Source organism: Methanoculleus marisnigri JR1, from assembly GCF_000015825.1.
Classification (GTDB): domain Archaea; phylum Halobacteriota; class Methanomicrobia; order Methanomicrobiales; family Methanoculleaceae; genus Methanoculleus; species Methanoculleus marisnigri.
In genome coordinates, this window is sequence record NC_009051.1 from 1,515,706 (window position 1) to 1,629,135 (window position 113,430).

108 protein-coding genes and 1 tRNA gene (2 of these 109 cut by a window edge) are annotated in these 113,430 nt (G+C 61.3%); 55 read left to right on the plus strand and 54 right to left on the minus strand.

The annotated features are described in order from the left end of the window. From MEMAR_RS07400 to MEMAR_RS07415, 4 genes are all read right to left on the minus strand, one after another. Positions 1-578 carry the 5' portion of an ArsR/SmtB family transcription factor gene (locus MEMAR_RS07400; protein ID WP_011844352.1) on the minus strand. 70 nt of this gene lie to the left of the window's left edge, so only the first 578 of its 648 coding nucleotides appear in the window; it begins with the start codon at positions 576-578; its stop codon lies off the left edge, out of view. Continuing rightward, on the minus strand, positions 568-3,315 hold the full coding sequence (alaS, locus tag MEMAR_RS07405; protein ID WP_011844353.1) for an alanine--tRNA ligase: 2,748 nt from the start codon (positions 3,313-3,315) through the stop codon (positions 568-570). The genes MEMAR_RS07400 and alaS overlap by 11 nt, the downstream gene beginning before the upstream one ends. Positions 3,316-3,376: 61 nt before the next feature. Then, positions 3,377-3,694 carry an SWIM zinc finger family protein gene (locus MEMAR_RS07410; protein WP_011844354.1) on the minus strand — a complete coding sequence of 106 codons (318 nt, stop codon included), beginning with the start codon at positions 3,692-3,694 and terminating at the stop codon, positions 3,377-3,379. Further along, positions 3,691-4,401, minus strand: coding sequence for a Nif3-like dinuclear metal center hexameric protein (locus tag MEMAR_RS07415; RefSeq protein ID WP_011844355.1), 711 nt, complete (start codon positions 4,399-4,401; stop codon positions 3,691-3,693). Before MEMAR_RS07415 ends, MEMAR_RS07410 begins: the two co-directional genes overlap by 4 nt. A gap of 237 nt (positions 4,402-4,638) precedes the next feature. Here MEMAR_RS07415 and MEMAR_RS07420 point away from each other — a divergent pair, with 237 nt between their 5' ends. The 4 genes from MEMAR_RS07420 (at position 4,639) to MEMAR_RS07435 (ending at position 8,715) form a co-directional block, all read left to right on the plus strand. Then, positions 4,639-5,937 (plus strand): PEGA domain-containing protein, encoded by a 1,299-nt coding sequence (locus MEMAR_RS07420; protein ID WP_011844356.1) that lies wholly within the window; start codon positions 4,639-4,641, stop codon positions 5,935-5,937. A 146-nt stretch (positions 5,938-6,083) separates the two neighbouring features. Next, positions 6,084-7,592 (plus strand): homocysteine biosynthesis protein, encoded by a 1,509-nt coding sequence (locus tag MEMAR_RS07425; RefSeq protein ID WP_011844357.1) that lies wholly within the window; start codon positions 6,084-6,086, stop codon positions 7,590-7,592. Then, positions 7,589-7,987 carry a 4Fe-4S binding protein gene (locus MEMAR_RS07430; RefSeq protein WP_011844358.1) on the plus strand — a complete coding sequence of 133 codons (399 nt, stop codon included), beginning with the start codon at positions 7,589-7,591 and terminating at the stop codon, positions 7,985-7,987. Before MEMAR_RS07425 ends, MEMAR_RS07430 begins: the two co-directional genes overlap by 4 nt. Next, positions 7,984-8,715: a UPF0280 family protein gene (locus MEMAR_RS07435; RefSeq protein ID WP_011844359.1), complete on the plus strand. Its 732-nt coding sequence runs from the start codon at positions 7,984-7,986 to the stop codon at positions 8,713-8,715. The genes MEMAR_RS07430 and MEMAR_RS07435 overlap by 4 nt, the downstream gene beginning before the upstream one ends. A 68-nt stretch (positions 8,716-8,783) precedes the next feature. On the opposite strand, the gene MEMAR_RS07440 is transcribed toward MEMAR_RS07435, so the two are convergent. Continuing rightward, positions 8,784-9,176: a hypothetical protein gene (locus MEMAR_RS07440; RefSeq protein WP_011844360.1), complete on the minus strand. Its 393-nt coding sequence runs from the start codon at positions 9,174-9,176 to the stop codon at positions 8,784-8,786. A gap of 118 nt (positions 9,177-9,294) precedes the next feature. Here MEMAR_RS07440 and MEMAR_RS07445 point away from each other — a divergent pair, with 118 nt between their 5' ends. The 5 genes from MEMAR_RS07445 (at position 9,295) to MEMAR_RS07465 (ending at position 12,290) form a co-directional block, all read left to right on the plus strand. Further along, positions 9,295-9,576, plus strand: a complete 282-nt coding sequence (locus MEMAR_RS07445; RefSeq protein ID WP_011844361.1) for a hypothetical protein — start codon at positions 9,295-9,297, stop codon at positions 9,574-9,576. 5 nt (positions 9,577-9,581) lie between these two features. Further along, on the plus strand, positions 9,582-10,106 hold the full coding sequence (locus MEMAR_RS07450; protein ID WP_011844362.1) for a tRNA (cytidine(56)-2'-O)-methyltransferase: 525 nt from the start codon (positions 9,582-9,584) through the stop codon (positions 10,104-10,106). Then, positions 10,103-11,176 carry an ATP-grasp domain-containing protein gene (locus tag MEMAR_RS07455; protein ID WP_011844363.1) on the plus strand — a complete coding sequence of 358 codons (1,074 nt, stop codon included), beginning with the start codon at positions 10,103-10,105 and terminating at the stop codon, positions 11,174-11,176. Before MEMAR_RS07450 ends, MEMAR_RS07455 begins: the two co-directional genes overlap by 4 nt. Before the next feature lie 114 nt (positions 11,177-11,290). After that, the gene (locus MEMAR_RS07460; protein WP_011844364.1) at positions 11,291-11,812 is read left to right on the plus strand and encodes a transcription factor; all 522 of its coding nucleotides are present in this window, start codon (positions 11,291-11,293) and stop codon (positions 11,810-11,812) included. Further along, positions 11,805-12,290, plus strand: a complete 486-nt coding sequence (locus tag MEMAR_RS07465; RefSeq protein ID WP_011844365.1) for an HD domain-containing protein — start codon at positions 11,805-11,807, stop codon at positions 12,288-12,290. Before MEMAR_RS07460 ends, MEMAR_RS07465 begins: the two co-directional genes overlap by 8 nt. Here the strand turns inward: MEMAR_RS07465 and MEMAR_RS07470 are convergent. Further along, on the minus strand, positions 12,283-12,786 hold the full coding sequence (locus tag MEMAR_RS07470) for a hypothetical protein (RefSeq protein ID WP_011844366.1): 504 nt from the start codon (positions 12,784-12,786) through the stop codon (positions 12,283-12,285). The two genes, MEMAR_RS07465 and MEMAR_RS07470, sit on opposite strands and share 8 nt — an antisense overlap. A 179-nt stretch (positions 12,787-12,965) precedes the next feature. On the opposite strand from MEMAR_RS07470, the gene MEMAR_RS07475 reads away from it, so the two are divergent. Together MEMAR_RS07475 and MEMAR_RS07480 are read left to right on the plus strand one after the other, a co-directional pair. Next, a tRNA-Leu gene (locus tag MEMAR_RS07475) sits at positions 12,966-13,050 on the plus strand. A gap of 209 nt (positions 13,051-13,259) precedes the next feature. Next, entirely contained in the window at positions 13,260-13,778 is a 519-nt protein-coding gene (locus MEMAR_RS07480) for a hypothetical protein (protein WP_011844367.1), read from the plus strand. A gap of 65 nt (positions 13,779-13,843) precedes the next feature. Here the strand turns inward: MEMAR_RS07480 and MEMAR_RS12470 are convergent, their stop codons facing one another. Then, complete coding sequence (locus tag MEMAR_RS12470; RefSeq protein ID WP_011844368.1) at positions 13,844-15,823, minus strand: PAS domain S-box protein; 1,980 nt, start codon at positions 15,821-15,823, stop codon at positions 13,844-13,846. Positions 15,824-16,031: 208 nt separating this feature from the next. On the opposite strand from MEMAR_RS12470, the gene MEMAR_RS07490 reads away from it, so the two are divergent. Beyond that, entirely contained in the window at positions 16,032-16,562 is a 531-nt protein-coding gene (locus tag MEMAR_RS07490; RefSeq protein ID WP_011844369.1) for a hypothetical protein, read from the plus strand. Positions 16,563-16,592: 30 nt separating this feature from the next. Here the strand turns inward: MEMAR_RS07490 and MEMAR_RS07495 are convergent, their stop codons facing one another. From MEMAR_RS07495 to MEMAR_RS07505, 3 genes are all read right to left on the minus strand, one after another. Next, a complete protein-coding gene (locus MEMAR_RS07495) occupies positions 16,593-17,831 on the minus strand; it encodes an alpha/beta hydrolase family protein (protein WP_245526568.1) in 1,239 nt (412 codons plus the stop codon). 289 nt (positions 17,832-18,120) lie between these two features. Next, positions 18,121-22,143 (minus strand): HEAT repeat domain-containing protein, encoded by a 4,023-nt coding sequence (locus MEMAR_RS07500; protein WP_245526569.1) that lies wholly within the window; start codon positions 22,141-22,143, stop codon positions 18,121-18,123. Positions 22,144-22,710: 567 nt separating this feature from the next. Beyond that, positions 22,711-23,301: a helix-turn-helix domain-containing protein gene (locus tag MEMAR_RS07505; RefSeq protein WP_245526570.1), complete on the minus strand. Its 591-nt coding sequence runs from the start codon at positions 23,299-23,301 to the stop codon at positions 22,711-22,713. 308 nt (positions 23,302-23,609) lie between these two features. Here MEMAR_RS07505 and MEMAR_RS07510 point away from each other — a divergent pair, with 308 nt between their 5' ends. The 3 genes from MEMAR_RS07510 to MEMAR_RS07520 are packed head-to-tail and all read left to right on the plus strand — an operon-like array spanning position 23,610 to position 25,800. Then, positions 23,610-24,137 carry a hypothetical protein gene (locus MEMAR_RS07510; RefSeq protein WP_245526571.1) on the plus strand — a complete coding sequence of 176 codons (528 nt, stop codon included), beginning with the start codon at positions 23,610-23,612 and terminating at the stop codon, positions 24,135-24,137. Then, entirely contained in the window at positions 24,134-25,141 is a 1,008-nt protein-coding gene (locus MEMAR_RS07515) for a PIN domain-containing protein (protein WP_011844374.1), read from the plus strand. The genes MEMAR_RS07510 and MEMAR_RS07515 overlap by 4 nt, the downstream gene beginning before the upstream one ends. Continuing rightward, a complete protein-coding gene (locus tag MEMAR_RS07520) occupies positions 25,105-25,800 on the plus strand; it encodes an HAD family hydrolase (protein ID WP_048063796.1) in 696 nt (231 codons plus the stop codon). Before MEMAR_RS07515 ends, MEMAR_RS07520 begins: the two co-directional genes overlap by 37 nt. Here the strand turns inward: MEMAR_RS07520 and MEMAR_RS07525 are convergent, their stop codons facing one another. Then, the gene (locus MEMAR_RS07525) at positions 25,801-26,658 is read right to left on the minus strand and encodes a methanogenesis marker 8 protein (protein WP_011844376.1); all 858 of its coding nucleotides are present in this window, start codon (positions 26,656-26,658) and stop codon (positions 25,801-25,803) included. It abuts the gene before it with no gap. Between the two features lie 134 nt (positions 26,659-26,792). On the opposite strand from MEMAR_RS07525, the gene MEMAR_RS13150 reads away from it, so the two are divergent. Further along, the gene (locus MEMAR_RS13150) at positions 26,793-26,951 is read left to right on the plus strand and encodes a hypothetical protein (protein WP_011844377.1); all 159 of its coding nucleotides are present in this window, start codon (positions 26,793-26,795) and stop codon (positions 26,949-26,951) included. Positions 26,952-26,960: 9 nt separating this feature from the next. Then, positions 26,961-27,710, plus strand: a complete 750-nt coding sequence (locus MEMAR_RS07530) for a heparan-alpha-glucosaminide N-acetyltransferase (protein WP_011844378.1) — start codon at positions 26,961-26,963, stop codon at positions 27,708-27,710. Between the two features lie 573 nt (positions 27,711-28,283). Here MEMAR_RS07530 and ade read toward each other — a convergent pair. Beyond that, a complete protein-coding gene (ade, locus tag MEMAR_RS07535) occupies positions 28,284-29,909 on the minus strand; it encodes an adenine deaminase (protein WP_081432627.1) in 1,626 nt (541 codons plus the stop codon). A gap of 29 nt (positions 29,910-29,938) precedes the next feature. Beyond that, positions 29,939-30,298: a hypothetical protein gene (locus MEMAR_RS07540; protein ID WP_143706458.1), complete on the minus strand. Its 360-nt coding sequence runs from the start codon at positions 30,296-30,298 to the stop codon at positions 29,939-29,941. A gap of 490 nt (positions 30,299-30,788) precedes the next feature. Between MEMAR_RS07540 and MEMAR_RS07545 the strand changes: the two genes are divergently transcribed. The 5 genes from MEMAR_RS07545 to MEMAR_RS07565 all read left to right on the plus strand — a co-directional run bounded on the left by MEMAR_RS07545 (position 30,789) and on the right by MEMAR_RS07565 (position 36,645). Beyond that, on the plus strand, positions 30,789-31,373 hold the full coding sequence (locus MEMAR_RS07545) for a M48 family metalloprotease (RefSeq protein WP_011844381.1): 585 nt from the start codon (positions 30,789-30,791) through the stop codon (positions 31,371-31,373). Positions 31,374-31,589: 216 nt separating this feature from the next. After that, positions 31,590-32,471 carry a ParA family protein gene (locus tag MEMAR_RS07550; RefSeq protein ID WP_011844382.1) on the plus strand — a complete coding sequence of 294 codons (882 nt, stop codon included), beginning with the start codon at positions 31,590-31,592 and terminating at the stop codon, positions 32,469-32,471. Between the two features lie 3 nt (positions 32,472-32,474). Further along, complete coding sequence (locus tag MEMAR_RS07555) at positions 32,475-35,318, plus strand: methyl-accepting chemotaxis protein (protein WP_011844383.1); 2,844 nt, start codon at positions 32,475-32,477, stop codon at positions 35,316-35,318. A gap of 10 nt (positions 35,319-35,328) precedes the next feature. Further along, positions 35,329-35,808 carry a chemotaxis protein CheW gene (locus tag MEMAR_RS07560; protein ID WP_011844384.1) on the plus strand — a complete coding sequence of 160 codons (480 nt, stop codon included), beginning with the start codon at positions 35,329-35,331 and terminating at the stop codon, positions 35,806-35,808. A 42-nt stretch (positions 35,809-35,850) separates the two neighbouring features. Continuing rightward, positions 35,851-36,645 carry a CheR family methyltransferase gene (locus MEMAR_RS07565; protein ID WP_011844385.1) on the plus strand — a complete coding sequence of 265 codons (795 nt, stop codon included), beginning with the start codon at positions 35,851-35,853 and terminating at the stop codon, positions 36,643-36,645. Between the two features lie 3 nt (positions 36,646-36,648). On the opposite strand, the gene MEMAR_RS07570 is transcribed toward MEMAR_RS07565, so the two are convergent. Further along, positions 36,649-36,906: a hypothetical protein gene (locus MEMAR_RS07570; protein ID WP_048063975.1), complete on the minus strand. Its 258-nt coding sequence runs from the start codon at positions 36,904-36,906 to the stop codon at positions 36,649-36,651. Positions 36,907-37,087: 181 nt separating this feature from the next. On the opposite strand from MEMAR_RS07570, the gene MEMAR_RS07575 reads away from it, so the two are divergent. Beyond that, a complete protein-coding gene (locus MEMAR_RS07575; RefSeq protein WP_143706357.1) occupies positions 37,088-37,687 on the plus strand; it encodes a hypothetical protein in 600 nt (199 codons plus the stop codon). Between the two features lie 42 nt (positions 37,688-37,729). On the opposite strand, the gene MEMAR_RS07580 is transcribed toward MEMAR_RS07575, so the two are convergent. From MEMAR_RS07580 to MEMAR_RS07625, 10 genes are all read right to left on the minus strand, one after another. Further along, positions 37,730-37,915: a hypothetical protein gene (locus tag MEMAR_RS07580; RefSeq protein WP_011844388.1), complete on the minus strand. Its 186-nt coding sequence runs from the start codon at positions 37,913-37,915 to the stop codon at positions 37,730-37,732. Positions 37,916-37,944: 29 nt separating this feature from the next. Continuing rightward, positions 37,945-38,196 (minus strand): DUF7123 family protein, encoded by a 252-nt coding sequence (locus tag MEMAR_RS07585; RefSeq protein WP_011844389.1) that lies wholly within the window; start codon positions 38,194-38,196, stop codon positions 37,945-37,947. A gap of 271 nt (positions 38,197-38,467) precedes the next feature. Further along, a complete protein-coding gene (locus MEMAR_RS07590) occupies positions 38,468-39,034 on the minus strand; it encodes a hypothetical protein (RefSeq protein ID WP_011844390.1) in 567 nt (188 codons plus the stop codon). 185 nt (positions 39,035-39,219) lie between these two features. Continuing rightward, on the minus strand, positions 39,220-41,055 hold the full coding sequence (locus MEMAR_RS07595; protein WP_011844391.1) for a DHH family phosphoesterase: 1,836 nt from the start codon (positions 41,053-41,055) through the stop codon (positions 39,220-39,222). A gap of 14 nt (positions 41,056-41,069) precedes the next feature. Further along, positions 41,070-42,272: a potassium channel family protein gene (locus tag MEMAR_RS07600; protein ID WP_011844392.1), complete on the minus strand. Its 1,203-nt coding sequence runs from the start codon at positions 42,270-42,272 to the stop codon at positions 41,070-41,072. Between the two features lie 31 nt (positions 42,273-42,303). Beyond that, positions 42,304-43,500 (minus strand): magnesium transporter, encoded by a 1,197-nt coding sequence (locus MEMAR_RS07605; protein WP_011844393.1) that lies wholly within the window; start codon positions 43,498-43,500, stop codon positions 42,304-42,306. A gap of 21 nt (positions 43,501-43,521) precedes the next feature. Next, entirely contained in the window at positions 43,522-44,475 is a 954-nt protein-coding gene (locus MEMAR_RS07610; protein ID WP_011844394.1) for a ribonuclease Z, read from the minus strand. Then, positions 44,463-45,236 (minus strand): sugar phosphate isomerase/epimerase family protein, encoded by a 774-nt coding sequence (locus MEMAR_RS07615; protein WP_011844395.1) that lies wholly within the window; start codon positions 45,234-45,236, stop codon positions 44,463-44,465. Before MEMAR_RS07615 ends, MEMAR_RS07610 begins: the two co-directional genes overlap by 13 nt. Next, the gene (locus MEMAR_RS07620; protein WP_011844396.1) at positions 45,233-45,784 is read right to left on the minus strand and encodes a dephospho-CoA kinase; all 552 of its coding nucleotides are present in this window, start codon (positions 45,782-45,784) and stop codon (positions 45,233-45,235) included. Before MEMAR_RS07620 ends, MEMAR_RS07615 begins: the two co-directional genes overlap by 4 nt. A 145-nt stretch (positions 45,785-45,929) precedes the next feature. Further along, a complete protein-coding gene (locus tag MEMAR_RS07625; protein WP_011844397.1) occupies positions 45,930-46,628 on the minus strand; it encodes an anaerobic ribonucleoside-triphosphate reductase activating protein in 699 nt (232 codons plus the stop codon). Between the two features lie 175 nt (positions 46,629-46,803). Here MEMAR_RS07625 and thiC point away from each other — a divergent pair, with 175 nt between their 5' ends. From thiC to MEMAR_RS07665, 8 genes are all read left to right on the plus strand, one after another. After that, positions 46,804-48,078 carry a phosphomethylpyrimidine synthase ThiC gene (gene thiC / locus MEMAR_RS07630; protein WP_011844398.1) on the plus strand — a complete coding sequence of 425 codons (1,275 nt, stop codon included), beginning with the start codon at positions 46,804-46,806 and terminating at the stop codon, positions 48,076-48,078. 711 nt (positions 48,079-48,789) lie between these two features. Then, positions 48,790-49,206 (plus strand): carboxymuconolactone decarboxylase family protein, encoded by a 417-nt coding sequence (locus tag MEMAR_RS07635; protein WP_011844399.1) that lies wholly within the window; start codon positions 48,790-48,792, stop codon positions 49,204-49,206. A 59-nt stretch (positions 49,207-49,265) separates the two neighbouring features. Beyond that, positions 49,266-49,841: a 5-formyltetrahydrofolate cyclo-ligase gene (locus MEMAR_RS07640; protein ID WP_143706358.1), complete on the plus strand. Its 576-nt coding sequence runs from the start codon at positions 49,266-49,268 to the stop codon at positions 49,839-49,841. A 63-nt stretch (positions 49,842-49,904) separates the two neighbouring features. After that, a complete protein-coding gene (locus MEMAR_RS07645; RefSeq protein ID WP_011844401.1) occupies positions 49,905-52,331 on the plus strand; it encodes a CDC48 family AAA ATPase in 2,427 nt (808 codons plus the stop codon). 80 nt (positions 52,332-52,411) lie between these two features. Next, positions 52,412-52,864 carry an Hsp20/alpha crystallin family protein gene (locus tag MEMAR_RS07650; RefSeq protein WP_011844402.1) on the plus strand — a complete coding sequence of 151 codons (453 nt, stop codon included), beginning with the start codon at positions 52,412-52,414 and terminating at the stop codon, positions 52,862-52,864. Positions 52,865-53,313: 449 nt separating this feature from the next. Then, positions 53,314-54,411, plus strand: coding sequence for a fructose-1,6-bisphosphate aldolase/phosphatase (gene fbp / locus MEMAR_RS07655; protein WP_011844403.1), 1,098 nt, complete (start codon positions 53,314-53,316; stop codon positions 54,409-54,411). Positions 54,412-54,736: 325 nt separating this feature from the next. Further along, a complete protein-coding gene (locus MEMAR_RS07660) occupies positions 54,737-54,973 on the plus strand; it encodes an LSM domain-containing protein (RefSeq protein WP_011844404.1) in 237 nt (78 codons plus the stop codon). A gap of 5 nt (positions 54,974-54,978) precedes the next feature. Next, positions 54,979-55,317 carry a helix-turn-helix transcriptional regulator gene (locus MEMAR_RS07665; protein ID WP_011844405.1) on the plus strand — a complete coding sequence of 113 codons (339 nt, stop codon included), beginning with the start codon at positions 54,979-54,981 and terminating at the stop codon, positions 55,315-55,317. 86 nt (positions 55,318-55,403) lie between these two features. On the opposite strand, the gene MEMAR_RS07670 is transcribed toward MEMAR_RS07665, so the two are convergent. The 4 genes from MEMAR_RS07670 to MEMAR_RS07685 are packed head-to-tail and all read right to left on the minus strand — an operon-like array spanning position 55,404 to position 58,633. Further along, positions 55,404-55,823: a hypothetical protein gene (locus MEMAR_RS07670; protein WP_143706359.1), complete on the minus strand. Its 420-nt coding sequence runs from the start codon at positions 55,821-55,823 to the stop codon at positions 55,404-55,406. Continuing rightward, positions 55,813-56,436, minus strand: coding sequence for an ArsR/SmtB family transcription factor (locus tag MEMAR_RS07675; RefSeq protein WP_011844407.1), 624 nt, complete (start codon positions 56,434-56,436; stop codon positions 55,813-55,815). Before MEMAR_RS07675 ends, MEMAR_RS07670 begins: the two co-directional genes overlap by 11 nt. Before the next feature lie 37 nt (positions 56,437-56,473). After that, positions 56,474-57,940, minus strand: a complete 1,467-nt coding sequence (guaB, locus tag MEMAR_RS07680) for an IMP dehydrogenase (RefSeq protein WP_011844408.1) — start codon at positions 57,938-57,940, stop codon at positions 56,474-56,476. 3 nt (positions 57,941-57,943) lie between these two features. Continuing rightward, positions 57,944-58,633: a (5-formylfuran-3-yl)methyl phosphate synthase gene (locus MEMAR_RS07685; RefSeq protein ID WP_011844409.1), complete on the minus strand. Its 690-nt coding sequence runs from the start codon at positions 58,631-58,633 to the stop codon at positions 57,944-57,946. 44 nt (positions 58,634-58,677) lie between these two features. Between MEMAR_RS07685 and MEMAR_RS07690 the strand changes: the two genes are divergently transcribed. Together MEMAR_RS07690 and tmk are read left to right on the plus strand one after the other, a co-directional pair. Continuing rightward, the gene (locus MEMAR_RS07690) at positions 58,678-59,358 is read left to right on the plus strand and encodes a HisA/HisF-related TIM barrel protein (RefSeq protein WP_011844410.1); all 681 of its coding nucleotides are present in this window, start codon (positions 58,678-58,680) and stop codon (positions 59,356-59,358) included. Then, positions 59,352-59,969 carry a dTMP kinase gene (tmk, locus tag MEMAR_RS07695; RefSeq protein WP_011844411.1) on the plus strand — a complete coding sequence of 206 codons (618 nt, stop codon included), beginning with the start codon at positions 59,352-59,354 and terminating at the stop codon, positions 59,967-59,969. Before MEMAR_RS07690 ends, tmk begins: the two co-directional genes overlap by 7 nt. Here tmk and MEMAR_RS07700 read toward each other — a convergent pair. After that, a complete protein-coding gene (locus MEMAR_RS07700) occupies positions 59,926-62,517 on the minus strand; it encodes a valine--tRNA ligase (protein WP_011844412.1) in 2,592 nt (863 codons plus the stop codon). The two genes, tmk and MEMAR_RS07700, sit on opposite strands and share 44 nt — an antisense overlap. A 193-nt stretch (positions 62,518-62,710) precedes the next feature. On the opposite strand from MEMAR_RS07700, the gene MEMAR_RS07705 reads away from it, so the two are divergent. Continuing rightward, a complete protein-coding gene (locus MEMAR_RS07705; protein ID WP_011844413.1) occupies positions 62,711-63,910 on the plus strand; it encodes a DUF92 domain-containing protein in 1,200 nt (399 codons plus the stop codon). A gap of 714 nt (positions 63,911-64,624) precedes the next feature. Here the strand turns inward: MEMAR_RS07705 and MEMAR_RS07710 are convergent. Together MEMAR_RS07710 and MEMAR_RS07715 are read right to left on the minus strand one after the other, a co-directional pair. Further along, on the minus strand, positions 64,625-65,452 hold the full coding sequence (locus MEMAR_RS07710; RefSeq protein WP_011844415.1) for a DUF7847 domain-containing protein: 828 nt from the start codon (positions 65,450-65,452) through the stop codon (positions 64,625-64,627). Positions 65,453-65,454: 2 nt separating this feature from the next. Next, on the minus strand, positions 65,455-66,045 hold the full coding sequence (locus MEMAR_RS07715) for a pyruvate kinase alpha/beta domain-containing protein (RefSeq protein WP_011844416.1): 591 nt from the start codon (positions 66,043-66,045) through the stop codon (positions 65,455-65,457). Positions 66,046-66,197: 152 nt separating this feature from the next. Here MEMAR_RS07715 and MEMAR_RS07720 point away from each other — a divergent pair, with 152 nt between their 5' ends. Continuing rightward, positions 66,198-67,367: a redox-regulated ATPase YchF gene (locus MEMAR_RS07720; protein WP_011844417.1), complete on the plus strand. Its 1,170-nt coding sequence runs from the start codon at positions 66,198-66,200 to the stop codon at positions 67,365-67,367. A gap of 120 nt (positions 67,368-67,487) precedes the next feature. After that, positions 67,488-67,808, plus strand: a complete 321-nt coding sequence (locus MEMAR_RS07725; protein WP_011844418.1) for a hypothetical protein — start codon at positions 67,488-67,490, stop codon at positions 67,806-67,808. A gap of 469 nt (positions 67,809-68,277) precedes the next feature. Here MEMAR_RS07725 and MEMAR_RS07730 read toward each other — a convergent pair whose 3' ends face one another. From MEMAR_RS07730 to larB, 5 genes are all read right to left on the minus strand, one after another. Then, positions 68,278-69,615 (minus strand): MATE family efflux transporter, encoded by a 1,338-nt coding sequence (locus tag MEMAR_RS07730; protein ID WP_011844419.1) that lies wholly within the window; start codon positions 69,613-69,615, stop codon positions 68,278-68,280. Beyond that, complete coding sequence (locus MEMAR_RS07735) at positions 69,612-70,448, minus strand: hypothetical protein (RefSeq protein WP_011844420.1); 837 nt, start codon at positions 70,446-70,448, stop codon at positions 69,612-69,614. Before MEMAR_RS07735 ends, MEMAR_RS07730 begins: the two co-directional genes overlap by 4 nt. 75 nt (positions 70,449-70,523) lie before the next feature. Beyond that, positions 70,524-71,807: a hypothetical protein gene (locus MEMAR_RS07740; protein WP_011844421.1), complete on the minus strand. Its 1,284-nt coding sequence runs from the start codon at positions 71,805-71,807 to the stop codon at positions 70,524-70,526. 44 nt (positions 71,808-71,851) lie between these two features. After that, complete coding sequence (locus MEMAR_RS07745; protein ID WP_011844422.1) at positions 71,852-72,358, minus strand: nicotinamide-nucleotide adenylyltransferase; 507 nt, start codon at positions 72,356-72,358, stop codon at positions 71,852-71,854. After that, the gene (gene larB, locus MEMAR_RS07750) at positions 72,355-73,128 is read right to left on the minus strand and encodes a nickel pincer cofactor biosynthesis protein LarB (protein WP_048063797.1); all 774 of its coding nucleotides are present in this window, start codon (positions 73,126-73,128) and stop codon (positions 72,355-72,357) included. Before larB ends, MEMAR_RS07745 begins: the two co-directional genes overlap by 4 nt. A 47-nt stretch (positions 73,129-73,175) precedes the next feature. On the opposite strand from larB, the gene MEMAR_RS07755 reads away from it, so the two are divergent. The 6 genes from MEMAR_RS07755 (at position 73,176) to hepT (ending at position 78,616) form a co-directional block, all read left to right on the plus strand. Further along, the gene (locus MEMAR_RS07755) at positions 73,176-73,508 is read left to right on the plus strand and encodes a hypothetical protein (RefSeq protein ID WP_011844424.1); all 333 of its coding nucleotides are present in this window, start codon (positions 73,176-73,178) and stop codon (positions 73,506-73,508) included. 16 nt (positions 73,509-73,524) lie between these two features. Then, the gene (gene hisS / locus MEMAR_RS07760; protein ID WP_011844425.1) at positions 73,525-74,757 is read left to right on the plus strand and encodes a histidine--tRNA ligase; all 1,233 of its coding nucleotides are present in this window, start codon (positions 73,525-73,527) and stop codon (positions 74,755-74,757) included. Next, a complete protein-coding gene (locus tag MEMAR_RS07765) occupies positions 74,744-76,546 on the plus strand; it encodes a DNA topoisomerase VI subunit B (protein WP_011844426.1) in 1,803 nt (600 codons plus the stop codon). Before hisS ends, MEMAR_RS07765 begins: the two co-directional genes overlap by 14 nt. Further along, positions 76,539-77,627, plus strand: a complete 1,089-nt coding sequence (locus MEMAR_RS07770; protein ID WP_011844427.1) for a DNA topoisomerase IV subunit A — start codon at positions 76,539-76,541, stop codon at positions 77,625-77,627. Before MEMAR_RS07765 ends, MEMAR_RS07770 begins: the two co-directional genes overlap by 8 nt. A 114-nt stretch (positions 77,628-77,741) precedes the next feature. Next, positions 77,742-78,182, plus strand: a complete 441-nt coding sequence (locus MEMAR_RS07775) for a nucleotidyltransferase domain-containing protein (protein ID WP_011844428.1) — start codon at positions 77,742-77,744, stop codon at positions 78,180-78,182. 14 nt (positions 78,183-78,196) lie between these two features. Continuing rightward, complete coding sequence (gene hepT, locus MEMAR_RS07780; RefSeq protein ID WP_245526574.1) at positions 78,197-78,616, plus strand: type VII toxin-antitoxin system HepT family RNase toxin; 420 nt, start codon at positions 78,197-78,199, stop codon at positions 78,614-78,616. A gap of 15 nt (positions 78,617-78,631) precedes the next feature. Here hepT and MEMAR_RS07785 read toward each other — a convergent pair whose 3' ends face one another. Together MEMAR_RS07785 and MEMAR_RS07790 are read right to left on the minus strand one after the other, a co-directional pair. After that, positions 78,632-79,300, minus strand: coding sequence for a cyclase family protein (locus tag MEMAR_RS07785; RefSeq protein ID WP_011844430.1), 669 nt, complete (start codon positions 79,298-79,300; stop codon positions 78,632-78,634). Further along, on the minus strand, positions 79,273-79,962 hold the full coding sequence (locus MEMAR_RS07790) for an HAD family hydrolase (protein WP_011844431.1): 690 nt from the start codon (positions 79,960-79,962) through the stop codon (positions 79,273-79,275). Before MEMAR_RS07790 ends, MEMAR_RS07785 begins: the two co-directional genes overlap by 28 nt. Positions 79,963-80,355: 393 nt before the next feature. Between MEMAR_RS07790 and MEMAR_RS07795 the strand changes: the two genes are divergently transcribed. Together MEMAR_RS07795 and MEMAR_RS12475 are read left to right on the plus strand one after the other, a co-directional pair. Further along, on the plus strand, positions 80,356-81,567 hold the full coding sequence (locus tag MEMAR_RS07795; RefSeq protein WP_011844433.1) for a glycosyltransferase family 4 protein: 1,212 nt from the start codon (positions 80,356-80,358) through the stop codon (positions 81,565-81,567). A 6-nt stretch (positions 81,568-81,573) separates the two neighbouring features. Beyond that, a complete protein-coding gene (locus MEMAR_RS12475; protein ID WP_011844434.1) occupies positions 81,574-82,743 on the plus strand; it encodes a glycosyltransferase family 2 protein in 1,170 nt (389 codons plus the stop codon). Between the two features lie 12 nt (positions 82,744-82,755). On the opposite strand, the gene wecB (MEMAR_RS07805) is transcribed toward MEMAR_RS12475, so the two are convergent. From wecB (MEMAR_RS07805) to MEMAR_RS07825, 5 genes are all read right to left on the minus strand, one after another. After that, on the minus strand, positions 82,756-83,829 hold the full coding sequence (wecB, locus tag MEMAR_RS07805) for a non-hydrolyzing UDP-N-acetylglucosamine 2-epimerase (RefSeq protein ID WP_011844435.1): 1,074 nt from the start codon (positions 83,827-83,829) through the stop codon (positions 82,756-82,758). Positions 83,830-84,084: 255 nt separating this feature from the next. Beyond that, the gene (locus MEMAR_RS07810; protein ID WP_011844436.1) at positions 84,085-85,245 is read right to left on the minus strand and encodes a glycosyltransferase family 4 protein; all 1,161 of its coding nucleotides are present in this window, start codon (positions 85,243-85,245) and stop codon (positions 84,085-84,087) included. Next, positions 85,245-85,910, minus strand: coding sequence for a PHP domain-containing protein (locus MEMAR_RS07815; protein ID WP_011844437.1), 666 nt, complete (start codon positions 85,908-85,910; stop codon positions 85,245-85,247). Before MEMAR_RS07815 ends, MEMAR_RS07810 begins: the two co-directional genes overlap by 1 nt. Next, a complete protein-coding gene (locus MEMAR_RS07820; RefSeq protein ID WP_011844438.1) occupies positions 85,891-87,042 on the minus strand; it encodes a carboxylate--amine ligase in 1,152 nt (383 codons plus the stop codon). Before MEMAR_RS07820 ends, MEMAR_RS07815 begins: the two co-directional genes overlap by 20 nt. Next, positions 87,039-88,439 carry a polysaccharide deacetylase family protein gene (locus tag MEMAR_RS07825; protein WP_011844439.1) on the minus strand — a complete coding sequence of 467 codons (1,401 nt, stop codon included), beginning with the start codon at positions 88,437-88,439 and terminating at the stop codon, positions 87,039-87,041. Before MEMAR_RS07825 ends, MEMAR_RS07820 begins: the two co-directional genes overlap by 4 nt. Before the next feature lie 411 nt (positions 88,440-88,850). Here MEMAR_RS07825 and MEMAR_RS07830 point away from each other — a divergent pair, with 411 nt between their 5' ends. From MEMAR_RS07830 to MEMAR_RS07840, 3 genes are all read left to right on the plus strand, one after another. Continuing rightward, complete coding sequence (locus tag MEMAR_RS07830; protein ID WP_011844440.1) at positions 88,851-90,038, plus strand: CDP-glycerol glycerophosphotransferase family protein; 1,188 nt, start codon at positions 88,851-88,853, stop codon at positions 90,036-90,038. Positions 90,039-90,514: 476 nt separating this feature from the next. After that, positions 90,515-91,261: a phosphocholine cytidylyltransferase family protein gene (locus MEMAR_RS12750; RefSeq protein WP_187147914.1), complete on the plus strand. Its 747-nt coding sequence runs from the start codon at positions 90,515-90,517 to the stop codon at positions 91,259-91,261. After that, a complete protein-coding gene (locus MEMAR_RS07840; RefSeq protein ID WP_011844442.1) occupies positions 91,261-92,238 on the plus strand; it encodes an NAD(P)H-dependent glycerol-3-phosphate dehydrogenase in 978 nt (325 codons plus the stop codon). Before MEMAR_RS12750 ends, MEMAR_RS07840 begins: the two co-directional genes overlap by 1 nt. Before the next feature lie 94 nt (positions 92,239-92,332). Here the strand turns inward: MEMAR_RS07840 and MEMAR_RS07845 are convergent, their stop codons facing one another. The 5 genes from MEMAR_RS07845 to MEMAR_RS07865 all read right to left on the minus strand — a co-directional run bounded on the left by MEMAR_RS07845 (position 92,333) and on the right by MEMAR_RS07865 (position 98,362). After that, entirely contained in the window at positions 92,333-93,340 is a 1,008-nt protein-coding gene (locus MEMAR_RS07845; protein ID WP_011844443.1) for a glycosyltransferase family 4 protein, read from the minus strand. A 133-nt stretch (positions 93,341-93,473) separates the two neighbouring features. Then, positions 93,474-94,619 carry a glycosyltransferase family 4 protein gene (locus MEMAR_RS07850; RefSeq protein WP_245526575.1) on the minus strand — a complete coding sequence of 382 codons (1,146 nt, stop codon included), beginning with the start codon at positions 94,617-94,619 and terminating at the stop codon, positions 93,474-93,476. Between the two features lie 297 nt (positions 94,620-94,916). Continuing rightward, entirely contained in the window at positions 94,917-95,996 is a 1,080-nt protein-coding gene (wecB, locus tag MEMAR_RS07855) for a non-hydrolyzing UDP-N-acetylglucosamine 2-epimerase (RefSeq protein ID WP_011844445.1), read from the minus strand. Between the two features lie 2 nt (positions 95,997-95,998). Continuing rightward, positions 95,999-97,432, minus strand: coding sequence for a nucleotide sugar dehydrogenase (locus MEMAR_RS07860; RefSeq protein WP_011844446.1), 1,434 nt, complete (start codon positions 97,430-97,432; stop codon positions 95,999-96,001). Positions 97,433-97,447: 15 nt separating this feature from the next. Continuing rightward, on the minus strand, positions 97,448-98,362 hold the full coding sequence (locus MEMAR_RS07865; RefSeq protein WP_048063800.1) for a Gfo/Idh/MocA family protein: 915 nt from the start codon (positions 98,360-98,362) through the stop codon (positions 97,448-97,450). 245 nt (positions 98,363-98,607) lie between these two features. Here MEMAR_RS07865 and MEMAR_RS07870 point away from each other — a divergent pair, with 245 nt between their 5' ends. Together MEMAR_RS07870 and MEMAR_RS07875 are read left to right on the plus strand one after the other, a co-directional pair. Beyond that, the gene (locus tag MEMAR_RS07870; protein ID WP_245526576.1) at positions 98,608-100,053 is read left to right on the plus strand and encodes a flippase; all 1,446 of its coding nucleotides are present in this window, start codon (positions 98,608-98,610) and stop codon (positions 100,051-100,053) included. Between the two features lie 115 nt (positions 100,054-100,168). After that, the gene (locus MEMAR_RS07875) at positions 100,169-100,612 is read left to right on the plus strand and encodes a GNAT family N-acetyltransferase (protein WP_011844449.1); all 444 of its coding nucleotides are present in this window, start codon (positions 100,169-100,171) and stop codon (positions 100,610-100,612) included. 12 nt (positions 100,613-100,624) lie between these two features. On the opposite strand, the gene MEMAR_RS07880 is transcribed toward MEMAR_RS07875, so the two are convergent. Together MEMAR_RS07880 and MEMAR_RS07885 are read right to left on the minus strand one after the other, a co-directional pair. After that, complete coding sequence (locus tag MEMAR_RS07880; RefSeq protein ID WP_011844450.1) at positions 100,625-101,077, minus strand: DUF5814 domain-containing protein; 453 nt, start codon at positions 101,075-101,077, stop codon at positions 100,625-100,627. Next, complete coding sequence (locus tag MEMAR_RS07885; protein WP_011844451.1) at positions 101,074-101,661, minus strand: DUF2150 family protein; 588 nt, start codon at positions 101,659-101,661, stop codon at positions 101,074-101,076. The genes MEMAR_RS07880 and MEMAR_RS07885 overlap by 4 nt, the downstream gene beginning before the upstream one ends. A 150-nt stretch (positions 101,662-101,811) precedes the next feature. Between MEMAR_RS07885 and larE the strand changes: the two genes are divergently transcribed. Together larE and thiI are read left to right on the plus strand one after the other, a co-directional pair. Then, on the plus strand, positions 101,812-102,585 hold the full coding sequence (gene larE / locus MEMAR_RS07890) for an ATP-dependent sacrificial sulfur transferase LarE (protein ID WP_011844452.1): 774 nt from the start codon (positions 101,812-101,814) through the stop codon (positions 102,583-102,585). Then, positions 102,573-103,751 carry a tRNA uracil 4-sulfurtransferase ThiI gene (gene thiI, locus MEMAR_RS07895; RefSeq protein ID WP_011844453.1) on the plus strand — a complete coding sequence of 393 codons (1,179 nt, stop codon included), beginning with the start codon at positions 102,573-102,575 and terminating at the stop codon, positions 103,749-103,751. Before larE ends, thiI begins: the two co-directional genes overlap by 13 nt. Positions 103,752-104,124: 373 nt before the next feature. Here thiI and pscS read toward each other — a convergent pair whose 3' ends face one another. After that, entirely contained in the window at positions 104,125-105,303 is a 1,179-nt protein-coding gene (pscS, locus tag MEMAR_RS07900) for an O-phospho-L-seryl-tRNA:Cys-tRNA synthase (protein WP_011844454.1), read from the minus strand. Further along, on the minus strand, positions 105,300-105,482 hold the full coding sequence (locus MEMAR_RS07905) for a hypothetical protein (RefSeq protein ID WP_011844455.1): 183 nt from the start codon (positions 105,480-105,482) through the stop codon (positions 105,300-105,302). Before MEMAR_RS07905 ends, pscS begins: the two co-directional genes overlap by 4 nt. 130 nt (positions 105,483-105,612) lie before the next feature. On the opposite strand from MEMAR_RS07905, the gene MEMAR_RS07910 reads away from it, so the two are divergent. The 4 genes from MEMAR_RS07910 to MEMAR_RS07925 are packed head-to-tail and all read left to right on the plus strand — an operon-like array spanning position 105,613 to position 112,546. Beyond that, positions 105,613-106,773 (plus strand): metallophosphoesterase family protein, encoded by a 1,161-nt coding sequence (locus tag MEMAR_RS07910; protein WP_011844456.1) that lies wholly within the window; start codon positions 105,613-105,615, stop codon positions 106,771-106,773. After that, positions 106,760-109,933 carry an AAA family ATPase gene (locus MEMAR_RS07915; RefSeq protein ID WP_011844457.1) on the plus strand — a complete coding sequence of 1,058 codons (3,174 nt, stop codon included), beginning with the start codon at positions 106,760-106,762 and terminating at the stop codon, positions 109,931-109,933. Before MEMAR_RS07910 ends, MEMAR_RS07915 begins: the two co-directional genes overlap by 14 nt. After that, a complete protein-coding gene (locus MEMAR_RS07920) occupies positions 109,930-110,970 on the plus strand; it encodes a DNA double-strand break repair nuclease NurA (RefSeq protein WP_011844458.1) in 1,041 nt (346 codons plus the stop codon). The genes MEMAR_RS07915 and MEMAR_RS07920 overlap by 4 nt, the downstream gene beginning before the upstream one ends. Continuing rightward, complete coding sequence (locus MEMAR_RS07925) at positions 110,948-112,546, plus strand: ATP-binding protein (protein ID WP_011844459.1); 1,599 nt, start codon at positions 110,948-110,950, stop codon at positions 112,544-112,546. Before MEMAR_RS07920 ends, MEMAR_RS07925 begins: the two co-directional genes overlap by 23 nt. Positions 112,547-112,635: 89 nt before the next feature. Here MEMAR_RS07925 and MEMAR_RS07930 read toward each other — a convergent pair whose 3' ends face one another. Both MEMAR_RS07930 and MEMAR_RS07935 read right to left on the minus strand, forming a co-directional pair. After that, complete coding sequence (locus MEMAR_RS07930; RefSeq protein WP_048063802.1) at positions 112,636-113,139, minus strand: OB-fold nucleic acid binding domain-containing protein; 504 nt, start codon at positions 113,137-113,139, stop codon at positions 112,636-112,638. A gap of 12 nt (positions 113,140-113,151) precedes the next feature. Beyond that, positions 113,152-113,430: the final stretch of a formate/nitrite transporter family protein gene (locus MEMAR_RS07935; protein ID WP_011844461.1), read on the minus strand. It continues 594 nt past the right edge of the window; only the last 279 of its 873 coding nucleotides appear in the window; its start codon lies beyond the right edge, outside the window; it ends in the stop codon at positions 113,152-113,154.

A 113,430-nucleotide genomic window follows, 5' to 3' on the forward strand; every position in this document is an offset into this window, starting at 1 on the left:
AGCGCGAGCAGCACCGCGCAGGCACCGAAGAAGAAACTCATCACCAGGTCGTGGACGGGCAGCGTCCCGGCGGCATCCACGGCAGGGACGGGAGACTGGAGCGTCGAGACGTCCTCCCCGGTGCCGCCGGCGTATTTATCCCCGTTCTCGGTCATCGACCTTGAGACGGGAGTATAGCCGCCGAACGGCAGCACCGCAGGGAGGATCGACCAGAGCCCGAGGCTTGCGAGGGCGACGATTCCAAAGAGCGTTGCGTACTTCTGCAGCACCGACCGGAGATCGCTTGCCGGCGACGCGATGATGAGGACCTGGTTCGCAAGGCCGTAGACCTTCACCTCGCGTCCCTTCTCGCTCCATCGGGTCTCCATAACCTCGAGAAGCCCGGCGTCGAGAAGGTTCTCGATGTGGTAAGAAGCGGTGGTGATGGGGATCTTCATTCGCCGGGCGACCTCCGACGACGTCAGCGGCCCACCGCCGAAGGCCTGGATGATCGCGTTTGCCGTCTGGCTCGCCATCGCCCGGGCGATTCTCTGTGCCTTTTCATCGCCCGGCTGGATAACTACAACATCATTCGCCATGGAGTGCTTCGATAATTCTGTTGCGCCCGTATTCGAGCGCCTCTTCGAGACGGGAGGCGTCCGGACCCGCGCCCTGCGCAAGGTTCGGCTTGCCGCCCCCCTTCCCGCCGAGGATGCCGCAGACCTCCCGCACGATATCGACGGCGTTCACCGTCGGGGCGCCCGACGTCGCCACCACCTTCACGGTGCCGTCACTTGAGGCAAAGAGCGCCACGCCGCCCTCGTCGGCGACGGTCGTGGCGAGTGCGACGAGTTCCTTATGGGTCGCATCGAGCGTTCTGACGACGACCCTGACCCCGTCCACAACCTCGCCGTCGAGATTCTGCATCTCGAGGTCCACCACTTTCTTTTGGAGACGTTCAATCTCCTTCTTCTGTTCCTTCCATTCCGAGAAGAATCTTGCTACCGTCGCCGGCAGGTTCTCGGGCTGGACGCTCACCATGTCGGCGGACTCCTGGAGGAGGTCGCCCAGGTGCTGCACGGCATGCACGGCGGCGATACCGGCCGCAAAGACCAGCCGCTCGACGCCGTCCTGGATATGCTCGACGCCGAGGACCCGGATCGGCCCGATCTCACCGGTCGTGCGGACGTGCGTTCCGGCACACGCCTGCACGTCGGCGCCGACCTGCACCGTCCTGATCTCCCGGCCCGGCGGGACGCCGCCCTGGTAGAGGCCGAACCCGTACTTCTGTTCGGCCTTCGTCCGCTCCTCGACGTGGATGTAGACCGGCGTATCGGCCATGACCAGCCGGTTCGCCTCGAGCTCGATCCTCCTGAGTTCATCGGGCGTGATATGTCTGTAGTGCCGGATGTCCAGGCGGGAAACCTCGCTTCCCTTCTGGGCGCCCGCCTGGTGCACGTGGACGCCGAGCACCTGCTGGGCGGCATGCAGGAGAACGTGGGTCGCCGTGTGGTGGCGCATCAGCGACCACCGGCGTTCCTCGTCCACCATGCCCTTCACCCGGTCGCCGCGCATCAGGGGGCCGCCCGTGACCCGGTGGAGGATCACCTCGCCGAGTTTCACGACCTCCTCCACCCGCACCATGCTCTCGGATGTCACCAGGGTGCCGGTATCGGACGGCTGGCCGCCGCCCTCGGGGTAGAAGAGCGTCTGGTCCAGCACCGCCATCCCGTCGAAGTAATCCAGCACCATCGCCTCGAACTCGACCTCGTTCGGGAGTTCGTAGTAGAGTTTCTTCGTCGGGGGGAGGGAAACCGCACGCTCGCGGTAGGCGTCGAGCGGGTCTTCTCCCCTCGCCTCCTTCTGCGCCTCCGAGTGCGTCTCGGCGATCAGCGAGTAGAAGTTGTCGGGGATCTCCACGACGGCGCCCTCGGCGGCAGCGACCTCCTTCACCATCTCGGGCGGGATGCCGTGCGAGTCGTAGAGGGTGATGACCTCCTCGAGGGGAACCCGGGAACTCTTTGCCCTGTAGTTCCGGGCGATCTTCTGGACGATCCGGGCCCCGCGCTCGAGAGTGCTTGCGTACCGCGCCTCCTCGTTCTCCACGATCTCCCGGACCGCGTCCACGTCCTGCTCGAAGTTCTCGGCGCCCACGACCTGCATCTGTGCTTCGATCAGGTCCGTGAGGGCGTCGTCCATCGAGAGGTCGTTCATCATCCGGAGCGTCCGACGAAGCACGAGCCGGGCGAGGTAGCCCTCCCGGACATTCGAGGGGACGATGCAGTCCCCGAGCATGTAGGCGAGGCAGCGGGTGTGGTCGGCGATCGAGTAGACCTTCTCGATCGGAACGACGATCCGTTCGAGCCGTTCGACAGGTACGTCGATCGCCTCGGCGACCTTCCTCCGGAGGTTGTAGAGGTTCGTCCCGGAGATGTCCATAACCCCGGCGAACCGGGCGCTGAGCCCCATGATCTTCGTGAACTCCGGGTTGTCGAGGAGGTCCTCGAGACGGGCCGACCGCATCAGGCGGCTCACCATCTCCGGGAAGACCGCATCGTAGATCGTCGGCGAACCCTTCGAGGCCCAGACGAGCCGCTCAAGGCCGTAGCCGGTGTCCACGATGTTCAGCCGCATCGGGTAGTAGGGCACCCCGTTCACGTCGACGGGCGGCTGATCGGTCTTCTGCCGCCCGAGGTTCATGAAGACCAGCGTCGCGACCTCGAGACCGCCGATGAGCACCTCGACGGACGCTCCGGCGTTCCCGCCGCCGTACCACGGGTGCTCCTTGTAGCTGACACGGGCGGGATCGCCGCCGATGGACTTGATGAACTCGTCACAGAGGGCGACCGTCTGGTCCTTCCAGTAGATCTGCTCCTCCGGGGTGTTGAAGGCGTGGTGCGCCATCATCTCAAAGAGCGTCAGGTGGCGCCCGGATCTCCCTACCGAGTCGAGGTCGTTTAACCGGATGCAGGGCTGGGAGATGGTCAGCGGGTTCGCCGGCGGGGGAACGACCCCGCTCGTGACGAACGGCTGAAAATCGGCGATGGACGCGATGGTGAGGTAGATATCGTCTCTCCACCGGGCGGCTACGGGATATCGTTCGAGGCGTGTATGACCGTGCCGCTCGAAGAACGAGAGGAACGCCTCCCGCATCTCGCTGACGTTATGAGGTTTGAAGACCGGGTTGCCGATGAAGTTATACGTTACACACGGAGCGTCGCCGCAGAACTCTTGTTCGGGGTCCCGGGTCCAGAAGGCCGCCCCGCAACTCTTGCAGACCTTCCGCTCAAACCCTTCGGACCTGAAATAATCGAGCGTATATTCTTCCTCGAGCATTGAAAATCACGCAGCATAATTTGGTATGATTGTGACCGATATAGTTGTTTGTGCAGAGTGTTTAAGTTTTCCAGGTGTCCTGATACCAGAGATCGTAGGATTCATATAACCCCGTCCGCTCGGCGATGCGCACCGCAAGGATGTGCCAGCATTCGCGCCCCCGGAAGAGAAAGTCGCTGCAGGTGCAGAAGTCCCCTTCGACGATATACTCGCTGCTCCGGCCCACCACAACGAAGAAGTCGAGGTACCGCTTCACCTGCCCCGCATCGACGGCTTCGAGCGCCTTTTTCCCTCGCTCGCCGTAGACACGCTCGATACAGGCGCGGAACTCCGGCGTCAGCACCCGGTCGCGCTCCATCTTCTGCCAGATACCCCTCATGGAACTACCACTACGTGTGGCGGATCAGGGATATAATCCCACCCCATGCGGGATGCGAGAGCCTCCATGGCCGGGGCCTCGAGTGCGTAGTGAGTGGACTCCAGGCAGGGGATGGGCGATGCACGGGCAACGCTGTGCTTCAATTCCGCCGAGAGGAACGCTTCCGCCCCGAGACCGGCGGCCTCCAGGATCAGGTCGGGGTCGAACCCGCTCCCCCCCACGACGGCGAGGCGCCGGATCGTCCCTACCTCGCCGTAAACCCGGATCCCTCCGCCCGGGAGCCGGCGGGCGATCTCTTCCGCGTCGAGGGAGCAGTCGCCGACGAGGCCGGCGGCCATCCGCTCCACTCCGGTGAAACCGAGCCGGGCCGCGAGGACGTCGTTGACGCCGCCCTCGGCATGGTCGAAGTTCGTGTGCATGACGTAGAGGTTCATCTCGGCGGCAAGGAGCGTCCGGAGCAGGCGCGACGTCGCCCCCCGGACCGTCGTGACCGGGCTCCAGAGCGGGGTATGGTGGACGACCAGCATATCCGCGCCGGCACGAGCGGCGGCATCCACCACCTTCTGCGTGGCATCGAGCGCACAGCAGACGGTTCCGATCTCTTCTCTTCCCTCGACGACGAGACCGATCCTCCCTGCATCGTACTCCTCGGCCAGTTCGGGCGGAGCGACCTGCTCCAGTGCGGCGATGAACCTCTCGATATCCATACACTACCCCGTATGGATCTCACGGGATAAAAGGGTGAACGAGGACGTCACCGAGCCGCCACCCCCTGCCCCCGGCTCCTCCCGTCGAATAAATTTTCATGTTCCGGGAGATTATATTCAAATTTTGAGAGCAAATCTGCGATTATCTTATAAAGGCGGCGAATCAGGACTGGATCGAATAGAAATAATTATCTCTAAAAAAACCGAGACACGATCATCGTCTTTCGGAGACAGAACATGATGAGATCCCTTATCATTGGAATAACGCTCCTCGTTCTCTGCGCCGGCATCACCGCCGTATCTGCACTGGGAGGAGATGAAGGATGGTACCGCGTTCACTGCAACGTGGACGGTGCCGACGTCTACTTTGACGGACAGTACAAAGGAACCACCTACGGAGGGGCGCTCGACGTCCCGGTCTACACCACCGGGTCGCCCTACAACACCTTCCGGGTAGAGAAGAGCGGCTATCAGTCCTACACCGGCAGCCTGCCCTCGGACCCTGCAGCCGGCGAGACCGTGGACGTCTACGCGACGCTGCAGCCGGTCGAGACTGCCGGTTCGATCCATGTCACCTCGAGCCCCTCGGGTTCGGCCGTTTACTTAAACGGGAACTACCGGGGTACTGCACCGCTCACGATCCAGAACCTCGTCCCCGGCACCTACTCGCTTGAGGCCGATCACACGGGCTACCAGTCCGATTACGCCACCGTCACGGTCAGGGCAGGGCAGCAGTCGAACGTCCAGTTCACCCTGACCCCGATCGAGCAGTACGGCTCGATCAAGGTCACCTCCAGCCCCTCCGGCGCGTACGTCTACATGGACGGAACCTACAAGGGCCGGACGCCCCTGACGCTCACGAGCGTCTCGGCAAAGAAACATAACATCGAACTCGATCTCTCCGACTACTACGACTGGAAGTCGAGCGTGACCGTGAGCCCCGGCGTGACCAGTTACGTCAACGCCCACCTGACGTCCGTCCCCTCCGAGACCACCGGCGCCATCGACGTGGTCTCCTACCCGGCAGGTGCGGACGTCTTCCTCGACGACAAGTACCAGGGCAAGACTCCCGCGGCAGGAGTGTATGCGATCTCGAACGTCCCGGTCGGCTCCCACACGGTGAGAGTTGCCCTCTCCGGCTACCTGGACTACACGACGTCGGTCATCGTCAGCGGGGCGACCACGAGCCATGTCACCGCGACGCTCCAGCCCGGCCAGCAGCCGACCTCGACGGGCTCGATCTCGGTCACCTCCTCCCCGTCGGGGGCCGAGGTCTACATCGACAATGCCTATAAGGGCATCACCCCGCTGACCGTCGACGGCGTTGCCACCGGCACCCACGCGGTCAGGGTGGCGCTTGCAGGCTATGGCGACTGGTCGACCACCGTTCAGGTCGGTGCCGGAAGCACCGCCTCGGCCTCGGCCTCGCTCTCGCCCGTGCCGACCCAGGCTCCCCACGCGGGCGTGGCGCCCTTTGCCGCGATAGGCGCGCTCGGCGTCCTCGGGCTCCTCGTCGCGCTGCGCAGGCGGGACTGAAACACAAAAAACCCCAATCTTTTTTGAGAAGCGTAAATCTCCCGGATGTTATCGATTGACCGTTGCCGGTAAGGTTCCTACCCGGACCATATATTACCTAAAGTAATAATCAACACCTATAAATATTCCAAAATGAATATACGTTCATGGAAAAGTCCCTCGACCTCATCAATGCCCGGATACGCGACGGTAGTGCACGAGTCGTTACCGCCGAGGAGATGCCGGGCATCGTCGACGAACTGGGAGAGGAAGGGGCACTGGCGGAGGTCGACGTCGTCACGACCGGGACGTTCGGGGCAATGTGCTCTACCGGTGCCTTCTTCAACTTCGGGCACGCCGACCCCCCCATCCGGATGGAGCGCGTCTGGCTCAACGATGTGGAAGCATACGCAGGAATCGCGGCGGTCGACGCCTACCTGGGCGCAACCCAGGAGGCAGAATCCAAAGACAGCCTCTACGGCGGCGCCCACGTCCTCGAGGAACTCGTCGCGGGGGGCACCGTCGAACTGCGGGCGACTTCCCGCGGGACCGACTGCTACCCGCGCCGGAGCATCACCACAGAGCTGCTGCTCGAGGACATGAACCAGGCGGTCATGGTCAACCCGAGAAACGCCTTCCAGCGCTACAACGCAGCCTCGAACGCCGCCGAACGGACACTCAACACCTACATGGGGACGCTCCTCCCGCGGTGCGGCAACGTCTCCTACTCCGGCGCAGGAACCCTCTCGCCGCTCGCAAACGACCCCGGCTTCCGGGTCATCGGGTGCGGCGTCCCGATCTTCCTTGCCGGGGGAGAGGGCATGATCGTCGGAGAAGGCACCCAGCACTCCGCCGGGGGCGGATTCGGGAACCTGATGGTGTCCGGGGACATGAAGCAGATGCGCCAGGAGTTCCTGCGCGCCGCGGTGATGAACGGCTACGGCGTGACGATGTACGTCGGTGTCGGCATCCCGATACCGGTGCTCGATACCGGGATCGTCCGGAGCACCGCGGTGCGGGACGAGGATATCCTGACCGACATAATCGATTTCGGCACGCCGCGGCGTGACCGGCCGTCGCTTGCGAAGGTCAGTTACGCCGACCTCAAGAGCGGATCGGTCGAGATCGGCGGCGAGACCGTCCGGACGTCGTCGCTCTCCAGCTACCGCCGGGCCCGGGCGGTCGCGACGGAACTCAAGGACTGGATCGAGCGGGGGAAGATGGAACTTGCGCTCCCCACCCGCCGGATCGACCCGGCAAAACGCTCAAAGCCCATGCGGGAGACGGCCGTCACCCCCCGCGTCCGCGATATCATGAACCGGCAGGTGATCAGCATCACGGAAGACGAGGAGATCCGGGTGGCGGCAAAGCGGCTCCTCAAAGACGAAACGAACCACCTCCCGGTCCTCGACGGGAACGGCACGCTGGTCGGGATCATCACCACCTACGATGTCTCGAAGGCGGTGGTGACGGACGGGAAACTGCGGCAGGTGAAGGACATCATGACCCGGAACGTGATCAAGACGACGCCCGACGAGCCGGTGGACGTCGCCGCCCGGAAACTGGAGCAGAACAATATCAGCGCCCTTCCCGTGGTCGACGCGACGAACCGGGTGGTCGGCATCCTCTCGGCGATCGACCTCGGGAAACTCTTCGGCGGGAGGCGGCGGCGATGAAACTCCGGCTGGCGTTCTCCCGGAAAGGGAAAACCGATCCGGGAAGAGAACCGGTGATCGCCCGGGTGGTGAAGGAGACCGGCGTCCTCATCAACGTCGAGAAGGCCAACATCGACTCGATGGCCGGCGAGATGCTGATCGACGTCCCGGATAAGGACGCCGACCAGGTCCGGCGGCGCCTCGAGGAGATGGGGGTCACCGTCCGCGTGATGGAGAACGCCGTCGTCCGCGACGAGGAGGAGTGCGTCGACTGCGGGGCGTGCATCGGCGTCTGCCCCCAGGAGGTCTTCTCGTTCGATGCGGAGTGGCGGCTCGTCGTAAGCGCCGAGCGCTGCGTCCTCTGCGGCAAATGCATCCGGGCGTGCCCGCACGGCGCCCTCTCGCAACAGGGATGATCAGGGAGCACTTCGAGTTCCGGCAGACGATCACGACGATCCTCGCAGACGATCGTGGGCATATCGAGGCGGCGAAATCCGGCATGCTGGCCGCCCGGCGGGAGGTCGAGCGGCAGATCGCCGGCGACCCCTATTTTTCGGCAACGCTCGAGCCGTATACTCCAAATAACCCTGCTAACGTCCCGGCCAGCATGGCCCGGGCCGCCGCGGAGGCCGGGGTCGGGCCGATGGCGGCGGTGGCGGGCGCCATAGCCCGGGCGGGGGTGGAGGCGATGGCCGGGGCCGGCGCGGCGTTCGGCCTCGTCGACAACGGCGGGGATATTGCTCTCGTAAGCAACCGCGAAGTGAAGATCGGCATCTATGCGGGCGCATCGCCCCTGAGCGGACGATTCGCGTTCCTGATCCCTCCGGGTGAGGAGATCCTCGGCATCTGCACCTCGTCGGCGACGGTGGGCCCGTCAATCAGTTTCGGCACCGCCGACGCCGTGACGGTCTTCTCCCCCGACGTCGCCGCCGCGGACGCCTGGGCGACGGCGATCTGCAACCGGATCACGGCGGACGACACCTCCGTCCTCGATGATCTCCCAAAGACCGGTGTCTTAGGCGTGCTTGCCGTCATCGGCGACGCGGTCGTCCGATGGGGGGATCTCCCGCCGATCGTGCGGGCAAGGGTGGACGAGCGGCTGATCACCGCCGGCAGCGACTGGCAGTATTATGGCAGGAGCTGAAGAAACCCGCAGGGTTTCTGGCCGATCGCCGGTCTAGTGCGGGTTTCAGTTCGCGCGAAGCCGACGCATCAGAGGCACTCCTCCATGTAGAGGGCAATCTCTGCGTATGCTTCCGTGCCGCTGAACCGTGCGAGCGTATTCTCCCCGTCGGTGAGGGTGACGACCGGCTCCCCGCCTTCCATCGAGAAGATCACCTCGTATATATCGACCTCGTCGATGACGAGCCCCCGTGCGAGGTCGGACGCCGCGTGGAGCTGCAGTCGCTCCATCGTCAGCTCGTCCGGCGTCTCCCGGAAGTAGTAGTAAAAGACCTGGTACGCGTTGAGGAGGTCGGAGGAGAGCAGCGCTCCCCGGGTCTCTTCGTCAAGCGTATCCAGTATCTTCGCGAGAAGCTCGTCGTCGTCGTCGCTCGCCTCAAAGAGGCTGTCGGCAAGTTCCGCCAGTTCTATATAATCGCCCATACCCTGTTCCCACCTGCACATCCAATCTCTCGCACCGGCAAACCGCGCCGATAGCGGCTAACAGAGCCGGAACGGTGCATGAATAACTATATCGGTCTCCCCGGAAAAAAGAATAGGTGTGCGTGAGGAAGATCTGGACTGGGCCGTATATCATCGAATTCCCAAAACCGACGGCATTACGGTCGAAGGCCTGGTAGCAGCCACCGGATTTGAGCCCGGTGCGGTGACGGCATCGCTCGAGCGTCTCGAACATCACCTTCTCGTCAGACGGTCGGGGAAGACGGTGCGCCTTCTCTCCATCCAGGAGTCGCTGATCGAGTGCCAGTGCCGCCATACCAGAGAAGACCTGCCGTTCGTCATCGAGAACGGCGTAATCCGGGCGACGAGGAGAGAGGAGTGAGCGGCATGCCCGAAGTAGCCGTGCTCCGGATAGGTCACCGGCCCGAACGCGACCAGCGGGTGACGACCCACGTCGGGCTCGCGGCGCGGGCGCTCGGTGCCCGGGGGATGTACCTCGCCGCAGACGACCCCGGTGTCGCTCTGAGCATAACGGACGTAGCCTCCCGGTGGGGAGGAGACTTTTTCATCGAAAACGACGTGAAGTGGCGGCGGTGCATCCAGGACTGGAAGGCTGCCGGCGGCAAGGTCGCCCACCTTACGATGTACGGGCTCCGGATGACCGACGTCATCGACGATATCCGCACAGAGGAGCGGGTGCTCGTCGTGGTGGGGGCGGAGAAGGTGCCGGGCGACATCTACGGGCTCGCCGACTACAACGTCTCGGTGACCACCCAGCCTCACTCCGAGATATCGAGCCTCGCTCTCTTCCTCGACCACCTCTTCGAGGGGAAGGAGCTCAACCGGGAGTACCCGGACGCGAAGATCCGGATCGAGCCGACCAAGGTCGGAAAGAAGACGGTGGAGCGGTGAAGGGCCGGGTTCTGGTTGCGGGGTTCGCCACGCGGCACGTGGCACAATCGGCCCGCCGGGCCGGCTACACGGTCTACGCCGTCGACCACTTCTGCGACCAGGACCTCGGCTGGTACACGGAGGACTGTCTCTCGTTCGACGAACTCGACGAACTCCCGGGGAAGATCGCCGAATTCGCCATCCGCCATCCGGTCGACGCGCTGGTCGTCGCCTCGGGCGCCGAGACTATCGTGACGGCGATCCCGCTCTGCGGCACGCCGCCCGCGAAGGTGGAGCGGTTCCTCGACAAACTGGAGATCCAGCGGTTCTTCGAGGGGCTGGACGTGCCCGTTCCGCCGCTCGCCGCCGGCTGCTACCCGGCGATGATCAAACCGCGCCGGGGCGCCGGGGGATGGAGGAATGCGGTCGTGAGAGCGGAGGAGGAACTCCGCCGGTGGGAGGAGACCTGGCCGGACATACCCTATATCGCGCAGGCTCTCGTCGACGGGATTCCGTCGAGCGTCTCCTGCGTCGCGGACGGCCGCCGTGCGCGCGCCATCGCGGTCAACCGGCAGATCCTCCGTGGCGGGGGGGAATCCGCGCACGGGTTTGCCGGGTCGGTCACCCCGTTCTCCCATCCCCTTGCCGGGGAGATGATCGCGGCGGCGGAGCGGATTGCCGCCGCAAGCGGGTGCGTGGGCTCAATCGGGATCGATTTCGTGGTCGGGGAGAAGCCCTGGGCAATCGAGATCAACCCCCGGTTCCAGGCCACCCTGGACACCGTCGAGATGGCGACCCAGAAGAGTGTCTTTGCCATGCACATGAACGCCTGCCGCGGGGTGATCCCGGCGGCGGTGCCCGCGCCGCGGCAGGTTGCGGTCAGGCGGATCCTCTTTGCCGACCGGGATATGCGGCTCGATGCCGACCTCGCGAGCCTTGCGCCCCGCGTCGCCGATATACCCTGGCCGGGAACCGAGTTCGAGGAGGGGCACGCCGTCGCGAGCATCTACGGCTGCGGCGAGACGGAAGAGGAGGCGTACGCCGACCTCGAGAGGAACACCGCGGCCGTCCGAAGGCTGATCGGCCAATGAGCCCGCCTTCCGGAGACGGGAAAAGTGAATTAAAGGTTAAGAGCAGAGTATGGTAGACATCGATGCGGTATATATACTCTTATACGTTTATCCAATTATGGGAGAGATTTGACCATGGTATCCGTCACTGAACTGTTGGACGATCCGGCAATCAATGCCTATATCCTGCGCATGATCGGGGAGGAGGGAATCGAACTTCTCAGGCGGTTCCCCGAAGGAGGAGAGCACAGTGACGAGGAACTTGCCGAGATGACCGGGGTCAACCTCAACACCGTCCGCCACACCCTTTATACGCTCTACGAGAGGCGCCTCGCCGAGTACCGGCGACTGAAGAACACCGAGACCGGCTGGCTCACCTACCTCTGGCACCTCCGCCTCGACCGTGTCCACGACGTGCTCGAAGAGCAGGTCCGGGACGCGCTCGAGCACCTCGACGCCCGGCTCGCCTACGAGGAGAAGAACGACTTCTACATGTGCAGGAACTGCAGCGTCGTCTACACCTTCACGGACGCGGCGAACTGGAACTTCGAGTGTCCGAACTGCGAGGAGATGCTCGAACATTTCGACAACGAACTCATCGCCGTCGCTCTCAGGAAGAGAATCGACAGGATCAAGGAGAGCCTCGGGAGTGCGTGAAGAGGACTGCATCGGTCTTCTCAGGCGGGCAGGGTGTTCCGGCGGGGTCATCGCACACTGCCGGGCGGTGCGCGACCTTGCGCTCGCTTACGCGTCCGATCCCCTCATAAACCGCGACCTGGTCGAGACCGGCGCCCTCCTCCACGATATCGGCCGGGGGGTGACGCACGACCTCTGCCACACCGAAGCGGGCGGCGAGATATGCCGGTCGTTCGATCTCGACGAGGCAGTCGCCGCCATCGTCGAGCGGCACATCGGGGCCGGGCTGACGGCCGACGAGGCTTCGCTCCTGGGCCTTACCCCGCGCGACTGCATGCCCCGGACGCTCGAGGAGAAGATCGTCGCCCACGCGGATAACCTGGTGAAAGGAACCCGCGTCATCGCGCTCGAAGAGCGGCTGCAGCACGCAATCGCCCTTCCGCGGAGGCAGAGGAAACGGATCCGCAGGCTCGCGCAGGAGATGGAACTCTTCAGATAACCAGCCGTTTTACCTGCGGAAGAGCCCGCATATCTTCGTAGACCGACGCCGGGATCCGTGGTTCGTCGACGATCATCACGAGTCTGGGCTCCTCCGCGAGGTAGGGGTCGGTGACGAAGATCTGGCGGATGGAGAGGTTGTGCTCGACGAGGACTTCCACCGCCGCGCCGACGATCCCTTTCTGGTGCGCGTCCTTGGGGTAGAGCGTGATGACCGAGAGGCCGAGGGCCTCGGCGACCCGGGTGAGGTCGGGCGCGGCCCGCATCCGGAGAAAAACCTCCCGGAGTTCGGGATTCTCGAGGATGCGGCGGGCGGTGGCGTCGACGACTCTCCGGTCGGTCTCGATCGCCCTGCCGATGTGCGTCGCGGGGATCTCGATCCCGTTGCAGACGATGCGCCCCTCTTCGTTGATGCCGAACCCGTTCTCCAGCAGAAACCGGACTACCCTGCCCTGGGACGGCGAATCGGCAAACTCCCGTGAGATGTCAGCCCACATGCGGGAGCGTTGGATCCGGGCGCATAAATACACATCGAAGGCGGTTCCGGTGCGCTGGAGTACAGGTATAGCAGGAGGGATCCGGCCGGGAAACGGCTCCCCGTCCCGCGCCCGCGGGAGCCCGGGTTCCGGCAGAGCAAGATATTTCTGGTTGCAGCGCATTGTATAGAGAAGAACAGGCGAGGGTTGCCAAGCCAGGTCAAAGGCGCCAGGTTGAGGGCCTGGTCTCGTAGGAGTTCGTGAGTTCGAATCTCACCCCTCGCATTTAGTTGGGCCATATTCTCTCCGTTTTCAAGTTCTCCGATTATTTTAGCCGTTCCTGCCGGATCGAGATCCCCCGGCGCACAAGACGGACGGGCTGCCCGGCAGGCAGACGATTATATACTGTCCATGATGTTATCCCGTGGAGAACCCTGCACGAGGATCTCCTGCTACTCGGCCGACGGTGATCCTGCCGGACAGGGCTGGGCCGTATGCAGACCACTGAGCCGGACATGGAGGTGCGACCCGAGATACTGCAGATACTTGATGCCATGGAGGATGCCGCCATCCTCGCCGATTCCGGCATGAACGTCCGCACCATCACCGCTTCCATGGAGCGCCTCGCCGGGATCTCCGCCGATGACGCCCGCGGTGCGGATGCGGCCCGCATCGTCGCCGATCAGGTCCTCCCGGAAGCGGATAGGGACCAGAGGGAGCGGATCCTCTCGATGCTCGAGAACCGCACCGGGTCTGAGGAGATCACGGCGAAGGCGCCGGCGACCGTGCTCGGGACCACGCCTCAAGCGGACGTCCTGCAAAGCCGCACCAATCCCGATCCGGTCCTCCTTCGGCGGGTGGAGGAGACGGTGGCGCGGGACCATCTGAAATCGTTTAATCGGTCTGTCAATCGTAGGTCATCGGTTGCACATTCTCAAGACACCTATGACTCCGCATGCGGATTCCGGGTCCTAGATAACAGGCAAAAATGTGGGAGCCGAAGATCAGGTTAGAATCGCTCTGATGTTTCTTGGGGTGCGGATGTCAGTGCCGGCACCAACCGTTGGCGCTAGCCTGCTCAACGGGTTTGCGAGGCAGGTTTCAGTGTGAGCTTGAACGCCGCGCCTTCATCCGGGCGGCCCGTCACCCGGTCCTCGGCCCAGATCGTCCCGCCGTATCGCTCGACCAGGATCTTCACCAGATAGAGTCCAAGTCCCTTGCCGACGCCGCGTTTCTTCATTTCGTAGCAGTGGAAAATCCCATTTTTATCATCGTTCGGGATACCAGGGCCGGTATCTTCGACTGACACCCGGACGAACCCATCATTCTCTTCGATCCGGATGGCGATCTCGACGTCAGGACCGCCGAACTTGACGGCATTGCTGATAAGGTTGTCAAAGACCACAGGGAGAAGGTCGTCCGCCTGAACCTGGTAGGTTGTCCCGTTATAGAGGAAGATACTGGTGGGATAGTCGCTCATCACCCCCCGGACTGCGGCATCAAGGTCCGTTGGTTTGAGCTCGGTTTTTGTCCGATGGATCCGGCGGATGGTAGAGACGATGCCCAGGATCTCTATGCTCTTCTGGACGCTGCGCTGCAGTTTTTTCGCGTATCCGGCTGCCTCTCCGTCAAGGGACTCGATGAGCAGGTCGGCATAAAGGTTCGAGACGTTCTCGGTGTTGCCGATATCGTGGGTAAGGATGTCCAGGTAGAGGTTCGCCTCCCGGTTCGCGACCTCCAGATCGCCGTGGAGCAGGCCCAGATTCTCGGCGTATCGCTGAAACGCTTCCTCGGCCCGCTTCCGCTCGGTGATGTCCCGGAAGAGGACCATCACCGAAGGCAGGTTTTCGTACAGAATGGGGGTAGCAACAACCTCAACATCGACTACCTGACCGTCGAGCCTCACAAACCTCTCTGCGCGCAGGGGCACGGTCGTACCCTTCTCCCTCATCTCGCGGTAACGTCCCCTGAATACTTCGTGGTCGTCCGGGTGGACAAACTGGAGGACCGGTTTGCCGACGAGATCCTCCCGCCTTTCTGCCCCGAAAAGAGTGACACAGGGAGGATTGGCGTAGACGACGTTACCCCGGCAGTGGACCGCGATCGGTTCCGGCGCAAGTTCCACGAGGTTCCGGTACTTCTCCTCGCTCTCCTGCAAGGCCGCTTCAGCCTGTTTCCAGTCGGTGATATCGATTCCGATACCTCCAACATACCTCTTCGCGGACGCGTCCTTGAAGGGAAACTTGCAAGCCCACCAGTAGGTAATGCCTCCTTTCGGGTTGGGCATCTCTTCCACGACTTCAATAGCACTGTCTGCCTTGAGGACGGTTTGGTCGTTCTTCCAGAGTTGTTCGGCGACATACAAAGGCCATAACTCAAAGTCCGTCTTACCGCGCAAGTCTCCCTGTCGACGATTAAAATGACTCTCGTCGAATTTGTTCAAGTATATGTAGCGCCCCTGTTCGTCCTTCATGAATGCAACTGCGGGGCTGTTGTCCATGAACGCTGTGAACCGTTCCTCACTTTCCCGGAGGGCTTCCTCGGCCCGCTTCCGCTCGGTGATGTCCTCGGCGGCGATACTGATCGCGATGACGCGTCCCTGATTATCGGTTACCGGCCGCCAGGACTCGTTCCAGTGCCTCTGCTCCCCGGGTTGTGCCGGTGTTTCCCCCCGTACCTCAATATCAAGCGCGGGTTTCCCCGTCGCGACAACCGCCCGGGCGAGCTCTTCAGCCGCATCCGCAAGGTCCGGCACCAGCTCGCGGACTCTCTTGCCGATGTGCTCCTCGACGGAGAACCCGTCCATCTCCGCGAACCGTTGATTGACATGCAGGTACCGGGTATCCGTGCCGAGCAGACACAGACCAACCGGCGCCGAGGCGTAGATCATCTCGATCTGGCGGAGTTCTGCGTTTTCACGCCGAAGCGCGTCATTCTCTTCCCTGAGCTCTGCAGTCCGCTCGCGGATGAGTTGTTCGACTTCGCCGGCGTTGTCCTGCTTCTCGTCGCGGCCGGTGAGACTGGTTCGCTTCTCCGTGGTACCTGGGGATGTGGACATTAGAAAAAGAAACTCCGGTTAAAAGTATGCAAGTGAATTTACTCAGGCTATAATAACTGTAACGGAAAGACCTGCCGGCCATGCAGGGTTCGATTTTCACGACCGATCCAGACACTTCTCCGGCAGGTATTTCATCATCCCGATGCGTAATATCGAATAACGAGCATGTTCGTACACCAACCGCCCGGCATTCGGGGAGACGCCCGCCATGGCATGTAGGTGCTGCCAGTGCGGCAGCTGCTGCAGCAACATGAGAAACGTCCACACGGTCATCGAAGAGCGCGGCAACTACACCTTCGTCGTGTACAACGCCTACAGCGGGGACGTGAAGGAGGTTCGGGTCGACCCGGACAAGATCGCCCTCTTCGAGGATGCGAGCAGCATCGCGGAACTGCCGGACGCATGCCCCTTCCTGAGATTCGAAACCCCCGGGGATTCTCCTGCTCCGTCCCATGGGAACGTCGCATTCGACGGGAAGAAGGGAAAGGCATGGTGCACGGTCCACCTGACACGCCCCGAGATCTGCCGCGATTACTGCTGCTGGCGTCTTCTCATCCTCGATCCACAGGGCAGAAGAGCCGGGCGCGTGATGTACCAAACAACGTTCCTCCCGGACACCGACGAACTCGGCCGGCTCTGGGAGGAGGTGCAGCCGACATTGAACGGGCTCTCCGGCACGGAATGGGATGACGCCGTCATCAGTTGTCTTACGGCAGCCGGATACCGTGTTCGCCGGTAAGTAAGACTCAAAAAAAGAGGGCCGATACCCCTATTCTTCTCCGGGACGGAAATCCGTCATCCCCATCTTATCGTCGAGCCAGTCGAACTTGGCACCAAACGATTGCGCGAACGCCCGAAGCTGGCAGTGCGACCCGGCACCGTAGTCGTCGGAGAAGACCATCAGTTCCCGCTCGCAGGTGAGGTGGTCGTAGAGTGCCGTTGCCTGCGCCCCGTCGGGGTCGAAGTGGTCGACCGCACCGGCACAAACCAGCGTGGGGCAGCGTATCTCTTCGGCAACCCCGACGAGTGAAAAGTCCATCCATTTCGCCCAGAACCGTGCCGGCGAACCGGCGTTGAAGACGAACATCCCGTTCTCGTTCAGCCATCGGGTGCCGGTATCATGGGCCATGGCGCCGCGGATGGCATCGTTGAACTCGACCGGATCCGTCTGCAGCCACTCCTGCAGCTCAATCTCCGTCAGGTTCGCGACCCCGCCGGCCTCTAGGTTCGCGAGGAGATTCAGTCCGACATCGTAGGTGCCGCCGTCCGCGATCAGCGCCGTGATCCGGGGCTCGTATGCAGCACCGCGGGGGGCGAGGTAACCCCCGAGCGAGATCCCCCAGAGTGCAATCCGGTCTTCGTCGACGTCGGGCCGGCTTACCGCATAGTCCACGACGGGCCCGATCACGTTCTCCCAGTCGTGACGGAACGGGATATGCCGGACCCGTATCACTTCGCCCTGGCCCGGCCCCTCGAACGTCAGGACGTTATATCCGCGCTTGATCCCCTCCATTGCATACGGATGGAGTTCCTCCTGGCAGCCGTCAAAACCGGTCTGGACGATGAGGAGCGGCCGGGGTTTGCCGGAGTCGTCGACCGCATAGAAGTAACCCGGCAACGTGGTATTCCCGTACGGGACGGCGACGATCTCGTACGGAACGACGTCGAGTGCGAGCGCATCGCGAAATGATTCCCGACTCTTCCCCCAGGTCTCCACGATGCGAGGATCGGTGGCGTTGCCGTGCAGGAAGAACTCGGCCGTGCGGTAATACGTCGCGGCCCGGTAGTACGCTTCCATTGCGGTGATCCTGTGCCCGGCGGCGAGACTCTCGTCGCCCACTGCCCTGAAGTTGTCCGCGGTCCTGTTCCATTCGCAGTACCAGCTCTCGAAGTCTCCTTCTTTGATCCGGGACGCAGTGGCCAGGCACTCGCCGACATCGGCCTCGCCCGAATACGATGCGCCGAGTGTCCGCTGGAGCTCGAAAGCAAACTCCCGGTCCGTAAACACGAGCGCCGGGCATTCGGCGGCAGGTGCCGCAACCGCAGTGGGGAGAGGTGATTCCGGCGATTGCTCGCCGGTCGCGCTGCAGCCTGCAGAAATGACAGCAAAAATTGTGATAGACAGAGTTATCGCAACAATTAAGGCTCTGTTGGGTTTCACGGTGGATCATAGGAGGATCACATAACCGGAGAGATAATGGTTGCGAAATAGCGTGACACCGGATATGAGGAAGCGGCATCTTTCGCAACCAACCCGCTAAAAACCCGTAAACGACAGGAAAAGAGTCCGGGCCGGCCTACAGGTCGCCGGTCTCATTTTCAGTCCGTGCCCGGATCCTCTCCACCGCGTTCTCGGCGGCTTTCCGGGCATACCAGTCCTCGTCGTCGAAGATGCCCTCGAGGGACGCAATCGCCCGTGCATCCCCGATCTCGGCGAGCACGTCCGCCACACGTTTCCGGACATCGCCGTCCGGGTCGTCGAGTGCGGCTACGACCGGCTCCATCGCAGGGGCTCCTATGGCGACGATTGCCGCTGCGGCCTCCCGCCGAACGCTGTAGTAGTCGTCGTGGAGGAGGTTCATGAGCCCCGGAACCGCACGCGGGTCGCCGATCTCCCCGAGGACTTTCGCCGCCCGCCGCCGGATACTGTCGTCGCGGTCGTCGAGCACCGCGAACAGCGGTTCGACCGCGATCGGTCCCGCCCGGGCGAGATCACCCCATCGTTCCTTTGCGATCAGGTAGACGACCGCCTCCTCTCCCGTTGCGGGCGACCATTCCAGGCGGTCGAGAGCGTCCGCGACCCCGGCACGGACACGGAAATGCTCGTCCGTGAGCGCACCGGGGAGCAGACGGCACGCCGGCTCGCCGATCAGGACGAGCGCCGCCACCGCGCTCTTCCGGGACGCGTCGTTCCCGTCCCTGAGGACGCGCAGGAGCGGCCTGACCGCCGGCTCGCCCATCATGCCGAGCGCCCGCACCACGACGCGCCCCAGGCGCCAGTCATCCTGCAGGAGCGCATCGGTCAGCGGTTCGATGGCCGCCGGGTTCCCGATCTTGCCGAGCGTCGCGGCCGCTCCCATCCTGATTGCCGGGGGAGCGGCGCGGAGCGCCCGGACCAGCGGTTCGACGGCCGGATCGCCGATACCGACGAGAGCCCGCGCCGCACCCAGGCGGATCTGCCAGTCGCGGTCCTGGAGTGCGTCGATGAGCGGGATGACCGCCGGTTCGCCGATCATCTTGAGCGCTTCGACTGCCTTTCTCTGCGTGCCGTCCTGCTCTGTCCGGAGTTCGTAGATCAGCCTCGCGACTGCAGGCCCCCCGATCATCCCGAGCGCACGTGCCGCACCTACCTGGACCGCGCTGTCGGGATCGTTGAGCGTCCGGATCAGCGGTTCGACCGCACCGGGCCCGATCCCGGCGACGGAAGCCCACTGCTCCTTCGCGATCAGGTACCAGACGGTCTCGCTTTCGGTCTGCGGCTCCCATCCGGCTCTGCCGAGAACCTCGGCCGCACCCAGCCGGACCAGGTAGCGTTCATCGTTGAGCGCCTGCGTAAGCAGATCGACGACCGGGTCCCCGAATCGGGTGAGGGCATCGATCGCCCCGAGCCTGAGGGTATCGTCGGGATGCCCCAGCGCCCCGATGAGCGGGGGCGCAGCCGCTTCCCCGAGACCGGCGAGCACATCTCCCGCCCGCTGCCGGATCAGGGCGTCGTCGTTCCCGAGCGCCTCGACCAGCGCATCGAAGGACGCCTCCCCCATCGCCTCGAATATCCCGGCTGCCGTCTGCCCGATCTCGGGATGCCCGAGAACCGGGACGAGCGCACCGGCTGCGGGTCTCCCGATCCTGACCAGCACGCCGGCGGCCGTTTTGCGGAGCCGGGTCTTGTCCAGGGCCTCGATCAGCGGTTCCACCGCCGGTTCGCCGATCCTGACAAGCGTCTCTTCCGCCGGTTCGCGGAGCGCCTTTCTGCCGAGCAGGCGGATCAGGGAGGGGACCGCAGGAGCGCCGATGCCGACCAGCGCCTCCATCGCCCCGGCCTGCACCGCCTCATCGAGGTCGCCGAGCCGTGCCGTCAGGAGATCGACGGCAGGAGCACCGAGCTCCACGATCTCCGCCCATCGCTGCAGCGCGATCAGGTAGACGATCTCCTCCTCTGCCCCCCCTTCGGGAGCCCACTCGAGTTTCTCGAGGACCCTTGCGGCTCCCATCCGGATCGACGAATTCTCGCCGTCGAGTGCCCCGGCAAGCGGTTCGAGTGCCGGATCGCCGATCCCGGTGAGAGCGGCCGTCGCTCCCGCCTGCCCGTCGCCCTCCTCGCCGAGGAGGGGGATGAGGGCGTCTACCGCGGGCGCACCGATCCCGATCAGGGCGTCGACGGCCTTCCGGTGAAGGCGGTCCTCGCCGGTCCTGACGAATTCGACGATAGCCGGAACCGCTTCGGGCGTCCCGAGCCTGCCCAGAACCTCGACGGCGTTCTCCCGGGCGGCCCCGGCCCCATCTTCGAGCACCTCGAGAACGGGCGCCACGGCCGGTTCTCCGATGGCAACGAGCGCATCCGCCGCCACCGGGGCGACGGTCTCGTCGGCGAGGGCATCCACGAGCGGGCCTAGCGCCGCCGGATCGCCGATCTCGCCGAGTGTCGCCGCAGCCTCGCAGCGTATACGGTCGTCGTCGCCGTTGAGCGTCCGGATCAGCGGCTCGACGGCCGGCGGGCCCATCCGGGCAAGTTCCATCCACTCCTCCCGGGCAATCAGGTACCATGCCCGCTCGGTGTCGTTCCAGGGTTCCCAGTTCATCCTGCCGAGAATTTCGGCTACCCGGGACCGGATACGGGACTGCCCGGACGTCAGCGACTGGATCAGGGCCGGCACCGCCGGCTCGCCGAGCGCACCGAGAACGTTCCGAAGCGTTTCCTGTGCCTCCCCGTCCGTGGAGTCCAGGGCACGGATGCACGCCTCCGCCGCCGGTTCGCCGATCTTCACCAGGGCCGCCGCCGCCGTTCCGCGGAGGGAGGGGACAGAGAGCATACCGATGAGCGGTTCGACCGCAGGAGAACCGATCTCCGTGAGCGCCATGGCCGCCAGCGGGCGGATATCATCGTCCGCCTCGTGTAGAAACTCGACCAGGGGATCGACCGCGGCTCCGCCGATCTCCCCGAGAGTCCGGGCGGCGTTCCACCACACCTCCCTGTCGGGGGACTTCAGGATGCGGATGAGGGGTTCGACCGCAGTTTCCCCGTAATCCGCGACATCGAGCCACGCTTCGTCGGCGACGAGGTAGCGTATCGCGCCGGCGTCGTCGGGGGCCTTCCACCCGAGTTCCCGGAGAACGGAGGCCGCCGACCTCCGGATGCTCCGCTCAGGCGCACAGAGAGCCTCGATAAGGGAGGGGATTGCCTCGTCGCCGATCTCCCGGAGCGCGTAGCGGGCACCGAACTGCACCTCGCCGTCATCGCCGGCAAGTGCCGCGATGAGAGGCGGCACGGCGGGACTCCCGATACGCACGAGCGTGGCTGCCGCCCCGATCTGCGCCGTACTGTCCCCGAGCGCAGCAATCAGCGCAGGGATCGAATCCTCCCCGATCAGGGCGAGGGCTTCGGCGACGCACCACCGCTGCCGGTCGTCCGCAAGAGCGAGGGCCCGAACCAGGGGTTCTACGGCGTCTGCCCCACGTTCTGCGATGGCCCCGACGGCACGGCCGCGAACCCCGGCATCGTCACTGCCGAGGTCGTCGATGAGCGACTCGATCGGGCGTTCATCGCTCCCGGCGGCCACGGGCGCCGGCTCTTCCTCTTCTGGATCGAGTTCGGCGATCCCGGGCGAGGAGGCGTCATCGTCGAACTCGAGAATCTGCATGAGTTCTTCGTCGCTGAGGGAGCCGGGATACGGGGCAGGCAGGTCGTCGGAAGCAAGCGACGGCGGTTCATCCGGGAGAGAAAAGTCAGGGAAGACTCCTTCAGCCTCTGCTCCCTCCGCCGGGACGGGAGCATCGATCTCGTCCGGGGAGGCGAAGTCCACGGGAGGCTCTGCCGGGGAAGGGGCGGCAGCCGTCCCGTCCGGCGAAACGAGAACATCGAACCGCTGGAGGGCATCGGGGACATTCTCAAGCCTCACAAGGACGCTCGTCCTATCGTCGGCCGGGACATGCCCGTCCCGGGGTGCCTCGACGGACACACCGGCAACCCGGGGTTTTGGGTCGTCCTCTTCATCGCTCTCTTCGACGTCTCTCTTTATCCAGTGCCTGATAAGCGAAGAGCCGTTCGGTCCGAAGAGCCCGGGCAGAGCCACGATGGGGCATACGGATTCAATCGCCGGCATACCCGGCATCCCCGCACCGGACAGGAGGAGAAGGCATATGATCCCGAAGATTGCGCAGATCAGGTAACGTAACGTCTGAGACGGCGAACGGTTGTCACCGGGTCCGGGCACGCACCCGCCCGCAGATACCGGCAACACCATCATTACATCGCGGATTCCGGCTGCCGGATCGGCGGATTGGCTGTCCGGGAATGCTCGTCGGGCCTCGATGCACATAATGAAAACTATACGTCTAAAAATTAAATATGTTTGTTTCTCTTGCCGGGAAAATAAAAAAAATCTTTATATATCACCTGTTTCAGGAACGAATATTAGCTTCCCGGGCCCCGGGGTTCCCGGGCAGCGCCCGCACCGCACCGGTGAGGCGTACCCGGCGGCGGTCACGGATGCGGTGCAGCAAGGACCGTAAGCCTGCCATGGATAACCGCCCGGCGGCTGAGGCCCCTGCATCATTGCAGCGCCGTGACCAACCAACCGCTACTTGCGGCATAACGGGGACCGCCATAGGTGTGCGGCCTTGCTGACGAATGAACCCATCGACGCCCGAATAAAACCCCAAACAGCCGATCAGAACCCTTCGTTCATGATCCGGTCGAGTTCCGAGCGCTTGATCCGCCAGGATCCCCCGCACTTGACCGCCGGAATCCGCTCCTCCCGTATGAACTCACGGATCCGGCCGGGGGTGAAGTTCAGGGTCGAGGCTACGTCCTCGACGGTGAGCATTGCGTCGCCTGCGGTACGGTGGTGGTCGCACCCGATCGTCTCCCAGTTCTCGTCCGGCAGCATGATGGTGATGACCGGTTCACCGTCGTCCCCGGGGGAGACCGCGGCCTTGAAGGTCAGTGTGGGAACAAGGCCGTTCTGGTAGAGGCTGACCTGAAACTCGAACTCCCCCTCGGTCATCGTGCAGGCTTTGTCCCTGAACGCATGAAGGGTGTCCCAGAGGTTCTCCGTAACGGTCTCCTGCGGGATGTTCGGGAACGGAACCATGCTCTGTGCGGCCCGTTCCGAGACGGCAAGGGGATACATGATCCCCAGATCCCTTCCCATCCGGGTGATCTCTACCAGATCGCCGTCATCGATGGCGTCCTGCCGTGTCTTCCTCTGCTGCTCCGGGTCGGCCAGCCCCCAGACGTCTTCCGGTTTCCGCAATCGCACTCTTCGTATCTCCATGGGTCATATCTCTCCAGGTAATTTCGCGCTCTACTATACCACTATAGGGATATCGATCATAAAATATTTGCCAAATATTTTGGGGTATTTTCCGATTTGTTCCGCGTTAAAGGCTTATTCAGGAGGCCCCGTGAGTGAAATGACGCCATGAGCCGGCAAGAACCGTCATGCAACTCCAGGGGAAGCGGATACAGGGCCAATAATCCAAAAATTATGAAGGACGTGGTGCGGAATACCGGCTGCAGACCCCGATCCCGGGAGAGCCGCTCCGACAAAGCCTATATAGCATCAGGGTGAGTCTTGAAGCAGTGAACGACCCCGTGACACCCGCCTCCGGCGATGCCTACATAGCACTTCTCGGACGCTCGACATGGGCGCTCGTCAACGCTTACCACGCAGTCCTGCACGAGAAGGGGTTGCGCCCCGAACGGGTCATCATCGTCACCGAAGAACCCTATGCGCGGGAAGCATCGATCGCCGCCGAAGCGATTGGAACCGTCTCGGAGGGATACGGGTTCGCCCCCGCGATCAAAACAGAGATCCTGCCCGAAGCAGACTTCGTACGGGCCGGACAGACGATCCGGTCGCTTGCGGGGGATCTCATCCGGCAGGGATTCGACGTGGCGATCGACATCACCTCGGGCAGGAAAGTCACGGTCGCCGGGGCGCTCATCGCGGTCTCGGTCGCGGGGCTCGATATCCGGCACATCTATTATCTCGCCATGAAGAGCACCGACGACGTCGCAAAACCCTACATGATGATCCCACACCAGATCCAGCAGATCCGGGATATCATGGAAGATGCGGGGGCGAGAGAATGAACGATACGGTCATCAGGGAGGGCGAACTGCAGGTTCTCATCAACAGCCTCGAAGAGATCCGCGTTACTTATCCGCTCTACGAGGGCGAGATCATGGTCGCACGTCCCGAAGGAACCGGGTTTTCGCTCGAACTGCCTGCGTCCCGCGAGACCTTCCAGGACTGGCTCGCCGAATACGAGCCGATCGCCGGCGAACTTCCCTCCTACGCCGATCTCCAGGAGTGCATGTTCGCAAGCGGGATCGCCCGGTACGTGAACCAGACCGCCTTTGAATCGATGCTCGCGTCTTACGGGCAGCTCAAGAAAGCCGTCTTCTTCGGCCTGGATACGAACCTTTTCTACCACGGGTTTGCATCGAACAACCCCCGGATAGATCACGCCTCCTACCTGATCGTCGATACCGTCCGGGACGAGATCACGTATGCCATCAACCGCAAGTACCCGGCAAAGACGATCGGGGAGATGACGACGCAGGCGCCCGTCTGCCGGGAATACATCGCGGAACTCGAGAACAAACGGATGAAACGGTCGAGGAAAGCGGCGTATCTCGCGCTGAAAGAGTACCGCACCATCCGCGACCGGGCGACGGAGATTGCAGCGCCGGGCCCGCATACGCACCTCTCAGAGGAGAACGACCATAACATCGTCCGGGCGCTCAGAAGGTTCGAAGAAGAGCGGTACGCTCTCCCGGTTCTCCTGACCGCCGACATCTACATGGCCGACCTCTGCATGGCCGAGGGGCTCGAGTACTTCTACTTCGACCGCCCATATAGACAGGAGGCAACAATCTGCACGGCGCAGGCGTTCCGGCGGCTGCTCTTCAACATCGCCGCCGTCTTCGGGTTCGTCGACTGCAACGGCATCGCGATCTTCGGGGAGTACGGCGGGAAGGGCAACGACCTCGACGAACTGAAGGTCCGTTTCCGGGACGACGAAGCGTACCGTGCATTCATGAGGGAACTCAAGATATGCAGAAACCTGACGGCACTCGGCATAACGCGGTAGAGGCGGTCCTCTGCGACATGGACAACACCCTCTTCGACCTTGTCGGAGCGATGCGGGAGGCGTGCCGGTGCGTGGTCGACTATCTCGGAACCGGCGACCCGGAAGCGCTCTTTTCGCAATTTCTCCGGGGAATTCACGGGTTCGAGGATCACGAGAACATACGCGACTACATGAGCGAACTCGGGGTCTATGAGCCCGGAACGTTCGAGGTCTGCTGCCGCACCTACGAGGACGTGAAACTCGGTCTGGTCGAAGCCTACCCGGGCGTCGAGGAGACGCTCCGGGGCCTCCGGGACGCCGGGATCTCTCTCGCGGTCGTGACCGACGCGGAGGCGCCCCAGGCACGCCGGCGGCTCGATAAGACCGGGCTCATCGACTACTTCGAGACCGTGGTGACCCCGGAGGTCTCGGGCAGGCGAAAACCGGAGCCCGACTCCCTCCTCTACGCTCTCCAGCGGCTCGATGCCTCCCCGGCGCGGGCGATGATGGTGGGCGACAGCCTGATTCGCGATATCGCGCCCGGGAGGCATCTCGGGATGGTGACCGCGTTCGCCGCCTACGGCGACTGGCGCGACGGCAGCCCGGCAGATGTACAGGCCGATATCGTTCTGGCCGAGTTCGCCGAACTCGCGGGCCACGTGGGCATTACGGGCCGGTGATCAGCGGAGCGGCGAGGGCGATTGCGATCCCGGCACCGGGAGGCGCGCTCCGTGGACGATGACCTGCTGATCGGTCTCCGCGACTTTCCCGAGGATGACTGCCTTCCCTGCGGCCGTCATCGCGAAGACCGGGATCGACGTCCCCGCCTGCAGGAGCGCGGTCTTCGCCGCCTCCTCCCGGACGTAACGCGAGGCGCAGGCGGTGAGGAGATCAGCCGACCGGGCCATCAGCGCGGCGTCCTCCCGTGAGATCCCGGTCGTATGGACGGCGACGATCACGGCACCGGGGAAACGCTCCCGGATAGCCGCTGCTTCGGCGGCAACGGCGGTGGTCACGGCTATCCGGCGGTGGCCGAGTTCTGCCGCCAGGGCGACGCCGGCGGCCTGATCGATCGCGGCGGTTGCCGGATCGAGGACGACGCCCCCGTTCTCCTCGATCCGCGCGATCACCTCGCGGATCGGGCTCGTCTTCACGAGCCCCGACATCCGGCCGCCGATTCCCTGGATGAGGGCGGGGTTCGTCGCAACAAGCGTCCCCGCCCCGTCGGAGGCGATCACCGCGGCGTCGAGGTCTCCCCGGCGGACGGCGCTGCTCAGGAGTTCCGACGCCCCGAAGAGAACGAAGTCCGGCCCGGCGAGGACCTCGCGCTCCGGCGTGCACATCCCGAACGATCGAATCCGTTCCTCGATATTCTTCCGTATCTCCTCCGTCGTCATCTCCTTGACCGGGAAGGCGAACCGCCGTGCCAGCGGGCAGTCCTCTATCTGCGGCGTCCCGACCTCGACCACCCGGCCGTTCCGGATCACGACCAGGCATCTGCCGGCGGCCTCTACGATATGCTCGTCACGGTCGCTCATGAAAAAAAGTAGAACCGGCAGGGGAATAAGGGTGCCTCCCCCCGACCCCGGGGTAAACTCTTATCAGATGAATCCACCATGAAATTGTAGGCAATTCATGATACGCTTACAGCATCAAGGCGGGGTGAGGGGAGATGGGCAGGATCTGTAGCCCGTTCGTCGTGATCGAGTGCAGCCGGGAGTGCGGTTTCTCCCGGCTCTACAACGAGCCCACCGAGGAGCAGAGCCGGGAGATAACCGATACGAAGACATGCCCCGCCTGCGGCGCCCCCGTCCGGCGAAGGCTCTTTTAACGGAGAATCATGCCGGGAGAGCGTTACTGGGAGATCGACCTCGCCCGGGGCGTCGCCGTCGTGACGATGATCGTCTTCCACTCGGCCTTCGACCTCAACTTCTTCGGCGTCCTGCCGCTCAACGTCTCCGGCGGATTCCTCCGGACGCTCGCCTACCTGACCGCATCGACGTTCATCTTCCTCGTCGGGCTCTCCTTCACCATCAGTTACGCCAGAGCCGCACGACGGCTCGATGGACGCGGCCTCGCGCTCAAGTACGTCCGGCGCGGCCTCACTATCTTCGGCTACGGCCTCATCATCACCGCCGTCACCCGGCTCTTGCTGCCGAACGTCTACATCGTCTTCGGCATCCTGCACTTCATCGGGCTTGCGATCCTGCTCGCGCCGCTCTTCGTCCGGCTCGATCCGGAGAAACTCATCATCACGAGCATCGCCTGCCTCATCGCCGGCTACGCGGCAAGCCTCGTCTCCGGCCCGTGGCCGCTCCTCTGGCTTGGTATCCGCCCCGAATCATTTTCAAGCCTCGATTACGTCCCGCTCCTCCCCTGGTTCGGCCTCGTCCTGGTCGGGATGGCCTGCGGCCGTCTCTTCTACCCGGACGGAAAACGGAACATCTCAATCCCGGTTGCGGAACCGGCGTTTGCCCGGCCGCTCGAGTTCCTGGGCCGGCACTCGCTCGTCATCTACTTCCTGCACCAGCCGGTCGTCCTGCTCCTGATCGCGGTGCTGGCGCCGGGGGCGGTGACGTGGTTTTGGTGAGAAAAGACGAGGGGAACAGACGAGACTTTATTATTACGTGGACATCGAGGGGGGAACTCAAGATACTCCGAGATACGAGATACGAGATACGAGATACGAGATACGAGAAACGGCACTCTGATGAGTAGGGGGCTTCGGTTGCAAGTGTTAACCTTGAAGACGAGGAAAAAGCCCGGTACACTGGACCGTGGGGACATCGCGTTTGGGGGGTGGGGACAAAGGGGAGTGCGAGCGTAGCGAGCATGAGAAACTCGAAGAGTTTCGAGGGGGGCGCGCCCCCCTCAAAGGTCTTCGGCCTTCTCGTGCTCCGTTCCTGTCGGAACATCGCACTCCCCGTCAGCCCCTCCCCAGTGGCGATAAGCGATGTTCCGGCAGGAACGGAGCTGGAGCACCGAAGGTGCGATATCCACTGGAAAGCCGTGTACGGGATTGTACGATGTTCAGAAGGGAAAGCACTTTACAGAAACTGAGTCCAAGCACCGTAGGAACGGCCTTCGAGAAGATTTCAAATTTCGGACCGCGATCAAAAAGGGTTGGGAGTATCTTCAGGGGGTGTTCCCTTCAACTGTCCTCTCACTCCTCAAACAGCGGCACGTCCGTAAACGCCCCGACGTCGAAGACCCCGCGCTCCGTGACCCGGACCTCGGGGATGACCGTCAGCGCGAGGAACGAGAGGTACATGAAGGGATTCGCGATCGCGCCGAGCCGCCGGGCATGCTCCTCGAGGGCCGCAAGCCGCCGCACGACCTCGTCGTAGGGAAGGGCCGACATCAGCCCGGCGCACTCGAGCGGGAGCGCGGTTATATCGTCTCCGGAGACGACCGCGAGCCCCCCGCCGAGCCGGACCACCTCGGCGACGGCACGGACGATGTCGGCGTCGCCGGCCCCGACCGCGACGATGTTGTGGGAGTCGTGGGAGACCGACCCGGCAATCGCTCCTTCCTGCAGGTGAAAGCCGTGCACGAGCCCGACACCGGATCCGGTCGCCCGGTAGCGATCGATGACGACCGCTTTGAGGATGTCGCGGTCGAGGTCCGGGATCCCGGCGGCGTCGACCGGGTAGCGCAGGTCCCGGGTCGTGATCTGGCCGGGCACGATCTCGATCACCCGCGCCTCCCCCCGTCCAGTTATCCGGATATCGCCGGGTTCCGGCACGCGGGCGTGCATGGGAGACTTCGGGCAGGCAGGGGGCAGGTAGCCGGCGTCGACCACCTCGACACCGCGCTTGAACGTCCGCAGAACGCGGAAGCGGTCGGGGTCGTCGGCAACGCAGAAGTCGGCAAGCCTTCCCGGAGCAAGGGCGCCCCGGTCATGGAGCCCGAACCGTCCGGCGGCGGAGAGCGTGGCCATCCGGAGCGCCTGCTCGACCTCGAGTCCGCCTGAGACCGCTTTTCTCACGCAGTCATCGATATGCCCCTCCCCGGCGAGCATGTCGGCGTGCCGGTCGTCGGTGGCAAAACAGCACCGCGGCGCCGTGCAGGCGTCGACAAGCGGGAGGAGGTCGTGGAGATTTCGCTCCGTCGAGCCCTCCCGGATCATAACATACATCCCCCGGAGGAGTTTCTCCCGCGCCTCCGGAAGCGCTGTACACTCGTGGTCGCTCTGGACGCCGGCATAGATGTAGGCGTTCAGGTCCTTTCCCGAGAGGAACGGCGCGTGACCGTCGACGACCTCGAAGAGATCCATCTTCGCCCGGAGGTCCTCGTCGCCGAAGAGGACGCCGGGAACGTTCATCACTTCGGCAAGCCCGACGACCCCCTCCCTGCCCCGAAACCGTGCAAGGTCGGCGGCCGTGAGCACGGCGCCGCCCGCGTCAAACGGCGTTGCCGGGACACAGGACGGGAGCATGACCAGGATATCGAGCGGCGTCCGCGCTCCTTGGGCAAGCATGTAGTCGATCCCCGGCGCCCCGCAGACGTTTGCTATCTCGTGGGGGTCGGCGATCACCGTCGTCGTGCCGTGCGCGAGAACGAGCCGGGCGTACTCCGCCGGCGCGAGGAGCGAACTCTCGATGTGGACGTGAGCGTCGATCAGCCCGGGCACCACGTAAGCGCCCGAGAGGTCGTACTCCCGCGTCCCCCGGTACTCCCCGAAGCCGATGATGCGGCCGTCCTTCACGCCGAAGTCCACGCGCTCCCAGGAGCACGCGAAGGGATTGAAGACCTCAGCCCCGGAGAAAACGGCATCCGCGGGTTCGATCCCCCGCGCCGCCGCGAGTCCCGCCGGGATCAGGCTGTTACCTCCAGGTCGCGGATGACGGATGCTCTCCGCTCGTTGCCGACGAATACGGTCAGAAAGCCCTTGTATGAGCCGGGCTGCAGGTCTACCCGGATCGTGTATTTGTTCTCCCCCGTAACAAGGTCGATATACCGCGCTTCGGAGAAGGCCTCGCGCTGTTCGAGCGCGCCCACCTCCATGATCGTAACCTGGAGCACGGCATTCTCGACGGGCTCGCCGGCGTTCTCCACATGGACCTGCAGGGCGTCCCCGCTGTAGGTCACCTCCCCAAACGACGTGGAGAGGCATCCGGCAGCCCCGGCAAGGGCGGCAAGGGCCAGTATCAGAAGGATCGTATATATTCTGGACATTCGCTCGGAGAAACGGAGAGCCGCACGCCGTGCCGGCGCAAGCACGGCCGTATGACCCCTCCGGTTCTCCAGATTCACCTCCACTCTATTCATTCAGAATTTTGGTTGCTATTATTAAAATATTGTGAAAAAAACGGAGATTGCAAGGTTTCGTATTCCGGGCTCGATACCGGAGGACGCGGTCCGGGATTCGCCCGGACTCGTAGAGGCCGTGCAGCCGCACGTCCGGGTTCGTTCTCTGCGGGGGACCGGAGAGGGAGGGATGCACCGGACCGGGCGGCGCGTCGCCGGGAGGAAGTCACACCTGCGGATTACCGTGGATAAAATCGGAAAATCGCCAGAATAACGGCGATTCTTCCGGGAGCAATATTTAATATACATTCATTATTATATTTTAATCATAATGAGCGAGGCCGACCGCAATTCCCGCCTGTACCGGATATTTTGGGAACTTCAGGAGAAGGGGTTGATTGACCGCAGGAGGAGGCTGGTGAGATGCCCCCTCACCGTCTCCATGCGGGGATGCCCGGCACTCAACTGCATCCGCTACCGGCCTTCATTCTACGAGAGAAACCTCTCGGGGGCAAGCGACGACGCGCTCCGGTTCGTGCTGCTCCACGAAGAGGGGCACGTAAGGAAGGGCTCTTCTCTTCTCTCAGCCCTTCCGGCCTTCCCGGTTCTCCTGTTCCTCGGGTACCCGTCCCTGCAGGCGGGAAGCCTCCCGGGTGCAAAGCCGGCCTTCATCGCCCTCCTCCTCCTGACCGCCTTCTTCGCCTACCGGACGTACTACCACCGTATGTGCGACGAGGAGTTCGTAGCCGACCGGTACGCCGCCGATGCAATGAGGTGCTGCTACCGGGTCGGGGATCCCGGAGATCTCCTCCAGAACCTTCTTTCCGGCCTGCTGGCAGGAGCGTCGTCCTCCCGTCGTAAAGGCGTGATCCCCGGAATTCTTCGTTCCGAGCCAGACTACCGGCCGTCGATCTCCGAGCGCGTGCAGAGGCTCCGGGGCGCAATCGATCCCGGAGACAGAAAAACCACAGTGCGCCCCACTGACGGCGATCTCCCTCGTTAACATCTGTTGTCCGTCGTGCGCCGAATCTCCCGACAGCGATTGGCTTATACAACGCTCTTTTTCCACCCCGGGATCCCCCGGGAATACAATGACAAAAAAACCCTCTAATTCACATCTAGAACGAAAAAATATTTCAAAAAACACGAGACGCTTAGAATATACATAGCATCATAAAAGTAGATTTAATAACATCTATTTCAAATGAGGTATTGAGGGGTGCTGGACATTACGATTATAGCATTCGCCCACCATAAGGGCGGCACAGGAAAGACGACATCGTGCCTCAACGTTGCAGGGTACCTCCAGAAAGATGGCAAGAGTGTTCTGGTCGTAGACTGCGACCCGCAGGCCAATGCCACCGCGGGTCTCGGGGTCAACCCCGAAACGCTCGAACTGAGCATGTATGACGTCTTCATGAGCGTCTTTGAAGGCTTTCCCGACGCCGGGATCACCGATGTAATCGTCTCCACGGCATCGGGGATCGATCTCGCTCCGGCAACTCTGGACCTCGTGGGGGTTGAACCCTATCTTTACAGCATCGAGAACCGGGCGGGGCTGCTCAAGGAGGCCCTCGACCGGGTGAAGGACGACTACGATTTCATCCTGATCGACACGCCCCCGAGCATGGGCCAGTTCGTCATCAACGGCCTCGTCGCAGCGGATCACACCGTCGTCACCCTCGATGCCGGTACTTTCGCCCTGAAAGGCATGGAAGCCCTGTCTGCGGTCTTTGGCGACATCAGGGAGATGCTCGGAGAAGACGTCGCCGCAGATTTCGCTATTCTTACCCGCTGGAAAGGATCGGGCGACCCGGCGGCCGGAACAGGCGGGCTTGCGCTTTTCCTGAAACGGATCTTCTCACCCGCCTCCTCCGCAGAAGAGGAGAAGGAGAGAGAACGACTGAAGGCGTTCGAGTCCGAGGTAAAAAAAGCGTTCAAGCAGGTATTCACGGTCCCGTACTCTCCTGCAATCTACGAGACGCAGCAAAAGGGGGTCCCTATCTCCCATTACGCGCCCGAGAGCGATGCCGGCAGGGAATACCGGGCGATAGCAACTGCACTCGCCGGGCGGGACAAAAAACATGATGAGGATGTGTAATCGATGATCGATAAACCTGGAAGGAAAGCACTATTTACCGGGCCGGTTGTGCCGGGTATGACAGGACAGGAACAGGGAGCAGTGGTACTGCCCGAGGCGATCGAGGCCGCACTCCACGCGGCGCTTGAAGGCGACGACTCCGTGCAGATCGACCTTGCCGGCGTTCCGGAGAGTTACCGGCCGCTGGCCACCTCGATCAACGCGCTGCTCGGGAAGAAGCAGGAGGAGAAGCAGCGCCTCAAGCACCGGCTGGACGAGGCAAAGATGCTTCTGAAGGGATCCGATACGATCATCCAGCAGAATCCGATGCCCATCCTGGTCGTCGATCCGGACTTCACGGTGACGATGGTAAACGCCGCCTACGCCGAGATGAGCGGAATCCCGATGGATCAGGTGCTCGGCAGGAGCCTGAAAGACTTCAGGATAACGTCCCAGAAGGGTTCCGGCCTCCGACAGGCAATCCAGGAGAAGAAGCGGGTGTATGCGGAAGTCGTCGTCGAACTCCCCTCGGGCACCCGTACGCTCGAGCAGTACGGCATCCCGCTGCTCGACAACGAGAACGCGGTCGAGAGCATCCTCATGGTCTACAACGACCTCACCGAAAAACGGCAGGAGGAGGAGGAGATCCAGAGGATGCAGCATCGCATCGACACGATGATCAAACTGAATCCGCTTGCCATCGCACTCCTCCGCCCCGACAAGAGCCGGATCGACATCAACGACGAGTATGCCCGGATGTGGCGCGGCACCCGCGAAGAGACCCTCGCGAAGAAACTCTACGACTACGACATCACCGTCATCGACGGCGACCACTTCTACGCCTGCTACGAGACGAAGAAACCCGCCCGGACGGACGTCATGGTCAAGTGGCCCGACGGCGTCAGGAAATACCTCACCCTGAACGCCATCCCCATCCTCGATGCGAACGGCGAGATCGAGATGGCCTTCTACGTCTGGAACGACTGGACCGACCTCCAGAATAAGAAGGAAGAGGCCGAGAAACTCAAGCACAGCGTCGACACGATGATCAAGCAGAACCCGCTTGCCATCGCAACCCTCCGCGCGGACAAGAGCCGGATCGACATCAACGACGAGTACGCCCGGATGTGGCGCGGCACCCGCGAAGAGACCCTCGCGAAGAAACTCTACGACTACGACATCACCGTCATCGACGGCGAGCACTTCTACGCCTGCTACGAGACGAAGAAACCCGCCCGGACGGACGTCATGGTCAAGTGGCCCGACGGTGTCAGGAAGTACCTCACCCTGAACGCCATCCCCATCCTTGATGCGAACGGCGAGATCGAGATGGCGTTCTACGTCTGGAACGACTGGACCGACCTCAAGGAGAAGGAGGAGGAGGTCAAGGATACCGAGCACCGGGTCGACGCGATGATCAAGCAGAACCCACTCGCCATCGCGACCCTTCGCCCGGACAAGAGCAGGATCGACATCAACGACGAGTATGCCCGGATGTGGCGGGGCACCCGCGAAGAAACCCTCGCGAAGAAGCTCTACGACTACGATATCACCATCCTTGACGGCGATCACTTCTACACCTGCTACGAGACGAAGAAACTCGCACGGACGGACGTCATGGTCAAGTGGCCCGACGGCGTCAGGAAGTACCTCACCTTAAACGCCATCCCCATTCTCGACCGGAACGGCGAGATCGAGCTGGCCTTCTACGTCTGGAACGACTGGACCGAGCAGCGGGAGAGGGAGGACCAGATCCGCGACCTGATGGAGACCGCGAAGCGGGAGAGCGAGAGGCTTGGAGAGAGCGCCGGGGAACTCGGGAACGCGCTTGCCGCCATGGCAAAGGGCGACCTGACGGCGTTCGTAGAAGCAGAAACCGACGACCCGCTCCACCAGGTCAAGACCGACTACAACGCCTCGTTGACCGCTATCCGCGCGCTTCTCGCCGACGTGGCGAAAGCCGCTCAGCAGGTGGACATGACGACGAAGGAGGTCAGCAAGAGCACCGACGAGATCATCCGGGCGACGGAGCAGGTCGCCGTCTCGACGCAGCAGTCGTCCGAGGACGCACGCCGCCAGCTCGATAAGATCGAGGAGATCGGAACGGACGTCAACGACCTCTCGGCATCCATCGAAGAGATTGCAAGCACGTCGCAGTCGGTCATGGAGCAGGCCTCGAAGGCTTCCAAGGAAGGAAACGACGCGGCCTCGCTCGGTGAAGTCGCGACGAACAAGATGCAGCTCGTCGAGGAGATCTCCAAGCAGACCGTAGGGGAGATCAGCACCCTCAACAACCAGATGCGGGAGATCAACAACATCGTCAAGTTGATCGCCGACATCGCGAACCAGACCAACCTCCTCGCGCTGAACGCCGCGATCGAGGCCGCCCGGGCCGGGGAGCACGGCCGCGGGTTCGCCGTGGTCGCCGGCGAGATCAGAAACCTTGCCGGAGAGTCCAAGCGGGCGAGCCAGGATATCGAGGACCTGATCCGGACGATCCAGGCAAGCACCGAAAAGACCACCGACTCGATGCAGGCATCCCACCAGGAGATCCAGGCAGGCATCGAGAGCGTCAACAAGGTCATCGTGGGCTTAAACCGGATCGTCAACAGCGTGGAAGTGGTCACCCGCGGCATCAGCGAGATCACCAAAGCCACCGAAGACCAGGCGGGCTCCACCAACAACGTCATGCAGAAGATGGACGAGTCCACCCACATGACCAAGGAGAGCCTGGACCGCACCGAGGACATGGCTGCACTCGCCGAAGAGGTCAGCGCATCGACCGAGGAGGTCGGAAGCGCTTCCCACGAACTGGCAAGCATGGCCGAACAGCTCAAGAAGGTAATGATGCAGTTCAAGCTGAACTAGGGGGGAGACGATGGCAGCATCCGTAGACGTGGTGGAGTTCCAGCTCGGGGAGGAGCACTACGCACTGGATATCCAGATTGCACGAGAGATCGTGGAGATGATGCCGATCACTCCCCTTCCCCGTGCTCCCGACTACCTCGCGGGCATCATTAACCTGCGAGGCGAGATCACGAACATCATCGACCTTCGCGATCTTCTCGGGCTCCCTGCATCGGAGGAGGTCGAGAACCGAAAGATCGTCGTGCTGATGCCGGACGTGACGAACGGGTCGAACGTAGGGATCATCGTCGACGACGTTCACAGTGTCGTGTCGGTCAGAAACGACCAGATCGAACGCGTCAGCGACGGCATCACGTCGTCCATCAGCAGTTATGTCAAGGCAATCATCAAGATAGGGGACGAAGAGGAAGAGAAGACAAAGACTCTTATCATCTGGCTCGACGTCCAGAAAGTAATCGGCGATCTCGGCGGCGATCTCGGAAACCACTAGATCGCTTCCGTAAACCAACACCCGGCGTGAGTAGACTGTTCCATGGATGAATTCGCATCGCTCCAGAGAAGCATCGAGAGACTGGTTCGGATCAAGTGCTCGAACTACAAGGAAGATTACATCAAACGGCGTATCCTCTCCCGGATGCGCCTGACAAACACCGCGGATTTCGAGACGTATCACAAGTACCTCCTTGCGAATCCGCAGGAAGCCGACCTGCTCAGGAACGCTCTCACTATCAACGTCACCAAATTTTTCCGCGACCCGGAAGTCTTCGAAGTGATACGCCGGGAGATATTGCCCGAGCTCGCCCGCCGCAGGGAATCGATCCGGATCTGGTGCGCCGGCTGCGCCACGGGTGAAGAGCCCTACTCACTCGCCATCCTCGCGCACGAACTGATGACCCTCCACAAAAACGTCACCGTAACGATATACGCGACCGATATCGATACCGTGGTGCTGCAGAAAGCCATGGCCGGGGTCTACGACAGAAAGGCGCTCGAGAACGTCGACGAGAAGAGGCTCCGCAAGCATTTCATCGGCCACGACGACGGCACGTTCGAGGTCCGCCCCCATATCAAAAGCCTGGTTAAATTCCGGGAACACGACCTGATGTCGGGCGTCCCCATCGCCCGGTACCTCGACGCCGTCACCTGCCGCAACGTCACCATCTACTTTACCGAGAAGCAGAAGAACGACCTTACGCACCTCTTTTACTCTGCACTTGCCGTCGACGGCTTCTATATCATGGGCAAGACCGAGTACGTGGCAAGAGAGGTAGAGCACCTCTTTGTGTCGTACAACGTCATGCAAAAGATTCTGCGCAGGGCCGCCTGAGCATCACCAGAGGTAGCCGGTTTCCACGTCCGTCTCGGTCTCCTCGAACTGCGACATCCGGTGTATGAAGGCCTTCCTGGCCTGGTGACGCTTCAACTCGGAGAAGAGCAGGTAGAAATTTACGCCGACGACGACGATGATGAGCGTCAGGCTGATCCAGAGCTGACTACCGCTCTGGGTTGTGATGAAGGTCGCCGCAAGGAGCACCACGAACGAGATCAGATAAAATATCACCCACGTGCGCACCTCAGTGATTTCCATGCTTCCCATGACCGTAGTCGCGGCTTCATATTAACGGTTCCGTTTTAGAACCTCTATCAGGAGAGGGGTTACGAAAAAACCGGGTAAATTCAACCCTCAAACGACAGTCTTCGTCGATCTCCGGGCGGGAGTGCGAAGTCAAACCCGAAGAACTTTTTACCCTGCACATCCCTTTAAAACTGTGGATAAAGGCGACGTCTTCAGCATTCTTGCCGCCCTGCTCATCGTCTCCGTGCTGGCACTGGTCTTTCGGCCGCCCGTAGCGGAGGCCGGGCAGGAGATCCCGGAAATCCCCACCCCGACGCCTCCCGTTACCGTTCTCCCCACAGAGACCCCGGCCGCGCCGCTCGAACCCCAGAGGCTCTCCTACGCAACCAGGGTCTGGGACTACCCCTGCTGCCACCTCCCCGACAACCTCACGCTCTACGGAGGTTCCGACCCGCCCTGGACGGGTACTCAGAAGGTCATTGCGTTCGCTTACATCGAGGAAGGGCGAGGCGGCATCACTGAGGCCTTCCACGTGCCGTACGCGGTATGGAGACTTAACTGTAGCGTCTCCTCGACGATAAGGCCCGAGGCGGCGCATTTCAGGATGGCACTCGTGGAACTCGAGAGCGGGACCATCGTAGAGGGAGCCGACCTGCACTACCCCGGAAGCATCGTCAAAAACGTCGAGAAGGGAGGAAAGGACTTTTACCTCATCGTCAGCGTGGATGAAGTGGATTCATACCGCATCACCCTGGAGACGCTCCCCGAATACTTCTCGGTCCCTCTCGGATGAAACCCGGAGCATGCCCGGCGATGCGGTTGTAGTTGTGGTGTCCTAGATCTTTTCGACGGTCACCCTGACCCGGTCTCCGGCCCGCACGCCGTGCCCCTTGGGGACATCGATGTTGAACCAGAGCACCTCCGGGTTTTCGTGGTTCTTGTCCTGGGACATGAGACAATCCTTGTGGTCATTGATATTGGCCACAAACTCGACGGGTGCTTCGAACTCAATGATCTTCATGCCGTAAAATAGAGCGTTCCAGGATAAAATTATGATGCACGTGAGGTGACGCGCCACGTCGTACTGTTCGAGTAACTCCAGCGCCTGATATCCAGCTCATCGCAGATCTCGGAGAGGATAGCAAGGTTGATGCCGACCTCTTTTGCGGAAAGGCCAAGATCGGTTGCGATGTACTTGGATTTAAAGTAAGACTTGCCGGCTCGCAGCCCGGTTTTGAGGTGATACAGGATCTTTCGCTGGGTGTCGCTATATTTCTCTTTGATACGGTCTTTTGTCGACATCGACTGATTCCCTCGTGAGCAAGTGCTTTTTGTCCAGATCAATATTTATATCTACCCATTTGCGATCGTAGAATCTTAAGAAGAGTATACAAATCATTGTATATTAGTGGGCATTGTCGTGTCGATCGGTCGGGCGAGGAGCATGATCTCCAGCCCGGACGATGCAGGCTGCCGCCGCGAGCGCAGGTACGGGGTGAGGGGGACGGATCGCCCCCGATGCCCCCTATAGGTTGGCCTCATGCTCCGGCTGCCGTTCTCCCCGCTTCCGCCATCACTTCCTGTTCCGTCCGATCACAACCAGAAGCCCTGCAACGGCAACGGCCAGGATGACGCCGGCGAGCGAGAGAGGGGCGGCCTGTGTCGCACTCCCGTCGACCTGTGCCGCCTGTATCGGCGTGAACGTCGGCAGGTCGGCCGTGGAGGTCTCTGCCGGTGTCGCCTCATCCGTCCCGATTACGACGGGAGGTCCGGTCTCGTTGATCGTCTCGAGAGCCGTCTCGTTGGTCGTTTCGTTCAGGGTTTCCCGGGTCGTCTCCTCGTCCGGGGTCATCTCCTCGTCCGGGGTTTCCCGGGGCGTCTCCTCATCCAGGGTCGCTACCGGGGTCTCCTCGTCTAGAGTTGTCTCTTCCTCCAGGGTTTCCCGGGGCGTCTCCTCGGGCGTCTCCGTCAGGGTCTCTTCCGGAGCTTCCTCGAGGGTCTCGTCGGGTGTCGGAGAGAGGGTCCAGGTCAGAGGTTCCGCAGATGCCGAACTCTGGGCCGCTGTAGGGAACGCAATGGCCGATGCCGTCATGAGCAGCACGACCAGGAGCGTACTCCATGTCCATCGGTTTCCTGCCATGAGGACTCCCGTAGGGAATAAACCTATTTTTATATTTCGGTCATTGTCAAAATCGTATCAGCGGTCAAACACCCGGTGTGCCTCAAAACGTGGAAAGAACACACACTACCGTACAGAGGAGGCCTCTGAGGAGAGAATAAAACACCGGCCGCCCGGCCAGAGCACCGTCAAGAAAGAAGTAGCGATCAGATTGGCGCTTCACCAATCTTCTTGATCAGGCTGTCGATGACCACGTCACGCATCCCTTCCACGAACTTGATGCTCCCGACGACAAGGTGCCCACCGCCGCTCACGCCGCCACCGACGATCTCGCTATGCAGTTCGCGCACCATCTGCGGGATGTTCATCATGACGCCCCGGGAACGCAGGACGGCAAAGTCCGGCCCGAACCCGATCGTGACGACCGGTTCTCCCGGGTGCTGCCGGACCAGCCGGTCGTGCACCTCCCCGGAAGTCTTCCCCGGCGGTGGGAACGTGAACCGGTGAGCAAACATCTCCACGTCGAGCATGAAGAGGTGAGCACCATTCGGGAGCATCCGGCTCTCGACGTGGGGCATGTTGGTCTCGATCTGCTCTTCGATCGCCCGGTTCGCCTCTTCGACCAGCAGGTGAACGAACCGTTCGTGGCGTTCGGGCTCGCCGGAGAGGTTCAGGATGTCCTTGACGATCTCTCTTCCGTCGCTGAACCGGAGCCAGAACTGCTCGTAGTCGAGCGCGAGCGCGATATCGCGGCAATCGTCCTCCGAGTACTCGGGCGCAGCCACCGCAAGGTAGCGGGCACGCTCCGGCGCTTCGCTCCGGTCGCCGAGCCCCGCGATTGCCGGCAGGTGCCGGATCTGGTTCTCGACCGCCGGGTTGACCATGCGGGCGACCTCTGTGCCCAGCATTCCGGCCGTGATCCCGTAGTCGCCGCCCACGTGGTAGGGGTTGACGTGCCCGATCAGGTAATCGTCCACGATCTCGTCGGGGTGGTGGTGGTCGACGACCATCACCGGGAGACCGAAGATCCGGGTTACCTTCAGCGACGGCATATCCTCCTCGGTCGACCCGTTGTCCATCAGGAGGATCATCGGCATCTTCTGCCCGTAGCGGACGTTGTCCTTGAGGGCGAAGTCGAGATCCCGCGTGATATCCTCGATCTCGTAGAACGGAGCCTTGGATGGGGATCGCTTGAAGAGGAAGAACTCCGCGTCGAAATCGCCACCACTCTCCCGGATCAGTGCGGTCACCGCCTGCTCGACGGCAACGGCGGCGCATATGCCGTCTGCATCCGCGTGGTGCCGGAGGATGATCGGCCGCGCGGTCAGGACAGCCTTTCTGATCTCCTTTGCCACGTTGCGCATCTGCGGCCGGAGGGCCTCGAGGACCTCGCTCTCCACCAGGAACGGGAGGTCGAGCGGCTCAGCACGCTCATCGAGCGCCGCGTCGATCCGCTCCCTGACCCGTGCCGCATCCTCCGGCTCCATCACCATCATAGACGAGACTTCGATCTGGAGCTGGTTGTTGCGTTGCATCACTTCGCCCGTGAGGGCGACGATAGCCCCGAGTTCCACCTCGGGATACGCGCGGACGCCCGCCTCGACGAACGCTGCGGCATTCGCGGTGCCCGACTCGTCCACGAGGGTAAAGATCGTCGGCCCCGACGTCTGCTTGATCTGGGCAATCTCGCCCTCGATCAGCACGGTCCTGCCGATCTTCTTCCCGATATCGGCAATCAGCACGGTCGTCGTCGTCCGGGTCACGTTCTCCGTCTGGTAGACAGTCGGCGTGACCTCCTCGAGATCGATGTTGCCGTTGCTCCGGATCTGGAGGACGTGAACGATGATCGGGTCGCGCTCGCTATGCTGCACCTTCACGTTGCTCTTATGAACGAGCCCTTTGACCCGGTCGTTTAACTGGACAAAAACGCCGAACGGGGCAAATCCCTGCACCCGCCCGAGGTACGTCTTTCCTTCCTCCACCTCGTCGAGACTGCAGTTCGCACCGAGGCGGTAAACAATCGTATCTTCTGTATCTTCCATAGTAATTCTCCCAATTATTCTTCGGAAACCTCGGCGGCGTGCCCGGCAAGTTCGTAGAGCCGGCACTCACCGTCCCGCCTGCCCTTTGCTATGATGATATCCCCGCTCTGCAGCCTGACGCTCTTCCCCGGGCGGTAGACCCATCGGTCGCCGTGCTTGGTGGCGAGCACGATCATCCCGGTCACCGTCGCAAGCGACATCTCCTTGAGCGTTCTCCCCACGAGCGGCGACGACGGCGTCACGGTCATCCGCGTGATGATCTCGTCCGACTCCCGGACGATCTTCTTGAAGATCGGCGGGATCTCGATGTCACGCAGCAGGACGTCGACGATCGAATGGGCCGAATCGCTGATCGCCTGCGCGAACGAAGACATGTACAGCAGGCCGCGAAGATAGCGCACGTCCTCGATCTTTCGTGCCGCTTCGAGGATCCAGAGATCCAGGTCGTAGCGCATATCGTCGAGCGTGCTGTCGAGAGCGACCACCTCGTGCGCCACCTCCATGTTGTTGAAGAGGAGGGAGGTATACGCCAGCCCGACGGAGAGCTCCGAGAGGTTCTTCATCTCGATGATCAGCTGAACCGCCCGGTCGAGGTCGTCGACCTCTCCCGCGGACGAGGCCTCGACCCGGGGACGCTCCCCCGACCCCGCCATCATGGAGAGGATCTCCCCTCCGGCCTCCGGCCCCCGCGCGATCAGGATATCCTCGCTCTCCACCCGGGTGTCCTTGTCGGGATCGTAGATCCAGCCCTTTCCGCGCCGGATGGCGATCACCTGCATGCCCGTCGTGCTCTGGACTTTGAGATCGCCGAGCGTGCGGCCGGCAACCTCGCTTCCCTGGCTGACGATAACCCGGGTGACGATCTCCTCGGCCTCCGGGAAGACTCGCTTGAGTTTTGCCGGGAAGCGGATGTCTTTCAAGATGAGTTTTGCGATATCCGAGGCCGAGTTCGCGATCCTCTCCGCAGCCTCGGCCACCTGGAGCATGCCGCTCATCGCCTCGGCCTCTTCGATCCTTCTCGCGCCGAGGACACTCTGAATCCTGGCCTGGTAGACCAGTTTGTTCATCCTCTCCTCGAGGTTGATCACCTCGAGCGCTATCTCTTTGCTGTCGAAGAGGATCGCTGAATAAGAAAGATCGACCATCAGCTCGGAGACGTCTTTCATCTCTATGAGGACGTCTTTGAAGCTGATCGGCTGATATTCATGTTCCATCATGGTATGTTAACCGTCGTTCTCCATTCTTTCACTACAACAGCAGGCCTATCGCCGTCACGAGCGCGGCTGCACCGATCAGGTCGATCAGACTTGTGATGACGGGGATTCCGAAGTTGTCGGGATCGAGACCGTACCGGAATGAAAGGCTCGCGGTGACGTATGCCACGCCGTTCACCAGTGTCATGACGACCAGACCCGCCGCAAGGCTGATGATGACCAGCATCCCGAGACCGGGGCTGTTCAACCCCATGAGCACCGCCGCACCATGCGCGATGAGCGCCAGCAGTGGAAGCAGTATCAACGTATAGAGATAGGAAATAATAAAATGATGCACGACGCCGCGCTCGGGGAGGAACGAAGGGTTGAGCTCGCCGGTGTGCATCCCCGTCGAGAGACGCGACCCGAGAATGCCGCCGATCGACCCGAGGCAGCCCGTGAACGGCGGTATCAGGATGAGGAAGACTGCGATCGCCACCAGTGCGTCGAGGCTGAAGGAGTAGGTCAGGCCGGCCAGCGTGCCGAGGACGCTGAGCGGGATGAGCAGAAAGAGATTCTCCCGGACAATCGGTCCGATCCCCTCCGGCCGGTGCAGGGTGTAGATGACGGCGGCGACCGCGATCGCGACCGTGATGCCCCCGAGAACCAGGCGCATCGCAGGAGAGAGGAGCATGACGAAGGTCGCCGAGAGCACGAGGATGGGAAGCGTAATGATGTCTCCGGAGGTGGTGACGGTCGGTGCGCCGATCATGTCGAGGTCGAGACCGTAGCGGTAGCTTGCAAGGGCGATGAGCAGGGTGATCGCCGTCACCACGGCTCCCGCGACGATGCCGGTGACGACCGAGATCAGCACGAGGTCGGTGACGCTGATTACGGGACTGTCGAAGATGCGGCTCGCCGCGTAGGAGAAGATACCGATGACGAGCGCGATAAGAATGGTTATCACGAACGACGCGCGGATGTTGTCGCCGAGAACGCTGCCTTCCTCGAAGTCGATGGAGAACTCCCCGAGGTGCATCGCCGAAGAGAGGCGGGAGGCGAAGACACCGGCTATGCTTCCCCGGATATGGATGATCGACGGCAGGAGCACCATAAGGCCGGGGATCAGCGCGAGGACTTCACGTACGGAACCGAGATAGATCCCCGCAATGCTCGAGATGACGGCACTGACGAGCAGGGCGCCGAGACCGGTAAGTATCAGGCGGCTCCGGCTGAATATGCCCTGTTCCATCACAATCACCGTCCATCTCGATCAACTCCTGTACGGGATCTCCAGCACGGCCAGATCGGCCGGCAGAATCACGTCTCCCTCATACTGTCGCTTTGCATCGTGTATATGGTTTGCTGTGCTTGCATAGCGGGAACTTATGTGCATCAGGGCAAGCATACGGGCGCCCAGGGCCGTTGCGGCCTCACCCGCCTCTCCTGCGGTCGAGTGGAGGACGTCGCGGGCGCGATCGCTCTCCTGGTCGTCGAAGGTGGCGTCGTGGATCAGAAGATCTGCACCCCGGATCAGCGCCGCGATGCCGGGCTGGTCCTGGAGCGGGCGGGTGTCGCCGGTATAGACGATCTTCCGGCCCGGGCGCGGCTCTCCCATCACGTCGGCGGGACGGACCGCGGTCTCGACGCCGTCGCGGACGACGCGGACCTCCTCCCCGCGCTGCAGCCGCCCGAAGAGCGGGCCCGGCGGGACGCCGAGTTCGATCGCCCGCTCGCGGTTGAACCTGCCCGGCCGCTCGTCCTCCTCCAGCACGTAGCCGAGCCCGGGGATGCCGTGGAGCGTCGTAAACGCCCGGACGGTGTAGCCGTTGAAGGGCACGACCGAACCGTGCTCGAGGACGTGGGCGGTGACGGAGAAACCCCTGGTGTGGCGGCTGATCCTCTGCACGAGATCGACGAACTCGCCGACCCAGGGTGGGCCGTAGATCGGGAGCGGATCGGTGCGCCCCATGAACGCGAGCGTCTCGACGAGCCCGAAGACACCGAGGAAGTGGTCGGCGTGCCAGTGGGTGATGAAGACGGCGTTCACGGTAAACCCGGTCCGGGCGCGCATCATCTGCTGCTGGGCGCCCTCCCCGCAGTCGAAGAGCAGGGTGTCGGAACCCCGCCGGATCAGGAGACAGGAGGGGTTCCTCTGCGGGGAGGGGAGCGCCCCTGCTGTCCCGAGGAAGTGAACGTGGAGTGTCTCGCCGGCTATACGAACCACTTCCTGAATGCGGCGAGGCTCCGCTTTGCCTCTTCAAGGTTCCGACCTTCAATGACGACCGGGCCGGAGTAGTCGCGAGCGATGACCCGCCCGACCTTCTCCCAGGCGATGGTGCCGTCGCCGAGCGCAAGGTGCTCGTCCGACTGTCCGTGGTTGTCGTGGATGTGCAGGTGATCGACCTCGGTGACGTGTGTAAGGAAGGCATCCACAAGACCGTTGGTGTTGGCGTGCCCGACATCCAGCGTGATCCCGATCCCTGCGATTCCTTCGGTGAGGCCAAGGATCTCCTCGGGGTAGCGGCAGAGGAAGTCCTTGATGCTGATCATGTTCTCGACGCACGCGAGGACGCCGTGGTCTTCCGCGCACTTCCCGATCTCGACGAGCGCGGTCTTCTGCATCTCCCAGACCTTCTCGGGGACGAGCTTGCCTATCGGAGAGACGAAACCCGGGTGAACGGTCACCCGGTCGGTCAGTTCGGCCGCGTGCTGGATGCAGCAGCAGGTCTGGCGGATTGACTCGCGCCAGATCGGGTAGTTCAACGATGCGAGGTTTAAGTCGCTGTATGGCGCGTGCACGGTCGCGAGAAGGCCGGTGCTCTCGAGGTTCTCCCGGACAGCAGCGAAGTTCTCGGGGTTGTCCAGGCGATACTTCCCGTCGGCGACGATCTCCCATCCGGTATACCCGATCTCTTCGAGCCCGTAGACCCAGTCACGTGACTCCCAGATCTTCGACGAGGCTGAAAAATACGGGACAAGACTCATTCTTCTCTACCTCCCAGCCGGCAGAGCAGGGCGCGGATCTCTGCGGCGAACTCTTCAAGCGATGCTTCATTCGTGACCCGGCAGTCCGCCTGTTCCAGGGCGCGCCCGAGCCCCCACCCGAGTTCCCGCTCGTCGCGGGCCCGCAGTTCTTCGGGGGTGAGGGAGTCGTCGGACCGGCCCCGGTTCTTGAGCCGCCGGTAGCGCGTCGTAAACGACGAATCGATCCCAATGAGCGTGAAGTCGGGGAAATGGTCCCGAAACGTCGCCACCTCGTAATCTCCCCGAATGCCGTCCACGAGCGCCACCGGGGCACCCGTCGCCTCGATCCTCGGGATGGTGATCCGGGCGATGGCGTCCATGCCGAGGTCTGCGCGCAACTTCCCGGCGATTGCGCCAAAGTTCGCGTCGGTCGGGGGAAGCCCGGCTTCCTTCACCCGTTCCCGTATGGCATCTCCCATGACCACGACCGGGATCCCGAGATCCCGGGCAATCCTTGACGCCTCTCCCTTCCCGCTTGCCGGCATACCAACGATTCCAATGACCTTCATCAGGTTCCTCCTATATCCAGAACAGCGGGCCTCGCCGGCGAGCGACCGGCTGCAGGGTCCCGGCGGTGCAGGTTGCGGCGGCCGCCGCAAATGTCTTCATAAACGTGCGTTCTCGACGATATTATGCTTAACGTCACCGGAACAGTTACTGCTCCGGGTCGTAGACGACCTCGCCGTCCTCCCGGGTCCGTATACGAACCCGGCGGCCGAGCGGCGCCGCTGCCGCCTCGAGTTCCTGCCGGGTCAGGGGAACGAAGCCCGCGGCCACGCCCTGCTGGATCACGAGGTCGAGCCCGCGGGTATCCTGTGCGATGGCCGGAAGGTCCTCCTCGCGGCCCCGGAAGAGGGTGACCACAGCCTGGAAGGTCTCGAGGCTGCCGTCGGCCTTCGCCCGTTTGCAGGCGGCGAGCGACTGCTTCACCGCATCGGCGGCGGTGAGTTCCAGGAGGTCGTCGTAGCGTTCCCACGTCGTCTTGATATCGAGCGCAATCATGTCGACGAGGTGCTTCGCAAGAAGGTCCTCGATCACCCGGGGGAAGATGCCGTTCGTGTGCAGGCCGACGGACAATCCCATGTTGCGGGCAGCGGCGGCGAGGTGGGCGAGTGCCTGCCCCTGCAGGGTAGGCTCCCCGCCGGAGAAGACCACGGCGCCCGCAACCGTGCGGGACTCCCGGATCATCGCGATGATCTCGTCTGCGTCGCGCAGGTCCTCGCCGTCCTGGATAGCGATGTTGTGGCAGTAGAAGCAGCGCGCGGGGCACCCCCGGAGAAAGACGGTGCAGGCCGCCCGCCCCCGCCAGTCGACGGTGCTGATCGGGACAAAACCTCCGAAATTGACGTACAAATAATCACCAGGCGCTAAAGAGGTGCTCCGTTATTTCTTGTAAGCCTTGGCTTTCCGGCTAAGAAAAAAGATCTGAATAAGGTAAAGTCAAGTTTACTTGTTGAGAGAACAAGCCCAATTTAACCCTAATCCCAAAAACAAGCCTTTATCAACTCTTTTCTGCAAATATAGGGCCATGAGTCTCATAGAAGACGCCCGGCGCGGTGTCGTCACTGAAGAGATGCGGATCGTCGCAGCAGCGGAGGGGGTTACCGAAGATTTCGTCCGGCGCGGTGTGGCCGAGGGTCACATCGTCATTCCGGTCTCCCCCTACCGGAGGGTGAAGATCTGCGGCATCGGCGAAGGGCTTCGCACGAAGGTCAATGCAAGCATCGGGACGTCGACGGATATGGTCGACGTCGATATGGAGGTCGAGAAGGTCCGGCAGGCCGAGCGCGCCGGTGCCGATACGTTGATGGAACTCTCCACCGGCGGCGACTTTTTAGAGATCCGGCGCCGGGTCGTCGAGGCGACCACCCTCTCGGTCGGGTCGGTCCCGCTCTACCAGGCGTTCATCGAGGCCGCCCGGAAGCGTGGGGCGGTCGTCCACATGGAGCCGGACGACCTCTTCCGGATCACAGCGGAGCAGGCGAAGCTCGGGACCAACTTCATGGCGATCCACACCGGGATCAACTACGAGACGATGAAGCGCCTCCAGAACCAGGGGCGGCACGGCGGGCTCGTCTCCCGGGGCGGGGCCTTCATGACCGCGTGGATGCTCCACAACGAGAAGGAGAACCCGCTTTATTCGGAGTTCGACTACCTGCTCGAGATCTTGAAGGAGCACGAGGTCACCCTCTCGTTCGGCAACGGGATGCGGGCGGGAGCGGTTCACGACGCGACCGACCGCGCCCAGGTCCAGGAGCTGCTTATCAACGCGGAACTCGCCGATAAAGCGCATGAACAGGGTGTCCAGACGATCATCGAGGGACCGGGGCATATCCCGGTCGACGAGATCCAGACAAACGTCGTCCTGCAAAAAAGGGTCACGAACCGGAGACCGTTCTACATGCTCGGGCCGCTCGTCACCGATATCGCGCCCGGCTACGACGACCGGGTGGCCGCCATCGGGGCCGCGCTCTCCTCCTCCTACGGCGCCGACTTCATCTGCTACGTGACGCCGGCCGAGCACCTGGCGCTTCCCACCCCCGAGGAGGTCTACGAGGGCGTCATGAGCTCGAGGATCGCCGCCCACGTCGGGGATATGATCAAACTCAAGAAGCGGGACGCCGACCTCGAGATGGGTCATGCCCGCCGCGACCTCGACTGGGAGCGGCAGTTCGCGGTCGCGATGAACCCCGAGCGCGCCCGGGCGATCCGGGACGAACGGATGCCGGCCGATACCGACGGCTGCACGATGTGCGGGGACTACTGCGCGCTGAAGATTGTTGGAAGGCATTTTAATTTCTGAAAGGAATTTTGGAGCGGGTGGCCCTCTTCCGGCTTTCCGCTTTTATTTGTGGCATTCCTCTCAGGGTAGCGGAGGGTGTTCGTGTGTGCAAGTGGATCTGGTGTGGTTTTTCCCGACAAAACCGGTATACTGGACCGTGGGGCTATCGCCATTGGGGGAACGACGCTCCGAAGAACGACTGTCCGCAGGACAGGAGTTCGAGAAGACCGAAGGTCTTCGAGGAGCGGAGTTCGAGCACCGAAGGTGCGAGGTGGGGCTGACGGGGAGGGGGGTGCAGCCCCCCCTCCCCTGTCTCTACCCCGTAAGGCTCTACCTGTAACCCCCACTCGAAGACCTTCGGTCTTCTCAAGCTCCGGACGTCCGTCCGTCGCACCCCGCCCGGCCTTCGGCCTCCTCATTCGCACCTTCAGTGCTCAAACTCCTGCTGTTCCAGCAGTCGTTCCCCGCCCCTCTGGAGCGGGGCAGTCACGGCGATATCCCCACGGAAGCCGTGAATGGGACTGTGCGACGGGTCAAAAGTGGGATTACGAGAACCGTGGGTACGCCATGCGACTGCTGGAAGAATTTGGTCTAAGGGACTATCGGACTTCAAGAAAAGGCTCTTTGGAGGACAAAAGCCCCATAATCCTCTCCCGCTCCCACCGCCGGCCAAACCAAAAACCGCACCATTATCCCCCCGTACCGCCAAAATTCCCATACGAGGACAGCCCGATGAAACCCGAAAACGAAAAACTCATAGACGACTTCCTCGCCCACGCCGACGACCTCGGCGACGAGATCGTGACAGATGTAGAAAAGATGCTCGGCGTCGTGCCGTTCATCTTCCCTATCCTCCGGGACCGGCCCGAGTCTTTCGCGCTCTCCACCCTCGCCGACTACCGGTTCTCCCGGCCCGATTCGCTCGACCCGAAGACCGCGGAACTGATCGCCGTCGCGGCCGCCGCAGGTGCCGGTGCGGACAGCTGCCTGAAGGTTCATATCGGGGCTGCCCTGAAAGAGGGCGCGTCCCGCGATGAGATCCTCGACGTTCTCCTCATCGCCGCGATGATCGGCAAGACCCGTGTCCTTGCGTCCTCTCTCCGCCGGTTCCGCGAGGTCTGCGGCGACGGCCGGGAGGCGGAGGAGTAGGCCGCCCCTGCCTTTCGGCATGCATGCTTTATGGTCTGATTGAGACAAACTCTTCCATAATGAGCCAGACAAAGGCAGCCCTCCGCCTGCGGGCAAAGGAGGCCCGGGCGCTCCTCTCTCCGGAGGATGTCGCCGCGTACAGTGCAAGCATCGAAGAAAAACTCCTCGGCCTCCTCGACGGCTTTACGACCGTCATGGTCTACGCTGCAAAAGCCCCGGAAGCCGAGACTAAAAACCTGATCGCTGCCCTGAACCGCCGGGGCGTGCGGGTCGTCGTGCCCATCATCGAGCGGGATACCTGCAGCCTCCGCCTCTCCTACCTCCCCGACCCTTCGGTTCTCGTCCCGAGCACGTTTGACGTCCCGGAACCGATCGGCCACGAACTCCCGGCCCGGCCCGGGGACGTCGAGGCCGTCGTCATACCGATGCTCGCCTTCGACGCCGAAGGGAACCGGCTCGGCTACGGTGCGGGGTATTACGACCGCTTCCTCCACCGGTACCCTCACCCGAAGAAGATCGGCATCGCGTTCTCCTGCCAGCAGGCAGAACGCATTCCTGCCGATGAAAACGACGTGAAGATGGATTACATCGTTACGGAAAAGGGGATCATCCGGCATAACGGAAGGGCGGTTTAGGGAAAAATATAAATAGTGGACAGCACTTACCTATGGTAAACCTCACAGGAGGAGATTGTTCACATGGCCAATACCGAATCCATTGAAGTGACCATCAAGGAGGCGGCTCACGAAGACGCCGGACGGGGAATTGCCAGACTGAGCATCGACACCATGAAGGCGCTTGGCCTCGTCAGCGGCGACGTCGTCGAGGTCGAGGGGCGCCATAAGGCAGCGACGCTCGTCTGGCCCGGTTTCCCCCAGGACACCGGCAAGGCGGTCCTGCGCATCGACGGCAACACCCGGAGCAACGTCGGATCAGGGATCGACGACAACGTCCGGATCAGAAAGACCGAAGCGGGATACGCGAAGAAGGTGACCATCCAGCCGACCCAGCCCATCCGCCTGATGGGCGGCGAGCAGTACCTGGGGAGGATCCTCCGCGGCAGGCCCGTCACCGAGGGGCAGCTCATCCGCGTCAACATCCTCGGCAACCCGCTTACGTTCGCGATCGCCAGGGTTGCACCGAAGGGCATCGCCATCGTCACCGACAGCACCGAGATCGAGCTGAAAGAGACTCCGTACGAGCCCAAGGAGGGGCGACGCGAGACGGCGGCGGCCGACGTCCACTACGAGGACATCGGCGGGCTCGACCGCGAGCTGCAGCTCGTCCGGGAGATGATCGAACTCCCGCTCCGGCACCCCGAACTCTTCGAACGCCTGGGCGTCGAGCCCCCGAAGGGCGTCCTGCTCTACGGCCCGCCCGGCACGGGAAAGACCCTGATCGCAAAAGCGGTGGCGAGCGAGGTGGACGCGCACTTCATCACGCTCTCGGGGCCCGAGATCATGAGCAAGTACTACGGCGAGTCCGAAGAACGCCTGCGGGAGGTCTTTGAGGAGGCGCAGGAGAACGCGCCCTCGATCGTCTTCATCGACGAGATCGACTCGATCGCGCCCAAGCGCGAAGAGGTGAAAGGCGAGGTCGAGCGCCGGATCGTCGCCCAGTTGCTCGCCCTGATGGACGGGCTGAAGACCCGGGGCCAGGTCGTGGTTATCGCCGCGACGAACCTCCCGGACATGATCGACCCTGCTCTGCGGCGCGGCGGCCGGTTCGACCGCGAGATCGAGATCGGCATCCCCGACACGAAGGGGAGGCAGCAGATCTTCCAGATCCACACACGCGGCATGCCGCTTGCCGAGGACGTGAGACTCGACGATTACGCCCGTTCCACACACGGTTTCGTCGGCGCCGACATCGCCCTGCTCGCAAAGGAGGCGGCGATGCACGCACTCCGCCGGATCATCCCGCATATCAAGATCGAAGAAGAGATCCCCGCCGAGATCATCGACCAGCTCCGCGTCACGAACGAGGACTTCATCGAAGCGCACAAGCACGTCGAGCCGAGCGCGATGCGAGAGGTGCTCGTAGAGATCCCTGATGTCAAATGGGAGGACGTCGGCGGGCTCGAAGACGTAAAGGGGGAACTTGCGGAAGCCGTTGAGTGGCCGCTCAAATATCCGGAGATATTCGCGTCGCTCGAGACCGAACCCCCCCGAGGCATCCTGCTCTTCGGCCCCCCCGGAACAGGCAAGACACTCCTTGCAAAGGCGGTCGCAAACGAGAGCGAAAGCAATTTCATCTCAGTAAAAGGCCCGGAACTCCTCTCGAAATGGGTGGGAGAATCGGAACGCGGAGTTCGGCAGGTATTCAGGAAAGCGAGGCAAGCAGCACCGTCGATTATCTTTTTCGACGAGATTGATGCGCTTATGCCCAAACGTGGATCTTATATAGGATCATCGCACGTAACTGAAAGTGTGGTAAGCCAGATCCTGACAGAGCTCGACGGCCTCGAAGAACTCAACAATGTCGTGGTTCTCGGCGCTACCAACCGCCCGGACATGTTGGACGAGGCGCTGCTTCGCCCCGGCAGATTCGACCGGATCATCTACGTCCCGCCGCCCGACAGGGAAGGCAGGAAGAAGATCTTCGAGGTGTACCTGAAAAACAGGGAGATCCTTGCAAACGACGTGGACATCGAGGAACTGGTCGACAGAACCGAGGGCTACGTCGGCGCCGACATCGAGGCGCTGGTCCGCGAGGCAAAGACTTCCGCCATGCGCGAGTTCATCGCCGCAATGGGAGGGAAGACCGAAGAGGAACGGCGTCAGGCGATCGGCAACGTAAGGATCACGAAGAACCACTTCGACGACGCCCTCTCCCGCGTGAGAGGCACGCTCGATATCGACCGGCTGGAGGAGAACGAACGCCACTCCTGGCAGATCCTCTACAACCAGGAGCAGCGGTCGGCACTCGAAGATGCCGTCTCGACCATCAACCGTGCAGGAATGCGGGAGACGGGAAAGATCGAGCAGGAAGTCAAAGATCTCACGCAGGCCCTCAAAGATGCGGTCTACCAGAGGAAGAAAGACTTCGGCGAGATCAAGCGGCTCACAAAGGAGTTGAAGGCAAAATTAGAACGTCCGCTGCCCCAGACGGGCATGGCGTTCTGACGGGAGCGCCCCCTGCCCGTGAGGCGCTCCCATGGGGGTATCCGACCCCCACCAACAGGGATAGAAACAACGTGATGCACATGAGTGACAGTCCAGCAGACATCTTCGAGCAACTCAACGAACTGATGAAACGCCTCATGGAGCAGGGGCTCAAAGAGCAGGGAGATCAGAACAGACCGTTTGCCTACGGATTCAAGATCGTTCTTCACGACGCCGGAATGCCTGAGATCCCGGCAACGGAAGCCGCTCCCGTAGCAGAGCCGAAAGAACCCTCTTCCGAGGGGACCATCGAGCCGATAGCAGAGATGTACACGACCGATGACGACGTGACGGTGGCGATCGATCTCCCGGGTGCCGAGACGGAGAATATCCACCTGTCACTCATCAACGGGACGCTGACGATCATCGCCGGCGGCAATCAGCTGACTTCGGTGGAGGTGCCGGCCGTGGACCCCGACTCCATGCAGTCGAGGTACAAGCACGGCGTCCTGGAAGTCAAATTCTCGCGAGGCAAGTCGATCAGGATCGACTGAGTCATCAGGGCGCCTGCCGGCCCGGCTCCCCGGCAGCGCCGCAATACTTTTCGCCGAGAGCGGCATCCGCCCGTGAAGGAGCCGGCAGGTTGCCCTCCACGATCCGTATCCATCGCGCCCGGCCCTATCTCACGACGTCGTTCCGTCAAACTCTCCGGGAGAAGACGCGCGAGCGTCACCGGGGCCGCCGTGAGCAATTTCAAGAAATTCCACCCGCCAAGAAGGTCAGATAGTCCAAAAACCCCCTAAAAATGGCATGAATAGTAAACGGCAGCACAATAGCGCAGGCATCTCCGTCGGGGCCCTCTGCCGCGAAGGATCGCCGGGAAGGACGAACCCGCAGACAGATTGCCGCAGCCAACCTTTTTTCAAGGCAACAACACCTACATATACAGTAATACCTATCTACTAGTCGTAAGGGCTACGCCCGTCCAGGTAGTGGTGATTATATGGTTAAGACCACCGTGTCCGTAATTAAAGCAGATATAGGCAGTTTCCCGGGGCACTCCCGAACCCACCCGAAGATCCTTGAGGTGGCCGCCCGGAGACTCAAGGAAGCGGAAGGAAGCATCCTCATCGACTCGTACGTCACCCACTGCGGTGACGATCTCGAGTTGATCATGACGCACACCAAAGGGGAGGACAATGAAGAGATCCACAAGCTGGCGTGGGATATCTTCATGGAGTGCGCCGGACTCGCCAAGGAGATGAAACTCTACGGCGCCGGGCAGGACCTGCTCGGAGATGCGTTCAGCGGCAACGTCAAGGGGATGGGACCCGGTGTCGCCGAGATGGAGTTCGAAGAGCGGGGTTCCGACCCGATCCTGGTCTTCATGGCCGACAAGACCGAGCCGGGGGCGTGGAACTACTTCCTCTACAAGATATTCGCCGACCCCTTCAGCACGTCCGGCCTCGTCATCGACCCGTCGCTGCACGATGGGTTCACCTTCGAGGTCCACGACGTCATAAAGAAGCGCAAGATCCTCTTCAACACGCCCGAAGAGTCCTACAGCCTCCTTGCCTATATCGGAGCGCCGAGCCGCTACGTCATCAAGTACGTCTGGAAGAGAAACGGCCTGATAGGGGCGTCCACCAGCACCCAGCGGCTGAACCTGATGGCCGGGCGGTACGTCGGCAAAGACGACCCGGTCATGATTGTTCGGGCACAGAGCGGATTCCCGGCGGTGGGCGAGGTCATCGACCCCTTCAGGACGCCCATCCTCGTGGCCGGCTGGATGCGGGGCTCGCACCACGGACCGTTCATGCCCGTCGGCGTCTGCGACGCAAACTGCACCCAGTTCGACGGACCGCCCCGGGTCATCTGCCTCGGGTTCCAGGTCTGCAACGGAAAGCTGATTGGGCCTGCCGACATGTTCGACGACCCGGCGTACAACCGCGTCCGCGACCAGTGCTGCGAGCTCTCCAGCTTGCTCCGGGCTCACGGGCCGTTCGAACCGCACCGCCTCTCGCTCGAGGAGATGGAGTACACCACCCTCCCGGGCGTCGAGAAGCAGTTCAAGGATCGCTGGGAAGACCTTCCCGAGTAACTTTTTTTTATTGCCGGCGGTTGTCCGCGGCGCGTTATCCGTCTCAGTCGTTCGTGAATAGCCCCGGCCGCACCGCACGGTGCCTTCCGGAACTAAACGGCCCATCGGCAGCAGCACCTAACGGGGCCGCACCTCCCACCGACCGCCGGAGGCGGGCGCTAGTCGGCAGCAGCACCTAACGGGGCCGCACCTCCCACCGACCGGCTCCGACGGTCGCTAGTCGATAGCGACACCTGCCGGTGCCGCGCCTCCTACCGACCGGCTCCGACGGTCGCTAGTCGGCCATAGGAAAACTTAATGCATGAACATAACCATATAAGAACAGATGGTTAATGGTATCGTACTCCCTGTGAAGAAGGTTTTTTCGCTCGTAGACTCTAAAATCACTGTTGAGATCAAAGATGACAGCAGGAAACTCCAGGGACGGCTCGTGGCGGTGGATGAACACCTGAACCTGCATATGGACGAGACCACCGAGTATACCGGGGAACAGCGGGGCCGCACCCTCGGGACCGTCGTCATTCGCGGCAACAATATCCTGACCATTGCGCCCCTGCTCTGATAGCCATGTCCGACCAGGAGGAAGAAGCATTCAAGGTTATCCAGTCCCATCGTCAGGGGGTTCTCCAGAGCGAACTCTGGAAACTTCTCGATATCGACAGCAGGAAGTGCTCGAGGATCGTGAAGCGGCTGCTTGATGCCGGGTTGATCGAACGCATCGAGTTTCGCAGCGACGGCATCAAGACTTACCTGTTGCGCGCGAAGAAACGCGCAATCGACCCCTGCATCATCCTTGCGGGAGGAGAGGTTCTCCCGTGCATCGGCTGCGATCAGGAGTGCACCCCGGAAGAATGCGCACTCCTTCTCGACTGGATGTACCAGCTTGCTCTTGAAGAGTATCAGTAAAGCCCCTCTTTTTCAGATACCCCACACGGTTTCAGCCGGAGAGTTATTCCGAAGAGCCAGAACCCGCCGCAAAAGAGTAAGATTGTTCAGGACCGGGCGACCTCGCCCGGTGCGCTCTTCTTCCGGCAGACGGCGTCGATCACGCCGTGCTGCACGTTGTAGAAACTGTGCAGTATATCGATCTCGCAGTCGAGATCGATGACCGTCTCCTCGTCACCCCCGGTGCAGAGGGTCACGGAGTCTTCCTGAAACGTGACGTACGGGGCACCGTCCGCCCGGACATCCGTCACCGCGGTGATGTAGATGCAGTCATCCCCTTCGACCACCTCGACATCGGACTCCCCCTCCTCATCTTCGGCGAAATCGGGGTAGGGAGCCCCCTCGGGCAGTCCGCCGATGATGGTGAACCCGATGATCTTCGGGTCGTAAGGAGGCATCTCGCTTAAGATCTTCTCCATCAGCCGCGCGATGTTTCGAAACATTTCGTCGTATGGGTTATTCGCCATGTGTACCACGTATCCGGTATCGGTCGTTGATTCGCTCGACAACCCCCGTGTGCATGAGGTTGCCCAGTCTCTGTTTCAGCTCATCCGTGGACAGGCTGCTCACTTCCTCGAGTTCCGCGAGGCGCAGATCGGCATGGGAGAGGGCGAGGATGATCTCCAGATCTCCGTCGTCGGTGACGGAGCCCCCCCGCATGCGCATGACCTCGGCGAACCTCGATTCGATCTCCCGCTCCAGTTGTTCGAGGTTATCCAGCAGTTCGTCGCGAGCCCGAACCATCTTCCTGAACGCCTCGAGGTTTCTTGCAAATCGTGTTCTCTGGTTCTCTTCAACGGAGGGAAGCGTAACCCCATCCTGCTTCTGCAGGTTTACGATGACATTGATGTCATGCGAGAGATAGTAATACTTTCGCCTGCGTTCGTCCTGGTAGGAGATGAGGATTTCTTCGCGCTCCATCAACTGCAGGTGTTCTATCACCGCTTTCGGACTGAGCACCAGGCGCTCGGAGATCTCGGTCACAAAACACGGTTTCTGCCTCAGCAGTTGTATTATTCGCCGCCTGTTCCGATTTCCCAGGATATCGAGGAGACGGGAAACCTCACTGCCCTCGAGCATATTTACTAAATGTTAGTGATTCCAACATAAAAATAGATCACTCGAAGAGGCGGTAGTTCGGCGCCTCGTCGGTGATCATGATGTTGTGCGGGTGGCTCTCGCCATAGCCCGCAGGCGTAATCCTGAGGAATCTGCCATTCTTCTTCAGATCCACTATTGTCTTTGAACCCGTGTAGCCCATGGCGGACTTCAGGCCGCCGACAAGCTGGTAGATGACGTCCGATACATGGCCGACGTAGGGCGTGACCCCCTCGACGCCTTCGGGAACGAACTTGGTTCTCCCGAACTCCTTCTTCTGGAAGTAGCGGTCGCTCGACTCGCCGCTGCTCATGACGCCGAGCGATCCCATCCCGCGATACTGCTTGTAGCGCCGGCCCTTGATCGTCGTGACCCTCCCCGGCGCCTCGTCGGTGCCGGCAAAGAGGCTGCCCGCCATGATACAGTCCGCGCCCGCGGCAATCGCCTTCGCGATGTCTCCGGAGTAGCGGATGCCGCCGTCGGCGACCACCGGCACGTCGGCGTCGTGCGCCACCTCAGCGACGTTTGCGATGGCAGAAACCTGCGGCACGCCCACGCCCGCGACGATCCGTGTCGTGCAGATGGAGCCCGGCCCGATGCCCACCTTCAACCCGTCGACGGTCCCGGCGAGGGTCGAGGCCGCCTGCTTCGTCGCGATGTTCCCGGCCACCACGTCGACGGCGACGCTCGCCTTGATCTCCCCGACCGCTTTGACGACGTTCATGTTATGGCCGTGGGCGCAGTCCACCACCAGAGCGTCGACCCCCGCCTCGACGAGCATCATCGCCCGGTTGAAGTCGAAGGGGCCCACCGCGGCGGCGACCCGGAGTTTCCCGATCGCATCGCGGTTCGCGCGGGGATACTGGCGTTTCTCGAGGATATCCCGCATCGTGATGATGCCGACCAAGCACCCTTCCCCGTCCACGACCGGGAGACGCTCGACCTTGTTCGCATACATCGTCTCGAGCGCGTTCTCCGCCGTGATATCCTCGGAGGCCGTGATCAACTTCTTCGTCATGTAGCCGGTGATCTTCGCCTCGCCGCGTTTCGGGAGGATCGCCCGGATGTCCCTGCGGCTGACGATGCCGATCACCTTATCGTTCTCGATGACCGGCACGCCGCCGATACCATACTGCCGCATGACCCGTTCCACGTCGGTGACCGTGGCCTCGGGACCGACCGCCACGACCTCGCGCTCGATCAGGTCCTCGGCCTGCTTGACGACCCTGACCTCGGCGACCTCGCGATCCGCAGGCATATTCCGGTGGATGACACCGATGCCGCCTTCCCGGGCCATGGTTATCGCCATCACCGACTCGGTCACCGTATCCATAGCGGCGCTCACGAGAGGGATATTCAGGGGAATGTTGCGCGAGAACCGCGACCTGACATCGGCCTCGTCGGGCTCGACCCATGATTCGGCGGGCTCAAGAAGCACGTCGTCGAACGTAAACGTTGTTTTCATCTGCATCTTCTCGATGTACATACATCACCTGAGCATCAACATTGCTTTCTCCACCAGTTCCGCCCTGACCGTTGTCGACCGATCGCCCCCGCAGACCATCCCCCGGACACCGATGATCTCGGGGTTGATCCGCTTTAAGGCATCGAGATCCTCGAACTTCAGCGACCCGGCAAGAGCCGTCTGCAACCCGAGATCCTGGTTCTGCCCGACAAACCGGATCAATGTCTCCTCGTCCATGAACTCAAAGAGACTCTTCCCATCTTTAATACCGGTGTCGATCATGGCGACGTCGGCCCCGGCATCCGCGACCAGAGAACCGATCGCGAGCGGCGAGATCGTGCCCATCCTTGCAAAATCGGCATACGCTGCAATGACGACGTATTTCTCGGGAAACTCGTGCTTCACCGCCGTGGTCACCGCCTCGATGACCTCGCGGGCACGGTCTTCTCCGTCGAACATCAGGCCGACTTTGATATAATCGGCACCTGCATGCGCGGCGCCGTATGCAGAAAGAGCTGCGGTTCCCGGTTTATACTCATTGTCCCCGATTGCAGCGCTGACAGGCTTCTTGCCGGCGATCTCCTTGATCCCCCGGATGATCCAGGGAAAATTCGCGCCCAGCGACCCCTCAGAGGGTTTCTTTACGTCGATGATGTCAGCGGAAAGCGAGCTTTTTGCCTCCTCAATGCTGCTTGGACTGACGAGTAATTGCATAGAAATTAATGATCCTTCACCCTAATAGTGATTACGTTGAGGACATGGAACTGATTCTTGCAGTCGATCTGGCAGGCGGCCTCGTGGTGCACGGGAAGTCCGGAGACCGCGCGGGTTACCGGCCGCTGACCTGGGGGATCGCGCCCTCGGCCGAACCGGAAGCCTACCTCTCCGCTCTCGCGCCCCGGTATCTCTACATCGCCGACCTCGAGGCTCTCGAGGGCAGGACACCGCAGGACGGCCTCGTCCGGCGGTGCGCCGCGATGGTCGAGCGGTGCTACCTCGACCGGGGCTGCAGGTCGCCTGACGAATGCGCCGCGGTCGAGGGAGTGATGCCGATTGTCGGCACCGAGACGGCGGCGAGAGCGATCGAGGACCTTGCGGCATACCCGGCAGGCTACCTCAGCATCGACGTCAAAGGCGGCCGGGTGCTCCCCTGGGGCATCCGGCCTTCGGAGATGCTCCGCCGTGCGGCGGCACTCTCGTTCGAGGGGTGCATCCTCCTCAACATCGGCGCCGTGGGGACGGAACGAGGCCTCGTCCGGGAGAAACTCGAAGAGATGCGGGCGTGCTACCCCGGCCGCCTCCTCTACGGGGGCGGGGTCGCCGGGACCGACGACATCCGTCTCCTCGAAAAAGTCGGGTTCGACGGGGCGATCATAGCGACCGCCGTTCACCGCGGCACCGTGCCGCTCGAATGGCTCCGGAGGGGACACCCGTGCTGATCACCATCGAAGGGATCGACGGGAGCGGGAAGAGCACGCTTCTTGCCCGTCTCCGGGAACTGCTCGCCGACCTCGATCCGCTCTTCACCCGCGAGCCCGGCGCCACCTGGGTCGGCGAGTCGGTAAGGCGGGCGATTGCCGAACGTATGGACCCGATCACCGAGGCGCTCCTCTTCTGCGCCGACCACGCCGCGCACATCGATACGGTGATCCGGCCCGCCCTCGACGAGGGAAGGCTTGTCATCTCCGACCGCTACGCCGACTCGCGGTTCGCCTACCAGCCGGTCGTCCTCGACGGCGTCCTCCCCGACCCGCTCTCCTGGCTTCGCCGGATCCACGAAGGATGGTCGATCCGGCCCGACCGGACGTTTCTCCTGGTCCTGCCGGTCGAAGACGCCGTCTCACGACTTGGCCCTGAGAAAAAGAGAGAATACTTCGAGAACGCCGCGATCCTCGAGCAGGTGCAGGAGAACTACCTGAACCTTGCAGCCGCCGACCCGTTACGGTTCGTCGTCGTCGATGCGCTGCTCCCAAAAGAAGAAGTTGCCCGGTTCATCGCGGGCGAAATCAGGGCTGGTGCCCGATCGTCACGACGACGTCCCCGAGCGTGAGGACGTCCACCTCTTCTCCCGCCACCCGGTAGGCGACCTTCGGCGTGAAGGAATTGGCCGGAACCGGAATATCCTCGCCTGCGACCGTCACGGTCGCAGGCGGGTTCTTGAGCAGTTCCGGCGGGAGCGCCTCCACTGCCTGCATGAACCCGCGGGCCTGCTTCCTGAGCACCGGGCCGATGACCGCCATATTGAAGTCCACGCCGCTCACGACCTCCTCGAGCCGGGGCGTGCCGGTGCTCCAGCGCGCATCGGCATTGAGGGCACGTCCGGCGTCGCCGGCGTCGTCGACCGGCTCCGGCGCGTAGATCATGACGTGGCCGAGCGGGGCGTTCAGTGCCATGCCCTTATCATGCTTGTAGCGCCGGAGTTCGGCGACCGTCTTCACGAGGAGATCGCCGTGGCGCCGCGCTTCGTCGTCGGCGTATGAAAAGTCCGGCCAGGCTTCTTTGTGCACGCTCTCGCCGGCGAGGTTATGGTAGCACTCTTCCGCGAAGTGCGGGATGATCGGGGCAAGCAGGCGGCAGAGGACGTCCATCGTCATCCGGAGCGCGCTGCAGGCACTGGCCCTGCTGCTGTCGGCCGCATACAGCCGGCCTTTCACGATCTCAATGTAGTCGTCGGCGAGCGTGTTCCAGGCAAATTCCCGGATCGCCCTGAGCGCCCGGTCGAACTGGTAGCCCTCCATCGCGGCGGTGACCTCCGCCACGGTCTCGGAGAGCCGGACGAGCAGCCACCGGTCGGTGAGTTCCGTCACCGGTGCATCGGGATCGGCCCCCTTCTCCAGGTGTCCCATCACAAACCGGAAGATGTTCCAGAGTTTGGTCTGGAACCGGGACGCCGCGACGACGTCGTTCCAGTTGAACATGATGTCCGAACCGGTGGCGGCACCCCCGGCGCCCCACTGCCGGAGCGCGTCCGCGCCGTAATCCCCGACGATCGCCTCGGGAGAGATGATGTTGCTCCGGCTCTTGCTCATCTTGAACCCGTCTTCCCCGAGGACCATCCCGTTGACCAGGATCTCGTCCCAGGGGTGGCCGCCGACCAGCGCCTTCGCCCGGAGGATGGTGTAGAACGCCCACGTCCGTATGATATCGTGTCCCTGAGGGCGGATCTGCGCCGGGAAGAACGGAGGTTTGCCGGTTCCGTCCCACCCGGTGACGTGGAGCACCGATATCGAGGAGTCCATCCAGGTGTCGAGCACGTCCGTCTCGCCGGTGAAGTCCGATCCCCCGCACTTCGGGCAGGGTGCCTTCGGCTTATCGACCGTCGGGTCGATCGGGAGGTCTTTCTCGGCCGGGATGACCATCTCGCCGCAGGCAGTGCAGAACCAGACGGGGATAGGGGTCGCGAAGATCCGCTGCCTGGAGATGCACCAGTCCCATTCCATGGAGTTCGCCCAGTTCTCCATCCGGGCGAACATATGCTCCGGTGTCCAGGAGACCCTCCGCGCCGATTCCAGGATCTCGTCCTGGTGTACCCGGACGAACCACTGCCGCTCCGAGAGGATCTCGATCGGGGTCTTGCACCGCCAGCAGGTCCCCACCCGCTGCTCGAGTTCCTCCTGCCGCTTCAGGATCCCGGCCTTCTCCATGTCGGCGAGGATCGCTTCCCTGCAGTCCTCAGACGACATCCCCGTATAGGGGGCCGCGGTTGCGGTCATGATGCCCTGCCGGTCGATAGCCTTGCGGAGGTCCAGGCCGTGCTGTTTCCACCAGTAGACGTCCGTCTTGTCGCCGAACGTACAGATCATCACCGCGCCGCTGCCGAACTCCGGGTCGACCGCGACGTCCTCGATGACCGGAACATCGTGACCGAAGATCGGGACGGTGAGCCTCTTCCCCTTCATCCCGCGATACCGCTCGTCTTCGGGATGGACGGCCACGGCAACGCAGGCCGCGAGCAGCTCGGGCCGGGTGGTGGCGATCTCGACGCCGTCGAAGTCGAAGTAGTTGAGTTTGGTGGTGCGGGGCGCGTAGTTGACCTCGGCGAACGCGATGGCCGTCTCGCACCGGGTGCAGAAGTTCACCGGATGCTCGCTCTGGTAGATGTCGCCGGCTTTGAGCATCTGCAAAAACGACGCCTGGGTCTTTCTGTAGTAGTCCGGGAGCATGGTGATGTACTCGTGGCTCCAGTCGGTCGAGAACCCAAGCCGCCGCATGGTCGCCCGCATCTTCTCGATATTTGAAAGCGTGAGGTCGCGGCACATCTCCCGGAACTTCTCCCGCGGTACATCGTTCTTGGTGATCCCGTAGGTCTCCTCGACCTTCACCTCGGTCGGGAGGCCGTGGCAGTCCCACCCCTGCGGGAACATGACGTTGTAGCCGCGCATGCGCTTGTACCGCGCGATGAAGTCGATATAGCACCAGTTTAACGCGTTCCCGATATGGAAGTTCCCGGTGGGATAGGGCGGCGGCGTGTCGATGATGAACCGTGGTTTCGACGAGGCGGGGTCGAAATAGTTGTCCTCATCCCGCCAGGTATCCTGCCAGCGCGTCTCCACTTCTTCGATATCGTAGTTTTTGGGTAGTTGATGTGACGGCGACATTTTCAGCGTATAATCTCTCTCTTCCCAGTGAAATATAATGTTCGACGGGGCTTTCCCTATCGGAGTATCCCGCGCAGCGCACGGGCTCGCCGTCCCCGGCCCGGGGGTTCCGGAACGTTCGCCGCTAAAAATCGCGGAGACGGCAGGTGTTCAACCCTAAAGGCTTTGTCCCTCCACTCCCAACTCTATATGAATGACAAAGCCGCCGGGGTTGGTTCTGGCATCGGTGCTCACCCTCGTCTTCATAGGCCTTGCCCCCCTGCTCCAGCCGGCGTGGCTGCTCACGCTCTTCCTCGTCCCGTTCTCGCTCGTCCTCTTTCTCATCAAAGAGACACGCTACGTATCGCTCTCGATCGTCGCGCTTGCCGTGATCTACGGACTCGGCTGGCTCTCGACGTTCGTCTTCACCTGCACGCTCGGCATCGTCGTGATCGGCGAGGTGGTCTTCCGGCTCACCGGCGCCCGGCATGCGGCGTATCTCCATCACCTGGTTGCCGCAATCGCCGTATCGGTTGCGGTGATGGTCTACCTGCAGTACGCCGCGCCGTTCGTCGCCGTGATGGGCGTGGTCGTCGCGGTGCTCCTCCGTGCGGCCCTCCGGGGCCGGGACGACGCCCTGATGATCGAGGCGCTCGGCGTCGCGATGACCATGTTCCTCTTCGAGGAGCTCAACTTCGAGGTCGACCTGACTCTTCTCGTCGCCGCGGCCGTGATAGCGTTCGGGTTCGGCTACACCTCCTACCGCGTCCGGGTGGCCGATGTCAGCGGCCTCTTCTCGGGCGCCATGATAGGGATCATCCTGATCGTCTTCGCGGACGTCCGGTGGTTCCTGATCATGCTCACCTTCTTCATCATCGGTGCCGGGGCTACCCGGTATCGCTACGGCGACAAGGAGCAGCTCGGCGTCGCCCAGGAGCATGGGGGCGTGCGCGGTTACTTCAACGTCTTCGCGAACGGCCTGGTGGCGACCGCCGCCGCCATCCTCTACGGCCTGACCGGCCAGCCGGCATTTGCGGCGCTCTTCATGGGCAGCGTCGCCTCGGCGGCCGCCGATACCGCCGCAAGCGAGATCGGGGTCACGGGAAAGGTGCCGTACCTGATCACGACGCTCAAGCCGGTGCCGCGGGGGACGAACGGCGGGGTGACCCTGCGGGGCGAGGCCGCGGCCGTCATCGCATCCGTCCTCGTCGCCGTCGTCGCATGGGCGATGGGCGTCGCCGACCCCTGGATGGCCGCCGTCACGATCGCCGCCGGGTTCATCGGCACCAATGTCGACAGCCTGGTGGGTGCAACGCTCGAAAACAGCGGCAGGATCGGGAACTCGGGCACGAACCTGGTCGCTACGTTCTCCGGCGGCGTCTCGGGGATGCTGATCTATATGCTGCTCGGGTGATGGGGCGCGGGCTCCGGGGCGGTTTTTAAAGGGTATAGTCCGCTGACTGTAAGTATCCGGGCGGATCGTGGAGCAAAATGCCATGTCTCGCAAAGTACTGTCCTTTGAGACATCGTTCAACCCCTTGCACGGATTACCATCGGCTTCGCACCTTCGATACTCTAGCTCCGTTTCTCCGAACCATCGCTTATCGCCACGCACTGCCCCCGCCCCCCGGGGCGGGGTGCGACGGGGCCATAGGGCCGGAGCATGAGCACCGAAGGTGCGGAGGAGGAGCGCGAAGCGCGGGCGGGGTGCGACGGACAGACCGTCCGGAGCTTGAGAAGACCGGAGGTATTCGAGTGGGGGTTACAGGTGTCCTTTTGTGCGGTAGAGACAGGGGAGGGGGGATGCTCCCCCCTCCCCACCTGACGGTGGTCGAACTCCGTTCCTTCGCACCTCCGGTGCTCACGCTCCGGTTCTAACGAACCGTCGCGCTTCGGAACGTCGTCCTCCCCGTCAGCCCCACCCCCAACGGCGATATCTCCTCGAAAGCCGTGCATGGGTGTACTATCAGATACACAGGACGGAACCTGCAGGTAGAGGGTCAGAACGAAGTATGTACGGGAAACGATGAGGAGCCGTTTCAGATGATGTGACAGGAAAAATCTAGAAGATATTAGATATCAAAAACCAGCACTGGAGAAAAAGAAGTATAATTCCTGTTCAGCCACGTCAGTACTTATACCACCGCCCCTTCTCGTCGTACTCCCCCTGTTCTGCCTGCACAGCACCGGCGTGGTTTTTGAAGAAACTCGCCTTGTAGGCGTAGAGGAAGACCGAGAAGAGCACGATCACGACTGCATAGACGATTGCGGTGATCCATATCCCCTCCGTCCCGATGAGCGCGAGGATATCCTCCGGCATCACCGCCTGGAGTTCGTCGGGGCTCATGCTGACGAGCGGTTCGAGTTTGTTCACGAGGAGAGCGGTCCAGGCAAAGAGGGCCAAAAAGCCGAGCACCGCGAAGACGGCGATGTTGACCAGGTAGAAGACGAGAACCCTGCCGAGGTTGTTCATGACGAACTCGATGCTTCTCCGGATCGACTCGAAGACCCCCGTCTCTTCAAAGACCGCCACGGTGTCGTAGAAGAACGTGAAGAAGGCGATCGAGAGGATGACCCCGAAGAGGAGCGCCGCCATGTTCGCGGCGGCTCCGGCGCCGAGGAGCGTGAGCGGTATCGTGAGCAGAATAATGGTCAGGACGACCGCGAAGAAGATGACGAGTGCCGGTAGGAGTATCCGGAAGTAGTAGGTCTTGCCCGATTGCATGAACTCCCCGAAGGAGAAGTTCTCCGCACGGATCGTGCCGTAGACGCCGCCGGCCAGAAACGGCATCACGAGAACCTGCAGGAGTGCCAGGGGTTGCGTGTAGAACGCCCCGCCGTAGATGGGGATGACGAGGTCGAGAACCACGAGAGCGCCCATGACGAGGCCGACCGACCAGAGGACGGGGTGCTGCCGGAGGAGTCCGGCGGCACCGGTGACCGATTCGAGCGTCATGGTCACCGGTTCCTCGGCATGGCAACGATCTCGCGCACCTGCAGATCGAAGAACGACGCGGTATGCGCGGGACGGATGACGCAGACGGTGTCGGCACCGGTGGCGGTGCCCCCGACCGCGATCACCTCTTCATCGACACCGACCGCGCCCTGGTCGGCCGCGATGAGGACGCACTCCACCGCGACCTTCAGGCCGACCGCGACGGTCCGCCGCAGCGCCTCGGCGATCGCTTCCGTGCGGGAACTCCCGCCGAGTTTCGACGAGCGGGATATCGCGCGTTCGAGCCCGGAGAGAGCGTGCGTCCCGGTGACGATCTTCGCGCCCCCAGCCCGGAGGGTCCCGGCCGCCTCCGGCGAGAAGTCCCACTCGCCGGGCTTTGAAAACCCGACCGCGTGGGTGACGACGATCAGTTCGAGGTCCGTTCCTGCCATAGCATCCCGGAAGGCAAGCGCCGTCCGGCCGCTGCTGCTCGCGACAACGACCTTTTTGACGCCGAGTTCCCGTGCCCTCTCGACGGCGAACCGGGCGGCGTCGTGGGTGTTCTCTCTACCCGGCGCATCGAAGTAGTAAGTATTCCGGGTTACGAAGCTCATGCAGTCATGTTGTCGTTGCTCCTAATTGAATCTCCCGTACCGATGATTGGGGCTACAACGACACGGTCAGGGTCGCTATGGCGGGGAAAGAAGGTGATAAATGGTGGATGGCCCAACACTACTCTCAACCGAACGGTGCGGTAGGAGTTCTCATGATTACACTGGCCATTGCAGGAAAACCAAACTGTGGGAAATCAACGTTTTTCAGGGCGGCAACCCTCGCCCAGGCAGAGATCGCCAATTACCCGTTCACGACCATCGACGCAAACCACGGCGTCGCGTACGTCCGGACAGCCTGCCCGTGCCAGGAGATGCATGTTCCGTGCGAAAACTGCCGGGACGGGGTCAGGTTCATCCCGGTCGGGCTGATCGATGTGGCGGGCCTCGTCCCCGAGGCGCACCTGGGGAGGGGGCTTGGGAACCAGTTCCTCGACAACCTCCGGCAGGCGGACGCTATCCTCCAGGTCGTCGATGCCAGCGGGGCGACGGACGCCGAAGGGAACCCGGTCGATATCGGCTCGCGCGACCCGGTGAAGGATATCGAGTTCCTCCAGTACGAGATGTCGATGTGGATGTACGGCATCCTCTCGCGGAACTGGGCGAAACTCGTGCGGCAGGCCCAGGCAAAGGAGTTCTCTCTCGCGGCGGCGATCGCCGAGGTCTTTGCCGGCCTCGGAATAACCTACGAGCACGTCCGCGACGCCACCGGGGCGGTCGGGATCGAGCTCCGGACCGCCGGGGAGGAGGACCTGATCCGGTTCTGCCGCGAGCTGATGGCGATCAGCAAGCCGATGCTGATCGTCGGGAACAAGGCCGACCAGGCGCCGAAGGAGTGCCTTGAGCGGCTCGCGAATCACGACGTCGTCTTTGCAAGCGCCGCAGGCGAACTTGCGATCCGGATGGCCGCAGAGGGGAAGTTCGTCAGCTACCTCCCCGGTGATGGGAGTTTCACCGAGAACCCCGGGGCGAACCTCAGCGCCGCGCAGCGTGCCGGACTCGCGAAGGTCGCGGACTTCATGGAGACATTCGGCGGCACCGGGGTTCAGAAGGCGCTGGACGCCGCGGTCTTCAACCTCCTCGACCGGATCGTCGTCTTCCCGGTCGAGGACGAGCACAAACTCACCGACGGCAAGGGGAGGGTTCTCCCCGACGCGTTCCTCATGAAACGCGGCTCGACCCCCCGCGACCTCGCCTTCCAGGTTCACACCGATATCGGCGAGGGGTTCCTGTATGCCATCGACGCGAAGATCGGGATGCGGATCAAGGACACACAGGAACTGAAGAACGGCGACATCATCAAGATCGTCAGCGTCCGGAAGTGATCTGCGGGCACGGAGAAGCCTACCTCAACTTCTCCGTGCCCCGGCGGGCGAACCGGCATCTCCGGCGCGCCGGTATAAACCGGCAGACATTTATATGGATTTGAGAAATATTCGATCATCATGAGCGGCGAGGTCTATCAGGCGCAGGTCCTCCGGAACTTCTTCGACACCATCACCGGAACGGACAGGAACCTGACCCGGATCTACATGTGCGTGATGAGCCTCGCCAAGCTCCGCATGGAGTCACCCGAGAGGATGACGTTCCTCGTGGACCAGCTCCGCAAGTCCAAACAGAAGCGGGAACTCTCGGTCGATATCATCGATTATATGTGCGATGTGGCGCGTGATCTCGAACTCGTCACCATCCAGACGGCGTTCGGCGTGAAAGACATCAACGCGGTCTCCGACGAGTTCAGCGGGATCAGCCTCGACTCGCTCTGATTTTTTTGCCCTGAATGAGGCACGGTTTTTCCAAGGAGTTGTGACTCTCTTTCGTTGGCCTCCGGTGCGTTGCGTTTTGGGCGATTGCCAGAACGGGTATGAACGTGGCAAGATTCTGTACAGTGGACTGTGGGGATATCGCCACGGAGGGGGGTGGGGACAGGGGAGGGGGGAATACTCCCCCCTCCCCGTCAGCCCCTCCCCCAATGGCGATATTCAGTGGAAATCCGTGTACAGGATATGAGCGTCTCGAATTGCGACTGACCTGTGAGTCTGATGAATAGGACTTCCGGAGCATGAGCCCCCTCAGGTGCGAGTGACGACCGTCGGAACGACAGGGATCCGAGAAGTTGTCAGGCTTCGCTGTGCGACGGTTCGCAGAACCGGAGTTTGAGCATCCCTACGTGCGAACTACGTAGACATGAAACTCCTCGGCCCTGCAAAACTCCCGGGAACGCCCGCGCCCCCCTCATATCACCGTCGACTTCCAGCCCCCATGCCGGTACATCGCAAAGAGCATACCCATCTGCAAGATCATCCCGCAGATCACCGCAAGCCAGACCCCGGCGATCCCGATCCCGAGCAGACCCGGGAGGATGCAGGCGAGCGGGACCTGGAAAAGGACCATGGAGAAGAGCGTGGCATACATGGGCTTCTTCGTGTCCCCCGCCCCGTTGAGCGCGAACCCGAGGATGATCGCGACGGCGAGGAAGACGTAGAACGGTGCGACTGTCTGCATATACGAGACGCCGATCTCCGTGCTCGCGCCGCTCGGGTCGAAGACCTCGACGATCGCGGGCGCGGCGAGGTAGAAGATCGCTCCCATGAGCGCCATGAACCCGCTGTTCATGAGCGCGGAGAGCCTCACGCCCGCCTCCGCCCGTTCGGGTTTCTTCGCGCCGAGGTTCTGGCCGACGATCACGGCGGTTGCGGTCGCGATCCCGAACCCCGGCATGAGCGCGACGAGTTCCAGTCGGCCGACAATGCCGTAGGCGGAGAGGGCCGCCGTGCCGAAGACCGCCACGATCGCCATCATCGCAAGGAACGTCACGCTCCTGAGCCCGGACTGAACGGAGTTCGGGACGGCGACCCGAATAAGCCTCCACGCGAGCGAGAACTCAAACTTCGTCCGGAACGAGAAGGGGATCGGCGACCTTCCCGAGAGCAGGAGGGCAAACGCTATGGCGAACGCCACGCTCCGGGATATGATGGTGGCGTAGGCCGCCCCGGCGACGCCGCAGGCGGGGACTACCCCGTAGCCGAAGATCAGGAGCGGGTCGAGGGCGATATTGAGGATATTCGCGAGAACCACGAGGAGCATCGGCGTCGTGGCGTCGCCGCAGCTCTGAAACGAGGAGTTGATGACCCAGAGCTCGACCAGCGTCACGCTGCCGGTAAAGAGGACCGTCAGGTAGGAAGCCCCGAGCAGTGCAACGTTCGGTTCGGCGCCGAGGAGGAGGAGCATATCCTCGGCGTAGAGGATACCCACGACACTGAGGAGAATCGAGAATACGAGCCCGAGGATGAGGGTGTGCGAGACGCCCTTCGCTACCATATCGTAGTTCTTCGCCCCGTAGTAGCGCGAGACGAAGGCGGTGTTCGCGGTGACGATGCCGATGATGATCGTCATGAGCACCATGACGATGGAGGTGCTCATGGCGACACCCGCGATAGCCTCCGATCCAAGCCGGCCGACGAAGAAAAGGTCGACCAGTTCGAGGCCGCTCTGCAGCACGTTCCCGGCGACGATAGGCGCCGCTATTGTTATAAGACCCCGGAAGAGGTCGCCCTCGGTCAGTTCGCTCATGCAGTCAGCTTTTCTTTATACGATTCCAGGATCTGGATGATGAACCGCTGGTGCTCCTCCAGCGGCAGCTCATCTTCGGGGGAGGTCTCGATACCGACAGCATAGAGCAGGATCAGTGCGTTGTCGAGGTCGAGCACAGCCGGATCTTCGACCAGATCCGGGCGGAGCTGGATTGCAAGATCGTCGTAGTCCTCCTCGGTGAAGACATGCTCCGGGTTCGCCGTCACCCGAGACCTGGCGAAACCGCCGGCACGCTCCCGGAGGATCAGGAGCGCGCGCTCCAGCGCTCCGGGGCGCGGGGTGATCGCGTCGAGCCGGGCAAGCGCCTCCGTGCTCTTCTCCATTGCATTCGCATACAGCCCGAACTTATATGTCAACAGGGACTGTGCGACCAGATGGCCGGTCTCCTCGTCGATAACGGCGAGGAGCGGTTCAATCCTGCCGATATATTCGTTTAACATCTGCTTCATTGTCTTCTCCTGTAGTTTCGGCGCGTTAAACACTTTTTCTACCCGGACTGCAAGGAAGGTGATCGTTGCCGCGAAGATCGTCTGCACGAGTACGCCGCCCGAACTGATCTCATTTGGTATGACCAGGATGAGAACCGCGAAGAGCGGCGTGAAGAGCGAGACGAGATCCCGCCGGGGTTTTTGGTAGGCCTGGTAACAGAGGATGCACGAGGCGATCACGCATCCTGCGACACCTGCCCAGACGGCGTAGGGAAAGGCGACGGATGCGAGCAGCAGCTCGATCCCGATGCCCAAAAACGAGACCGCAGGAACCGCTATCCAGAGACGTGACTCTGTTCCGGGTGTTGTGGTGGTATTCGTCATCGACCGTCCTTGTACCATAATTACGCGCAGGGGGTAAACAGGGTTTCCCCTCCCGTGGCAAGGGCGCCTCGCCAATCAGGGGGACGGAAGATCGGGTATCTCGACCTCGGCATCCCGTCCGGCAAGAGCAGCCGTGCGCGACCGGATCTTCTCGGTTTCGGCAGCATACGAGGTCTGCAGCGTCTCCCGCTGGCTCTCCGCCCGGGCCTTCGCGGCAGCCTTCGCCTCGGACTCCCGGCGCAGCCCCGGGAGCGCGGCCGCAAGGCGCTGCTCCTCGACCACCACCGGGAGCGCGGCCAGGGCCTCCTGCTCTGCCGCCCGCTTCTCCCGGACGTCCCGCTGCTGCTCCAGCGTCCGCTTCATCGCGGCAGGCAGGGTTTCGACGTCGGAGAAGAGGCGGACCTCGTCCTGGTTCTTGAGGGGGAGATCCTCCCGCCGGATCATGGCGAGAACGATCTCCATAGCCGCTTCGGTCGGGCCGACCGGGTCATCCCCGTCATCCGTATACGCGTCGAGCGCTCGGTCGATTGACGCGGCAGCCGCGCTGTCCCCTGCCTTCTCGGCAACTTTTCCGGCCTTGCGGAAGACGTGGGCGGCGGTGGTCCGGAGAGTCGCCATCTCCCGTCCGGCCTCCTCGTCCACGGCGTCGAGTACCCGGATCTTCTCCTCGATCTCCTGCTTACGGGCATAGTCCGGGCGCTGTTTGAGAGCGGAAAGTTCCTCTTCCGTCTTGTGGATCTCACTCTCCGCCACCGCGAGCGCCGCCCCGTATTCCCGGACCTGACCGTCGGCGGCGGCATACTCCTCGCGGATCCGGACGAGGGACGCATGCGACTCCCGCACGTCTCCCACCTGCCGGCGGCCGTCACGCGCCCGGGCGAGGGGCTCGTTCATCGTATTGACCTCCCGCCCCAGATCTTTGACGGCTGCGCGCACCTCCTTCATCTCGTCCGGGTAGACGGAGGAGAGGTACTTCCCCTGCCCTTTCAGCGCCTTGAGCGAGCCCTTCAGGATCTCAGCGGCGGTCGCGTAGAACGCCTCGGCATCACCAGTTGGCTCGCGGGAGAGGATCTGCGCCATAGACTTCGTGAACCCCGGAAGCGCCTTTCTGGAGATGTCGCGGAGCCGGGGGTGAACCTCGCCGTCGCCTTCGGCCGTCTCCATCCGGGCGACCGCCTCCCTGAGGCGCTCGAGAGTGCCGCAGATCGCCTCGCGCGACGGAGCCGTCGCACCGGAGAGTTCGCGCTCGATCTCCTCCTCGCGGGCCTCGAGCCACGCGGGAAGGCCGTCGAACGAGAGTTTCAGGCTCTCTTCCTCCGGTTCGGTTCGCCGGAAGAGGTCTCGCAGTTGCTTGAACATGATTCATCCGATTAGGACGGGCATACCCATCAGGGTTCCGCCCGTCAGTCGCTCCCCGCGATCCGCTGCAGCCGCTCCACACCGTGGATCTCGCGGATGACGTCCACCACGGCGGGAGGAACCAGGTGCTCCCAGGGCTCGCCGCCGAGCATCCGCTGCCGGATGACGGTTCCGGAGTGCGTCAGCCGCTCGTACATATCGGGCGACTGGACGTCGACCCCGGCCTCGGCGAAGAGCTGCATGACGAGAGGGTTGCTTGAGTAGACCGTATCGAACGGCGGGGTCATCGAGCGGACGTGGGCGACCCAGAGGGCGTTGCGCTGGACGTCCTCGATGGGGATGACGTAGAACGGGCAGTCGAGATCTTCGAGCGACCGGGTCAGCATCAGCACCCGTTCGCCTGCCGTGAAGGGGTTCGCCACGGTGTGGGAGACCTGGGCGCTCCCCACCCCGATGACGATCTCGTCGGCCGTGCGGGCTATCCGCTCCAGCACCGACTGGTGCCCGTTGTGGTAGGGCTGGAACCGTCCGATATAGAACCCGCGGCTCATTTCCGGCTACCCCCGTGCGCGACCTGCGCGGCAAACGCGCCTGCCGTGAACCCGGCGTCGATGTTCACCACCGCAAGCACCGAGCACGCCTGGAGCATGCTCGCAAGCGCCGCCTCGCCGCCGCCCATATAGCCGTAGCCGGTGCTGACGGGAACGCCGATCACCGGGCGGTCGACGAGGCCTGCGACGATCGCGGGGAGCGTCCCCTCCCGCCCGGCGATCACCACGAAGACGTCGGCCGGGATCAGGTCTTTGAGCGCCGAGAAGAGGCGGTGGATCCCCGCCACCCCGACGTCGTAGGCCGTCCTGACCTCGCATCCCATCTCCTCGGCGATCAGTCTTGCCTCTTCGGCGACGGGGACATCAGACGTCCCTGCCGTGAGGATGGCGACGGTTCCCCGCCGGGGCGCGGGCTCGTCACCCGTCGAGAGGATGACTCCCCGTGCCGCCTCCCGGTGCTCCATCCGGACGTCCGGCGGCAGCCGGGCGCGCAGGGCGTCGAGATGCTCCGGCGAGACCCTCGTCGCGATGCATCTTCCGGCAGCCTTCACCTGCGCGAGCATGATCCCGGCAAACGCCTCCGGCTCCTTACCCTCGGCGAGCACCACCTCGGGCATCCCGCAGCGAACGCTCCGTCCGGCATCGATCCGGGCCATGCCGTCGAGAACCTCGATGCGGAGCCCTTCGAGCGCGCCCGCCGCCTCGTCCTCAGATACCTCGCCGTTACGATACATCCGGAGGATGTCCCTGATGGTGGCATTCGGCAGCATAGTTCGATAACAAAAATAGGGGTGGAAGTATAATATTACTTCATCTCATGTCCTATCTTGCCTACGTCGCAGGCTTCGGCGTTGCCGTCACCGCTTTCCTGTGGCTCCGGGACCTGCGGATATTCTACCGCACTGGCCTATCCGGATACCGGAAGGCGGCATACCTCGGGGTTCCCTTCACGGCGCTCGCCCTGCTGGGATTTTTCGTGACCGCATACGCCGAAGCGTGGGAGTACCTCGGCCTCGGGCTGGTTCTCCTGGCCCTCTACCTCCAGGGGCGGGTCGAGAGAGAGAACGTCTGGCACGGCGAGGGCGCCCGCGAGCGGTTCTTCGGGAGTGCGGAGCGCACAAAAGATAAGGGTTCGCGCAAGAGACTTTAATTCAGGAGATTACCGAATGCTTCAAAAACCACGGGGAACACGGGACTTTTTACCCGACGAGATGGAACGGCGGCGGCTGATCGAGCGGCGGATGCGGGACGCGGCGCGCAGGTGGGGATACCGGGAGGTCTGCACGCCCGACTTCGAGCACCTCGAACTCTTCACGATGAAGTCCGGCGAGGGGATCATCCAGGAGATGTACGTCTTCGAGGACAAGGGCGGGAGAAAGATGACGCTCCGGCCGGAGGTGACCGCAGCAGTCCTCCGGATGTACGTCAACGAGGGCAAGGTGCTCCCGAAACCCCTCCGCTGGTGCTACTTCGCCGACTGTTTCCGCTACGAGCGGCCGCAGAAAGGCCGTTACCGGCAGTTCTGGCAGTTCGGCGTCGAGCTGATCGGGGCGGACACGGCGAGCGCCGATGCAGAGGTGATCATGCTCGCCGACGATACCCTCCGGTCGACCGGCGTCACCTTCGACCTCCACGTCGGCCACCTTGCGCCGATGAAGCATCTCCTCTCTGGGCTCGATCCCGGCGACCAGAGGGCGATCATGGCGTACCTCGACAAACACGACCAGAAAGGGCTCGAGGCGGTGCTTTTCGGGAAGAACCTCACCCACCTTGCCGAGCCCCTCGCGGCGCTCGGTGAGTGCCGCACCGTCTCCGAGGTCTTCGAGGTCGCGGGCGACGTCCCGGAACGCGCGCGGATCGAGGAGACGTTCACGCTCCTCGAGTCCCAGGAGATCGACTACCGGCCCGACTTCGGGATAGCCCGGGGGCTCGACTACTACACCGGGATGGTCTTTGAGGGGTTCGCGAAGAACCTCGGCGCGGAGAACCAGATCCTCGGCGGCGGCACCTACCGGCTCGCCCACCTCTTCGGCGGCGACGACGTCGCATCCTGCGGGTTCGCCATCGGGTTCGACCGGGTCATGGTCTCGATCGGGGACTTCGAACTCGCGCACGAACCCGTCGTCGGCGTCGTCTGCACACCGGAAGGACGGGCGCGGGCGCTCGAGGTCGCCCGGGCGTTCCGGGAGGCAGGAGTCCGGGCCGAGGCCGACCTGATGCAGCGGGGAATGGGCGCCCAGGTCTCCCACGCCGCAAAGACCGCGGACTTCGCCGCGGTTCTCGGGAAACGCGAGGTCGAGGCAGGCACGGTGACCCTCAAGAACCTCCATTCCGGCGAGCAGCAGGAGAGGAGCCTTGAGGAGGCCATCGCCGAGGTGGCACGGCATGGTGCTTGCTGAAGACCTCGCCAAACAGCAGCGGAGCATCAGCGTCGCGGAGTTCTTCGAGAAGAACAAGCACCTGCTCGGTTTCGATTCCCCGACGCGGGGCATCATCACCACCATTAAGGAAGCGGTGGACAACGCGCTCGACGCCTGCGAGGAGGCGGAGGTGCTCCCCGACATCTTCGTCGGCATCAAAAAGGTCGACAACGAGGTCTACCGGATAACGGTCGAGGACAACGGCCCCGGCATCGTGCCGGAGAACGTCCCCCTGGTCTTCGGGAAACTCCTCTACGGCTCCCGGTTCCACCAGATCCGGCAGAGCCGCGGGCAGCAGGGTATCGGGATATCGGCGGCGGTGCTCTACGCGCAGCTCACCACCGGCATCCCGACGCTGGTCGTCTCCCGGACGGGGGCGAAGGCGAGAGCCCACCGGTTCGAGCTGCTGATCAGGACCGAGACGAACGAGCCGGAGATCATCAGCCACGAGGAGATCGACTGGGACCGGACGCACGGGACACGGATCGAGATCCAGTTCAAGAGCACCCTTGCCGCGAAGAAGCGGCTGGTGGACTACCTCCGCCTCACGGCGATCGTCAACCCGCACGCCCGGATCACGGCCGATATCGACGGCGAGATGACGGTGTTCGAGCGGGTATCGAATGAGGTCCCGCCGTGCCCGAAACCCATCCTTCCCCACCCGCACGGGATCGAGTTCGGCGCCCTAAAAAGGATCGCCGCCGCGAACACCGGGACCGTCGAGGAGTTTCTCATCGGTAGTTTCTCCAAGGTCGGGAAGAAGACCGCCGACGAGATGATCGCTCTCGCCGGGCTCAAGCCCTCCCGGAAGGTGAACAAACTCGAGTCGGAAGAACTCAAACGGCTCCTCGACGCCATGCAGGCCGTGAAGGTCCCGGCCCCGCCGGCGCAGCAGTGCCTCTCCCCCATCGGCGAGGACCTGATCTGCAAAGGGCTCGAGAAGGAGATCCAGCTCGACTTCATCAAGGCCCGCACCCGCCCGAGCACCGTCTACGGCGGGCACTCGTTCATCATCGAGGCGGCGATCGGCTACGGCGGCAAGGTTCCCCCCGAGGGCACCGCCCAGCTCTTCCGGTTCGCAAACCGCGTCCCGCTCCTCTACCAGCAGGGCGCCTGCGCGATCACGAGCTGTGCCTCGCAGGTGAACTGGAAGAGTTACGGCCTCTCGCAGCAGGGTCTCCCCATGGGGCCGGTGCTGATCATGGTTCACGTGGCGTCCACGAACGTTCCCTTCACGAGCGAGAGCAAGGATGCGGTCGCGTCCATCCCGGAGATCGAGCGGGAGGTCGTCCTCGTCCTCCAGGAACTCGGCCGGGAGCTCAAGACCTACCTCTACCGGCGGGACAAGAAGAAGCAGCAGGACGACCGGGCCCGGGCGATATGCTCGGTCATTCCCGAGATCGCCGCAAAGGTGAGCGAGATCGTGGAACAACCCCTGGTGGACACCTCCCCGATCGAGGGGAAGATCATGCGCAAGGTCGTCGCGAAGAAACGGACGGTCGACGGGAAGGTCCGTATCGACGTGAACAACTACACCGCGAAGGAAGTCACCCTCGTCCTCTACAACCTCTCCCGCGATGCGGCGGAAGACGCGAAGCCCCGGCCGGACTTCGTGGACAGTATGGACGGGGAGTACAACAAGGTCTGGCGGTGCACGCTCGACCCCGGTGAGGCCTGGCATATCGTCTACACGGGATCGGGCGACGGTTCGGTCGATCTGCGCGGTGTGGAGGACGGCAGGAAAGTGGTGGTGGATCTCGATGTCTAGGGAAGAGATGGATGCGCTGGCAAAGGAGCGGCTCGTCGGTATCGCCCGCACCTGGTACGACCAGATGCGGGACGGCATCGTGCCGTTCATCCGGCTGCCGACGCGGACGAAGCGGAATATTGAGTACGACGATGCGAGCGAGGTCTGGAAATACGGCGAGCGGGAGAGCACCCGGGCGGCGACGAACGAAAAAGGGGCGGTCCACCTCCTGAAGATGGCCTACCTCATCGGGTTTTTGAAGCAGCAACTCGTGGAGAACCGGTCGTCGACCCTGAGAGAGTTGTATTACATCTCGGAAGGCTGGAAGAAGGCGAAGTTCGGTGCTCAGGACGAGAGCAACCATCTCATCGAAGACCTCGAGATCATCACCGAGGTGCAGCGGGAGGCGTTTCACCTCCGGCCGGAGGAGGACGGGGCCTCGGTCTTCGGGCCGCTGCGGATCCGGGAGACCACCCGCCGGGGCGTCAAGGAGATGCACTGCCAGGAGGACGTCGGGGAGGCGGGCTACCCCATCCCAAACAACGTCGACAACCTCGAATTCGTCGACCACGACGCGAAGTTCGTCATCGCCATCGAGACCGGCGGTATGTACGCCCGTCTTATGGAGAACGGGTTCGACGAGGAGTACGGGGCGGTTCTGGTCCACCTCAAGGGGCAGCCGGCGCGCTCGACGCGGAGAGTCCTGCGGAAACTCAACGACTCGCTCGGTCTCCCCGTCGTGGTCTTCACCGACGGCGATCCCTGGTCCTACCGGATCTACGCGAGCGTCGCCTACGGTTCGATCAAGAGCGCGCATATGTCGGAACTTCTCGCGACCCCCCAGGCGCAGTTCATCGGCGTGCAGCCTTCCGACATCTCCGACTACAACCTCCCCGCCGACAAACTCACCGAGCAGGACGTCAGCGCCTTAAAAGCGGAACTGACCGACCCGAGGTTCGCGACCGACTACTGGCGGAGCCAGATCAACCTGCAGCTCGAGATGAAGCTGAAGTCGGAACAGCAGGCGTTCGCGAGCAGGGGGCTCGACTTCGTGACGAAGGAGTACCTCCCGACGCGGTTGTCGGAGATGGGGATCATTTGAGGGGGTTGTGGGGCTTCCTGCCGTAGAGAAGGGTTAATGAGCAGGGATGACGCAACCCTCTTTGCTGGCAGGTTTGATTATACGTGGAATTGACCCGCTGCGGGGGGTCGGGCGATGCGGGAGATGAAAGGAGAAGTGGACGATACTGACAGAGAGCGGATCATCGGTCAGATCCGCCGATGCCTTGACGGCAGGGAGGACATACTGCTCGGATACCTCTACGGCTCTTTCCTCCGCCATGCCGGGTTCCACGACATTGATATAGCGTTGTTTGTCTCCGGCGAGAGAGAACCCTATGAACTCTATAAATATACCATGGGCATTGCATCCGACCTTGAGCGGTGTATCACGCCGAGGTATGAGATCGATCTCCGTATCCTGAATGATGCGCCCGTCGAGTTCCAGTATGAGGTGGTGAAGACCGGCCGTCTTCTTGTCTCCCGGGATGAGGACACGCGCATCGCTTTTGAGGCCGGCGTGATTGCGCAGTTCCTCGATCTGAAATATCTCTACGATACGATTGACAGAGGTCTCCTAGCCAGGGTTGGAGAATGAGGCTTTTTCATCATATGCGGGAACTGGAGGAGGCTCTGAGAGACTGGGAGCGGTATCAACGCATCCCAAAGGAGCAGTTCCTGCAGGACCGGGATACACAGAATATGGTTCACCATGCCATGCTGCTATCCATCCAGTCCGCACTCGACATAGCAACTGATGTGATTGCAGAGGAAAGGTTGAGAAAGCCGTTCACGTACCGGGAGACATTCGAGGTCCTCGCCGGTGAGGGGATTATCCCTGAATCTCTTGCAAGGGATCTCTCAAACCTGGCAGGATTCCGAAACGTGCTCGTCCATATCTATTGGAACCTGGATCTCAAGCAGGTGTATGCGATCCTGCAGCATGATCTGACCGTCCTCCGGGCATTCTCCGTTGTCATGAAGGAGCACGTTTCAGAGAGCGATTCCGCCGATCCAGGTGGATTTTTCTGAGCCCTAGCACCCTTCTCACCCGAACTCCGCGAGCGCCACCACCGGCACCCCCTCCAGGTCATCAAAGACCATCGGGTAGACCCGCAGTGTCCAGGGCTCTTCGAGCAGCCTGCCGTATGAGAGATCCACGTCCTCGAGCAGGAAGATGTGCGGCGATCCGCAGAGAAACGCACGATGGGCCTCCGCACCCTCCTCCGGTTCTGCCGGGACGGCAATGGAGATGGTGTCGATCCCGAAGAGCCTGAGGGCGGGGTTCTCCGTGCGGAGGAAGCCCGCAACCTCGTGGTGCACCCAGGGGTGCTCCCTCGCGTAGGCATCCGGGTCGCTCTCCCGGAGCCGGCCGCTCCCGGTCCGGATGAAGAGCGCGCGTGACGCCCGGATCGCATCGAGGTGTTCAAGGAGATCGTAGATCCGGATCGGTTCCGCTCCCGTCTTCGGGATCGCGATGCACCGAGCGGGCTCAAAGACCGCCTCCGGGGCGAGAAGAGACCTGACCGAGCCGCCGCCCGGGCAGAAATGCCGGGGGAGGTCGATGTGCGTCCCGGCGTGGCTGGAGAAGGTTATCAGGCTCTTCTCCTCCGCATCGCCCTGGTCGAATGACTTCGTGCGGGTGATCGAGAGCGGTTCCGTTCCGGGGTAGAGCGGTGCTGCCCGGTTCAGAGGGTACGAGATCGGGATGAGCATATGTTCCCCCGTAGGTACTCCCGGAGTTCATGAAGGTTCTCCACGATCCCCTCCACCCCCGGCCGACCGGCAAACCGGTTCGGGTCGCCGGGCGGGATCCTCGCCACGAACCGAACACCCGTCTCGTACGCCGCCTGCCAGTCGTTCGGGGCATCGCCGACGAAGAGGGCCTCCTCGGGCGAGGCGCCGGTCTCAGCGAGGATCTCCCTGATGCACTCGGCCTTCGTCTTCGGCGAGCCGTAGATCCGGACGAAATACTTCGTAAGATCCCGGCGGCGGACGATCTCCTGCATCTCGCCCTCCGGGGTCGCGGAGACGATATAGAGCGGGAGTCGCCGGGAGCAGTCCCTGAGGAGTTCTTCTGCGCCACGGACGTACGGGACGGTGAGCATGGATTCAAAGATCAGCCCGACGTACTCGCCCGCGAGCCGCTCCTCCTGTTCGGGAGTCAGTTCTTCGTGGAGGATGTTTGCGTAGATGTGGCGGAACTTGTCGTACCGGGACATCCCGCCGTTCTCGAGGTGGAAGGCGATGATCTCGTCGAGGTGTTTTGGAGGCGCGAAGGAGAAGATCTTTTTGAACGCAGCGGTCTTTAGAGGGAGGGATTCGACGACGACGCCGTCGAAGTCGAGGATGAGGGTGGTGAGGCAGTTGCTGGACATTCTATTCTCTCTTTAGGGTCTCAAATCCAGATAAAATATTGTGAGAGATCATCCGTCTCCCGGAGATCTCTTATCTCTTGGGAACCTATGAGGAACCGCAACGTATCCAGAATCCACAGGATATAGGACTCGTTACTAGGAGGATCTACGTGATGGGTGGAAGACCATTGTTGCCATCCTGATGTCTGCCACCCTTGCTTTTCTTTATGCACATGGCTGCTATTCCCGGGACCAGAGGAATTGATCAGGCAGATTGTAGATCCATTCTAATATATGAGATTGAGATCCGGAGGCTAGATTCCGTCTAGAATCTGACATTCTTCTCTTCAAGACCCAAAATGACAGGAATAATGTTATGTATTATCTCTCATATGTCTATACTGGAGTTTTGCGATGAAGGTACTCATGATAGCCGGCGACAACCCTCATGCGATAAAAATCGGGGGAAAGCATATTCACCAGTTGTTGCTTGAGAAAGGGCTCACATCTCAGGGCATCGATGTGGATACAGTGTATCCCCGGTTTTCAGACAGTCGGGTTATAAGACTCCTCGAATACATTAAGCATGGACTACTCGCAGGCAATCCAACTCAATTTATCCCACCAGACAAACTCCAGGTTGTCTCCATCCTGAACCAACTACGAAATACACTTGCCTCCATCGATATCGATTCCTATTCGGTCGTTCACTGCCATGATGTCGTTTCGGCTTATGCATTCCACCAAGCATTTCCTCACGCAACACTGCCCAAGATTTTAACGCTTCATGGCTATTTCGCACGCGAAGCCATCGATTACTCCAGGATTCGGACAGATAGAACGAGGAACGCGTTTTTTGACTTTTGCTACGCCATTGAAGAGGAAGGTATCCATTGGAGTGATCGAATCATCTGCGTAGATACCAGACTTCGGGATTATGTGGACGATACTTTCAGTTACCCTTCCAAACAGATCTCAGTCATCCAGAACGCTACAGACACCAATTCATTCTGCCCGGTCTTGAAGAAGGAGAACGTTCAGTTCCGTGAGGAGGGGGGTTATTCCAAGGACCAATTTATCATCATAATTCCCCGGCGTCTGGTTCCAAAGAATGGTGTACGGTTTGCCATCCTGGCAATGAAGTACATCTTGGACGACAATGTAAGATTGCTGATCCTCGGGGACGGACCTCAATATCAAGAACTGGTAGCGCTGGCCCAGGGAGATCCAAGAGTACAGTTCCTCGGTGCCGTGCCTCACGAAACCGTTGAGAGGTATTATAAAATAGCCGATGTAGTTCTGATTCCGTCGATTACATCGCACGGCATTCAAGAGGCGACATCACTCTCAATGTTGGAGGGCATGGCTTGTGGGAAGATTGTCATCTGTTCCTCCATAGGCGGCATGAAGGAAGTTATCCAAGATGGTGTGACCGGCTATCTTGTATGTGAGCAGAATCCAGAGGAGATTGCCAGCAAGATTAGCAGCATTCTCAAGGGCGGCGTTGACATCGATTTGATGGGGCGAAGAGCACGGGAGTATGTCGTTGAGCATCACTCCTATATCCCGCACGCGGTGATGGTCAGAGGCGTGTATGAGGCAGCTGATTCTGTCGATCAGGAGTGAGAAATAATGCCAGATCCTCTTGTATCTATTCTGATGCCCACATACAATGATGCAGAATACATCACAAGTGCTATCGATTCTGTTTTTGCACAAACCTACAAGAACTGGGAATTGATCATCGTCAATGATGGTTCACCCGACGACACCGAGGGAAAAATCGCTCAATATTTGAACGAGCCGCGGATCCGGTACCGGAAGCAGGAGCAAAACAGTGGCCAGCTCAATGCTCTGTATGCCGGCATTCATTTAATTACCGGAGATTTCGTTACTCTGCTCCATTCTGATGATGCATTTAGGTCAGAAAATTCCCTGGAGAATCTTGTACGGTATATGTCATGCCATACCTGCGACGGCGTCTTTGCTGACATCGCCGTAATGGACGGCAGCGGAATGAAACAGAACACTTTGAAGACGATTTCAACTGTAAGTCCGGAGACCGTTGCAGCGCTTCTTGCTCTGCGTGGTTCCAACTGTGTCTCAGATGTCTTTTTTCTCCGGTCTGAAATATTTTTCTCCTATGTAGTTGAGAGGTACATTCGGTGGAACATGCCCTATTGGTTCCTCAGCGATCAGCAGGGGACTGGTGTCTTAAATCTGCATAAGGTAGAACCATGGTATTTATACCGTGTATATAGGGGAAATTACATCCATTCCAGTGCCGGAAAATTTGAGGCGAGCAATGGTTGCCTGAGATCGGTCCTTGAGATTGCCAGACATTACGATATCCCACTTTTCTCAATATCGAGAGCCATGGCATTCCTTTCGATGAAGGTATTTCATCGTCCACTTGTTATTTACAAGGCCCGGCCCTATTCGCGGTCATATGAAGGATTGATCCGTTCTGTCCTTCTATGCTATTATCGGGATGATGAATTAAAGGCGGACCCTTATTTCTCCTCATTGCTCGCATTTTATTCTCACTACCCTTCAAAACGAGATATATATGTCCCAGAGGGACTGCTTGAACAGTGCAGCAGTGGGTATACGGGAAAAGATGCGAGGTTGTTTCATGCTATGATGTGTAGAGACACCCTTGATCCCCTCTCTGCTTTCCTCCTCAAAGAGGCGCAAACCGGTTTTGACAATGTCGTGGTTCCTGATGAGCAATACCTGGAGCCGCTTCGTGGAATCCTGAAGTTTTTAAATATTCAGACAACAGTCTCTCTCAGGGAATAAGAGCCTTCGATGTCATCGGGTATGAATACTATCGACAATCTTTTGTGCAGCACGCCCATCCCCGAAGGGATTCGTCCAGTTAGTCTCTTCTTCAAGCATGGTCCCGACCGCCTGCACGATCTCCCCTGGAGTTATACCTGTAAGGATATTCGAGCCAACTTCTATTGTCTCTGGCCTCTCAGTATTCTCCCGCAAGGTAACGCAGGGTACCCGTAAGATACAGGTCTCTTCCTGAACGCCCCCGGAATCGGTCAGGACCAATCGTGCATTTCCCTCAAGGACTAAGAACTCCAGAAAGCCGGTAGGCGGAATGAGTGTGATATCCGGCGATACATTGAGTTGATACTCCTCTATTCTCCTCCTTGTTCTCGGGTGTATAGGGAAGACAACCGGCATTGAGTATTCATCACGAAGTATCTCCAAGGCTTTGAGAAGGTTACGTAGCCTGAATTTGTCATCGACATTCTCCTGTCGATGGGCGGTTACCAAGAAATATCCCCGGGTTTTGAGGCCGTATTCGTCGAGAAACCCTCGCCGATCTTCTGCTATCCGGAGGTTCTGCTGTACCGCGTCAACGATGGTGTTCCCGGTTACGTAGATCTTATCAGAAGGGATACCCTCCAGAACAGCGTTGTTTCTTGATTCCTGGGTTGGGGCGAAGAGGTATTCTGAGATATGATCGGTGAGGACCCTGTTAATCTCTTCAGGCATCCGCCGGTCATGGCTCCTGAGTCCGGCCTCCACATGCCCGACATCGATATGCAGTTTTACCGCTGCCAGTGCTCCGGCGAAAACAGTATTTGTGTCCCCCTGGACCAATACGGTGTCCGGCCTCTCCTGCATAAGTACTCTCTCAATTCCAGTCAGAATCCTTGCGGTCTGTTCACCATGGTTTCCCGAACCGACATCAAGGTAAAACTCCGGTACGGGTAACTCCAGTTCTTCGAAAAATATTTTGTCCATATCGTAAGAGTAGTGCTGGCCGGAATGAATAAGGAGGTAATCCTCCTGATTATCTCTCAGCAGCCTGATTATCGGACTCATCTTGATAATCTCAGGCCGAGTTCCAAGAACAATAGCAATCATATCGTCACTTTCATGTAAATTTGGCACAGGGATGGTTATATGCATTCCTCAACACTTTGGTGCGTCATCATCAACACAGGATGAGAACATACCTAAATCCTCTGGCGTTAGTGGTGCTTACGCAAATATGCGATTCACCATCTGGCTTGCAAAGAGCCTGGGCGCAAATATGGTTTTTGCCAGTCTCACCTGGGCGTCCCCTTGGTTAGATAAGGGCTATCTGTTCTTATATTGCGGACCAACGATGACTACCCTCTAATGTTTAATGACACTGCTGTAGATCTGTAAAAACTTGTTTCCGACTGCCTCCCACGAATAGAACCCAGTGCCATTTGTAATCGCCTCGGCATCCCACGGCATGTCGAGCGCTCTGACGATACTTTCCGCAAGACTCCGTGGATCTTCAGCAGCACAGAGCAGACCGGTATCATCCGGAGTTACGATCTCCTCACTCCCGCCATTTCTCGTGGCAACAACGGGTTTCCCACAGGCCATCGCCTCTATCTGCACAACTCCGAAACTTTCTCTCAGGCTCGGCAGAACGAAGATATCCGACGCGTTCATCCATAATGGGATCTCGTTATGTGGTTTACCTCCGACAAGGCGCACGTATTGTTCAAGGCCCAACGACGATACTTTCTTTTCTAACCTGTGCTTCAATTCGCCCCTGCCGACAATAAGACAGAGAACATCCTTCCTCTTTCGGACGACTTCAGACATTGCATCGATCAGGTACGTGTGGCCCTTGACATCCACCAGATTTCCAACGCTGAGAATTATCTTTCGTTCCACAGGGAGGCCGAGGGATCTTCTGCACATCTCCATCTGCATCGGGCGGAATTGATCGTGCCTGAAGCCATTCGGAATAACTTCAACCGGGGTGGTCACGTCCAGCTTCTTTATGCATTCTCGGTTGCTGTTGCTGACGGTAATAACGACCTCAGCAGCGTTGAGAATCGCTTCGATTCGCTCTTTCCACTCTGCATCCCGGAATGGCAGATCATAGATATCGTACCCATGCGCGGTGACAACGAATGGGATCCCACACTCCCCCTTCAACTTCGCACCTACAAAACCGTTCGGCCAGACAAAATGCGCATGAATGATGTCAGGATGTGCTTTGGACTCCTGGAGTCGATTTTCGATAGTGCCATAATAACGCTCTCCAATCCTTTTGAACTGATGGTCGCAAGGGAGATAGAAGAGAGGTATAGGATAGACAAACACGTTCTCGGGCAGATTCATTCGATCAATAAGAGTATCCTTCCGGAACGCTTTGAGGCGAGGAACCGGAAATACCCTGGAGATCTCGGTTGCCGGGTGGTACCTGACATACACATCAGTATGCATAAACCTCCCCGCGAGCAACTCCACCGGGTCCTTGACAAACGTGAGGTAATGGTCTGAGAGAACCATCAGTCTACGATCTTCCACAGGTACCGCCATCCGGATTGTATCAGTTGCAGGAACTCCCGTCGCCTCAGGTGGTGAAGAACCTGGGACTGGATTACCGCAGAACGTGAAGAGAATTCCGAGCGCAGGACCCTCTTGACCTCCCAGGTTCCGGGGTTCACCAGAGCACCCACATTTCCGATCTCACCATAGGTATGCGCGTCGCTGCCATATATACCGGGCTTTTTAAGTCCCTCAGCCAGTTGCAGCGCCCTCTCGTTCTGCTCTGCTGTAGAACGTGCGTTCCATACCTCGATGAGATCGACCGCTTTTGCCAGTCTTGGGATATCCAGGTGCGATCGATACGGGTGCGGCAGGACAGCAACGCCTCCTTGTCCTCTGATCTCTTCGATGACCTCATCCCAGCCGCGGGAACGGATCTCCTCGTTGACGAAAAGGCCGATGATGTCACCGGAATCGGTCAGGATCTCCACGCCGGGGATAACAGTCACTCCAACTTCCTTCTCCAGTTTTCTGGCATGGAGAGAACCCCGGATTGTGTCATGATCAGTTATTGCAACGCCAGTTAAACCGACCTCCTTTGCCCGCTTCAGGATCCGTCCTGGCCTCATCAACGAGTCTTGCGAGTAATTCGAATGGATGTGGCAGTCAAAGTAGAGGTCTTCCATGCGGCCTCCAGAATCTCCCCTGTTTGACACGGAGCGCAAACTCCCCAACCGTCATGCCGATCTGCAGGATGTTCGGCACGATATCATGAGAGTCAATGTCGTAATGGATAGTCCTATCCGCAAAATCGGAGAAGAAACGCGGCAGGACTCTCGGATTTGTCACCGCATGGAATATATCCTGGGGGAATAGCCACCTGAACTTCACACCGGTTTTATAGGAAAAAACCGGTTCGATATCCCCCTCACATGCCATCCTGCAGGTCAGGTACGGGAAGTCCACCCCTGATGCAATGGCAAGTTCAAGGGAGCCCCAGAATTTCGGGTTAATCTCCATCAGCACATACCTTCCGGTCCGCTCATCCTTCTTGAACTCGACCATGGCCACACCGTGCCATTGCAGGCTGTCAAGCAGTTTCAGGCCCTGTTCCATCAGCACTGGGTCATAGATGCTCTCGGCAAGGGCGCTCGGTCCACCGGTGACCGGGTATTCCCGTAGCCGCCGGTGCATGAAAATAGCCTTTGCCTCCCCATGGTTGTAGAGTGCAAAGAATCCGTATCCTCGCCCGGTGATATATTCCTGGACGATCGGCGAGAATGCCGATATTTTTTTGTACTGAGAAATGAGTTCCTCGCATGAATTCGCATATCCAACATTACCGTTCTCTCGAGCCCCTTTCACCACCACCGGATAGGAAAGGGATTCTGCAATCCGCTCTGCATCTTCAAGCGACTGCGGGTAGAAGGTCTTTGGAATGGCGATGCCGATACTCTCGGCAAGTTGCATGGTTTTGTCTTTATTTCCGGCGAGATCGATTGAGGCTCTATCAGGTAGGGGTACCTTGATGTAGGGTTCCAGTCTTTCCTGAATCAGGGAGATCTGATCAACTGCCGCGTAACTGATCGGCAGGATCGCATCGAACTGCTCCCGTTTGACCAGATCGTACACAAACTCCGAAAAAGCGGTGTCATGCTCCGGGTTGGGAGCAAAGATCCCTTTTGAGCAATACTTTGAGTGTAGCGATACACTCAGGCGCAGATCGGAGAGCACCGTAACATTGACTCCCTTCTTCCCCAGGGACCGGACTGATGCCAGCGTGTGTTTGAAGTTTCCGTCGGTGATAAGGACTCTCATACAAAAACCACGCTCACCCGCTCTCTATCGCACTTGATATCCACATACCCTTCGCCGCAGATGTAATCAGCATCAATATGCCGAACCCGCTCCGGATCGATGTGAACCCGGATGCGCAACGGCGGCAACGACCGGGCCGACTCAAGGCCTGCAACCGTGATCTTGAAGCCGTCTTTGGTTTTCGAATATTCCAGATTGGCATTACGGCGCATCCTGAACCAGTCGACGATATCGACTGCACGGGTGATCCAGGCGTTGTCTGACTTTGCCCTGTTGATTATACCCGTATACACGCCACCCCAGTCACGGGGGGCAGCCAGGCAGTCGCTGTGCCAGAGAACCGTGACGACACCGCCGTACTGCAACGCATGATCGAGGATCTCGTTGCAGGTCTGATACGCCTCGCCCTCATCCAGACCCAGGCAGTCTGCCCTTTCGCACCCCCTCTCCGTCGTAAGCCAGCAGTGCCTCCCGAACAGGCTGACGTCCTGGATGTGGAGAGGGAGTTCCAACAGCCTCTCAACCCCACGGGGCCGGTAAACTTGCAGCGTCCCAGCCCGGAATCCGACGTCTTCGTTGTATCCGAACGTGGAATCGTAATCATAGCCCGCATCATCAAGAATCTGCCACGTGCCTTCATCAAAATGCAGCCAATGCACCCGTGTACCCACCCGGACTCTTGCATCCCTCAGAAGCGACATGCGTTCAGCGTCGGCACTGGCTTTATCAATCCAGTTATCTATGCCGTGAACCCCCACTTCCCAGCCGCCGGCGGTCAGTTCCTCGATCGGAACATCCTCGATCGAGTAGTATCCGGCACGAATCTGCGGGGAGCCGATCCCCGCATGACCGCTCTGGGGCAGGAAGTAGAACGTGGATTTCACCTGATGCTTCTCCTCAAGCACTCTCCAGGTCTCGAAGAGATCCCAGGGATCCATCCCAAGGCCGAATTTCGCGAGCGCGATCCTGACTCCCTCAATGAATCTCCGTTGAAGGAAGCAGTTGTAGGTCGCATAGAGGACGGATGGGAGAGACCGCTCTCTGACGGAGGTGACATCCACATCGTGCGTAAGCGCAAGCGAGTAGGTGTACCCCCACGGTATTGGCGGAATTTCGATCAGCGGAGAAAAACGCTTGATCTGCTGGCGCAACGTGTCCAGGTACTCTTCGCAGAGCGGCCTGCGGTTACGAGGGAGCCCCTCGTTGAGCATATCAGCAATCTTTTTGATCAGGTCATTATCGGTGAGGTCAATTCGGTTACAGGTCTCTGGAATATGCCCGGTTTTTGTTATGACAACATCATACCTGGATGTTAGGGTATACCATTCCCAGGGAACCTTCAGTAACTGAAACACTTCCTCAACTGCATACTCATCGTCATGTTGCACTCCAATCATGTCTTTTTATGCCTCGTTTGAGATGTACAGTTCTTGCAGATTTCCCGCATCCTGATATGTCACAATAGATCGATTCAGACAAATCAATTTGATAGGCATTAACTTATACCTTATCAAAATACGGAACTCGTGGGATTATGGTGTAATTTATGATTTTTTTGAATCAACTATGATAGTAGATACAATTCACGGCTGTATGCACTAATATATCCCACAATCACCCGGTACGCACCCTCTTCATCTATCCCGGGTAACACTGCCTCCTCGGCCCCCCAGTTCATTCACACAACCCCTCAAACGCTCCACCAAGCAGCCAACCGCCCATGCGACCCCATCCAGTTCCACCTGATCGCCCTGTCCCCCAACCGTTTACTTAAACAATGAGAACGCGAGTATACCTTCCTCGATCTGATGGTCCCTCGCAGTATCGTCAATGACGTTCGATCGCTAGCCTACGATATTGCCACACTCATCGTTTCGGCACTATCGCAGTTCATACCGAAAAATGACCATAAAATCCTATTCTTCTCAGCACCCGACTTCTCCGATAATGCAAAGTACGTCTACGACAAAATGCTCGAATCGGGCTTCAATGAAACCTACCAGTTGATTTGGTGCGTCTACTCGCCGGCCCCCGCAAACCACGTCATCCGCCGCTCACGTGAATACCTCTACCACGCGCTGACGGCAAAGTATATCATCAGCACCCACGGAACACCCGCCTGGAAGTCCAGAAACCAGGTCAGCATCGAACTATGGCACGGCCTCCCCCTGAAGACGATCGGGCACTTTGCCGATACTGACTACCCGAACGCCGCCGCGAGACTCTCCGCGGCACAGAGGCTGCGGGGGTTTGCGAACTCCGTGGACTATCTCATCACAACCTCGGAATTCGAGCGGATGATCTTCTCTTCCGCTTTCCTGATCGATCCGGGGAGAGTCCTGATCCTCGGGCAGCCCCGGTGCGATGCTCTTTACAGGCCCGGAGCTTCCGGGATAGACGCACTCTGCCGTATCCTCGACCGGAACGATATTGTTAGGAAGAGGAACCTGCTGTATCTTCCCACCTTCCGGGAGTACGATTCCGGTGCGAGCCGTAAAATTCTGGAAGAGATCCTCGCAAGCGAGAAGTTTCGCCGGTTCGTGAAGGACGAGAACCTGCTGTTCATCTGCAAGCCTCACTCTCACGATGAGGGTGCGTTTCAGGCGTACAACGGAGAGCACATCCACATACTCTTAAACGATGACCTGCAGAAATCCGGTAATACCATCTACGACTTCCTGAACGCCGTCGACATCCTGGTTACCGATTACTCGTCGGTGTACTTCGACTACCTTCACCTGAACCGGCCAATCGTCTTCCACGTGCCCGACATTGAGGATTATCGGGCGCAGAGAGGCTTTATTCTCGAACCGTTTCGCGACTGGGCGCCGGGGGAGATCTCGACCGATGTCGATGAACTGATAGGAGCCCTTACGAGTACCCTCGCCGGCCCGGACAGGTGGGAGCCGGAGAGGGCCAGGCTCCGACGGTTATTGTTCAGGTACACCGACGATCTCGCATCTGAAAGAGTCTGCAGACTGATCGAGCAACATTAATCCGATCCGGTAAAAGCCGTTCCGAAATCCTCCGGCAGGGAGACACCGCTCACACCCCCGGTGCTCACGCTCACGATGTTCGCGGTCCGACGGCCTCCGGCCCTCTCAAACTCCGGCCCTTTGGCCGTCACTGTTCGAAAATTGCTGCGCAATTTTCTCGAACTCCGCCTGCCCCCCTGGGGCACGCGTCGTTGCTCGCACCTCCCGGAGGTTATACACCTACTGGACGGATCTCCCCGAATCGGCTGCCGAGTGAAAAATGCTGCCGGGGTAAAAGCCTTACTCATCCCGGACCACGACACAGTCCACACGGCAGAAATCCCGCATCTAATCGCTCAGCACGAGGGAGCCCCGAAGCCTGCAGACTGTTCCGGGAGTGCCTCGACTGCCCGAGAGGTTGAGACACCCAGTTGGCAGCCAAATCTTCTTATAACCGGACGGAGTGTAACCCTCGACAAACCGGGTCGGTGTTTCGTTTGAACGGGATAATCCTGGCAGCAGGTCGCGGGCAAAGACTAGGCAGAGACATCGATCTCGAGAAGATCGGCCCGAAATGTCTGCTTCCTATCGACAGTCGGACACTGCTGGAACGAACGGTCTCGGATCTGGTATCATTCGGTGTGGATACGATCACCATCGTCGTTGGATACCAGGCAGAGAGGGTACAGGAAGCGTGCGTGGCACTGGGGAGGAAGTATAATGTCCGATTCGGTTTGGTCCGTAATGACGCATATCTCTCGACCAATACGGCCTGCTCTCTCCAGATTGGGCTATCCGGCATTCATGACGATGTTGTCATCTTTAACGGCGATGTGCTGTACGATCGCGCCATCTTGGATGATTTACTGAAGATAAACCGGACCGCGATCGCGGTCGACAATACGAAACCGCTCACCGGAGAATCGTTCAAAGTGAGGATATTAAACAGCCGGATTGAAGAGATGGGAAAGACCGTCCCGGTAGAACGGGCGACAGGAGAGTTCATCGGTATCTCGAAGATCGCCGGCAGGGATATCGGCGAAGCAAAAAGGCTGCTGAATGCCCTGGTTTCGGGGGATCCGAATAACTACTACGACTTCATCTACCAGTCCCTTTCAGAGAGCGGGAACCTTGCATACTCGTTCACGAACGGACTGAAATGGACGGAAATCGACGATATCCGGGACCTCAGGTATGCCGAGAGCATTGCAGGCATAGCCTGCGGTGCACGGGGGCGGTTTTGATGATATCGAAAGTCGGGGTCATCGGCGCCGGAAGCATGGGCACCGCCGTCGCGCAGAGCATATCCAGAAGAGTCGGAGAAGTGATCGTGTTCGGGAGGAGACAGGAGATTGTCGATTCGATAAACACCGACAATTGCAACAAACGTTATTTCCCGGGCCTGCGCCTGAACCCCAATATACATGCAAGATTGATGGGCGATAGACAGGGTCTCGCGGACTGCGAGGCTGTAATCATCGCTGTGCCCTCAAGTGAAGTCCGGTTTATCGTTAACGCTACCCACGACGAACTCACAGGCAAGTTCCTCGTCACGGTAGCCAAAGGGCTGGAATATCCGTCGCTCAAAACGATGAGCGAAATTATCCGCGATGAAACGGGCAACCCGGACATAGCCTGTTTCTCAGGGCCGACCTTCGCCGATGAGGTTGCCTACGGCCATATTGCCGGCGCTACGATAGGTGCCGGCGGGGATCCATCGCTGAGAGCAACGATCTCGAATCTTTTCGGTGAATTCATCCTGGATTTTTCGGATGATATCAGGGCAGTCGAGTTATGCGGCGTGCTGAAGAACGTATACGCCATCGGAACGGGGATGTGGGATTCGGTTTACGGCAACCATAACGAGCACTACACCTTCCTCAACATGTGCTACAAGGAGATGTGCATCTTTTTACGGGCGATCTCTCGCGATAAAGGGATATTCACAAAATTCTGCTGCTTTGGGGATTTCAACCTGACCGCCAACGTGGATAAAAGCCGCAACCGGACATTGGGGCTGATGGTCGGCAAAAAGATCGTAAAAACCCCCTATTTAGAGTCCGGCGTGACGTTCGAAGGCTCAAGATCTGTTAAAGGGATAATTGAACTGGCCGAGAACCACAGTATCGATATGCCCATTGCACGATTCGTCTACGATGTTTTGAGCGGGAATAACAACGTGCGGGAATCGGTCGATGGGGTCATCAGGAAAGCGCCCTGAAACACCAAGAGCAGGAACCTGATCCCCATACGGTCGAGTAACCGCTCTCTTCATCGTGGAGAACAGTTCCGTCAAACCTCATCGAAACCCGGGATTATACGGGTCTTTCCTCGATGATGTTCCGGATTTTTTGCATCCTCCCCTCAAGGGAGAACTCCTTCTCAACCCTGGCTCTTGCCGCCTTCCCCCTGTCGGACTGCAACGCCCCCAATATCCCCGCCGCCGTCGCTTCCGCATCCCCGTACGGCACTACGAATCCCGTGTCCCCCACCACCTCCGGGAGGGCGCCCCTGTCCGTCACCACGGGGACGCACTCGCAGGCCATCGCTTCGGCAAGCGCAACACCGAACGACTCCCGGTAAGAGAGCTGGCAGTAGACCTTTGCCCGGCGGTACCACTGCAGGAGTTCGCCCTGGGAAGTGGGTGAGATAATCTCGACGTTCGGCGGGGCATCCCGTCTCAGGTCTTCGATGCTCCCGTCAAGGTCGCGGCCGATGACAGCGAAACGGAGGTCCGGAAAGTGTCTTGCAGTTTCGAGGAACGTATCAAGGCCCTTGAGCGCGATGTTGCTCTGGCTGATCTGGCATACCGTGATGACGAGATCGTCTTTTTCCTCTCCCGGGGAGAACTGCGCGCAGTCGATCCCGTTATAGACGACTGCAACGTGACGGTGATCGCCCAGTTCCAGTATCTCCCGCCTGTTGAACTCCGATACCGCGAGGATGTGATCGGCGTTTTGGATGATGTAGTTCACCCTCTTTGCAAGTTTCTGGTTGAGGAGGGCGCCGTAGCCGATCTCCGGCTCTCTCGCGACCTCGTACCCACCGATGACGACGATGGTTCTCTTCCCGAGGAGATTTGCCAGCGTTACCGCAAGATACGAATGGTTGTGAGCGAACCAGGAGTAGGTGAGATCGGCCCAGAGGACTCCCCGGAGTATCTCAAACGTGATCAGGAGTGACCGCTTCAGGCCGTTTCCCCCCCGGTAGTTGCTGATGACGGCCTCCCGAACGAGGTATTCCCGCCTGAGCGCCTCGAGATCGCGCTCGGTGAATGTGGAGGGGGAGGGAGATACCAGGAATATCTTCGTTTGCTCCTTCACTTGAGTTCCTCCAGACTTTGCTAAACGGGCTCATGCAACCCTGCAACAGGCGTGTCCATGCGGGGTGATGCTGTTCGTGGGATAAACCGGGTATCCCGTCTGCGCGAGATAGGAGCACCAGACGGGGCCGGAATTATCGCGCTCTGCGGCCGCGGAACCGACCGCCCCTTCCCATCTCCTCAACCTGCCTGTATACCTCGAGCAGCCTCTTCTCCATCTCGCCCCAGTTGTACCGCTCAAGAACCGCCTTCCGCCCATTCTCCCCCATCCTCCGCGCCTCGCCCGGGTGCTCGAGCAGGTAGACAATCGCCTCCGCGATCGCATCCGGGTCTGTCGGGTCGACCAGCATTCCGCACTCTGTCTCCCCCACCACCTTCCGGATCTCCGGAAAGTCGCTCGCAACGACCGGGAGACCGCAGAGCATGTAGTCGAAGAGCTTGTTCGGGAGGCCGATGTATGCATTGTAGTAGTCGGGCTGGAAGACGAGGAGGGCGATGCTGCCCTTACGGAGCGTTTCGTACATTTCCTGGTAAGGGAGGTAGCCAGTCAGAGTGATCTCCGGTCTCGGGTCCGTCTTCGCAACGATCGCACCGATATCTTCGCGGATGTTCCCGACGAGGGTCAGGGTGACCCCGGGAACCGTTGCAGCCACCTTCGACATCGCCTGGATGCACTCCCTGATGCCGTGGAACAACTGCATATTTCCGGCCATGTAGACCACGTTGCGGCTGCATCCTGCCTGCGGAGCCGGCGGCACCGAGCCGGCGACCGAATAGTTGGATATGATCACAGGCTCCGTTCCGTTCCGGCCGAACCGCTCTGCGACGCTCTCGCTGACGGCGATCTTTGCATCGGCAAACCGCGAGAGCAGGATCTCTCCCCGGGAGAGCATGGGTTCAAGGACCCTCGTGAGGACCGTCGCGTTCGGGATACCGAGATCGAACGGGATCTCGCTCGGCCAGTGCTCGTGGATGTCGTAAATGACCCGCTTCCCTTTGAGAAACTTCGTAAGGACCCCGATGAGGAGGGCATCGGGCTCATGGCAGTGGACGACGTCGCACTTCTGGTTCAGGCACGCCCGAAACGCCCTCCAGAGCGTCACCGGGTGAAGGAGGTTTGAAGGGGGTTTCCGGACGGCGACGATCTGCACGCCTCCGTTCTCATCGATGCTCCCGTTCTCCGAAGGGGCGATGATCGTGACATCGTGCTCCTTTGCCAGGCTCTTCGCCTCTTTCTCGAATATCCGCCCGTCGTGGGGCAGGTGGGTCGTGGTGAGCATACAGATACGCATAATCCGGAGTTCGTTTGCGCCTCCCTGCCCGGGACCTTGCCTGATGTCACCGGGCACAAATGAGGGGGGTAAGCGACTCCAACTGTCTTTCGGGAGACTTATACTTTATCGTGGTGGGGCGGCACCGGGCAGATAAGGAGCATCCCGGATCGGAGGAGAACTCCAGTCAGCTGCAAAAACAGTGAATGCGCCGGGAAGAATCAAATGTTATGCAATGGTCGAAATTTCGAACGTAAGTTTACCAGCCTCAACGTTCACTCGTGTCCCGGCACATGCCGGGCACTGTTATCCAGATCGGGCATACTGAGACCGGGCAAGGATCTTCCCGATCAGAACACTGGCGTTTCCATTCCCAAATATCTCTTTCTGCCTCGATCCGGGTGAAAAATGCCGAATAGCATCGACAATCTTCTCCCGTCCCGCCCCCACGAGCACGTTCCACCCCGCCTCGACCGTCTCGACCCATTCGGTGTTCTCCCGGAGAGTGATGCAGGGGACGCCGAGCATGTAGGCCTCCTTCTGGACACCGCCCGAGTCGGTGAGAATCTTTTCCGCGTGCGCCATCAGGCGGATCATGTCGAGGTAGCCGAGCGGCTCGATGAGCCGGACGTTCTCCGGCATCTCCGCAAGGACCCCGTATTCGCCGAGGCACTTCCTCGTCCGGGGATGAACCGGGAAGACGGCCGGCTTTCCGGCCTCTGCGAGAGCACCGAGGATAGCGGCCATGTTTTCACGATCATCGGTGTTCGAGGGGCGGTGGACGGTGACGACGAGGTAGCCCCCGGGTTCGACCCCGACGTCCTCGAGGATCCGGGAGCGTTCTTCCGCGATCCCACGGTTGTAGTTCATCGCATCGACCATCACGTCCCCGACGAGGTGGACGCCCTTCGTGATCCCCTCGGCCCCAAGGTTCCTAATGGCCGTCTCCGTCGGGCAGAAGAGGAGGTCCGATGCGTGATCGGTGAGCACCCGGTTCACCTCCTCGGGCATCCCCCGGTCGAAACTCCGGAGCCCCGCCTCGATGTGCGCCACCGGCACGTGGAGTTTCGCGGCCGCAAGTGCGCCCGCGAGGGTGGAGTTCGTGTCGCCGTAGACCAGGACGACATCGGGCTTCTCCTTTTCGAGAACGTCCTCGATCGCCCCGAGCATCGCCCCGGTCTGGCGGCCGTGGGTCCCGGAGCCGATGCCGAGGTTGTAGTCGGGCTTCGGGATAGCGAGTTCCTCGAAGAAGACCTCCGACATGCCGTGGTCGTAGTGTTGGCCGGTGTGGATGAGGATCTCCTCGTGCTCGTTCCTGAGTTCCCGGGAGACGGGAGCGCACTTGATGAACTGGGGCCGGGCGCCGACGATCGATGCGATTTTCATGGTTACTCCCGGATCGGATGATTGTTCCTGTCGCCGCGACCGATGCCTTTGTAGACGAAGCCCGCCCGGATGAACGCATCCGGATCGACGGCGTTCCTGCCGTCGACGATCACCGGGTGCTCTTTCCCCGACAACTCCTTCACCCGCGCCGGATCGAGGGAAGCATAGTGGTGGTGGCCGGTGAAGATGGTGACGACGTCCGCGCCTTCAAGAGCCGCGTCCAGGTCGTGCGAAACCTCTATCCCCGGATACCTTTCCACGAACGGGTCGTGGACCCGGACCTTCGCTCCGGCCTCTTCCATCGCCGCGAGGTAGGGCTCCGCGGGGGTGTTTCTGGTATCGTCGGAGTTCTGGATGAACGCCCATCCGAGGAGCGCGACCGTTGCACCCTCCGGGGACTTATCCGTCCGCTTGAGCCCCTCGAGGGTCAGGTGGACCATGTGCCGGGGCATGAACTCGTTGATCATCCGTGCGACGCCGAAGATCGACTCGGCCCCGTGTGGGTACCAGAGGTCGCCGCCGAGGACCTGTGCGCCCCGCTCGAGGTGCCAGGAGTCCTTCGTGAGACAGTGGCCGCCGACCCCGGCACCCGGCCAGAGGATTGCCCGGGTGATCCCCTCACCCTTGAGGGAGTCGATCCCGGCCCGGACGTCGTAGACGTTGACGCCCATTGCCTCGCAGTGCAGCGCCAGCTGGTTTGCGGCGGCGATCTGGAGGTCCCGGAAGGCATTCTCTGCGGTCTTCGTCACCTCGGCCGCGGTCGCGGTCATCGGGATGATCTTTCCCGTCGTGAGGACTGGGCGGTAGAGTTCGATCGCCCGCGCCGTCGAGACGTCGTCGATCCCACCGACGATCCGGTCGTGCTCCCGGATGTTTCTGAGCAGCCGCCCGACCATCACCCGCTCGGGGGCGTGCGCGAGGCAGAACTCTTCGCCGGCGGTGAGCCCGGACTCTTCTTCCAGGATCTTGCGGGCCATCCCGGCAGTCGTGCCGGGAGTGACGGTCGACTCGAGCACCACGAGCGTGCCCTCCGAGAGGTTCCTTCCCGTCTGCCGGAGCCCCTCGGTCAGGGCCGAGAAATCGGGGATGAGGTCTTTTGGATCCTTAAACGGTGTCTGGATGGCGAGCGTCACCGCGTCGCACTCCGCAACCCCGGAGAAGTCCGGGGTGCACCGGAACTTACCCGCATCGACGACCTTAGCGAGCAACTCTTCGAGCCCGGGCTCCTCGCCCTTGAGCGGCGACTCCCCCCGGTTCAGCATGGCTATCTTGTAGCCGGAGGACGGGGAGTCTCGCTGGAATCCGCGGACGAACTCGAATTCGGGGGCGTCCGCAAAGAGCGCCGCGGCGGGAATGCCGACGTAGCCCATGCCGACAACACCGACCTTCCTGATCGGCCCAATTCCATCGATGATCGACTGTAACCTGCTGCTCATTGCAAAAACCACCCCTCAGGCCGCAAAACACCGCGCGACATCCTCGCAGATCTCCATATTCAGCAGCGCCTGCGCGGGGCTGACCGGGAACTCCTTTTTCCGGGCAACGCAGTCGAGGAACGTCGAGAGCTCGAGTTTGAGTGGCTCCTGCTTGTTCACAAGCACCTTCTCGATGATGTTCTCCTGCACATAGCGCTCGTCCTCGACCGCATACTGCCCGGGTTTTCTGTGGATGTAGATCTCCTGGGCCATAAAGTCGCCCTCGACGGTGAACTCCTCCTCCTCGATGTAGATCATACGGATCTTCTTCGAGGATTTCCTGCTTGCGGAGAGGTAGACCGGGGTCCCCCCAAAGGAGAATAGGGCGCTGCAGACATCCTCGTTCCCGCTTCCGGCGAGGTGATAGGCTCCGGCCGGGAGGAGAACGTTTCGCATGATGTCCACATCGTGGATCATCAGGTCCTCGACGACCGAGGAGCCGCTCACCCGGGAAGAGGCCGGATTATGCCGCTTCATCTCGATGTAGAGAGGGCGCTGGACGATCTTTTTGATCTCGGGAACGATCGGGTTGAACCTCTCGATGTGCCCGACGCCGGCGACGAGGCCACCGGGGATCTTCTCGATAAGCCGTCGGCTCTCTTCCGCCGTCGCGCAGATGGGCTTTTCTATGAGCAGCGGCACCCCGGCCTCGATGACCGTCTCCGCAACAGAGAAGTGGTAGGGTGTCGGGACGCAGACGCTCACCGCGTCCACGCGTTCAAGCAGGCTCTCAAGTGTCGGAGAGGCCGTTGCCTCGAATGTCCCGGCAAGGTCGCGGGCCGCCTTCCCGTTGAGATCGAACAGGTGAAGCGAGTCCACCGCTTTCAGTTCCGAGTATACGCGGGCGTGATTCCTGCCCATCATTCCAACACCGATAACCCCTATGTCCAAGTTTTTCACCACCGGTTAGTATTGTAACCCTCTTCTGGAACACTCAATAGTGCTACTGTACATCAGCGCTACTCTATACATTAGCACCGCTCCGCCATGACGTTATCGAGACTCCCGCTCCGGGACCAGCACATCCCCCTGCCGGATCACGGCCGCCTCCCCCGTTCTCCGGTTCAAAAGCAATAAGGCTTCTCACGGCGAAACCACTGCTTGTGTTCCGCCCCTCCGGGTATCTTGCCCGTGTCATGCGCATCGATCCCGTCCAGCGCCAGAGTGTCATCAGCCTCGCTTCAACGCTGGGCCTCACCGCGGTCGGGTTCCTCTCCACGATGTTCTTCACGCACACCGTTGGCCTATCGATAATGGGCGCATACTACCTCTTCGTTGCTTACTTCAGCGTCTTTAACCTGATCGGAGACGGCGGATTCGGGGGCGCCGCGGTGAAGCGCATCAGCGAGGGCAAGGACCAGAACGCGTACTTCACCGCGTTCCTCGTCCTCCGGGTGATGCTGCTGGCTGCCTCAATGGGCTTCCTCCTCATCGCGCGACCGTACCTCGTCGATCTCGTCGCATCGGGAGCCTTCCCCTGGCTGGTCCTCGCACTGATCGTCAGCGTCTTCACGAACATCGCCTCAAACAGCGTCTACGGCACCGGAAAGGTCGGTGTCAACCAGATCGGCGGCCTGCTCGACACGCTGGTCAGGATAGTTGTCCAGGTCGCTGCGGTCGTCCTCGGCTACGGCGTCGCGGGGCTCGCCGGTGGGTTCGTCGCCGGGCTCCTCGTATCGGGACTCTTCAACTTCCGGTTCCTTGAACTCTCGCCGGCACCGTTCCGCATCTCCCACGTCCAGAGCCTCTTTTCCTTCTCGGTCTGGACGTTCCTCAGCGCGAGCGGCTACCTGGTCTTCTCGTATGCCGACACCATCATGATTGGTCACTTTCTGACCGACACCGACGTCGGCACCTACCGCGTGGCGCTCCAGCTCACATCGATCGCGACGTTTGCCACCTTAGCACTCCACACCACCCTCTACCCGAAGGTCAGTTACCTGGGGAAGCAGAACGACCTTATTTCGGTGGAGAGAGCACTGGCCCGCGCCTTCACCTACTCGCTCCTGCTCGCGGTCCCGGTCGTTGCCGGGGGCTGGCTCCTCGGCGAACGGCTCCTTTACTTCTTCTACACGGCGTCAGCCACCGCCGGGGCGGCAGCTCTCGCGATACTCCTGCTCGTTCAGGTAGCCCACGTCTTCATGTTCCTCCAGACGATGTGCCTGAACGCCCTCGACCGGCCGAAGGACTCGTTTAAGGTAACGGCAATCGCGGTTACCGTCAACATCGGCCTGAACATCCTCCTCATCCCGGCATACGGCATCGTCGGGGCGTCGGCGGCCACGCTCGTCACCATGGTGCTGAATGCGGCGCTTGCCCATCGCGCCCTCTCCCGGAGCATACGCGTGCGGATAGAGCCCCTGGCCGTGGGTCACATCGTCCTTGCCGCGCTCGTGATGAGCGTCGTCGTTGCGGCCTACTCGTTCGTCATCCCGCTCACGAACGTCTTTGTCGTTCTCGGGGCGGTTGCACTCGGCGGGCTGGCCTATCTCCTGGTCCTCCTCAAGATCGACAGGGGCATCCACGACGAATTGAAGGAACTGGTCGGGAAACTCGGCATCCCCTGGCCCGGCGTGCTCTGAATCCGACGATATGCACACCCATTCACCTACCCCCTTACCCCGAACACCGGAGATATCCTCTGCCCGTCCGGTTGAAATACCGGATGCTGCAATGTGTGTCCACACGAGGGAGACGATGAAGAAAGAGGTTCGAGAACTGGAGCCGGGAGAGTTTCCGCTTGCTGAGAGGATCTGGACGCACTACCGCGGCCAGAAGGCCGACCCGACGCGGGAGAGGGTCTTCGGCGTCTTTGTCGACGGAGCCCTTGCGGCGACGGCCCGCTGCACCCTTCACTTGGGCGGCCTCGAGATGGACTGCGTCTTCACGCTGGACGAGCACCGCGGACACGGCTATGCAAAGGAGGCCGTGCAGATCCTCCTCGACGAATGCGGGTCCGAGACGATCTACATCCACTCGACCCTCCCCCTGATCGGGTTCTACGGGAGACTCGGGTTCGAACCCATCCCGGAGGCGAGGCTGCCGGCGAGTATCAAGGAGCGGTTCCTCTTCTGCTTCGGGGAGATGGCGGGGTGCAACGTCGCTCCCATGATGCGGAATTCCGGGGATCGGGCACAGTAGCAAAAGAGAGGTTCAGTGCTCGATCTTCTTGATGTGCTCGATGGCGTTCTCCGCCAGTTTCTCCCGCCCCTGCAGTTCGGCGACGTCCCGTATCGCCTCGAGCATGTGGACGGAGTCTTCGAGGAAACTCAGGATGTCGGCGGGATAGAGATCGATCCCGTATTCGTCGAGGAGGTGAGCGCTGATCTGGCGGTGATCGAGCCCCAGCTCCCGAAACTCGATGATGGTGAGGGTGAACTTCCTCTCCGGGCACCCGCAGAAGGGTGCGTTCTTGCACTTGCAGTCCATGAAGTCACGGAAGAAGGCCAGGAGCTGCTCGTGCGTCCGGCGATCGAGGTTCTCGAAGTCGATTGCCTTCCCGAGCGACTCCAGAAACGCGCCCGAGAAGACATGGTCGGGGAGCCGGAACCCTGCTGCCCGCTCAAGTTTCCGCGCCGCCCGGAACCGGGCCTTATTCGCAATCACGACTCGCCGGGCTCCTCGTCGAACTTCGCGAGCGACTTCATGGCGTTGCTCATGGTCTCGATCTCGATGAGCCACTCGTCGAAGAGGCCCGGGTTCTCCACGTTGTCCTTGATGTACTTCGCGCAGCAGGTGGCGCCGTCGACCACGGCGGCCCCGATATTCGCCGCAACCTCGAGCGCCTCCTCGAGATTCTCCTCGTCGATACCCTTGCCCTTCTTCACGAGGGTCTTGATGTCCGTCTCAAACCCGCCCTCGAGATACTTCCGGCAGGCGGTGAAGAGCACCAGCAGCGAGAGCTGGATCGACCCGATGATATCCTCGAGTTCCCCCTCGGGAAGCCCGGTCATGACGATAATCTCCACGTCGTCGAGTTTCTCCGTAGCCTCCTCCTTCGTGAACCGGCCGTTCTGGTAGAGGCGGATGATCTTTAAGACCGAGAGGGTGATGTCTTCGGTGAAACTGAAGAGCATCTGCTCGCCTTCCGAGACCTCTTCGCCTTCGGCGGGCTCAAAACTTGCTTCCTGCAACGTCTTGATCCAGTTGTCCCAGCGCTCCTGATTGTAAAAAATATAGAAGAGTTTCATGGGTTCTGCCTGCTTGGCACTCGCTTTCTTCGCCATATCAGTACACATTCTGAGTGCCTCTGTTAAAAATCATTTGCTCTTCGTGCAGAAACCGGGAATTGGCGCGATTCGCGAACATTCATCTAGGACGAGCGAGCATATGAAGAGCAGATGACGAGAGCTCGCGGGCTTGATGCACTCCTGAAATCGTACGAACCTGTTGCGGTCGCGCTCTCCGGGGGAACGGACAGTTCGGTTCTGCTGGCCCTCGCCCGGCATCACGGGATTCAGGTGATCGCGATCAGCGTCGATACCGGCCTTACACCGCCGGGGGAGCTCGCGGCGGCGCGCAAACTCTCGGAGCGTCTGGGTCTCCCACACGTCGTGATACCGCTCGATATGCTCGATATCCCCGCTGTCCGGGAGAACCGGCCGGACCGGTGCTACGTCTGCAAGCGGGCGATGATGGAGGCGATCGTGGCGGAGGCACGCCGGCAGGGGTGCCGGACGGTGGTCGATGGGACCCACGCCGACGATCGGCCTGCGGCGAGGCCCGGGATGCGGGTGCTCTCCGAACTCGGGATCAAAAGCCCGTTTGCCGAGTGCGGTATGGGGAAGGCGGATGTCGAGGCTCTTGCGAGGGAACTCGGGGTGCCCGTCCGCCCGCCGTCCGCGTGCCTCGCAACCCGCATCCCCACCGGCGAGGCGGTCACCCGGGAGTGCCTCGCGCTCGTCGCGGCGGCGGAAGCCCTCCTCGCGCGGGAGATCCCGGGGACGATACGGGTCCGGTGCAGTGGTGGTTGCCGGGCTTCCATCGAGGCCGACCCGGCGTACCGCCGGAGGCTTGAGGAACTGCTCGGTGCGGTGAAGGTACTCGGGTTTGCGGATGTAACGATTGCCTCCGGTGGCTACCGGGAAGGAGGTGCGGATTCATGGAAGCGGTGATGGTCAGGTACGGCGAGATCTTCCTCAAGAGCGAGACGGTGAAGCGGCGGTACATATCGATAATGACGGGGAATATCGGTCTTGCGCTGGAGACTGAGGGACTTACTCACCGTATCGAGACTCACCGGGGCCGGATCATGATCTACGGCGACGAACCCCGGCGGATCGCCGTAGTGGCCGCAAAGACCTTTGGGGTGGTGGGCACCAGCGTCTGCACGGTGACCTCGGCAGATATCGAGGAGCTCGCGGCCACGGCGGTCGAGCACGCAGAGAGGCACCTCCGACCGGGGATGTCGTTTGGGGTCAGGGCGCGGCGTTCGGGTGTCGAGGGGTTCAGCAGCCAGGAACTCGCGGCGGCGGTCGGTTCGGCCGTCCTCGACCGGATCCCGGAGGCGAGGGTCGACCTGACGACGCCCGACTACGAGATCTTCGTGGAAGCCCGGGAGTACGGCGGCCTCGTCTACGACGAGAGGATCCCGGGGCCGGGCGGGCTCCCCTACGGGACGCAGGGCGAGGTGATGGCCCTGCTCTCGGAAGGAATAGACTCGCCGGTCGCGTCGTGGCTGATGATGCGCCGGGGATGCCTGGTGGTGCATGTCAACATGCACGGCGGGCGGTTCGGGGGTGCCGATGCGGAGAAGAACGTCCTCGCAAACCACGCCCGGCTCTCTCTCTGGGTTCCGGGGCACGCTCTCGATCTCCTGGTCGTGGAGATGGAGCCGTTCTTTACGGCGATCACGGGACTGAAAGAGCCGCGCTACCGGTGCGTCCTCTGCAAGCGGTTCATGCTCAGGGTGGCGAGCCTCCTTGCAACGGAGCGGGGAGCCGCCGCCCTGGTCAGCGGCGACAACCTGGGGCAGGTGGCGTCCCAGACGCTCGCGAACATGGCGGTGATCGCTCCTGCGGCGACCGTTCCGGTGCTCCGGCCGCTGATCGGGTTCGACAAGGAAGAGGTCGTCGACCGCGCACGCGCCATCGGGACGTTTCAGGCGCGGCCGGGAGACGTCGGGTGCACGGTCGCCCCCCGCTACCCCTCGACGGCAGCGCCCGCGGAGACGATCGTGAAACTCGAAGAGAAGATCGATGCGGCGGGTCTCGCGGAACGGGCAGCGGCGACGGTGCGGCGGTATCGGGCGAGGAACGGGGTGGTTGAGGAGGTTGGGTGAAGGGATTCCTCACGTTTCATGACCTTTTTCCCTACCTTCTATTACACACGCCCATACACGGCTTCCTTGGGGATATCGCGTTTGGGGGAGGGGTTGCAGGGGAGGGGGGTCTCCCCCCTCCCCTGTCCCCACCCCCCGTGGCGATACTCCCACGGTCCAGTGTACTGGGTTTTGCCCCCGTTCTTATCTGTTTAACAGGTGTAGTGACACAGCCAGAACGCTTAATTTTCGTCATCTCTAACTTGATGGGCATTTACTTGGTTCCAGACCTGAAGCCTGGTTGCTACCCCAAAAAATCTCTGGGAATGATAACTGCGATAGACGCCCCGGCCCGCACGCACCCGCTCAAAAAAAAGAATTCCGAGGATATCCCTCAGACGATATTCAACCCGTTCTCCCGCGCAATCTCGACAAACGACTCCCCCACATGCCGGATCTGCTTCTCGGTCAGCCCAAAGGTGTTGAACTTCCAGACCCTGGTGGAGCCGGGGATGACGCCGGTGATCCCCCGCTTCTTTAAGTCGCTCGAGAGGAAGAAGCCGCGTTTCTTGTGCTGCTGCGCCACCTTATCGAACGACTCGCGGGTATCTATCCGGGTCAGGGTGTGCTGCCGCGGGTAGTCGGAGAGAACCTTCGTCCCCTCGATGGAGAGGAGGGCGTCCACGACCGCCTGCGAGTGCGCAACCTCGGTATCCCAGTGCTTCACCCGCTCCTTGACATGGGGGAACGAGGCCATCATCCCGACGACGGTGACCCCCATCAGGGTGCAGCCCATCATCTCGACCTCCTTGATCCCGAACGTCCGGCCGGTCACGTCGCCCTTCGCCTGTGTCGTCCTGAAAACCCGCTCCGCGTGCTCGTTCGTCGTCGCGAGGACGCCCGAGGGTGCCGGGGCCGCCATGCTCTTGTGGCCCGACCCGACCACGAAGTCGGCACCGAGCGCTTTGCCGTCGACGGGCATGATCCCGACCGAGTAGGCCCCGTTGACGAGGACGGGGATGTCGTATTGGTGGGCGACCTTTGTGATGGCCGCGACGTCGTGGACGTTCCCGAACTGGTAATCGACGTGGTCGATGAAGAGCAGGGGCGGCGTCTTCGAGAACTCCAGGATCACCGCCTCGATCTTCTCTGCCGCAGCGTCGGGGGTGATGTGGTTCTTCTCATCCTTCGGAACCTCGAGCGGAATCCCGCCTGCTTCCTCGACCGCCACGAACTCAGTGTAGTGGGCGAGCGACGTCACGATGACCGGGTCGCCTTTCTCCACGTATGTGCTCGCGACCGCCTGGAATCCCCGGCGCGCTCCCGGCACCACCCGCGCGGTGTCCATATTCAGCCACGCGGCGAGGTCGGCGTGGAACTGCGCGATAGGGGGTTTCTGGATGTAGTCGAGCCTGAAGGGGCTTCGACAGTTGTCGCAGACCGAGTAGCCGTCCGCAAAGGATATCGCCGCCTTCATGGCGTCGACGGTGAGCCGTCCGCCCGCCTGGATGGGATCGATGTTGATGTACATCTCCTCGACGTCGCGGGACTCGATATCGACCGCGCACTTCACCTTACCAACTCCTCTTCAAGGATTGCAATCTGCCGTTTCACCTTTTCGAGGGTTGTTGCGGCGCGCTCCTTCTGGCCTTCGTCGAGGTCATGCCCGGGAGCAGTCTCCCGGAGCAGGAACCGGACGTCGGAGAGGAGGAATAGTGCCTGAAAAACTGCATCAACGGCTCTTTTTGACACGAGATCACCATACAAATATCAGTGGAGATATATTAGATTACGTGTATTCCGGACACCGGTTCGGTGCCGGCCACTTTCGCGCCACGCAGATCAGGCATTTATACTCAAGGGACACGGAGACTAATTGGGCATGAAGATCGTTCATCTTGCAGACACACATCTCGGATTATCGGCTTTTAACCGGGTTGATCCGGATACCGGGATGAACCTGCGCGAACAGCTCATCTACGACAACTTTCTTGCCGCCGTCGACCGGGTCGTTGCCTTACGGCCCGATGCGCTCGTCCATGCGGGCGACCTCTTCCACCAGGTCAAGCCGAAGACCCGCGCCTACACGACGGCGCTCGACGCCCTCTCCCGCCTGCACGATGCGGGGATCCCGGTGCTCGTGGTCGCGGGCAACCACAGCATGGCCAAGACGCGGTACACGGCATCGCCGTTCGAGGTGCTCGAGCGGGGCGGCTACCGTGCAAACAGCCTCTACGTCGCCCACCACAACCGTTACCGCCGGGTCGAACTCGGGGATACGGTCTTTCACCTGATACCGAATATGCTCGAGGCGGAAGGCTACCGGAGGGCGTTCGAGGGGCTCGAGTTCTCCGGCGGCACGAATGTGCTCGTCACCCACGGCCTTGCGAGCATCTTAAAGGACAAACGGCTGCACACCGTCGCCGAGCACGAACTGGACGCGACCATCCTCTCCGACCGGTTCGACTACATCGCGCTCGGCCACTTCCACGGCCAGGTGCAGGTCGCCGACAACGCCTGGTACAGCGGTTCGCTCGAACACTGCAATTACGGGGAGATCGCGGAGGAGAAGGGCGGGCTCGCCGTGGACCTCGCGTCAGGAGAGGTCGAGCATATCGACCTCCCGCGCACGCCGATGTTCAGCCTCGGCCGGATCAACTGCGACGGGCTTTCGGCCAGGGAGGTCGTTGATGCCATCCTCGATGCTGCCGATAACCACGAGCAGAAAATCCACCACGCGATCTGCCAGGTCACGCTCGACGGGATACGCCGCGATACGCTCCGCGCGCTCGACCAGAAGGCGCTCCAGGATGTCCGGAACCGTGCGCTCGACCTCAAGCTGCAGGTTCTGGCCGTCGACGACCCGTCCCGGATTTTCTACGAGGACTCGCTCGTCGGCCTCGACTACGTTGCCGAGTTCGAACAGTTCGTGGAGAAGGAGCATCTCGCTCCCGGCGACGAGACGTTCGTGAAGAAGACCGGGACGGAGGTTCTCCGGTCGGTCATCGCACGCCATAAAGAGGGAGAGCGTGCTGCTGAATAAACTCTGGATGCGCAACTTCAAGCGCTTCCGCGACCAGGAGATCGTGTTTCAGGACGGTATCACGGGGATCGTCGGGAACAACGGGACCGGTAAGAGCAGCATCGTCTCCGCCGTCCTCTTCGCCCTCTACGGCCTGCAGGGGACCGGTCTCGACGGGGATTACATCGTCAGTTCCTTTGCGGGACCGCAGGACGTCTGCGAGGTTCGCCTGGACTTCTCGGTCGGCGGCAACGAGTACGCCGTCGTCCGCAAATTCAAACGCCGCCCCTCATCGACCCTCCACGAGGCAAACCTCTACCTGAACCAGAAACTCCTCGCAAACAGCGTCCAGAAGGTGGGAGAGGAGGTGCAGCGGATCGTCGGCATGGCCCCGGGCGACTTCCGGAACACCATCTACGCCGGGCAGAAGGAACTCCTTGCCCTGCTCGAGACCCGGGCCGGGTCCCGGAAGGACTGGTTCATGCAGGTGCTGGGTATCGATTACCTCAAGAAGGACAGCATGGAGCACCTCAAATCGATCATCGATGCCCGGGAAGGAAGCTGCCGCGAGCTCTCCGGCCGGCTCCAGGAACTGGATGCCGGCGGGGTTCGCGGTCGTCTTGCGGCGCTCCGCACAGATCTCGCCGGGGCGGAGGAAGAGGCGGAGGAGGCCCTGGGGAGAGAGAAGGCTGCCGCGGAGGAACTTGAGCATGCACGCACGGAGCGCGACCGGCTGCTCTCCGTCCGCGAGCGTTACCTGCACCTTGCACGGGAAGAGGAAGTGCTCGCAGCCGAGATCGAGCGGCTCCGCACCGAGTGCCGGGAGACGGAAGGGGAGATCGCCGAACGGGAGCAGGTGCAGGCCGAACTCGAAGGACTCGCTCTCCTCGCCGACCGCTACGAGGCCCTGAAAGCCGAGACGACCGCGATGGCCGAGGAGAAGGAGCTCGCCGACCGCCTGAGCCTCGAAGCGAACGCTGCGGAGGAGCGGGTCAGGGAGTACGGCGAGCGCCGCACAAAGGTCGAGGCAGAACTCGCCGCGCTTGCAGAGGACGAAAAAGCAGTTGCCGGCCTTACCCGCGAAGTCGCGGAGTGGCAGGCCCTCCGCGATCGCATCGCTGCGATGAAAGAACTCCAGCCGGAGTATGACTCACTCCGCGAAGACCTCACGCGCATGGACGAGCGGTTCGCCCAGATCGAGCGGCGAGTCGGGGAGAACCGGACGGAGATCGAAGGGATCGAGGAGAAGGTCGGGCGTCTCCGCGCGCTCGAAGAGGAGATCGGGGAGTACGATGCCCTCCTGGCCCGGGAAGAGGTCTTTCTCCGGGCGCAGGAACTCGCCCGGCAGGAGGAGCGGTGCCTGCGCGAGGTCGACGCGGCCTCCGAAGAGATGAGTCTCCTCGAGAGCGAGATTGCCGGGCTTGCCCGGCAGCTTGCCGGGATGGGCTCTATCGAAGACGAGATAGAATCCACGGAGAGCCGGAAAGAGTACCTGACCTCGCGGATCAGCGCGTGCGCGGAGCGGCAGGAGGCGCTCCGCGAGGAGATCCGGAGGCTTGCCGAACACCGGGCGGAGATTCTTGCCGCCGGCCCGGAGGGATCGTGCCCGACGTGCCACCAGGGCCTCGGCGACCACTACGAGGAACTGGTCGGCGATCTTGCAGCCGCTACGAACTCGATGCAGAAGACGCTCGCCGAACTCGAGGGCGAGCATGCGAGAGCGACCGCCGAACGAGAGAGCCTCGTCGCCGTGCTGAAAGATCTTTACGGGCAGCGCACCGCCTGTCAACGCTTAAAAGAGCAGCACGCGCTGTATTCTTCCCGGTACGAGCAGAGCGCGAGCGTCGGAGAGCGATGGCGGGCCGAGGCGGAGGGGCACCGTGCGGCGATGCGGGCGCTCGGGGTGGAGGGGTACGACCCGGAGGCGCACGCCGCGCTCAAGGAAGAGATCCGCGCTCTTGCGGAGAAGCGGGCGGCGGCCGATACCCTCCGGGGCGAATGCAGTCGCCTCCCCGCCCTCCAGGAGGAGCGCCAGCAACTCATCGCCGACGTCGAGAACTACCTCAGCCGCAAAGAGGAACTTGAAGCGAAGATCTCCCGGCTCGGGTTCGATCCGGTGATCCGGCAGCGGCTGGAGGCGGAGGCGCAGGCACTCGAGCCGTCCTACCGGGCATATACGGAAGCGCAGGCCCGGCTCGCGCGGCGGCCGGCGCTGGAAGAGGAACTGCAGGGCATCTCTGCACGAGTCAACGGCCTCGCGGAGAGGCTGCAGGCTATCCAGGCTGAACTCATCCGCCTCGCGTTCGACCCCGACCGGTTCGCACGCCAGAGCGAGGAATGCAACCGAGCTGATACGGCGCACCGGAGAGCGTTCGAACTCCGCGTCCGCCTTGAAGCAGTCCCGAGGCTGATCGAGGCGCTGGAGGCGAAGCAGACCCTCCTCGCCAACAGGGAGGCCGAACGGCTCCGGGTCGGGGAGGCCGTCAAGGAACTCGGGTTTACCGAAGAGACGGTCACGGCGGCAGAGGAGCGGGTCGCGAACTGCGAACGGGACCTCGCGGCGGCGCGGGAGCAGAGATCCGCCGTTGCTTTCCGGATAAACAGCCTTAAGATGGATATCGAGAAAGAGACCGGGAGACTCTCGCGTGCGGCCGACCTCGTCAGGCATCGGGAGACGCTCACCGAGGAGATCGGGCGGCTGAAACTGACCCGGTCGCTGATCAAAGAGTATACCGATTACCTCCTCCAGGTGGTCAGGGACCGGATCGAGGAGGAGGCGGGGTGGGTGCTTGCGGAGATCACCGACGGGCGCTACGGGACGGTGATGCTGGACGACGACTTCACCGTCCTCGTCCACGACATGGGCGACGACTACCCGGCCGACCGGTTCAGCGGCGGCGAGCAGGACGATATCGCCATCGCTCTCCGGGTGGCGCTCTCCCGGTTCCTCGCCGAGGTGAACGAGGTGCACGACTCCACGTTCCTGATCTTCGACGAGATCTTCGGGAGCCAGGATGAGGGACGGCGGAATAACCTTCTCCGGGCGCTCCGGACTCAGGAAGCCCACTTCCCCCAGATCCTCCTGATATCCCACATCACCGAGGTTCAGGACGAGTTCTCGACGACGCTGATGGTCGAGATGGGCACAGATCAGGCGAGCCAGGTCAGGGAGTTCGAATGACCGATCCGAATATCGTTTACCGGGACGCGATCCGGCGGATCGCAGGGCGGATCCGCGAGTGCGCCCCATCCGACCTTGCCGGACGGTTCGCGGCCGCCGGCGGGTTCGATGCCTCGTCCTACCGCCGCTGCCCGTCCCGGTTCGACGGGGCGGTCTGCGCGGTGGACGGGAGCAACACCGTCATCCTCGATGCAGGGAGTTTCGCCGTTGCCGCCGTCCGGGCATCGGTCAGTTCGTACGCGGATGGTTCGCGCCTCCACCACCGGACGACGCCTCTCCAGATCGTCACGGTCAACCCCGGGAAGGGGAACGAGGACTTCGACGAGATCTATCACGACTGTTTCCACTGCACCCCGAAGGTGCACCTCGACCACGACGACCCTGTCCGGAACACCGCCGTCATACGGGATACCCTTGAGTTCTGGGCGGCGACGGAGATGGCTGCGGAACTCGATGCCGGGGACCTCATCGTCCTCGACGGCACGCTCCAGGTCCGCCACGCGAGCCACGACGAGGTCGTCGAGAAACTCCTGAACCTCTGCAACCTCCGTGGCGTGCTCATCGCCGCGGTGACGAAACGGACGTCGCTCACCTGGGGCGGCGGACACCCGATCGTCCCGGCGGCAGAAGGGCTTGCACGCGACCTCGGCGTCCCCGGACCCTGGTACCTCTGCGTCTCCGCCGCCGACGGCCTGATCGACCGCCTGGAGACACACTCCTGGAAGCAGCGGGGCGAGCAGTATGTCGCCCGGCTGCACCCGCGGGCAGAGCGGGCGTTCAAGGTGGAGATCCCCGCGTTCTACAGCGCGGAGATGGTCGAACGGGTCTTCTCGGCGCTCGCGGCCTACGCCGACGACGGGAGGGTCACGGGCTACCCGTACCCGCTTCTCGACGCCCACCTCACCACCAAGATCGGGAAGGATGCGGTCGAGCAGGTCCGCCAGGACATCATCCGGGACATGGACCGGCTCGGCATGAGCCTTGTCGACTACACCGGCATCTTTGGTGACTATCATGACGAGTTTGACCGATATTGACGGCGACGACGCCTCGAAATACCGGCTGATCGGTGACCGGGTGCTCGGTTACCGGTTTGCCGTCCCCCACAATGCGGAACTCTATCTCGGGGACGTGTTGAAGATCACGGACAGTGTCAAAGGGCTGACGTTCTTTGCGAAGGTGAACGACCTCCTCCACGACTGCAACTTCTCCGACCCGAAGTGGGACACACGCCCTCATACGGAGCACTTCTACGGGATCGGGGAGAACGTCTTCATCCTCGTCGAGGCAACGCCCCTCGGGTACGTCGGGGAAGACGGCACCTTCAGGAAACCCCGGACGATCCCCGCGAAGTTCTCCCGCGTAGAACGTCCGGAGTCGCGCGATTTCGCGTTCCTCGCGCAGGTTATGGGCGAGATCGAGGTCGGCGTGATGAAGACCGGCCAGGGCGTCTTGAAGGACGTCAGGGTGGCGCTCCACGCGCAGGTGATGCGCCAGCACATGGGCGTCTTTGCGACGACCGGGATGGGGAAGAGCAACTTCATGAAGGTCTTCTGCGCCTCCTGCATGCGGGCACGCGAGTTCGGGCTCCTCATCGTCGACCCGCACGGCGAGTACGTGGCGGGAGGGCGGTCGTCGAGCGGAGAGGCCACCATGGGGCTCCTGCACTACCAGGCCGGCCGTGACGGGCTCGCGGTCTTCTCCACCCGGCCGGAGGAGAACAGGCGGAAGTACCACCTGGACCAGCTCTACCTGGACCACGACGACTTCAGGGCGCCCGACCTCCTCCTCCTCTACGAGCACTCGCCGCCCCAGCGCGAGGTCGTGGAGATGCTCGAGAGCACGCCCGGTTCCGACGTGATCGACTTCTTCCAGAGCACCGATTTCGCAACCTTCGACGCCGAGACCTACACCGGTCGGCACCCCCGGATTGCAAGGGACTTGAAGAACTTCTCGCCGAGCACGCTCTCGGTGATGCAACGGCGCATCACGGGCATGATGAACCGGAACAGCAGATTCCTCCGCTCGAAGGGCTCTTCAATCCCCGACATCATGAAAGCGCTCCACGAGAACAAGGTCGTCCTGATCGACATCCCGGGGATGAGCGAACAGAGCGAACTCTTCGTCCTCTCGATCATAACGCGGAAGATCATGCGCAGCCACCAGGGCGAGGAGGCCGGGGGCGAGGGGGAGCCCAGGCAGGTGCTGATCACCATCGAGGAGGCGCAGCGGGTGCTGGGCTCGGGGCTCGGGAATACCAGGACGTTCCGCGAGGCGGCGATGGAGGGGCGGAAGTTTGGCGTGGGGCTCTGCGTGGTCACCCAGCAGCCGAAGAACATCGACGCCCGGGTCCTTGCGCAGCTGAACACCTTCGTGGTGATGGGGCTCTCCGACCGGGGGGATCGCGACACCATCGCAAGCAGCGCAAAACAGGATCTCTCGCGCCTCGATACCGAGATTCAGACACTTGAGGCGGGAGAAGCGGTCATCAGCACCATCGGGATTCCCTTCCCGGTGAGCACCCGGATCCATCTCTTCGAGGACTACATCGAGGATCTCAACAGAAGACCGGGGACAAAGCCGATAGACGACGGGCTTGAAAATATCTTTTAACGGCAACGCACGAAGGAAATTCGGGCAGGAAACCTTACCGTTTCCGCCGTCCCTTCACTGAATTGCTTGGCGCCCTCCGGGCGTCAGAATTACTGATCGTTCTTGATTTTCCGTATGGAGACGCAGTTGACGACCGCATCTCCGGTCATGATGTAGCGTTTGACGACGGTTCCGAGCACCTCGACCACATCCCCCTTCTGCACGTCTTCTGCCGGCGAGGTGAACATCTTGACCGATATCTCACCTGTCCGGTCGGCGACGAGGTACTGTGGCCGGTTGAGGAACTGGATGTAGACCCGCTCGACGACACCCTTTATGCGCACCGGTTCGCCGAGTTTATTCAAATTGATCTCCCGTATCCGGGCGTTCTTTGCTTCCGCTTCATACATCGGTACCAGCGACGCGTACTGCTTCTGACTCATGTAGTTGAGTGCCATGGGTATGAGAAGCAGCATGACCGCCGACGGAACCGCCCAATACAGCGCGTATACATTCCCGGTTGTGAAGACATACGCGGCGATCAGGGCAATAAAAAAGAGGAAGACGACCACGGTAACGGCCGTCACCCTCACTTTGACATCTCCGATTTGCATCGTCAATCAGGTTTACTTAAGGGCTGCAATTTCCTTTCTGAACGCGACCCAGTAGAGAACACCGACGAAGAACAGACCGCCGACGATGTTGCCGAGTGTGACCGGGATGATGTTGTTGGTCCACATGGTCACCCAGTTCAGCGTATCGACTGCCTTTGTGGGGTCGATGCCCGTGCAGAAGATGCCTGCGGGGATGAAGTACATGTTCGCAACGCTGTGCTCGAACCCGCTGGCAACGAAAGCGAAGATCGGGAACCAGATACCGACGATCTTGCCGATCGCGTCATCGGC

Excerpts from the sequence above, each read along its gene's own strand:
- MEMAR_RS07600 (WP_011844392.1), bottom strand. The coding sequence starts at position 42,272 with ATGATGGAACATGAATATCAGCCGATCAGCTTCAAAGACGTCCTCATA.
- MEMAR_RS07775 (WP_011844428.1), top strand. The coding sequence starts at position 77,742 with ATGCGGGAGATGAAAGGAGAAGTGGACGATACTGACAGAGAGCGGATC.
- hepT (WP_245526574.1), top strand. The coding sequence starts at position 78,197 with ATGCGGGAACTGGAGGAGGCTCTGAGAGACTGGGAGCGGTATCAACGC.
- MEMAR_RS07870 (WP_245526576.1), top strand. The coding sequence starts at position 98,608 with ATGCGCATCGATCCCGTCCAGCGCCAGAGTGTCATCAGCCTCGCTTCA.
- MEMAR_RS07665 (WP_011844405.1), top strand. The coding sequence starts at position 54,979 with ATGTCCGACCAGGAGGAAGAAGCATTCAAGGTTATCCAGTCCCATCGT.
- MEMAR_RS07490 (WP_011844369.1), top strand. The coding sequence starts at position 16,032 with ATGGCATGTAGGTGCTGCCAGTGCGGCAGCTGCTGCAGCAACATGAGA.
- MEMAR_RS07565 (WP_011844385.1), top strand. The coding sequence starts at position 35,851 with ATGGATGAATTCGCATCGCTCCAGAGAAGCATCGAGAGACTGGTTCGG.
- MEMAR_RS07650 (WP_011844402.1), top strand. The coding sequence starts at position 52,412 with ATGAGTGACAGTCCAGCAGACATCTTCGAGCAACTCAACGAACTGATG.
- MEMAR_RS07675 (WP_011844407.1), bottom strand. The coding sequence starts at position 56,436 with ATGCTCGAGGGCAGTGAGGTTTCCCGTCTCCTCGATATCCTGGGAAAT.
- larE (WP_011844452.1), top strand. The coding sequence starts at position 101,812 with ATGACGAGAGCTCGCGGGCTTGATGCACTCCTGAAATCGTACGAACCT.
- MEMAR_RS07860 (WP_011844446.1), bottom strand. The coding sequence starts at position 97,432 with ATGAGCAGCAGGTTACAGTCGATCATCGATGGAATTGGGCCGATCAGG.
- MEMAR_RS07620 (WP_011844396.1), bottom strand. The coding sequence starts at position 45,784 with ATGAAGGTCATTGGAATCGTTGGTATGCCGGCAAGCGGGAAGGGAGAG.
- MEMAR_RS07820 (WP_011844438.1), bottom strand. The coding sequence starts at position 87,042 with ATGAGAGTCCTTATCACCGACGGAAACTTCAAACACACGCTGGCATCA.
- alaS (WP_011844353.1), bottom strand. The coding sequence starts at position 3,315 with ATGCTCGAGGAAGAATATACGCTCGATTATTTCAGGTCCGAAGGGTTT.
- MEMAR_RS07825 (WP_011844439.1), bottom strand. The coding sequence starts at position 88,439 with ATGATTGGAGTGCAACATGACGATGAGTATGCAGTTGAGGAAGTGTTT.
- MEMAR_RS07830 (WP_011844440.1), top strand. The coding sequence starts at position 88,851 with ATGGTCCCTCGCAGTATCGTCAATGACGTTCGATCGCTAGCCTACGAT.
- MEMAR_RS07740 (WP_011844421.1), bottom strand. The coding sequence starts at position 71,807 with ATGTTCAAGCAACTGCGAGACCTCTTCCGGCGAACCGAACCGGAGGAA.
- MEMAR_RS07755 (WP_011844424.1), top strand. The coding sequence starts at position 73,176 with ATGTCCTATCTTGCCTACGTCGCAGGCTTCGGCGTTGCCGTCACCGCT.
- MEMAR_RS07555 (WP_011844383.1), top strand. The coding sequence starts at position 32,475 with ATGATCGATAAACCTGGAAGGAAAGCACTATTTACCGGGCCGGTTGTG.
- MEMAR_RS07605 (WP_011844393.1), bottom strand. The coding sequence starts at position 43,500 with ATGGAACAGGGCATATTCAGCCGGAGCCGCCTGATACTTACCGGTCTC.
- MEMAR_RS07500 (WP_245526569.1), bottom strand. The coding sequence starts at position 22,143 with ATGCCGGCGATTGAATCCGTATGCCCCATCGTGGCTCTGCCCGGGCTC.
- MEMAR_RS07930 (WP_048063802.1), bottom strand. The coding sequence starts at position 113,139 with ATGCAAATCGGAGATGTCAAAGTGAGGGTGACGGCCGTTACCGTGGTC.
- MEMAR_RS07595 (WP_011844391.1), bottom strand. The coding sequence starts at position 41,055 with ATGGAAGATACAGAAGATACGATTGTTTACCGCCTCGGTGCGAACTGC.
- fbp (WP_011844403.1), top strand. The coding sequence starts at position 53,314 with ATGGTTAAGACCACCGTGTCCGTAATTAAAGCAGATATAGGCAGTTTC.
- MEMAR_RS07425 (WP_011844357.1), top strand. The coding sequence starts at position 6,084 with ATGGAAAAGTCCCTCGACCTCATCAATGCCCGGATACGCGACGGTAGT.
- MEMAR_RS07735 (WP_011844420.1), bottom strand. The coding sequence starts at position 70,448 with ATGACGAATACCACCACAACACCCGGAACAGAGTCACGTCTCTGGATA.
- MEMAR_RS07705 (WP_011844413.1), top strand. The coding sequence starts at position 62,711 with ATGACAAAGCCGCCGGGGTTGGTTCTGGCATCGGTGCTCACCCTCGTC.
- MEMAR_RS07710 (WP_011844415.1), bottom strand. The coding sequence starts at position 65,452 with ATGACGCTCGAATCGGTCACCGGTGCCGCCGGACTCCTCCGGCAGCAC.
- MEMAR_RS07925 (WP_011844459.1), top strand. The coding sequence starts at position 110,948 with ATGACGAGTTTGACCGATATTGACGGCGACGACGCCTCGAAATACCGG.
- wecB (WP_011844445.1), bottom strand. The coding sequence starts at position 95,996 with ATGAAAATCGCATCGATCGTCGGCGCCCGGCCCCAGTTCATCAAGTGC.
- guaB (WP_011844408.1), bottom strand. The coding sequence starts at position 57,940 with ATGTACATCGAGAAGATGCAGATGAAAACAACGTTTACGTTCGACGAC.
- MEMAR_RS07540 (WP_143706458.1), bottom strand. The coding sequence starts at position 30,298 with ATGTCCAGAATATATACGATCCTTCTGATACTGGCCCTTGCCGCCCTT.
- MEMAR_RS07920 (WP_011844458.1), top strand. The coding sequence starts at position 109,930 with ATGACCGATCCGAATATCGTTTACCGGGACGCGATCCGGCGGATCGCA.
- MEMAR_RS07765 (WP_011844426.1), top strand. The coding sequence starts at position 74,744 with ATGGTGCTTGCTGAAGACCTCGCCAAACAGCAGCGGAGCATCAGCGTC.
- MEMAR_RS07635 (WP_011844399.1), top strand. The coding sequence starts at position 48,790 with ATGAAACCCGAAAACGAAAAACTCATAGACGACTTCCTCGCCCACGCC.
- MEMAR_RS07530 (WP_011844378.1), top strand. The coding sequence starts at position 26,961 with ATGCCGGGAGAGCGTTACTGGGAGATCGACCTCGCCCGGGGCGTCGCC.
- thiC (WP_011844398.1), top strand. The coding sequence starts at position 46,804 with ATGAGTCTCATAGAAGACGCCCGGCGCGGTGTCGTCACTGAAGAGATG.
- MEMAR_RS07570 (WP_048063975.1), bottom strand. The coding sequence starts at position 36,906 with ATGGAAATCACTGAGGTGCGCACGTGGGTGATATTTTATCTGATCTCG.
- MEMAR_RS07790 (WP_011844431.1), bottom strand. The coding sequence starts at position 79,962 with ATGTCCAGCAACTGCCTCACCACCCTCATCCTCGACTTCGACGGCGTC.
- MEMAR_RS07685 (WP_011844409.1), bottom strand. The coding sequence starts at position 58,633 with ATGCAATTACTCGTCAGTCCAAGCAGCATTGAGGAGGCAAAAAGCTCG.
- MEMAR_RS07430 (WP_011844358.1), top strand. The coding sequence starts at position 7,589 with ATGAAACTCCGGCTGGCGTTCTCCCGGAAAGGGAAAACCGATCCGGGA.
- MEMAR_RS07520 (WP_048063796.1), top strand. The coding sequence starts at position 25,105 with ATGCAGAAACCTGACGGCACTCGGCATAACGCGGTAGAGGCGGTCCTC.
- MEMAR_RS07615 (WP_011844395.1), bottom strand. The coding sequence starts at position 45,236 with ATGAGTCTTGTCCCGTATTTTTCAGCCTCGTCGAAGATCTGGGAGTCA.
- MEMAR_RS07745 (WP_011844422.1), bottom strand. The coding sequence starts at position 72,358 with ATGAGCCGCGGGTTCTATATCGGACGGTTCCAGCCCTACCACAACGGG.
- larB (WP_048063797.1), bottom strand. The coding sequence starts at position 73,128 with ATGCTGCCGAATGCCACCATCAGGGACATCCTCCGGATGTATCGTAAC.
- MEMAR_RS07885 (WP_011844451.1), bottom strand. The coding sequence starts at position 101,661 with ATGAAACTCTTCTATATTTTTTACAATCAGGAGCGCTGGGACAACTGG.
- MEMAR_RS07660 (WP_011844404.1), top strand. The coding sequence starts at position 54,737 with ATGGTTAATGGTATCGTACTCCCTGTGAAGAAGGTTTTTTCGCTCGTA.
- MEMAR_RS07580 (WP_011844388.1), bottom strand. The coding sequence starts at position 37,915 with ATGAAGATCATTGAGTTCGAAGCACCCGTCGAGTTTGTGGCCAATATC.
- MEMAR_RS07725 (WP_011844418.1), top strand. The coding sequence starts at position 67,488 with ATGAGCGGCGAGGTCTATCAGGCGCAGGTCCTCCGGAACTTCTTCGAC.
- MEMAR_RS07730 (WP_011844419.1), bottom strand. The coding sequence starts at position 69,615 with ATGAGCGAACTGACCGAGGGCGACCTCTTCCGGGGTCTTATAACAATA.
- MEMAR_RS13150 (WP_011844377.1), top strand. The coding sequence starts at position 26,793 with ATGGGCAGGATCTGTAGCCCGTTCGTCGTGATCGAGTGCAGCCGGGAG.
- MEMAR_RS07670 (WP_143706359.1), bottom strand. The coding sequence starts at position 55,823 with ATGGCGAATAACCCATACGACGAAATGTTTCGAAACATCGCGCGGCTG.
- MEMAR_RS07460 (WP_011844364.1), top strand. The coding sequence starts at position 11,291 with ATGGTATCCGTCACTGAACTGTTGGACGATCCGGCAATCAATGCCTAT.
- MEMAR_RS07850 (WP_245526575.1), bottom strand. The coding sequence starts at position 94,619 with ATGCTCACCACGACCCACCTGCCCCACGACGGGCGGATATTCGAGAAA.
- MEMAR_RS12475 (WP_011844434.1), top strand. The coding sequence starts at position 81,574 with ATGCCAGATCCTCTTGTATCTATTCTGATGCCCACATACAATGATGCA.
- MEMAR_RS07590 (WP_011844390.1), bottom strand. The coding sequence starts at position 39,034 with ATGGCAGGAAACCGATGGACATGGAGTACGCTCCTGGTCGTGCTGCTC.
- MEMAR_RS07645 (WP_011844401.1), top strand. The coding sequence starts at position 49,905 with ATGGCCAATACCGAATCCATTGAAGTGACCATCAAGGAGGCGGCTCAC.
- MEMAR_RS07715 (WP_011844416.1), bottom strand. The coding sequence starts at position 66,045 with ATGAGCTTCGTAACCCGGAATACTTACTACTTCGATGCGCCGGGTAGA.
- MEMAR_RS12470 (WP_011844368.1), bottom strand. The coding sequence starts at position 15,823 with ATGTCCACATCCCCAGGTACCACGGAGAAGCGAACCAGTCTCACCGGC.
- MEMAR_RS07525 (WP_011844376.1), bottom strand. The coding sequence starts at position 26,658 with ATGAGCGACCGTGACGAGCATATCGTAGAGGCCGCCGGCAGATGCCTG.
- MEMAR_RS07435 (WP_011844359.1), top strand. The coding sequence starts at position 7,984 with ATGATCAGGGAGCACTTCGAGTTCCGGCAGACGATCACGACGATCCTC.
- MEMAR_RS07515 (WP_011844374.1), top strand. The coding sequence starts at position 24,134 with ATGAACGATACGGTCATCAGGGAGGGCGAACTGCAGGTTCTCATCAAC.
- MEMAR_RS07410 (WP_011844354.1), bottom strand. The coding sequence starts at position 3,694 with ATGAGGGGTATCTGGCAGAAGATGGAGCGCGACCGGGTGCTGACGCCG.
- MEMAR_RS07770 (WP_011844427.1), top strand. The coding sequence starts at position 76,539 with ATGTCTAGGGAAGAGATGGATGCGCTGGCAAAGGAGCGGCTCGTCGGT.
- MEMAR_RS07785 (WP_011844430.1), bottom strand. The coding sequence starts at position 79,300 with ATGCTCATCCCGATCTCGTACCCTCTGAACCGGGCAGCACCGCTCTAC.
- hisS (WP_011844425.1), top strand. The coding sequence starts at position 73,525 with ATGCTTCAAAAACCACGGGGAACACGGGACTTTTTACCCGACGAGATG.
- MEMAR_RS07450 (WP_011844362.1), top strand. The coding sequence starts at position 9,582 with ATGCCCGAAGTAGCCGTGCTCCGGATAGGTCACCGGCCCGAACGCGAC.
- MEMAR_RS07875 (WP_011844449.1), top strand. The coding sequence starts at position 100,169 with ATGAAGAAAGAGGTTCGAGAACTGGAGCCGGGAGAGTTTCCGCTTGCT.
- MEMAR_RS07840 (WP_011844442.1), top strand. The coding sequence starts at position 91,261 with ATGATATCGAAAGTCGGGGTCATCGGCGCCGGAAGCATGGGCACCGCC.
- wecB (WP_011844435.1), bottom strand. The coding sequence starts at position 83,829 with ATGATTGCTATTGTTCTTGGAACTCGGCCTGAGATTATCAAGATGAGT.
- MEMAR_RS07640 (WP_143706358.1), top strand. The coding sequence starts at position 49,266 with ATGAGCCAGACAAAGGCAGCCCTCCGCCTGCGGGCAAAGGAGGCCCGG.
- MEMAR_RS07690 (WP_011844410.1), top strand. The coding sequence starts at position 58,678 with ATGGAACTGATTCTTGCAGTCGATCTGGCAGGCGGCCTCGTGGTGCAC.
- MEMAR_RS07810 (WP_011844436.1), bottom strand. The coding sequence starts at position 85,245 with ATGGTTCTCTCAGACCATTACCTCACGTTTGTCAAGGACCCGGTGGAG.
- MEMAR_RS07420 (WP_011844356.1), top strand. The coding sequence starts at position 4,639 with ATGATGAGATCCCTTATCATTGGAATAACGCTCCTCGTTCTCTGCGCC.
- MEMAR_RS07815 (WP_011844437.1), bottom strand. The coding sequence starts at position 85,910 with ATGGAAGACCTCTACTTTGACTGCCACATCCATTCGAATTACTCGCAA.
- MEMAR_RS07585 (WP_011844389.1), bottom strand. The coding sequence starts at position 38,196 with ATGTCGACAAAAGACCGTATCAAAGAGAAATATAGCGACACCCAGCGA.
- MEMAR_RS07910 (WP_011844456.1), top strand. The coding sequence starts at position 105,613 with ATGAAGATCGTTCATCTTGCAGACACACATCTCGGATTATCGGCTTTT.
- MEMAR_RS07470 (WP_011844366.1), bottom strand. The coding sequence starts at position 12,786 with ATGTGGGCTGACATCTCACGGGAGTTTGCCGATTCGCCGTCCCAGGGC.
- MEMAR_RS07700 (WP_011844412.1), bottom strand. The coding sequence starts at position 62,517 with ATGTCGCCGTCACATCAACTACCCAAAAACTACGATATCGAAGAAGTG.
- MEMAR_RS07720 (WP_011844417.1), top strand. The coding sequence starts at position 66,198 with ATGATTACACTGGCCATTGCAGGAAAACCAAACTGTGGGAAATCAACG.
- thiI (WP_011844453.1), top strand. The coding sequence starts at position 102,573 with ATGGAAGCGGTGATGGTCAGGTACGGCGAGATCTTCCTCAAGAGCGAG.
- MEMAR_RS07795 (WP_011844433.1), top strand. The coding sequence starts at position 80,356 with ATGAAGGTACTCATGATAGCCGGCGACAACCCTCATGCGATAAAAATC.
- MEMAR_RS07415 (WP_011844355.1), bottom strand. The coding sequence starts at position 4,401 with ATGGATATCGAGAGGTTCATCGCCGCACTGGAGCAGGTCGCTCCGCCC.
- MEMAR_RS07560 (WP_011844384.1), top strand. The coding sequence starts at position 35,329 with ATGGCAGCATCCGTAGACGTGGTGGAGTTCCAGCTCGGGGAGGAGCAC.
- MEMAR_RS07440 (WP_011844360.1), bottom strand. The coding sequence starts at position 9,176 with ATGGGCGATTATATAGAACTGGCGGAACTTGCCGACAGCCTCTTTGAG.
- MEMAR_RS07480 (WP_011844367.1), top strand. The coding sequence starts at position 13,260 with ATGCAGACCACTGAGCCGGACATGGAGGTGCGACCCGAGATACTGCAG.